This is a genomic window from Rhizobium leguminosarum (genome assembly GCF_004123835.1).
Taxonomy (GTDB): domain Bacteria; phylum Pseudomonadota; class Alphaproteobacteria; order Rhizobiales; family Rhizobiaceae; genus Rhizobium; species Rhizobium leguminosarum_M.
In genome coordinates this window covers 55,031-168,709 of record NZ_MZMU01000015.1, presented here as the reverse complement: position 1 = coordinate 168,709, position 113,679 = coordinate 55,031, and the positions used below count along the sequence as shown (strand labels likewise).

111 protein-coding genes, 4 tRNA genes and 1 pseudogene (2 of these 116 only partly in view) are annotated in these 113,679 nt (G+C 61.0%); 47 read left to right on the top strand and 69 right to left on the bottom strand.

What is annotated here, in order from left to right; all coding sequences use genetic code 11:
* The 3 genes from B5P46_RS23010 to B5P46_RS23000 all read right to left on the bottom strand — a co-directional run.
* A protein-coding gene (locus B5P46_RS23010) for an ABC transporter ATP-binding protein (RefSeq protein WP_129420743.1) crosses the window boundary here: on the bottom strand, positions 1–103 show its 5' portion. 842 nt of this gene lie to the left of the window's left edge; only the first 103 of its 945 coding nucleotides appear in the window; the start codon lies at positions 101–103; the stop codon falls past the left edge of the window.
* Positions 100–1,113, bottom strand: coding sequence for an ABC transporter ATP-binding protein (locus B5P46_RS23005; protein WP_129420742.1), 1,014 nt, complete (start codon positions 1,111–1,113; stop codon positions 100–102). Before B5P46_RS23005 ends, B5P46_RS23010 begins: the two co-directional genes overlap by 4 nt.
* A 94-nt stretch (positions 1,114–1,207) precedes the next feature.
* Positions 1,208–2,545 (bottom strand): CapA family protein, encoded by a 1,338-nt coding sequence (locus B5P46_RS23000; protein ID WP_245456237.1) that lies wholly within the window; start codon positions 2,543–2,545, stop codon positions 1,208–1,210.
* Positions 2,546–2,923: 378 nt separating this feature from the next.
* On the opposite strand from B5P46_RS23000, the gene B5P46_RS22995 reads away from it, so the two are divergent.
* Positions 2,924–2,998 (top strand) — tRNA-Glu (locus B5P46_RS22995).
* Positions 2,999–3,047: 49 nt separating this feature from the next.
* Here B5P46_RS22995 and recJ read toward each other — a convergent pair.
* From recJ to B5P46_RS22970, 5 genes are all read right to left on the bottom strand, one after another.
* A complete protein-coding gene (recJ, locus tag B5P46_RS22990; RefSeq protein WP_129420741.1) occupies positions 3,048–4,850 on the bottom strand; it encodes a single-stranded-DNA-specific exonuclease RecJ in 1,803 nt (600 codons plus the stop codon).
* An 80-nt stretch (positions 4,851–4,930) separates the two neighbouring features.
* Positions 4,931–5,176: a hypothetical protein gene (locus B5P46_RS22985; RefSeq protein ID WP_129420740.1), complete on the bottom strand. Its 246-nt coding sequence runs from the start codon at positions 5,174–5,176 to the stop codon at positions 4,931–4,933.
* 160 nt (positions 5,177–5,336) lie between these two features.
* On the bottom strand, positions 5,337–6,662 hold the full coding sequence (locus B5P46_RS22980; RefSeq protein WP_129420739.1) for a homoserine dehydrogenase: 1,326 nt from the start codon (positions 6,660–6,662) through the stop codon (positions 5,337–5,339).
* A 61-nt stretch (positions 6,663–6,723) separates the two neighbouring features.
* A complete protein-coding gene (locus B5P46_RS22975) occupies positions 6,724–7,941 on the bottom strand; it encodes an LL-diaminopimelate aminotransferase (protein ID WP_018445590.1) in 1,218 nt (405 codons plus the stop codon).
* Positions 7,942–8,162: 221 nt separating this feature from the next.
* Positions 8,163–8,576: an SHOCT domain-containing protein gene (locus B5P46_RS22970; RefSeq protein ID WP_129420738.1), complete on the bottom strand. Its 414-nt coding sequence runs from the start codon at positions 8,574–8,576 to the stop codon at positions 8,163–8,165.
* Between the two features lie 150 nt (positions 8,577–8,726).
* On the opposite strand from B5P46_RS22970, the gene phaC reads away from it, so the two are divergent.
* Complete coding sequence (gene phaC / locus B5P46_RS22965; RefSeq protein ID WP_245456246.1) at positions 8,727–10,562, top strand: class I poly(R)-hydroxyalkanoic acid synthase; 1,836 nt, start codon at positions 8,727–8,729, stop codon at positions 10,560–10,562.
* Positions 10,563–10,768: 206 nt separating this feature from the next.
* On the top strand, positions 10,769–12,109 hold the full coding sequence (locus B5P46_RS22960; protein ID WP_129420737.1) for a DUF2778 domain-containing protein: 1,341 nt from the start codon (positions 10,769–10,771) through the stop codon (positions 12,107–12,109).
* Positions 12,110–12,148: 39 nt separating this feature from the next.
* On the opposite strand, the gene B5P46_RS22955 is transcribed toward B5P46_RS22960, so the two are convergent.
* On the bottom strand, positions 12,149–13,306 hold the full coding sequence (locus B5P46_RS22955; protein ID WP_129420736.1) for a pyridoxal phosphate-dependent aminotransferase: 1,158 nt from the start codon (positions 13,304–13,306) through the stop codon (positions 12,149–12,151).
* Positions 13,307–13,517: 211 nt separating this feature from the next.
* Between B5P46_RS22955 and B5P46_RS22950 the strand changes: the two genes are divergently transcribed.
* The 5 genes from B5P46_RS22950 (at position 13,518) to aat (ending at position 17,448) form a co-directional block, all read left to right on the top strand.
* Positions 13,518–14,276 carry a DsbA family protein gene (locus tag B5P46_RS22950; RefSeq protein ID WP_129420735.1) on the top strand — a complete coding sequence of 253 codons (759 nt, stop codon included), beginning with the start codon at positions 13,518–13,520 and terminating at the stop codon, positions 14,274–14,276.
* Positions 14,277–14,537: 261 nt separating this feature from the next.
* Positions 14,538–14,975 (top strand): type II 3-dehydroquinate dehydratase, encoded by a 438-nt coding sequence (aroQ, locus tag B5P46_RS22945; RefSeq protein WP_027666006.1) that lies wholly within the window; start codon positions 14,538–14,540, stop codon positions 14,973–14,975.
* Positions 14,976–14,995: 20 nt separating this feature from the next.
* Positions 14,996–15,466: an acetyl-CoA carboxylase biotin carboxyl carrier protein gene (gene accB, locus B5P46_RS22940; protein ID WP_129420734.1), complete on the top strand. Its 471-nt coding sequence runs from the start codon at positions 14,996–14,998 to the stop codon at positions 15,464–15,466.
* A 4-nt stretch (positions 15,467–15,470) separates the two neighbouring features.
* Positions 15,471–16,826 (top strand): acetyl-CoA carboxylase biotin carboxylase subunit, encoded by a 1,356-nt coding sequence (gene accC, locus B5P46_RS22935; protein WP_173862934.1) that lies wholly within the window; start codon positions 15,471–15,473, stop codon positions 16,824–16,826.
* Between the two features lie 7 nt (positions 16,827–16,833).
* Positions 16,834–17,448, top strand: a complete 615-nt coding sequence (aat, locus tag B5P46_RS22930) for a leucyl/phenylalanyl-tRNA--protein transferase (protein ID WP_129420733.1) — start codon at positions 16,834–16,836, stop codon at positions 17,446–17,448.
* Positions 17,449–17,560: 112 nt separating this feature from the next.
* Here the strand turns inward: aat and B5P46_RS22925 are convergent, their stop codons facing one another.
* The 5 genes from B5P46_RS22925 to gatB form a co-directional block, all read right to left on the bottom strand.
* Positions 17,561–17,995 (bottom strand): DUF2155 domain-containing protein, encoded by a 435-nt coding sequence (locus B5P46_RS22925; protein WP_018484904.1) that lies wholly within the window; start codon positions 17,993–17,995, stop codon positions 17,561–17,563.
* Positions 17,996–18,110: 115 nt separating this feature from the next.
* Complete coding sequence (locus B5P46_RS22920) at positions 18,111–18,509, bottom strand: NADH:ubiquinone oxidoreductase subunit NDUFA12 (protein WP_129420732.1); 399 nt, start codon at positions 18,507–18,509, stop codon at positions 18,111–18,113.
* Positions 18,510–18,612: 103 nt separating this feature from the next.
* Entirely contained in the window at positions 18,613–19,086 is a 474-nt protein-coding gene (locus B5P46_RS22915) for a GNAT family N-acetyltransferase (protein WP_129420731.1), read from the bottom strand.
* A gap of 4 nt (positions 19,087–19,090) precedes the next feature.
* Positions 19,091–19,594, bottom strand: a complete 504-nt coding sequence (locus B5P46_RS22910; protein ID WP_129420730.1) for a GNAT family N-acetyltransferase — start codon at positions 19,592–19,594, stop codon at positions 19,091–19,093.
* Between the two features lie 3 nt (positions 19,595–19,597).
* Positions 19,598–21,100: an Asp-tRNA(Asn)/Glu-tRNA(Gln) amidotransferase subunit GatB gene (gene gatB, locus B5P46_RS22905; RefSeq protein ID WP_129420729.1), complete on the bottom strand. Its 1,503-nt coding sequence runs from the start codon at positions 21,098–21,100 to the stop codon at positions 19,598–19,600.
* Between the two features lie 129 nt (positions 21,101–21,229).
* On the opposite strand from gatB, the pseudogene B5P46_RS22900 reads away from it, so the two are divergent.
* A pseudogene (locus tag B5P46_RS22900) lies at positions 21,230–21,539 on the top strand (DUF1294 domain-containing protein).
* A gap of 4 nt (positions 21,540–21,543) precedes the next feature.
* On the opposite strand, the gene B5P46_RS22895 reads toward B5P46_RS22900, so the two are convergent.
* On the bottom strand, positions 21,544–22,053 hold the full coding sequence (locus tag B5P46_RS22895) for a GNAT family N-acetyltransferase (RefSeq protein WP_129420728.1): 510 nt from the start codon (positions 22,051–22,053) through the stop codon (positions 21,544–21,546).
* A gap of 310 nt (positions 22,054–22,363) precedes the next feature.
* Between B5P46_RS22895 and B5P46_RS22890 the strand changes: the two genes are divergently transcribed.
* Positions 22,364–22,621 carry a YjhX family toxin gene (locus tag B5P46_RS22890; RefSeq protein ID WP_027666014.1) on the top strand — a complete coding sequence of 86 codons (258 nt, stop codon included), beginning with the start codon at positions 22,364–22,366 and terminating at the stop codon, positions 22,619–22,621.
* A 49-nt stretch (positions 22,622–22,670) separates the two neighbouring features.
* Here the strand turns inward: B5P46_RS22890 and B5P46_RS22885 are convergent, their stop codons facing one another.
* The 5 genes from B5P46_RS22885 to B5P46_RS22865 form a co-directional block, all read right to left on the bottom strand.
* The gene (locus B5P46_RS22885; protein ID WP_129420727.1) at positions 22,671–22,946 is read right to left on the bottom strand and encodes a hypothetical protein; all 276 of its coding nucleotides are present in this window, start codon (positions 22,944–22,946) and stop codon (positions 22,671–22,673) included.
* A gap of 22 nt (positions 22,947–22,968) precedes the next feature.
* Positions 22,969–23,469 (bottom strand): GNAT family N-acetyltransferase, encoded by a 501-nt coding sequence (locus B5P46_RS22880; RefSeq protein ID WP_129420726.1) that lies wholly within the window; start codon positions 23,467–23,469, stop codon positions 22,969–22,971.
* Positions 23,460–24,941 carry an Asp-tRNA(Asn)/Glu-tRNA(Gln) amidotransferase subunit GatA gene (gatA, locus tag B5P46_RS22875; protein ID WP_129420725.1) on the bottom strand — a complete coding sequence of 494 codons (1,482 nt, stop codon included), beginning with the start codon at positions 24,939–24,941 and terminating at the stop codon, positions 23,460–23,462. Before gatA ends, B5P46_RS22880 begins: the two co-directional genes overlap by 10 nt.
* Before the next feature lie 57 nt (positions 24,942–24,998).
* A complete protein-coding gene (gene gatC / locus B5P46_RS22870; RefSeq protein ID WP_003539052.1) occupies positions 24,999–25,286 on the bottom strand; it encodes an Asp-tRNA(Asn)/Glu-tRNA(Gln) amidotransferase subunit GatC in 288 nt (95 codons plus the stop codon).
* A 69-nt stretch (positions 25,287–25,355) separates the two neighbouring features.
* Positions 25,356–26,060 (bottom strand): metal-dependent hydrolase, encoded by a 705-nt coding sequence (locus B5P46_RS22865; RefSeq protein ID WP_129420724.1) that lies wholly within the window; start codon positions 26,058–26,060, stop codon positions 25,356–25,358.
* A 116-nt stretch (positions 26,061–26,176) separates the two neighbouring features.
* Here B5P46_RS22865 and ruvX point away from each other — a divergent pair, with 116 nt between their 5' ends.
* Complete coding sequence (gene ruvX, locus B5P46_RS22860) at positions 26,177–26,671, top strand: Holliday junction resolvase RuvX (protein WP_064654283.1); 495 nt, start codon at positions 26,177–26,179, stop codon at positions 26,669–26,671.
* Here the strand turns inward: ruvX and B5P46_RS22855 are convergent.
* The 3 genes from B5P46_RS22855 to B5P46_RS22850 form a co-directional block, all read right to left on the bottom strand.
* Positions 26,608–26,940 carry a DUF6105 family protein gene (locus tag B5P46_RS22855; RefSeq protein ID WP_129420723.1) on the bottom strand — a complete coding sequence of 111 codons (333 nt, stop codon included), beginning with the start codon at positions 26,938–26,940 and terminating at the stop codon, positions 26,608–26,610. The genes ruvX and B5P46_RS22855 overlap by 64 nt on opposite strands.
* Positions 26,937–27,110, bottom strand: a complete 174-nt coding sequence (locus B5P46_RS34565; protein WP_164986540.1) for a hypothetical protein — start codon at positions 27,108–27,110, stop codon at positions 26,937–26,939. Before B5P46_RS34565 ends, B5P46_RS22855 begins: the two co-directional genes overlap by 4 nt.
* 131 nt (positions 27,111–27,241) lie before the next feature.
* Positions 27,242–27,901, bottom strand: coding sequence for a TetR/AcrR family transcriptional regulator (locus tag B5P46_RS22850; RefSeq protein ID WP_129420722.1), 660 nt, complete (start codon positions 27,899–27,901; stop codon positions 27,242–27,244).
* Positions 27,902–28,151: 250 nt separating this feature from the next.
* On the opposite strand from B5P46_RS22850, the gene map reads away from it, so the two are divergent.
* From map to B5P46_RS22820, 6 genes are all read left to right on the top strand, one after another.
* Entirely contained in the window at positions 28,152–28,988 is an 837-nt protein-coding gene (gene map, locus B5P46_RS22845) for a type I methionyl aminopeptidase (RefSeq protein WP_129420721.1), read from the top strand.
* Between the two features lie 7 nt (positions 28,989–28,995).
* A complete protein-coding gene (gene radC / locus B5P46_RS22840; protein ID WP_129420720.1) occupies positions 28,996–29,823 on the top strand; it encodes a RadC family protein in 828 nt (275 codons plus the stop codon).
* Positions 29,824–30,011: 188 nt separating this feature from the next.
* Complete coding sequence (locus B5P46_RS22835) at positions 30,012–31,199, top strand: alpha-hydroxy acid oxidase (protein ID WP_129420719.1); 1,188 nt, start codon at positions 30,012–30,014, stop codon at positions 31,197–31,199.
* A gap of 219 nt (positions 31,200–31,418) precedes the next feature.
* Positions 31,419–32,825: a Si-specific NAD(P)(+) transhydrogenase gene (gene sthA / locus B5P46_RS22830; protein ID WP_129420951.1), complete on the top strand. Its 1,407-nt coding sequence runs from the start codon at positions 31,419–31,421 to the stop codon at positions 32,823–32,825.
* 161 nt (positions 32,826–32,986) lie between these two features.
* Positions 32,987–33,796, top strand: coding sequence for an endonuclease/exonuclease/phosphatase family protein (locus B5P46_RS22825; protein WP_206735390.1), 810 nt, complete (start codon positions 32,987–32,989; stop codon positions 33,794–33,796).
* A 160-nt stretch (positions 33,797–33,956) separates the two neighbouring features.
* Positions 33,957–35,726, top strand: a complete 1,770-nt coding sequence (locus B5P46_RS22820; RefSeq protein WP_129420718.1) for a B12-binding domain-containing radical SAM protein — start codon at positions 33,957–33,959, stop codon at positions 35,724–35,726.
* Positions 35,727–35,740: 14 nt separating this feature from the next.
* Here the strand turns inward: B5P46_RS22820 and B5P46_RS22815 are convergent, their stop codons facing one another.
* The 5 genes from B5P46_RS22815 to B5P46_RS22795 form a co-directional block, all read right to left on the bottom strand.
* Positions 35,741–36,160 carry a nuclear transport factor 2 family protein gene (locus tag B5P46_RS22815; protein WP_129420717.1) on the bottom strand — a complete coding sequence of 140 codons (420 nt, stop codon included), beginning with the start codon at positions 36,158–36,160 and terminating at the stop codon, positions 35,741–35,743.
* A gap of 170 nt (positions 36,161–36,330) precedes the next feature.
* Positions 36,331–37,815, bottom strand: coding sequence for a trigger factor (tig, locus tag B5P46_RS22810; protein ID WP_129420716.1), 1,485 nt, complete (start codon positions 37,813–37,815; stop codon positions 36,331–36,333).
* A 203-nt stretch (positions 37,816–38,018) separates the two neighbouring features.
* A tRNA-Leu gene (locus B5P46_RS22805) sits at positions 38,019–38,103 on the bottom strand.
* A gap of 153 nt (positions 38,104–38,256) precedes the next feature.
* Positions 38,257–38,847: a GDYXXLXY domain-containing protein gene (locus B5P46_RS22800; RefSeq protein ID WP_129420715.1), complete on the bottom strand. Its 591-nt coding sequence runs from the start codon at positions 38,845–38,847 to the stop codon at positions 38,257–38,259.
* On the bottom strand, positions 38,844–39,947 hold the full coding sequence (locus B5P46_RS22795) for a DUF2157 domain-containing protein (RefSeq protein WP_129420714.1): 1,104 nt from the start codon (positions 39,945–39,947) through the stop codon (positions 38,844–38,846). The genes B5P46_RS22800 and B5P46_RS22795 overlap by 4 nt, the downstream gene beginning before the upstream one ends.
* Positions 39,948–40,810: 863 nt before the next feature.
* Here B5P46_RS22795 and B5P46_RS22785 point away from each other — a divergent pair.
* From B5P46_RS22785 to trmFO, 3 genes are all read left to right on the top strand, one after another.
* Positions 40,811–40,957 (top strand): DUF1127 domain-containing protein, encoded by a 147-nt coding sequence (locus B5P46_RS22785; protein WP_012757251.1) that lies wholly within the window; start codon positions 40,811–40,813, stop codon positions 40,955–40,957.
* 292 nt (positions 40,958–41,249) lie between these two features.
* Entirely contained in the window at positions 41,250–41,393 is a 144-nt protein-coding gene (locus tag B5P46_RS35400) for a DUF1127 domain-containing protein (RefSeq protein WP_003539017.1), read from the top strand.
* Between the two features lie 93 nt (positions 41,394–41,486).
* Entirely contained in the window at positions 41,487–42,920 is a 1,434-nt protein-coding gene (gene trmFO, locus B5P46_RS22775; RefSeq protein ID WP_129420712.1) for a methylenetetrahydrofolate--tRNA-(uracil(54)-C(5))-methyltransferase (FADH(2)-oxidizing) TrmFO, read from the top strand.
* Positions 42,921–43,031: 111 nt separating this feature from the next.
* On the opposite strand, the gene B5P46_RS22770 is transcribed toward trmFO, so the two are convergent.
* From B5P46_RS22770 to yajC, 5 genes are all read right to left on the bottom strand, one after another.
* Positions 43,032–43,499, bottom strand: a complete 468-nt coding sequence (locus B5P46_RS22770; protein WP_129420711.1) for a hypothetical protein — start codon at positions 43,497–43,499, stop codon at positions 43,032–43,034.
* Positions 43,500–43,570: 71 nt separating this feature from the next.
* Positions 43,571–44,428, bottom strand: coding sequence for a phytoene/squalene synthase family protein (locus B5P46_RS22765; RefSeq protein ID WP_129420710.1), 858 nt, complete (start codon positions 44,426–44,428; stop codon positions 43,571–43,573).
* A 2-nt stretch (positions 44,429–44,430) separates the two neighbouring features.
* Positions 44,431–44,817, bottom strand: a complete 387-nt coding sequence (locus tag B5P46_RS22760) for an Mth938-like domain-containing protein (RefSeq protein ID WP_003539009.1) — start codon at positions 44,815–44,817, stop codon at positions 44,431–44,433.
* Between the two features lie 4 nt (positions 44,818–44,821).
* The gene (secDF, locus tag B5P46_RS22755) at positions 44,822–47,362 is read right to left on the bottom strand and encodes a protein translocase subunit SecDF (protein WP_129420709.1); all 2,541 of its coding nucleotides are present in this window, start codon (positions 47,360–47,362) and stop codon (positions 44,822–44,824) included.
* Positions 47,363–47,407: 45 nt separating this feature from the next.
* Positions 47,408–47,755 (bottom strand): preprotein translocase subunit YajC, encoded by a 348-nt coding sequence (gene yajC, locus B5P46_RS22750; protein WP_003539006.1) that lies wholly within the window; start codon positions 47,753–47,755, stop codon positions 47,408–47,410.
* A gap of 310 nt (positions 47,756–48,065) precedes the next feature.
* On the opposite strand from yajC, the gene B5P46_RS22745 reads away from it, so the two are divergent.
* Positions 48,066–48,938: an ATP-binding protein gene (locus tag B5P46_RS22745; RefSeq protein WP_129420708.1), complete on the top strand. Its 873-nt coding sequence runs from the start codon at positions 48,066–48,068 to the stop codon at positions 48,936–48,938.
* 54 nt (positions 48,939–48,992) lie between these two features.
* On the opposite strand, the gene B5P46_RS22740 is transcribed toward B5P46_RS22745, so the two are convergent.
* The 13 genes from B5P46_RS22740 to B5P46_RS22680 all read right to left on the bottom strand — a co-directional run bounded on the left by B5P46_RS22740 (position 48,993) and on the right by B5P46_RS22680 (position 64,661).
* Positions 48,993–50,594: a M23 family metallopeptidase gene (locus B5P46_RS22740; protein WP_129420707.1), complete on the bottom strand. Its 1,602-nt coding sequence runs from the start codon at positions 50,592–50,594 to the stop codon at positions 48,993–48,995.
* A gap of 241 nt (positions 50,595–50,835) precedes the next feature.
* Positions 50,836–51,489, bottom strand: a complete 654-nt coding sequence (locus B5P46_RS22735) for a protein-L-isoaspartate(D-aspartate) O-methyltransferase (RefSeq protein ID WP_129420706.1) — start codon at positions 51,487–51,489, stop codon at positions 50,836–50,838.
* Complete coding sequence (gene surE / locus B5P46_RS22730) at positions 51,486–52,259, bottom strand: 5'/3'-nucleotidase SurE (RefSeq protein ID WP_129420705.1); 774 nt, start codon at positions 52,257–52,259, stop codon at positions 51,486–51,488. The genes B5P46_RS22735 and surE overlap by 4 nt, the downstream gene beginning before the upstream one ends.
* A 4-nt stretch (positions 52,260–52,263) precedes the next feature.
* On the bottom strand, positions 52,264–53,547 hold the full coding sequence (gene serS / locus B5P46_RS22725) for a serine--tRNA ligase (protein ID WP_129420704.1): 1,284 nt from the start codon (positions 53,545–53,547) through the stop codon (positions 52,264–52,266).
* A 200-nt stretch (positions 53,548–53,747) separates the two neighbouring features.
* Complete coding sequence (tatC, locus tag B5P46_RS22720) at positions 53,748–54,575, bottom strand: twin-arginine translocase subunit TatC (RefSeq protein ID WP_129420703.1); 828 nt, start codon at positions 54,573–54,575, stop codon at positions 53,748–53,750.
* Positions 54,572–55,183 carry a Sec-independent protein translocase protein TatB gene (gene tatB, locus B5P46_RS22715; protein WP_129420702.1) on the bottom strand — a complete coding sequence of 204 codons (612 nt, stop codon included), beginning with the start codon at positions 55,181–55,183 and terminating at the stop codon, positions 54,572–54,574. The genes tatC and tatB overlap by 4 nt, the downstream gene beginning before the upstream one ends.
* A 51-nt stretch (positions 55,184–55,234) precedes the next feature.
* Positions 55,235–55,426, bottom strand: a complete 192-nt coding sequence (locus tag B5P46_RS22710) for a twin-arginine translocase TatA/TatE family subunit (protein ID WP_017960199.1) — start codon at positions 55,424–55,426, stop codon at positions 55,235–55,237.
* Between the two features lie 182 nt (positions 55,427–55,608).
* Positions 55,609–56,325 carry an SMC-Scp complex subunit ScpB gene (scpB, locus tag B5P46_RS22705; protein WP_129420701.1) on the bottom strand — a complete coding sequence of 239 codons (717 nt, stop codon included), beginning with the start codon at positions 56,323–56,325 and terminating at the stop codon, positions 55,609–55,611.
* The gene (locus B5P46_RS22700) at positions 56,322–57,179 is read right to left on the bottom strand and encodes a segregation and condensation protein A (RefSeq protein WP_129420700.1); all 858 of its coding nucleotides are present in this window, start codon (positions 57,177–57,179) and stop codon (positions 56,322–56,324) included. The genes scpB and B5P46_RS22700 overlap by 4 nt, the downstream gene beginning before the upstream one ends.
* Before the next feature lie 18 nt (positions 57,180–57,197).
* The gene (gene nagZ / locus B5P46_RS22695) at positions 57,198–58,211 is read right to left on the bottom strand and encodes a beta-N-acetylhexosaminidase (protein ID WP_129420699.1); all 1,014 of its coding nucleotides are present in this window, start codon (positions 58,209–58,211) and stop codon (positions 57,198–57,200) included.
* Between the two features lie 112 nt (positions 58,212–58,323).
* On the bottom strand, positions 58,324–61,560 hold the full coding sequence (locus B5P46_RS22690; protein WP_245456235.1) for an SPOR domain-containing protein: 3,237 nt from the start codon (positions 61,558–61,560) through the stop codon (positions 58,324–58,326).
* Between the two features lie 62 nt (positions 61,561–61,622).
* Entirely contained in the window at positions 61,623–63,380 is a 1,758-nt protein-coding gene (gene argS / locus B5P46_RS22685) for an arginine--tRNA ligase (protein WP_065279720.1), read from the bottom strand.
* Positions 63,381–63,443: 63 nt separating this feature from the next.
* Entirely contained in the window at positions 63,444–64,661 is a 1,218-nt protein-coding gene (locus B5P46_RS22680) for a deoxyguanosinetriphosphate triphosphohydrolase (protein WP_129420697.1), read from the bottom strand.
* Between the two features lie 222 nt (positions 64,662–64,883).
* Between B5P46_RS22680 and erpA the strand changes: the two genes are divergently transcribed.
* Together erpA and xth are read left to right on the top strand one after the other, a co-directional pair.
* Positions 64,884–65,216: an iron-sulfur cluster insertion protein ErpA gene (gene erpA, locus B5P46_RS22675; protein WP_003538958.1), complete on the top strand. Its 333-nt coding sequence runs from the start codon at positions 64,884–64,886 to the stop codon at positions 65,214–65,216.
* 226 nt (positions 65,217–65,442) lie between these two features.
* A complete protein-coding gene (xth, locus tag B5P46_RS22670) occupies positions 65,443–66,234 on the top strand; it encodes an exodeoxyribonuclease III (RefSeq protein ID WP_129420696.1) in 792 nt (263 codons plus the stop codon).
* Positions 66,235–66,278: 44 nt separating this feature from the next.
* Here xth and exoR read toward each other — a convergent pair whose 3' ends face one another.
* From exoR to B5P46_RS22640, 6 genes are all read right to left on the bottom strand, one after another.
* Positions 66,279–67,082: an exopolysaccharide production regulator ExoR gene (gene exoR / locus B5P46_RS22665; RefSeq protein WP_011651648.1), complete on the bottom strand. Its 804-nt coding sequence runs from the start codon at positions 67,080–67,082 to the stop codon at positions 66,279–66,281.
* 19 nt (positions 67,083–67,101) lie between these two features.
* Positions 67,102–67,572, bottom strand: coding sequence for a hypothetical protein (locus B5P46_RS22660; protein ID WP_129420695.1), 471 nt, complete (start codon positions 67,570–67,572; stop codon positions 67,102–67,104).
* Between the two features lie 227 nt (positions 67,573–67,799).
* Positions 67,800–69,068 (bottom strand): OmpP1/FadL family transporter, encoded by a 1,269-nt coding sequence (locus B5P46_RS22655; RefSeq protein WP_129420694.1) that lies wholly within the window; start codon positions 69,066–69,068, stop codon positions 67,800–67,802.
* A gap of 402 nt (positions 69,069–69,470) precedes the next feature.
* Positions 69,471–72,314 carry a valine--tRNA ligase gene (locus B5P46_RS22650; RefSeq protein ID WP_129420693.1) on the bottom strand — a complete coding sequence of 948 codons (2,844 nt, stop codon included), beginning with the start codon at positions 72,312–72,314 and terminating at the stop codon, positions 69,471–69,473.
* A gap of 116 nt (positions 72,315–72,430) precedes the next feature.
* Complete coding sequence (locus B5P46_RS22645; protein ID WP_129420692.1) at positions 72,431–73,297, bottom strand: PopZ family protein; 867 nt, start codon at positions 73,295–73,297, stop codon at positions 72,431–72,433.
* 255 nt (positions 73,298–73,552) lie between these two features.
* The gene (locus tag B5P46_RS22640) at positions 73,553–74,215 is read right to left on the bottom strand and encodes a protein-L-isoaspartate O-methyltransferase family protein (RefSeq protein ID WP_129420691.1); all 663 of its coding nucleotides are present in this window, start codon (positions 74,213–74,215) and stop codon (positions 73,553–73,555) included.
* Between the two features lie 481 nt (positions 74,216–74,696).
* Between B5P46_RS22640 and B5P46_RS22635 the strand changes: the two genes are divergently transcribed.
* Positions 74,697–74,999, top strand: coding sequence for a hypothetical protein (locus B5P46_RS22635; protein ID WP_129420690.1), 303 nt, complete (start codon positions 74,697–74,699; stop codon positions 74,997–74,999).
* A 70-nt stretch (positions 75,000–75,069) separates the two neighbouring features.
* On the opposite strand, the gene B5P46_RS22630 is transcribed toward B5P46_RS22635, so the two are convergent.
* Positions 75,070–75,143, bottom strand: a tRNA-Cys gene (locus B5P46_RS22630).
* A 262-nt stretch (positions 75,144–75,405) separates the two neighbouring features.
* Here B5P46_RS22630 and B5P46_RS22625 point away from each other — a divergent pair.
* Complete coding sequence (locus B5P46_RS22625; RefSeq protein ID WP_129420689.1) at positions 75,406–75,744, top strand: KTSC domain-containing protein; 339 nt, start codon at positions 75,406–75,408, stop codon at positions 75,742–75,744.
* Here the strand turns inward: B5P46_RS22625 and B5P46_RS22620 are convergent.
* Positions 75,741–76,082: a hypothetical protein gene (locus B5P46_RS22620; protein ID WP_129420688.1), complete on the bottom strand. Its 342-nt coding sequence runs from the start codon at positions 76,080–76,082 to the stop codon at positions 75,741–75,743. The two genes, B5P46_RS22625 and B5P46_RS22620, sit on opposite strands and share 4 nt — an antisense overlap.
* A 96-nt stretch (positions 76,083–76,178) precedes the next feature.
* Complete coding sequence (locus B5P46_RS22615; protein WP_129420687.1) at positions 76,179–76,496, bottom strand: hypothetical protein; 318 nt, start codon at positions 76,494–76,496, stop codon at positions 76,179–76,181.
* 117 nt (positions 76,497–76,613) lie between these two features.
* Between B5P46_RS22615 and B5P46_RS22610 the strand changes: the two genes are divergently transcribed.
* Positions 76,614–76,688: transfer RNA gene (locus tag B5P46_RS22610), tRNA-Asn, on the top strand.
* Positions 76,689–77,668: 980 nt separating this feature from the next.
* Here B5P46_RS22610 and B5P46_RS22605 read toward each other — a convergent pair.
* Positions 77,669–77,971: an HNH endonuclease gene (locus B5P46_RS22605; protein WP_129420686.1), complete on the bottom strand. Its 303-nt coding sequence runs from the start codon at positions 77,969–77,971 to the stop codon at positions 77,669–77,671.
* Positions 77,972–78,618: 647 nt separating this feature from the next.
* On the opposite strand from B5P46_RS22605, the gene B5P46_RS22600 reads away from it, so the two are divergent.
* Together B5P46_RS22600 and B5P46_RS22595 are read left to right on the top strand one after the other, a co-directional pair.
* Entirely contained in the window at positions 78,619–79,365 is a 747-nt protein-coding gene (locus B5P46_RS22600; RefSeq protein ID WP_129420685.1) for a TylF/MycF/NovP-related O-methyltransferase, read from the top strand.
* A 389-nt stretch (positions 79,366–79,754) separates the two neighbouring features.
* Positions 79,755–80,009: a hypothetical protein gene (locus tag B5P46_RS22595; RefSeq protein WP_027666056.1), complete on the top strand. Its 255-nt coding sequence runs from the start codon at positions 79,755–79,757 to the stop codon at positions 80,007–80,009.
* A 104-nt stretch (positions 80,010–80,113) separates the two neighbouring features.
* Here B5P46_RS22595 and B5P46_RS34560 read toward each other — a convergent pair whose 3' ends face one another.
* The 3 genes from B5P46_RS34560 to B5P46_RS35045 form a co-directional block, all read right to left on the bottom strand.
* The gene (locus B5P46_RS34560) at positions 80,114–80,254 is read right to left on the bottom strand and encodes a hypothetical protein (protein WP_164986538.1); all 141 of its coding nucleotides are present in this window, start codon (positions 80,252–80,254) and stop codon (positions 80,114–80,116) included.
* An 82-nt stretch (positions 80,255–80,336) separates the two neighbouring features.
* Complete coding sequence (locus tag B5P46_RS35050) at positions 80,337–80,516, bottom strand: hypothetical protein (RefSeq protein WP_003558829.1); 180 nt, start codon at positions 80,514–80,516, stop codon at positions 80,337–80,339.
* Between the two features lie 62 nt (positions 80,517–80,578).
* Complete coding sequence (locus B5P46_RS35045) at positions 80,579–80,956, bottom strand: hypothetical protein (protein ID WP_245456248.1); 378 nt, start codon at positions 80,954–80,956, stop codon at positions 80,579–80,581.
* Between B5P46_RS35045 and B5P46_RS22580 the strand changes: the two genes are divergently transcribed.
* The 9 genes from B5P46_RS22580 (at position 80,853) to B5P46_RS22540 (ending at position 90,350) form a co-directional block, all read left to right on the top strand.
* A complete protein-coding gene (locus B5P46_RS22580; RefSeq protein ID WP_129420683.1) occupies positions 80,853–81,749 on the top strand; it encodes a hypothetical protein in 897 nt (298 codons plus the stop codon). The two genes, B5P46_RS35045 and B5P46_RS22580, sit on opposite strands and share 104 nt — an antisense overlap.
* A gap of 204 nt (positions 81,750–81,953) precedes the next feature.
* Positions 81,954–84,071: a catalase gene (locus B5P46_RS22575; protein WP_129420682.1), complete on the top strand. Its 2,118-nt coding sequence runs from the start codon at positions 81,954–81,956 to the stop codon at positions 84,069–84,071.
* Positions 84,072–84,510: 439 nt separating this feature from the next.
* Entirely contained in the window at positions 84,511–85,602 is a 1,092-nt protein-coding gene (locus B5P46_RS22570) for an extracellular catalytic domain type 1 short-chain-length polyhydroxyalkanoate depolymerase (RefSeq protein ID WP_129420949.1), read from the top strand.
* A 56-nt stretch (positions 85,603–85,658) separates the two neighbouring features.
* Positions 85,659–86,792: an ABC transporter substrate-binding protein gene (locus B5P46_RS22565; RefSeq protein ID WP_129420681.1), complete on the top strand. Its 1,134-nt coding sequence runs from the start codon at positions 85,659–85,661 to the stop codon at positions 86,790–86,792.
* A gap of 4 nt (positions 86,793–86,796) precedes the next feature.
* Entirely contained in the window at positions 86,797–87,861 is a 1,065-nt protein-coding gene (locus tag B5P46_RS22560) for a FecCD family ABC transporter permease (protein WP_129420680.1), read from the top strand.
* Complete coding sequence (locus tag B5P46_RS22555; RefSeq protein WP_129420679.1) at positions 87,858–88,616, top strand: ABC transporter ATP-binding protein; 759 nt, start codon at positions 87,858–87,860, stop codon at positions 88,614–88,616. Before B5P46_RS22560 ends, B5P46_RS22555 begins: the two co-directional genes overlap by 4 nt.
* Positions 88,613–89,230, top strand: a complete 618-nt coding sequence (locus B5P46_RS22550; RefSeq protein ID WP_129420678.1) for a hypothetical protein — start codon at positions 88,613–88,615, stop codon at positions 89,228–89,230. Before B5P46_RS22555 ends, B5P46_RS22550 begins: the two co-directional genes overlap by 4 nt.
* On the top strand, positions 89,227–89,847 hold the full coding sequence (locus B5P46_RS22545) for a hypothetical protein (protein ID WP_129420677.1): 621 nt from the start codon (positions 89,227–89,229) through the stop codon (positions 89,845–89,847). The genes B5P46_RS22550 and B5P46_RS22545 overlap by 4 nt, the downstream gene beginning before the upstream one ends.
* Positions 89,844–90,350 carry a hypothetical protein gene (locus B5P46_RS22540; protein ID WP_129420676.1) on the top strand — a complete coding sequence of 169 codons (507 nt, stop codon included), beginning with the start codon at positions 89,844–89,846 and terminating at the stop codon, positions 90,348–90,350. Before B5P46_RS22545 ends, B5P46_RS22540 begins: the two co-directional genes overlap by 4 nt.
* A gap of 116 nt (positions 90,351–90,466) precedes the next feature.
* Here the strand turns inward: B5P46_RS22540 and B5P46_RS22535 are convergent, their stop codons facing one another.
* A complete protein-coding gene (locus tag B5P46_RS22535) occupies positions 90,467–90,766 on the bottom strand; it encodes a DUF6074 family protein (protein ID WP_129420675.1) in 300 nt (99 codons plus the stop codon).
* A 197-nt stretch (positions 90,767–90,963) separates the two neighbouring features.
* On the opposite strand from B5P46_RS22535, the gene B5P46_RS22530 reads away from it, so the two are divergent.
* Positions 90,964–92,229 carry a glycerate kinase type-2 family protein gene (locus tag B5P46_RS22530; RefSeq protein WP_129420674.1) on the top strand — a complete coding sequence of 422 codons (1,266 nt, stop codon included), beginning with the start codon at positions 90,964–90,966 and terminating at the stop codon, positions 92,227–92,229.
* A gap of 7 nt (positions 92,230–92,236) precedes the next feature.
* Here the strand turns inward: B5P46_RS22530 and B5P46_RS22525 are convergent, their stop codons facing one another.
* Complete coding sequence (locus B5P46_RS22525) at positions 92,237–93,193, bottom strand: NAD-dependent epimerase/dehydratase family protein (RefSeq protein ID WP_206735389.1); 957 nt, start codon at positions 93,191–93,193, stop codon at positions 92,237–92,239.
* A 93-nt stretch (positions 93,194–93,286) separates the two neighbouring features.
* Positions 93,287–94,243, bottom strand: coding sequence for a lytic transglycosylase domain-containing protein (locus B5P46_RS22520; protein WP_129420673.1), 957 nt, complete (start codon positions 94,241–94,243; stop codon positions 93,287–93,289).
* A 220-nt stretch (positions 94,244–94,463) separates the two neighbouring features.
* Here B5P46_RS22520 and B5P46_RS22515 point away from each other — a divergent pair, with 220 nt between their 5' ends.
* Entirely contained in the window at positions 94,464–95,186 is a 723-nt protein-coding gene (locus B5P46_RS22515) for a glutathione binding-like protein (RefSeq protein ID WP_129420672.1), read from the top strand.
* Positions 95,187–95,336: 150 nt separating this feature from the next.
* Here B5P46_RS22515 and B5P46_RS22510 read toward each other — a convergent pair whose 3' ends face one another.
* The 3 genes from B5P46_RS22510 to B5P46_RS22495 all read right to left on the bottom strand — a co-directional run bounded on the left by B5P46_RS22510 (position 95,337) and on the right by B5P46_RS22495 (position 99,129).
* Positions 95,337–95,996 (bottom strand): peroxiredoxin, encoded by a 660-nt coding sequence (locus B5P46_RS22510; RefSeq protein ID WP_129420671.1) that lies wholly within the window; start codon positions 95,994–95,996, stop codon positions 95,337–95,339.
* A 291-nt stretch (positions 95,997–96,287) separates the two neighbouring features.
* Positions 96,288–97,286 carry a TRAP transporter substrate-binding protein gene (locus B5P46_RS22500; protein ID WP_129420670.1) on the bottom strand — a complete coding sequence of 333 codons (999 nt, stop codon included), beginning with the start codon at positions 97,284–97,286 and terminating at the stop codon, positions 96,288–96,290.
* A gap of 13 nt (positions 97,287–97,299) precedes the next feature.
* The gene (locus tag B5P46_RS22495) at positions 97,300–99,129 is read right to left on the bottom strand and encodes a TRAP transporter large permease subunit (protein ID WP_129420669.1); all 1,830 of its coding nucleotides are present in this window, start codon (positions 99,127–99,129) and stop codon (positions 97,300–97,302) included.
* A 333-nt stretch (positions 99,130–99,462) separates the two neighbouring features.
* On the opposite strand from B5P46_RS22495, the gene B5P46_RS22490 reads away from it, so the two are divergent.
* The 6 genes from B5P46_RS22490 to B5P46_RS22465 all read left to right on the top strand — a co-directional run bounded on the left by B5P46_RS22490 (position 99,463) and on the right by B5P46_RS22465 (position 108,555).
* Positions 99,463–100,050, top strand: coding sequence for an ANTAR domain-containing response regulator (locus B5P46_RS22490; RefSeq protein WP_018241751.1), 588 nt, complete (start codon positions 99,463–99,465; stop codon positions 100,048–100,050).
* A gap of 34 nt (positions 100,051–100,084) precedes the next feature.
* The gene (locus B5P46_RS22485) at positions 100,085–101,365 is read left to right on the top strand and encodes a CmpA/NrtA family ABC transporter substrate-binding protein (RefSeq protein ID WP_206735388.1); all 1,281 of its coding nucleotides are present in this window, start codon (positions 100,085–100,087) and stop codon (positions 101,363–101,365) included.
* Positions 101,366–101,847: 482 nt separating this feature from the next.
* On the top strand, positions 101,848–103,089 hold the full coding sequence (locus tag B5P46_RS22480; RefSeq protein ID WP_129420667.1) for an MFS transporter: 1,242 nt from the start codon (positions 101,848–101,850) through the stop codon (positions 103,087–103,089).
* Positions 103,090–103,106: 17 nt separating this feature from the next.
* On the top strand, positions 103,107–105,557 hold the full coding sequence (gene nirB, locus B5P46_RS22475; protein WP_129420666.1) for a nitrite reductase large subunit NirB: 2,451 nt from the start codon (positions 103,107–103,109) through the stop codon (positions 105,555–105,557).
* Between the two features lie 4 nt (positions 105,558–105,561).
* Positions 105,562–105,897 carry a nitrite reductase small subunit NirD gene (gene nirD, locus B5P46_RS22470; RefSeq protein WP_017960132.1) on the top strand — a complete coding sequence of 112 codons (336 nt, stop codon included), beginning with the start codon at positions 105,562–105,564 and terminating at the stop codon, positions 105,895–105,897.
* On the top strand, positions 105,898–108,555 hold the full coding sequence (locus B5P46_RS22465; RefSeq protein ID WP_129420665.1) for a nitrate reductase: 2,658 nt from the start codon (positions 105,898–105,900) through the stop codon (positions 108,553–108,555).
* A 37-nt stretch (positions 108,556–108,592) separates the two neighbouring features.
* Here the strand turns inward: B5P46_RS22465 and B5P46_RS22460 are convergent, their stop codons facing one another.
* Positions 108,593–109,270: an HAD family hydrolase gene (locus tag B5P46_RS22460; RefSeq protein ID WP_129420664.1), complete on the bottom strand. Its 678-nt coding sequence runs from the start codon at positions 109,268–109,270 to the stop codon at positions 108,593–108,595.
* 115 nt (positions 109,271–109,385) lie between these two features.
* The gene (locus tag B5P46_RS22455; protein ID WP_129420663.1) at positions 109,386–109,703 is read right to left on the bottom strand and encodes a hypothetical protein; all 318 of its coding nucleotides are present in this window, start codon (positions 109,701–109,703) and stop codon (positions 109,386–109,388) included.
* A gap of 460 nt (positions 109,704–110,163) precedes the next feature.
* Between B5P46_RS22455 and B5P46_RS22450 the strand changes: the two genes are divergently transcribed.
* Entirely contained in the window at positions 110,164–111,423 is a 1,260-nt protein-coding gene (locus B5P46_RS22450) for an SAM-dependent methyltransferase (RefSeq protein WP_129420662.1), read from the top strand.
* Here the strand turns inward: B5P46_RS22450 and B5P46_RS22445 are convergent, their stop codons facing one another.
* Together B5P46_RS22445 and B5P46_RS22440 are read right to left on the bottom strand one after the other, a co-directional pair.
* The gene (locus B5P46_RS22445) at positions 111,424–112,257 is read right to left on the bottom strand and encodes an SDR family NAD(P)-dependent oxidoreductase (protein WP_129420661.1); all 834 of its coding nucleotides are present in this window, start codon (positions 112,255–112,257) and stop codon (positions 111,424–111,426) included.
* Positions 112,258–112,355: 98 nt separating this feature from the next.
* Positions 112,356–113,015, bottom strand: a complete 660-nt coding sequence (locus B5P46_RS22440; protein ID WP_206735387.1) for a ChrR family anti-sigma-E factor — start codon at positions 113,013–113,015, stop codon at positions 112,356–112,358.
* Between the two features lie 226 nt (positions 113,016–113,241).
* On the opposite strand from B5P46_RS22440, the gene B5P46_RS22435 reads away from it, so the two are divergent.
* Positions 113,242–113,679, top strand: partial view of a cysteine synthase A gene (locus B5P46_RS22435; protein WP_129420660.1) — the start only. Its footprint extends 600 nt past the window's final position; the window shows 438 of its 1,038 coding nt (coding positions 1–438); it begins with the start codon at positions 113,242–113,244; its stop codon lies beyond the right edge, outside the window.

Here is a 113,679-nt window from a genome sequence, read left to right as displayed (position 1 = left end):
GGGACACATCATTGACCGCCTGCAGCCAGACCGCTGGTTTGAGGAAGCCGCCGCCGATAGGAATGTCGACGTTGATACGATCGAGGGTCAATAACTCGGTCATGGCTGTACCCTATGGCATGCGACCTTGTGGCCGGGAGCGACTTCGAGGAGATCGGGTTCCGTCTGTCTGCAGACATCCATCGCAAACGGACAGCGGCGAGCGAAGCGACATCCCTTCGTTATGTCGGACGTAACTCTGCCCGGTATCACGTAGAGACGTTCGACCCGCTTGTCGGGGTCCGGCAGCGTCTGGATCAGTCCCTGGGTGTAGGGATGCAGCGGATTGGCGAATAGTTCGTCCGCCGGGGCGTATTCAACCGCCTTCCCTGCAAACATCACCATGATGGAGTGCGCGATTTCCGAGACGACGGCCAGGTTGTGGCTGATGAACTGGATCGACATGTGCGCATCGTCCTGCAGCGTCAACATGAGGTCGAGGATCTGCGCCTGGATCGTGACGTCGAGCGCAGTAGTCGGTTCATCGGCGATCAGCAGCTTGGGGCGGCAAGCGAGGGCCATAGCGATCATCGCGCGCTGCCGCATGCCACCGGATAGCTGGTGCGGGTAATCCTCCGCTCGCCTGGCCGGCGACGGGATCCCCACCTGTGCGAGGAGATCGACAGCGCGTGCGTGTGCTGTCACCTTGTTGAGCTTTTCATGCTTGACAAGCACCTCGCCGATCTGCCGCCCGACTGCCATGACCGGGTTCATGGCAGTCATAGGCTCCTGGAAGATCATCGCGATCTCGCGTCCCCGAACCTGCTGCCACTGCCTCTGGGAGAATTGCGCGAGATCTCGGCCGTTGAACCCGATTGTTCCGCCGACCCTGCCTCCTCCGGCGACCAGCCCGAGAAGGGCGAGCGAGGTCATCGTCTTCCCGCATCCGCTCTCGCCAACGATACCTAGCGTCTTACCACGAGGTATGTCGTAGCTGATCCCCCGAACGACCTGGACTTCGCCTTCGGGACCCGGAAAGGAGACTTTCAGGTCCCTGACGTCCAACAGGGGATCGAAACTTTCGGTGGTCGACGCAGCTTCGCCGCTGACGACAGCGCCGTTGAGATGCAGCATTCGGTCACCTCCCTTTCAGTTCTGGCCCGAACTTGGACCAGTTTTTGGATTGCGTGCCGCCTGCTGCGGCCTCCACCGCAGCAGGCACATTCCACTACAGTTCGATAACGCCTACGCCGTTCCTGGTCTCTATCCGGGTGCCGAAAGGTTCCGAGAGGCGACGATAGCGATCGATGATGCGCGCCGCGTCTTCTCCCTTCGCCGCCATCGGCCGACCTTCAGTATTGTGATGTTCGCCCTTCCCGGTGCGCCTCGTCTGCTTGACTTCAGGCGAGGTGTCGCGGCCCATCTCGACTGGATGCAGGAGAATGCGTTTCAGCTTGTCCCCTTCCATCTCCAGCTTGATAATGGCGGAGCTCCACCATGTATCCGTCGGCGTGTCGAGACCGGGATGCAGCGGATGAGCGGCGGGCGTCAGCATTGAGAGACGGTCGACGTCATGTCCCCAGGCGTCGTAGCTGTCATACGGGACGCGCTGAATGAACTCGGACTGCGCAAAGAAGTTGCCAATACCATAGAATATTGGCCGGCCATTGTAGATTTCGACGCCGAGGGTGCGATGCCAGCCGTGGCCGACGTAAATGTCGGCGCCGCCGTCGATGACCGCGTGAGCGAACTCCTTTACGAAGGCAGGCGGCGTATCGCCTCTCGGACCGTCCGAGACGCTGAAATGATGCGCTACGATAACCAGGTCCGCCATCGAACGGGCCTCGTGGACGGAGCGAAGGTTTCGATCCAGGTCCCGCTTGTGGCAGCGGCTGATAACCTCGCAGCGATCCCCTACGAAGAAGGATTCGGGATCGCCCCATTGCTGGGCGCCGGGAATCTGAACCCCGAACGAACCTTCCCGGCCATGTTTCGGCTTCTTCATGAAATTGAACTTCTCGCCAAAGTCCTTCAGATTTTTGGCAGTCTGCTCGTCCACCATGAATTCGAATGTGAGGCGCTGCGGATTGACGCCGGGACGGCCGCGCAGTGCGCCCTTTGGCATTCCAGCCCACATGAAATGCTGGTTACCGGAACTTGTCGAAACGAGCGCGACACGTCCGTTTTTCTTGTCGACGTAGCCAGGCTCGCTTGCTAGCTCAAGATCAGTACCGGTTCCCGCCGTGACAATTCCCGCTGCCTTCATGTGCTTCTTGGTCGCGACCAAACCTTCGGCTCCGAAGTCGAAGCTGTGATTGTGCGCCGTAGACATGATGTCGAACCCAGCCCACTTCAGGTCCTTGGCGATCTCGGGATCCGCCATCATGAAGCTGCCGATGCCTTGACCACGGGCCGGCCACTTGAGCTCGTCGTATTCTGCGAAATTCATTTCCAAATGGCCGTAGGTGACATCGGCGTCCTTGAGGACATCCCATACCTCCTTGAATTGAGGCTCGTCGTGCATTGCAAACGGGCGGCAAACCATGCACTCGCCAGCCAATGCCACTTTCCAATTACGTGTCGTAACCATAAAACCTCCTGAGCAGACTAGACGCGCCCGCAAAGCTCGTCATTCCGTCCGACTGCCTTCTGAATCTCTGAGCGCGGAAATCTCCCAAGCGACTTTCTCACTCCCGTCGCGAGAAGAACCATACCAGTATGAGGAGCTATCACCAGTTTCGTCGATTGCCTTTCAGAAATGCCGTTTCGGCATATCTCTCGGTGCATCGATACACGTCGTTGCCCAGCCTGTGCTGCGCGTCGGCGGTAAGCGGCGCCGTGATTTTCCACAGCCCAAATAAATCGGCGAAAACGATGATTTTTTCGCGCCTTGGCGCTTGCGGCCTTCGAAGGTGCTGACTATAAGGGCGCCACCACGAAGGAAGCGCCCTTCGTCTATCGGTTAGGACACCAGATTTTCATTCTGGGAAGAGGGGTTCGACTCCCCTAGGGCGTACCACTTTCTCTCCCTTGAAACTTCCCATCGTCAGCGTTCTTGCGCGACCGCTCTATTTCGCCGGCGCGGCATCGCAGACGCGCAGCTGGATGCGGCGTGCGCCCTGGTAATGATCGGCACCGAGCGACCCGGCGACATGCAGGCTGGCGCCGCGTGAATTGATGAGAAGATTGCCAAGCGGCGTATCGGCGGCGCGGAAGGCGATGCCGTCGAGTCGCGATCCGTCCATGGCCTCCAGCGTCACTTTCACATGTTTCTCGCCGACCAGGCGGGCGTCGCGCAGACGATGCGCCGGTACGGCAAAGAGCGGCTGTGCGTGACCGGAGCCGTAGGGGCCGGCGGCCTCCAAACGGTCGATGAGTTCGAGGGTGGCGCCGCTTGCGCCGATCGCACCGTCGATCTTCAGCGTCTCGTTGGCGACGAGGCTCGTCACCGTTCTTGCTGCCTTCTCCGTGAAGAAGGTCCTCAGCCTGCCGAGATCGGTGCGCTCGACCGTCAAGCCCGCGGCCATGGCGTGGCCGCCGCCCTTGACGAGCAACCCCTCGTCGACCGCAGCTCGGACCATCCTGCCCATATCGAAGCCGTTGATCGAGCGGCCCGAGCCAGTGCCGCGGCCGGAGGGATCGAAGGCGATCGCGAAGGCAGGCCGTTTGAACTTCTCCTTCAGCCGCGCCGCAATCAGCCCGACAATGCCGGGATGCCATTTCTCATGGGCGGTGACGATGACGGACGCGCCCTCGCCGTCGCCATATTCGGCAAGCGCCTCGGCTTCCGCCTCCTGCAGCATGATCGCCTCCATCGCCTGGCGTTCGCGGTTGAGCTCGTCGAGGCGCTGCGCGATCACCTCAGCCTCTCCGGCGTCATCAAGCGTCAGCAGGCGGCTGCCGAGTGCCGCGTCGCCGATCCGCCCGCCGGCATTGATGCGCGGGCCGATCAGGAAGCCGAAATGATAGGGTGTCACGGGACCCGCGAGCCCCGCCTTGCGAAAGAGTGCAGCCAGTCCGGCATTGCTCTGGTGACGGGCAGCGACCAGCCCCTTCACCACATAGGCGCGGTTAAGGCCCTTCAGCGGCACGACATCGCAGACCGTCGCAAGTGCGACGATATCCAGCCATTGCAGCAGGTCGATCGCCAGGATGCGCTTGTTGCCGGCCGCCCGCAGCAGCCGGAGCGTCGCGACCAGCACCATGAAGACGACGCCGGCGGCGCACAGATGCCCCTGCCCCGAGAGATCGTCCTCGCGGTTCGGGTTGACCAGCGCATGACAGGGCGGCAGCTCATGTGTCACCTGGTGGTGATCGATGACGACGACATCGATATTGCGCGCGGCAGCGGCGGCCAGCGCCTCGTGGCTGGTGGAGCCGCAATCGACGGTCACGATCAGCTGAGCGCCATTGTCGATCAACTGGTTGATCGCCGCCGGATTGGGGCCGTAACCTTCGAAGACGCGGTCGGGAATATAGATGGTCGCCCTGACGCCGAAATGACTGAGAAAACGAAACATCAGCGCCGAGGAGGCTGCGCCGTCCACGTCATAGTCGCCGAAGATCGCGACGCTCTCACCACGCTCGATCGCGCGCAAGAGGCGGGTCGCGGCCTTTTCGCAATCGGTCAGCTTATGGGGATCGGGCATCAGGCTGCGGATCGTCGGATCGAGGAATTCGATCGCCTCGTCTACCGTCACGCCGCGCCCGGCAAGCACCCGGGCGATCAGATCCGGCAGTCCGTGGATCTGCGACATGGCCAGCGCGCGGTTCTGCCCGGCCTGGTCGAGCCGCGCGACCCAGCGATTGTCGAGCGCGGATTTCTCCACGCCGAGAAATGCGCGCTGTACCGGGTCGACGAGATCTGCCATGCCACACTCCGCTGACTTCATCTGCTCTTTCTACAGGAGCAGCGGAGATAACATAGCGATGGATTTGCAGACACGGATTTTTACCAAAACACCGCCCAGATGATCATGGCGATGCCGGCGAACTGCACCAGCAGGAACGAAAACAGCGTCAGCAGAATGGCCCAGTTGCGGCCTTCCGTGTTTTCCTCGTCATCAGCCTCATCAGAGATCTCTTGAGGAATTTCACGGTAGGCCGGCTTGAGGATTTCCTCAGGCAAATCAGGATGGTTCGGCGGCACGTCGCTCGGGTAGCCATACCCCTTCCCGGCGTGGCTGTCCTTGCTCATGAAATTCTCCACCCAGACGACTCACCATCTTAGGTTTAGTTATATCAATATTTCGGTATCTGTTAATATAGCCTTCCGTAACGAAAGGTTGAATAGATAACAAAAAAACCGCCCTGCAGGGACAGGGCGGCGCAACGGTCCTCCGGGACGAGAAAAAGGCTCAGCCTTCCTCTTTCGGCCGCTCGATGCGAATCACCTGCGGCTCGCCGAAGAGGTAGCCTTCCGACTTGATCGAGGCGACCGCCTTGCGCACCGACTCTTCCGTCGTCGCGTGGGTGACGAGAATGATCGTCTGGTGGTGCGATGGCGCCAGATGCTGCTTGGAGCGCTGGACGATCGATTCCAGCGAGATGTTGTTTTCGGCCATGCGAGTTGCGACGCTGGCAAAGACGCCGGTGCGGTCGAGCACGGTCAGGCGGATGAAATAGCCGCCCTCGTGGCTCTGCATCCGCGCCTTGCGGTAGGGCTCCAGCGTCGTTGCGGGATGACCGAGCACAGGCACGCGCTGGGCGCCCGGCTGGCTCTTGGCGATATCGGCGATATCGCCGAGCACCGACGAGGCCGTGGCGTTGCCGCCGGCACCAGGGCCGACCATCAGCAGTTCGCCGAGCACGTCGGATTCGATTGCCACCGCATTGGTGACGCCGTCGACCTGGGCAATGACCGAATCGACCGGCACCATGGTCGGGTGCACGCGCTGCTCGATGCCTGTATCGGTGCGCTGGGCAACGCCTAAGAGCTTGATGCGATAACCGAGCTCGGCGGCGGCGTGGATATCCTCGATCGAGATGTTGGTGATGCCTTCGAGATAGATGTCGTCGGCCGCGATCTGATTGCCGAAGGCGAGCGTCGTCAGGATGGAAAGCTTATGAGCGGTATCGTTGCCTTCGATATCGAAGGCCGGATCGGCCTCGGCATAACCCAGCCGCTGCGCTTCCTTGAGGCATTCGGCGAAGGAAAGCCCCTCCTTCTCCATCTTGGTCAGGATATAATTGCAGGTGCCGTTCATGATGCCATAGATGCGCGAGACGGAATTGCCCGTCAGCGATTCACGCAGCGCCTTGATGACCGGGATGCCGCCGGCGACTGCCGCCTCGAAGTTCAGCAGCGACCCCTTCTCCTCGGCGATCGTCGCAAGCTCCACGCCGTGATAGGCAAGCAGCGCCTTGTTGGCTGTCACCACATGGAGACCGCGCTGGAGTGCAGCGCGCACGGAGATGTTGGCCGCCCCTTCGGCGCCGCCCATCAGCTCGACGAAGACGTCGATATCGCCTCTTTCGGCAAGCTCTTCCGGCCGGTCGAACCAGGTAACAGTGGAAAGATCGATGCCGCGGTCCCTCGCCCTGTCACGTGCGGAGACGGCGGTGATGGTGATCGGACGCCCGCAGGTGACGGCAAGCTCGTTGCTTTTCTGCTGAATGATGCGGACAAGCGAGGCGCCAACGGTGCCCAAGCCCGCAATGCCGATTTTGAGGGCATCTGCCATGGATCGATCCTGAAATGTCTGTGTGGCGGCAGCCGCATCACGCGGCTGCCCAATGGTTGGATTAGCGGTGTGCGTTCAGCGAAATGACGTTGTGCATCGTCTCGTCTGCCGTCGACATGAACTTCTTGATATTGCGCGCAGCCTGGCGGATGCGGTGTTCGTTCTCGACAAGGGCCAGACGGACGTAGTCGTCGCCCATTTCGCCGAAGCCGATGCCCGGGGCAACGGCGACGTCGGCCTTCTCGACCAGCAGCTTGGAGAATTCCAGCGAACCGAGATGACGGAACTTTTCCGGGATCTTCGCCCAGGCGAACATCGTCGCAGCCGGCGGCGGCACGTCGAACCCGGCCTTGCCGAAGCTTTCGACCATGACGTCGCGGCGACGTTTATAGACGTTGCGGACTTCCGCAATGTCGGAACCATCGCCGTTCAGCGCATGCGTCGCCGCCACCTGGATCGGCGTGAAGGCGCCGTAGTCGAGATAGGACTTGACGCGGGTAAGCGCCGCGATCAGCCGCTCGTTGCCGACGGCAAAGCCCATGCGCCAGCCGGGCATGGAGAAGGTCTTCGACATCGAGGTGAACTCGACGGTCACGTCCATCGCGCCCGGCACTTCGAGAACCGACGGCGGCGGGGCGCCGTCGAAGTAGATTTCCGAATAGGCGAGGTCGGAAAGCACGATGATGTCGTGCTTTTTCGCAAAAGCGATCACGTCCTTGTAGAAATCGAGCGTCGCGACAAAAGCCGTCGGGTTCGAGGGATAGTTGAGGATCAGCGCCAAGGGCTTCGGGATAGAATGCCTGACCGCCCGTTCCAGCGGTTCGAAGAAGCTCGCATCCGGCTCCACCGACATGGAACGGATCACGCCGCCGGCCATCAGGAAGCCAAAGGCGTGGATCGGATAGGTGGGGTTCGGGCAGAGGATCACGTCGCCAGGCGCGGTGATTGCCTGCGCCATGTTGGCGAAGCCTTCCTTGGAGCCCAAGGTGGCGACCACCTGGGTATCCGGGTTGAGCTTGACGCCGAAACGGCGGGCATAATAGGCGGCTTGGGCGCGGCGCAGCCCCGGAATACCCTTGGAAGAGGAATAGCGGTGCGTGCGCGGATCCTGCACGACCTCGCACAGCTTGTCGACGATCGACTGGGGAGTGGGAAGGTCGGGGTTTCCCATGCCGAGATCGATGATATCGGCGCCGCCCGCTCGCGCGCTTGCCTTCAAACGGTTGACCTGTTCGAAAACATAAGGCGGCAAACGCCGGACTTTGTGAAACTCTTCCATCTCATTCCCCATGGAAAGGCGGCATTTCGGGCCGCAGTCGAAGTTCGTTCCGTCTCCCGGCGGCTGCGACACGAACTTCAGAATCGCAACGCCGTATTCATCAAACCCAAGCGACGCGGCGAATCTTTGACGGAAAGGTCGTGAAACGCGCTTTATCGGGAAAATTGTATCTTCCGATCCTTGCCGAAGGCTTTGCGTCCAAATCGCCTGAAAGGCAAGGTCTATTTGGAGATTTCAGACAGCGTATCAGTGCCGTGCTCGGCGGCGAGACGCCGCATTTCGGCGACCTTGGCCTGATATTCGGCTTCCGAGATCGCGCCTGCCTTGCGCCGGGCGGCAAGTGCCGTCAGCTGATGCTGCAGTTCGGCCGCCTGCTCGTCGCTCATCTGGACATTGGCGGCGGTCAGCGGCGCGCCGAAATTCGGATAGCCGTCCGGGTATTTTGCAAGGCCGCCCTCGGCCGCCTCGCCCTTGGTAGCCGGCATGACGACGGCGGTCGGCGCCGCTCGCTTGGCGGCGGCTGCGGCTTTTTGTTCCGCCGTCAGATTGCATCCGGCAAGGGCCATCGCCGCCGCGACGCAGATCAGTGCGGTGCGGTTGAAGGTTGCGATGCGCCGAATGCCGTTCTTCGTCATGCCTCAAAAATCCAGTTTTGACTGCTTCGACTGTTAAATTTGTCGCAGCCACAATGCAATAGCACGAGCCGATGCGGGTGGAACTTGTTTTCTCGTTCGATCACGATGTACAACGAATGGATAAAAAGAGTGGTGCTGCCGCCGGAGGAAATGGTGACCGACAGCAAGCAGGAGAATGGCGGCAAGGCCGGCTTCGACGCGACCGATCTCGATCCCTATCTGTTGAAGGATCCTGAGGCCATGGCGATGAATTTCGCCCGGGCGCTCGAAAATCTCGGACAAGCAGCGTCTGCCTGGCTTGCGCCACGCGAACGCGGCGAGATCACCGAAAGCGCCGCCGATCCGATGACCGACATGGTCAAGACGCTTTCCAAGGTCACTGAATACTGGATTTCCGATCCGCGCCGCACCTTCGAGGCACAGACGCAGCTGATGTCCTCGTTCTTCGGTATCTGGATGCGCTCGATGCAGCGCATGCAGGGCGATCCCACGACACCCGAGCCGGACACCCGCAAGGACAAGCGCTTTTCGGACGAGGACTGGCAGAAGAATCCGTTCTTCGATTTTCTCCGCCAGGTCTATTTCGTCACGTCCGACTGGGTGGAAAAGATGGTGTCGGAGACCGAGGGCCTCGACGAGCACACCAAACACAAGGCCGGCTTCTACGTGAAGCAGATTACGGCAGCGCTTTCGCCAACCAACTTCATCGCTACCAATCCGCAGCTCTACCGCGAGACGATCGCGACCAGCGGCGCCAATCTGGTGCGCGGGATGAAGATGCTGGCCGAGGATATCGCCGCCGGACATGGCGACCTTCGCCTTCGCCAGACCGACATGACGAAATTCGCCGTCGGCCGCGACATGGCGCTGACGCCAGGCAAGGTGATCGCCCAGAACGACATCTGCCAGATCATTCAGTACGAGGCTTCGACCGAAACGGTGCTGAAGCGGCCGCTTTTGATCTGCCCGCCCTGGATCAACAAGTTCTATATTCTCGACCTCAACCCGCAAAAATCCTTCATCAAATGGTGCGTCGACCAGGGTCAGACGGTCTTCGTCATTTCCTGGGTCAACCCGGATGCGCGCCACGCCAACAAGGACTGGGCGGCCTATGCCCGAGAGGGTATCGATTTCGCGCTGGCAACGATCGAGAAGGCGACCGGCGAGAAGGACGTCAACGCTGTCGGCTACTGCGTCGGCGGCACGCTGCTGGCGGCGACGCTGGCGCTGCATGCCAAGGAGAAGAACAAGCGCATCAAGACCGCGACACTCTTCACCACCCAGGTCGACTTCACCCATGCCGGCGACCTCAAAATCTTCGTCGACGAGGAGCAGCTTGAAGCGCTAGAAGAGCATATGCAGGCGGCCGGCTATCTCGACGGCACGAAGATGTCGATGGCCTTCAACATGCTGCGCGCCTCCGAGCTGATATGGCCTTATTTCGTCAACAACTACCTCAAGGGCCAGGATCCCCTGCCCTTCGACCTGTTGTTCTGGAACGCCGATTCGACCCGGATGGCGGCGGCAAACCATGCCTTCTACCTGCGCAATTGCTATCTCAAGAATGCGCTGACGCGGAACGAGATGATCCTCGACGGCAAGTCCGTGTCGCTGAAGGACGTGAAGATCCCGATCTATAATCTTGCCACCCGCGAGGATCACATCGCACCTGCCAAGTCCGTCTTCCTCGGCAGCCGGTTCTTCGGCGGCAAGGTGGAATTCGTCGTGACCGGCTCGGGACATATCGCCGGCGTCGTCAACCCGCCCGACAGGAAGAAGTATCAATTCTGGACGGGCGGCCCCGCCAAGGGAGACTACGAGACCTGGCTCGAGCAGGCGACGGAGACTCCTGGATCATGGTGGCCGCATTGGCAGGTCTGGATCGAGACGCATGACGGCAGACGCGTGCCGGCCCGCAAACCCGGCGGCGATGCGTTGAACGCGATCGAGGAAGCGCCGGGAAGTTATGTGATGGAGCGCGCCTGAGAAGGCCCAACACATCTCTTTTTGAGACGTCGAGAGACAGAGCGACGCCGCGTAAACAAATTAGAAACCATAATTCGTCATCCTTGCGAGACAGTCGGACGTCGTGGGTGGTCTAAATTCGGCCCATTTGCGCCTGTACCGGCCCGGCGAAGTGTAGTCAGTCAGTGCCGCCGGCCTGCGTAGCGAGTTTGAAAGACGAGTGTAGTATGGCGTGTGCGGTCGGGACGTTCGATGACGTCACCCCTCTTGGCGGATCTGCTTTCCGTTGGCGCAGATCTCGCGGTTTCCTTTACGGTGTTGTCGGCGCCGGATTTCTGACCTCCACATGGCTGATCGCGACCTTCGCGACGATGCACTCGATAGCCGCTCCCTATTCTCCGTCCGATCGCCTGGCACAGCTCGGCACTGCGCCGAAGGTGGCTCCGTCAACGCGCCATGAGCGGCTGATCCATGTCGGCAAGGCCGACCGGCTGACCGCCTTCGATGCGAAGCCGAAGGTCCCGCTGACGGCGAGCCTCATTCAATCCCACGCCGAAAAGACCGCTGCCGCTGCGACGGCGCTTGCGGTTCTCGCCAAAAACAATCGGCTCGCCATGGCTGCCGAACAGCCGGTCGTGGCGGCGATTTCCGACAGCGCCAAATTCCGCAAGGACGATGTGATCGCGCCGCCGCCGGTCGAGGTCGCCTCGGCAGAGACCGAAGAAGACGACGGTGACCGGATCATCGTTCCCTCGAAGGAGGCCGTCGCCGCAGCCGAGCTCCCGACCCTGCTTGCTCTTGCCGATGCCGGATCCCGGCAAATCGCGCAGGCTCCGGTCGAGCCAACCGCATCTCCCCTCAAAACGGCCTCCATTCCCGCATCGGAACCAGCGCCGGTGGTCGTCGCCGCCGCGGAAGACGCGCCACCCTTCGATCTCGTGCTGGCGCCGGACGAAGGTTCGGTGCCGCTGCCGATGGCGCGTCCTGACGGACTCATCGGCAAACCGACACCGGCTGCCAAGGGTTCTGAGCGCTCTGGCGAACCTGTGCTTGCCTACGCCCAGCCGAACTCGCCGATCGAGGATGATGAGGACGATGCAGTGCCGCGCTACGACAAGCCGGTCTTCTCGCCGAAGCTGCGCGCGGGCGTGGCGATCTACGATATCGAAAACAGCACCGTCTATCTGCCGAACGGCGAGCGGCTCGAGGCCCATTCCGGGCTCGGCAACATGCGCGACAAGCCGCGTTTCGCCAACAAGAAGATGCGCGGACCGACGCCGCCGCACACCTATGTTCTTACCATGCGCGAGAGCCTTTTCCACGGCGTCGAGGCGCTACGGCTGACGCCGATCGAAGGTTCGGACGCCATCTATGACCGTGTCGGCCTGCTCGCCCACACCTACATGCTCGGCAAGAACGGTGATTCCAACGGCTGCGTCTCCTTCAAGGATTACCGCCGCTTCCTCGCCGCCTACAAGCGCGGCGACATCAAGCAGCTCGTGGTGGTGCCGCGGCTGAACAACAAACCGTCTTCGACGCTTGCCTCGCTGTTCTCGCGGCGCAGCTGAGGATTGGAGAGCGCACCGCCGCTTGCCCGGCAGCGGACGTTACTTCAGCCAGGCTGCGATTCGCTCCACCGCCTCGGCGATCTCCGCTTGCGAGCCCGCATAGGAGAGACGCAAGCTTCGATTTCCCTCCAGCGGATCGAAATCGAGACCGGGCGTGGCGGCAACGTCGATTTCCGCGAGCATGCGTTTGGCAAAGCCCATGCTGTCATTGGTGAAGCGGGTAACGTCGAGATAGGCGTAGAAGGCCCCGTCCATCGGCGAGGCGATCGAAAACCCAATCTGCGGCAGTCGCCGCATCAGCAAATCGCGGTTGGCGGCGTAGCTCGCCTTGTAACGATCGAGCTCGGCGCCGGCGCTCAGAGCGGCCGTGGCGGCGATCTGGGAAAGCTCGGGTGGGGAAATATAAAGGCTCTGCGCCACCCGCTCGATCGGCCGAACCAGGCGCTCGGGAAGCACCATCCAGCCGATTCGCCAGCCGGTCATGCAATAATATTTAGAGAAGGAGTTGATGACGATCGCCTCGTCGGTCAGCTCCAGCGCGCTCGCCTCCTCGCCAGCGAAGGTCAGCCCGTGGTAGATTTCATCGGAGATGAAAGCGATGGAATGGGCCGCGCAATAGTCCGAAAGCGCCTTCAGCCCCTCGCGGCCGGTCACCGTACCGGTTGGGTTGGCGGGGCTTGCGAGCAGCACGCCTTTCAGCCTCATACCGCTTTCCTTCTGCGCCGCTTCAAGGCTTTGCGGCGTCAGCGTGAAGTGGTTCTCGGCCGTTACCGGCACTTCGAGAACCTTCAGACCCAGTGCACCAAGGATATTGCGATAGGCGGGATAACCGGGTCTTGCGATTGCCACGGCATCGCCGGCATCGAAGAGCGACAGGAAGGCGAGATTGAAACCCGCCGAGGAGCCGGTGGTGATGGCGATGCGCTTGGGATCGATCTCCAGGCCGTGGCGATCCTTGTAGTGCCAGGCGAGCGCCGATTTCAGCCGCGCCGTTCCCAGCGCATCGGTATAACCGATCCGGCCTTCGGCAAGGGCTGCGCGCGCCACTTCGAGGGCCGCTTGAGGTGCCGGATGCGAAGGCTGGCCAACCGCCATCGAGATCACCGGATGGCCGCTCGCACGCCGCTTCGTCGCCTCCGCCAGGACGTCCATGGCGTGAAAAGGCTCGACTTCGCTGCGTTTCGATATGGAAAACAAGATCGTTTCTCGCTCAGCTTCTGCAATCACGGCCCGACAATTGCCGCATTAATCGGCTCATCACAATCCCGCGAGGGCCGCGCGGGGATGAAAAATTCTGGTTTGAGCAGAACCGAACGCACCGTACCTTGACGCGACGCATTCAAGTCCATTAACCCGGCGACGGTCTTCTCGATGAAGAGACGACCATATCGCCGATGACGAGGATATCATGGCATTCTTCCCGAAGACCTTCACCGCACTGGCGCTTGCCGCATCGATCGCCCTTCCGCTTCCGGCGGCAGCGCTCGACGACCAGCAGAAGAAGGAGTTCGGCGAATTCATCAAGCAATACCTGATCGAGAACCCCGAGATCATGCTCGAAGTCCAGGATGCGCTGCAGAAGAAGCAGGAGGCCCAGCGGTCGGTGAAGGCCAATATGGCGATCGAAGAGAACACCACCAACATCTTCGAATCGAAGAACGACGTCACGCTCGGCAATCCCAAGGGCGATGTCACTGTCGTCGAATTCTTCGATTATAACTGCAGCTACTGCCGTCATGCGCTTCCCGACATGCAGGCGATGCTGAAGAAGGACAAGAACGTCCGTTTCGTCCTCAAGGATTTCCCGATCCTCGGGCCGGATTCGGTCGCTGCCCACAAGGTGGCCGACGCCTTCCGCAAGCTGGCACCGGAGAAATATGCCGATTTCCACGTCGCCCTTCTCGGCACGGAAGGCCGCGCCTCTGACGAAACAGCGATCGCGGTCGCCGCTTCGCTCGGGGTCAAGGAGGACAAGATCCGCGCCGAGATGGCAAAGAGCCCGAATGACGGAATCGTCCAGGCGACCTACCAGCTCGCCTCCAGTCTCGGCATCAGCGGCACGCCCTCTTATGTGATCGGCAACGAACTGGTGCCCGGCGCCGTTGGGCTCGACGATCTCGAAGCCAAAGTCAAGAACATGCGCAGCTGCGGCAAGACCGCCTGCTGAGCAAACCAAGCGCGTCGCAATCTTTCAGATTGCACTTCTCGCGCTTTTGATATTTATTTTTGCGCATGTCGTTATCGCAAAACCGCTGCGCACTTTTGCGCGACATGCTTGAGCGACCGTCAGCCCATCAAATCGCCAAAATCGAAGTGTTTCAACCATGTGGACAAATGTGGCACGATTGCCGCTGGCCAATCCGTAAGGGCTTTCATTCAGCCTTCGCGGAGTCTATAGGTTGCCGTCGTACATTTTACGGAACATTCGATGACGCAAACGATTTTTGTCCTGAACGGCCCCAACCTGAACATGCTGGGTAAACGAGAGCCCGGCATTTATGGCGGCAAGACGCTCAAGGACATCGAGGCGGACTGCAAGGCCGCAGGCCGCGAACTTGGTCTCGATATCGACTTCCGCCAGAGCAACCACGAAGGCACGCTCGTCGACTGGTTCCATGAGGCCGACGAAAAGTCCGTCGGCGTTGCCATCAATGCAGGCGCCTATACGCATACATCGCTCGCGCTGCATGATGCGATCCGCGCTATTTCCATTCCCGTCGTCGAGCTCCACATATCCAACGTGCATGCACGGGAAGAATTCCGCCATAAGTCGATGATCGCGCCGGCATGCAAAGGCGTGATCTGCGGCTTCGGGCCTCACAGCTACATCCTGGCGCTCCACGCGCTGAAGAACATCACGGCATAAGAAGAAAACAGGGCAACACCATGGCTGAAAAGAAATCGGGTATCGACCAGGCACTGATCCGCGATCTCGCCAATATTCTGAACGAAACGGATCTGACGGAGATCGAGGTCGAGCAGGACGACCTGCGCATCCGCGTTTCCCGCGCCGGCACGCCGCAATATGTCCAGGCGCCGATCGCAGCACCTGGTTATGCCGCGCCCGCAGCCGCCGCTGCGGCAGCCGTTGCCGCGCCTGCCGCAGCTCCCAGCCGCAACCCGGCCAATGTCGTCAATGCACCGATGGTGGGCACCGTCTATATGGCGCCGGCTCCGGGCGCGCGTCCGTTCATCGAAATCGGCGCAACCGTCAAGGAAGGCCAGACGTTGATCATCATCGAAGCGATGAAGACGATGAACCAGATCCCCTCGCCGAAGTCAGGCAAGGTGACCGAGATCCTCGTCGATGACGGACATCCCGTCGAATACGGCCAAGCCCTCGTCGTCATCGAATAGGCCGATGCCCATGATTTCGAAAATCCTCATCGCCAATCGCGGGGAAATCGCCCTTCGCGTGCTCCGGGCCTGCAAGGAGCTCGGCATCGCCTGCGTCGCGGTTCATTCCACCGCTGACGCCGATGCCATGCATGTGCGCCTTGCCGACGAAAGTGTCTGCATCGGCCCGCCCTCCTCGCGCGAGAGCTATCTCAACATCCATCAGATTGTCGCCGCCTGCGAGATCACCGGCGCTGACGCCGTGCATCCGGGCTACGGCTTTCTGTCGGAGAATGCCAAGTTCGCCGATATCCTCGAAGCCCACGGCATCACTTTCATTGGGCCGACGGCGGATCATATCCGCATCATGGGCGACAAGATCACCGCCAAGACAACGGCGCTCGAACTCGGCATTCCCGTCGTTCCGGGCTCGGACGGCGAAGTGAAGACCGAAGAAGATGCGCTGAAGACGGCCGCTGAAATCGGCTATCCCGTGCTGATCAAGGCGACGGCCGGCGGCGGCGGACGCGGCATGAAGGTCGCCAAGAGCGAGGCCGACCTGATCGAAGCCTGGTCGACGGCGCGCACGGAAGCGGCAGCCGCCTTCGGCAACGATGCCGTCTACATGGAAAAATATCTCGGCAAGCCACGCCACATCGAAATCCAGGTGTTCGGCGACGGCGAAGGCAATGCCATCCATCTCGGCGAGCGCGACTGCTCGCTGCAGCGCCGCCATCAGAAGGTCTGGGAAGAGGCGAATTCGCCGGCACTCAACGTTGAACAGCGCATGAAGATCGGCCAGGTCTGCGCCGACGCCATGAAGAAGCTGAAATATCGCGGCGCCGGTACGATCGAATTCCTTTACGAAAACGGCGAGTTCTATTTCATCGAAATGAACACCCGCCTGCAGGTGGAGCATCCGATCACCGAAGCGATCACCGGCATCGACCTCGTGCACGAGCAGATCCGTGTCGCTTCCGGCGGCGGTCTCTCGGTGACGCAGGACGAAGTGCATTTTTCCGGTCACGCCATCGAGTGCCGTATCAATGCCGAGCACCCGCGCACCTTCGTGCCTTCGCCCGGCACGATCACGCATTTCCACGCGCCGGGCGGCCTCGGCGTGCGCATCGATTCCGGTGCCTATCAGGGCTACAAGATCCCGCCCTATTACGACAGCCTCATCGGCAAGCTGATCGTGCACGGCCGTACCCGCGTCGAATGCATGATGCGCCTGCGCCGAGCGCTTGACGAATTCGTCGTCGACGGCATCAATACGACGTTGCCGCTGTTCCAGGATCTTGTCTCCAACCAGGATATCGCCAACGGCGACTACGACATCCATTGGCTGGAAGACTACCTCGCCAAGACACCGGCGGCATAGGACAGGAATGGCAGGATCGCGCAGGAAGTCACCAGGCATAACCCCTGACATTCTCCTGCGCGCCTATTCCATCGGCCTCTTCCCGATGGCCGAATCCGCCGACGACCCGGAGATCTTCTGGGTCGAACCGGAACTGCGCGGCGTGCTGCCGTTCGACCATTTCCATGTGTCGAAAAGCCTTGCCAAGACAGTGCGCAGGAAACCCTTCGAGATCCGTTTCGATCACGCTTTCGATCAGGTCATCGCCGCCTGTGCGGAGGAGACGTCCGGGCGCCCGAGCACCTGGATCAACAGGACGATCAGATCGCTCTACTCGACGCTCTTCGACATGGGCCATGCCCATACCGTCGAAGCCTGGGAGAACGATGAATTGGTCGGCGGCCTCTACGGCGTCTCGCTCGGCTCGGCCTTCTTCGGCGAAAGCATGTTTTCGCGCCGGACAGATGCCTCGAAGATCTGCCTCGTTCACTTGGTCGACCGGCTGCGGGAAAGGGGCTTCACCCTGCTCGACACCCAGTTCACCACCGAGCACCTGAAGACGTTCGGAGCGATCGACGTTCCGAAGGCCGATTACGCCGCGATGCTTGCTGCGGCGATGGAATCGCCGCACCTGGCTTTCTGACGATCATTATCCGACGGAGGTTTGATCGAGCGGGACGATCCTCCGAGATGATCCTGCGGATAGCACATGAGGATCAGGCGCATAGGGAGATGCCAGCCTAACGAAGATGCAGCTATTTCGCCTTGGCACCGTCAGGAGCCGGGACATCCGAGTTTGCCTTGCAATCCTTCAGCCAGACGTCATAGATCGGGTGCTCGACGGCGTTGAGGCCGGGGCTGGCGGCGAACATCCAGCCGGTGAAGATGCGGCGGATCTTGCGGTCGAGGGTGATCTCGTCGACCTCGACGAAACCGTCGATCTTCTGTGCTTCCGACTGGTCGCGCGAATAACAGGCCTTCGGTGTCACCTGCAGCGCACCGAACTGTACCGTCTCATTGACATAGACGTCGAAGGTCGTGATGCGGCCAGTGATCTTGTCGAGGCCGGAAAAGACGGCAACCGGATTTTCGATGCGTGCGGCATGTGCCGCAACTGGCGGAAGCAGGGCCGAGAGCGCCAGCAGCGATCCGGCGGCACGCAGGACCATGTTCCGCGTGAAGAGCTTCATATGTACCCGTCTCCAGACATTTTCAGTTCACGGCCGCGGTCAAGCGCGGCCAACCTGCGGGTAAAGGTCAATTGTGGCCAAAAGCCGGGTCTTGGGATCGCCCGGTCGAGCCGTCTCAGTTGCCCGGCGTCCAAGCATCGTAATCGCCTGTGACGCGCGGACGTTCGCCCGGAACGGCGATAGAGCCCGGCGGACGATAGGCCTGCGGCGAACCGGTATGGTTGGGCCGGTGTGGCTTCTGCCAATCCTTGGCGACGTAGCTCTCCTTGGACGGGGGAACATCGGTGCGATGATGCATCCAGCCATGCCAACCCGGCGGAATGGCGGAAGCTTCGGCATAACCCTTGTAGATCACCCAGCGCTTCGGCAGACCGTAGGAAGACATGCCGCCTTCGTAGTAGACGTTGCCGAAATCATCCTCGCCGACGCGCTTGCCAAAACGCCAGGTCGCAAAACGCGTGCCCATCGTCTGACCGTTCCACCAGGTAAAGGTCTGAACCAGAAGATTCCACATGTCTTTTCCTTGTGCCCGCCAGATGCGAGCCAAACCAGAATTCGTTTCCTCGCTTATGCCGTCGCCAAGCCGAATTGTCCAGCGATTCCGCGACAGTCACGGGTCATTTCAAAGCCATCTTGAAGCCCAGATGCGAGGGCTTGAAGCCCAGCCTTTCATAGAAACGATGGGCATCCTTGCGTATCGCATTCGAGGTCAACGCTACCCGCCCGATACCGCGGCCTTTTGCCTCGGCAATGGCGAATTCGATCATCAGTCCGCCGACCCCCTGCCCGCGCATATCGGCGCGTGTCTGCACCGCCTCGATAATCATCGCCGAGGAGCCGCGGCCAGTGAGCGAAGTCGTCACCATCGTGTGAAACGTGCCGACGACCTCGCCGCCACGCTCTGCGACGTAAAGCGTCTGGTCGGGCGAGGCCTCGATGACGGCGAAGGCCCTGAGATAATCCGGGAAGGCTTCAGCTTCCGTGGTATCGCCGTGACCGCCGAGTGCATCGGCGGCAAACATCGCCACGAGTGCCGGCAGATCTTCCCGGCGCGCCGGACGAATGAGAATGTCGGGCAACTCGACCGCCACAGTCTCAATGCCCTTCGAGTGGTTTTTCGAAGATCAGCGCCGGAATGCCGGACTGTCCGGCTCCGCTATTCTCATTGCGGCCGATCTCGGTGAAGCCGTGCGTGCGATAGAAGGCGATCGCCGCGGCATTCTGCGGTTCGACTTCGAGGCGCATGATCTCCGCATCGGGAAAGCAGGTTTCGAGTTCGGCGAAGATATCGCGGCCGATACCCTGGCGCTGCAGCGCCGGCCTGACATAGAGGAGATGCAGCATGACCGTCTTCGTCAATTGCTGCGACATTGCCGCATACCCCATGCCGCCGATATTGCGGCCGTCGTCGGCCACGAGGAATTCGGCATCCTTTCGCACCAGGCGCGTCTTCAGCGCCGCCGGCGAAAAGAGATGGGCGATCAGATCCTCCACCTTGGCTCTGCCATGCAGGCTGTCATAGGTGGCATGAAAGCTCTCCACCAGGAGGGCGCGCACCTTCTCCAGGTCGCGCTCGCCGGCGGTGCGGACGAAATACACCGCTTATTCCTCGATGCCGAGCTTCGCCTTGACGAGGGCCTGGACAGCCTGCGGATTGGCCTTGCCGCCGGTCGCCTTCATCACTTGGCCGACGAACCATGCTGCCATGGTCGGCTTCGCCTTGACCTTTTCGACCTGATCGGGATTGGCGGCGATGATCTCGTCCACGGCCTTTTCGATCGCGCCGGTATCCGTCACCTGCTTCATGCCGCGCGCTTCGACGATCTCGGCGGGATCGCCGCCCTCGTTGAGCACGATCTCGAAGAGATCCTTGGCGATCTTGCCGGAGATGGTTTCGGCCTTGATGAGATCGATGATGGCGCCGAGCTGGGCCGGCGAAACCGGCGTCTGCTCGATGTCCTTGCCGGTGCGGTTCAGTGCGCCAAGCAGATCGTTGATCACCCAGTTGGCGGCCGTCTTGCCGTCACGGCCTGCGGCGACGGCTTCGAAATAGTCGGCGATCGCTTTTTCGGAAACGAGCACCGAGGCGTCGTAGATCGACAGGCCGAGCTCGCGCACGAAGCGCTCCTTCTTATCGTCAGGCAATTCCGGCAGATCGGCTTCGAGCGTCTTGATAAAGGCGTCGTCGAATTCGAGCGGCAGCAGATCAGGATCGGGGAAATAACGATAGTCGTGCGCATCCTCCTTGGAGCGCATCGAACGCGTCTCGCCCTTGTTCGGGTCGAAGAGGCGGGTTTCCTGATCGATCTTGCCACCGTCCTCCAGAATGCCGATCTGGCGACGGGCTTCATATTCGATCGCCTGGCCGATGAAACGGATGGAGTTGACATTCTTGATCTCGCAACGCGTGCCGAAATCCTCGCCCGGACGGCGGACGGAGACGTTGACGTCGGCGCGCATCGAGCCCTCGTCCATGTTGCCGTCGCAGGTGCCGAGATAACGCACGATCGAGCGCAGCTTGGTCATATAGGCCTTGGCCTCGTCGGACGAGCGCATGTCGGGCTTGGAGACGATCTCCATCAGGGCAACGCCGGAACGGTTGAGATCGACATAGGACATGGTCGCGTGCTGGTCATGCATCGACTTGCCGGCATCCTGTTCCAGATGCAGGCGCTCGATGCCGATCTCGATATCCTCGAACTGGCCCTGGCGGTCCGGCCCGAGTGAAATGACGATCTTGCCCTCGCCGACGATCGGATCCTTGAACTGCGAGATCTGATAGCCCTGCGGCAGGTCGGGATAGAAATAATTCTTGCGGTCAAAGAGGGAGCGCTTGTTGATCTGGGCTTTCAGGCCGAGGCCGGTGCGAACGGCCTGCTTGACGCATTCCTCGTTGATGACGGGCAGCATGCCGGGCATGGCAGCGTCGACCATCGAAACATTCGAATTCTGCGGCTTGCCGAACTCCGTCGAAGCGCCGGAGAAGAGCTTCGAATTGGACAGCACCTGGGCATGGACTTCCATGCCGACGATGACTTCCCAGTCGCCGGTGGCGCCGGGGATGAAGCGTTTCGGATCAGGCGTGCGGACGTCGACAAGGGTCATCTGATGCTCTTTGCAGGCTGTTCTTTTCCACTGGTGAGGTAAAGGAAATGGCGTGCCGGTGCAAGGCTTTCGCCATGGCGCGCATCGCGGTTTTGCCGTCCATTAACGGAGGCGCGGTAGGGTTCCCCTATGACGATGATCGATATTATCAAATGGGCCTTACTGTTTCTGGCGCTGAACCTCTCGGTATTCTCGATCTATTTCTTCGACAAGCAGGCGGCCCGCCACGGCAAGCGGCGCATCAGCGAGCGCACGCTTCTCCCTTGCGCTGATCGGCGGCAGCCTTGGTGCGGTGGCGGCACAGCAGTTGTTGCGGCATAAGACGAGAAAGGAGCCGTTCCGGTCAATCCTGGCGGCGATCCTGATCCTGCACGGCGCACTGATTGCTATCCTCGCCATCGTGCCGCAATGGAGCCTTCACCTGCCTCAGGATTTTTGAAGCGTCAGAATTGCTGCCCATACCCACCCTGGCTGTCCGAAACGAGCTGTTTCGTCAGTCCAACGGAGGGCACGTCGCGGTCGAGCTTCGGATTGTAGGCGACCGAGAGCCAATGGATGCTGTAGCCATGCTTCCGGAAGAAGCCGATCGCCTCGCTGTTGCCGGAATGGGTCTGCATCGCCGCCTTCTCGAAGCCCTGATCGGCGATCTCCTTTTCGATGCGGACGAGAAGGGCAGAACCGAGGCCCTGGCGGGTGAAGGCGGGATCGATCCAGAAATCCGAGATGGTTTCGTCCAGTCCCTCGCGCGCTGCCCAGCCTGCGACCTGACCGTTCTGCTCGACGACGGTGATGGTCAGCCAGTCGTTTTCCACGAAGTTCCGGAAGGCGTTACGCGCTGCGTCGATCATCGCGTCCGATTCGCCGATCGACGCCATCGCCTTTTGCCAGGCCCTCAGCCCGATCTCGCTCAACAGCTCCGCTTCACCGTCGCGGGCATTGCGAATGTGGATCAACGACACCTCCGCGTTACCCGTCAACTAGACCATTGAGTCGCGGATTTTACCAGTAGCTCCAACGGGATGATCGACCGAAACCGTGGTTTTCGACTGGTTTTGAGAGGCAAGCACGCTCTTGACCGAATTTTCCGGGCTGAATAATAGGTCTTATCGAGGTGTTTTATGTTGAGCCTGCCTGAGACCCGGTAAAGGCCCTGCCCGCAAGTTTTCTTGCGCGCATGGGCCCGAAAAAACGAAGCCCTGACGTTCGAATGAGCGCCAGATCGTTTTTGTGCGCCCTGCCGGGCGCGATACCGGATCTCAACATATGGACATTTCTCGCACGGAGCAGCGCATCCTGCATCTCATGGCCCAAGGCGGCCGCATCGAAATTACCCGCGACGACGACAGGAAGATCGAGGCGGTCAGTTGCTTCACCCGCGACGGCTGGCTCTATCCCGGCGTCGACCTCGATCTCTTCCGCAGGCTGAAGCGACTGAAGGCAATCAAGTCCTCAGGCGGCCACCCCTATCGGATCACCGAAAGAGGGCTGAGGTTGGTCAGGTCTCAGCTGAACAACAGGTAATAGGGCCACCCCGATCGCGTCTCGAACGGGCGCGATCGGGGGTATCGCCTCAAACCTTTGCAGAGAGTTCCGTCCGCATCGCCGACCACTCGTCGGCCATCGTGCCGGTGCCGCGCGCCTTGCCGGCGCGGCGATACCAGTAGTCGGCATTCCAGTCATCGCGCTCGATGCGATGGCAAAGGGCGTGCCCCCAGTCAAACGGTTGTTCGCCTTCGTGGCGCTGGCAGATGTCGTGCACCGCCTGCCAATCCGCGCCCATGGCGAAACCGCCGGCAGCGAGGCGATCAACTGCCTCGATCAATTGAGCAAGATCACTGTTCGCCATAAGACCTCCTTGCTGGTTCCCGCTATCGGTCAGCCAACCGCTTCTTCAGATGCACCTTTTCAAGCGAGACGCCCATGCTCTTGGAAAATTCGCGGCCGCGCCAGATGATGGTGAAGCCGCAGCCTTCGTAGAGCCGGATTGCGCCCTCGTTCCTGGCATGCGTGTCGAGCCTGGCCGTCGCCAGCCCCTCTGCCGCCATCAGCTCGCACAAATGAAGCAGGAGAGCCCGGCCGACGCCGTTGCCCTGGTGATCGGGATGCACCCAGAGGTCGGACACATAGTTCGGTTGATTTTCACGCGCGCCCCAGCCGACGATCGTCCCGCCCCGTTCGGCAACGAAGATCTCACCTTTCGTTTCCTCGGGAAAGATGGCGAACTCGTGCCGCACCCTGGCGATCACATCGGGATCGAGATAGCTGTCCTCGAAGGCATCGCTGGCGGCCCATGCGGCAAAACCGACGGCGCCGACCGTTTCGTGGTCGGCAGCCGCTATTCTTCGGATCGTTAGGTCCGTTACCACCACTTGGCCGGCGTAAACCGGCCGGCCGCCTGCTCGATGACATGGGCGGTCTTGAAGAGGGTTTCCTCGTCAAAGGGCTTGCCGATCAGCTGCAGGCCGAGCGGCAGGCCCTTGTGGTCGAGGCCGGCCGGCACGGCGATGCCGGGCAGGCCCGCCATGTTGACCGTCACCGTAAAGATGTCGTTCAGATACATCTTCACCGGATCGGCGGCGAGGTTCTCATCGGCAACACCGAAGGCAGACGACGGCGTTGCCGGCGTCAGGATGGCATCGACGCCGGCGTCGAAGGCGAGTTCGAAATCGCGCTTGATCAGCGTGCGCACCTTCTGGGCGCGGATGTAATAGGCATCGTAATAACCGGCCGACAGCACATAGGTGCCGATCATGATGCGGCGCTTGACTTCCTTGCCGAAGCCCGCGGCACGCGTCTTCTCATACATATCGACGATATCCTTGCCGTCGACACGCAGGCCGTAGCGCACGCCGTCGTAACGCGCGAGGTTCGAGGATGCCTCGGCGGGAGCGACGATGTAATAGGCCGGAAGAGCGTATTTGGTGTGCGGCAGCGAGATGTCGACGATCTCGGCGCCGGCATCCTTCAGCCAGGCGATGCCCTGGCGCCAGAGGGTCTCGATCTCATCCGGCATGCCGTCGACGCGGTATTCGTTCGGAATGCCGATCTTCATGCCCTTCAGCGACTGGCCGAGAGCTGCTTCGTAATCCGGCACGGGCAGATCCACCGATGTCGTGTCCTTCGCGTCGACGCTTGCCATCGACTTCAAAAGGATGGCCGCATCGCGTACGTCGCGGGCGATCGGGCCTGCCTGGTCGAGCGAAGAGGCGAAGGCAACGGTGCCCCAGCGTGAGCAGCGGCCATAGGTCGGCTTGATGCCGACGGTGCCGGTGAAGGCGGCCGGCTGGCGGATCGAGCCGCCGGTATCGGTCGCGGTGGCGCCGGCGCAAAGATGCGCGGCGACGGCTGCGGCCGAACCGCCCGACGAGCCGCCCGGAACGAGCTGCTGGTTGGAGCCTGCGGCACGCCAGGGATTGATCACAGCGCCGTAATGCGAGGTCTCGTTGGACGAGCCCATGGCGAACTCGTCCATATTAAGCTTGCCGAGCATGACGGCGCCGTCATCCCAGAGGTTCTGCGTCACGGTCGATTCATAACGCGGCTCGAAACCATCGAGAATGTGGCTGCAGGCCTGAGTGTGAACACCGACGGTGGCGAAGAGATCCTTGATGCCGAGCGGAATGCCTTCGAGGTCGCCCGCCTTGCCGGCGGCGATGCGCGCGTCGGAGTTCTTCGCCATGACGTGGGCAAGATCCGGCGTGATCTTGATATAGGCGTTCAACCGGCCATTGGCCGCATCGATCGCCGAGATATAGGCTTCGGTCAGTTCGATCGCGGTGATTTCCTTGGCGCGCAGCTTCTGGCGGGCTTCGGCAATGGTCAGGCTGGTGAGTTCGCTCATCGTGTTTTCGCTTCAGGTCTGGAAATGGCAACAGGGTCGGAAAGAGGCTTCGAAGCCTTATTCGACGACTTTGGGCACCAGGAAAAAATTGTGGTCGGTGACGGGCGCATTGGCGACGATATCGGCTGCCTTGCTGCCGTCGGTCACCTCATCGGTCCGCTTCTTCATCGCCGTCGGGGTCACCGACGTCATCGCCTCGACGCCGTCGACATTCACTTCGGAGAGCTGCTCGACGAAGCCGAGGATGCCGTTCAGCTCGCCGACCATGCGATTTGCCTCGTCCTCGGAGACGGCAATACGGGCAAGGCGGGCGACGCGCTTCACGGTGGCAAGATCGACGGACATGGCATTCTCCGGATAGGATTTTTCCTACTCGCTATAAAGGCCATGTCCGCCGTGTGCAACGGGGTTTCGTCAGATCGACAGGCTCTCGGAAGGCTTGATCGCCCTCACTTCCGTCTTCGATCCCTCCATGCCGGCAACGAATTTTTCGGCCGTCTGGTCGATGATCGGGAAGGTGCCGTAATGGCAGGGGATCACGGTCTTGAAGTTGAAATAACGCCGGCAGGCAAGTGCGGCCACCGCGCCGCCCATGGTGAAGCGGTCGCCGACCGGCACGAAGCCGATATCAGGCTGGTGCAATTCATCGATCAGCGCCATGTCGGAGAAGATATCGGTATCGCCCATGGCAAGGATCGAGGCTTCGTCGTCGAAATGCAGCATCAGGCCGTTGGCGTTGCCGAGCGCATGCGAGACGCCGTCCTCGGTGATCTGGGCGGAGGAGTGCAGCGCATTGGTGAAGGTTGCCGAGAAGCTGCCGAGCGCGATCGTGCCGCCGGTATTACCCATTTCGATCTTGTCGACGCCCTTGGAGCCGAGCCAGGCGGCGAGATCGGCATTGGCGAGAACGACGGCGCCGGTTTCCTTGGCGAGTGCCACGGTATCGCCGACATGGTCGCCATGGCCATGCGTCAACAGGATGTGGGTGATGCCTGCGGAAACATCCTTGATATCCTGGCCGGAAAAGGAGGCGTTATAGCTGAGGAATGGGTCGAGCAGGATCTTCGCCTTTGATGTCTCGATGCGGAAGGCGGAATGGCCGAGCCAGGTGATCTTCATGAAATGTCTCCTTTATTACGTGATGCAAAGCCGGTTTCGATGCTAAGGACATATCTCATGCGGTCGCAAAGAAAAGCGGCGGCGACTTCAATTTGTTTTGACGGGATGAAACGGCGATGACGGTGCTGACGATCGAGGAAATGGCCGAGACGCTTGCCCCGCGACAGGCGATTGCCGGCCTCGATCTCGGCACCAAGACGATCGGGCTTTCGATGTCCGATCTCGGGCGGCGTTTCGCCACGCCGCGCACCGTGATCCGCCGCGTCAAGTTCACCATCGATGCGCAGGCGTTGCTGGACTTCGCGACGGCGGAAAAGGTCGCGGGCTTCATCATCGGCCTGCCGATGAATATGGATGGATCAGCGGGTCCGCGCGTGCAGGCGACGCGCGCCTTCGTGCGGAATATGGAGCAGAAGACGGCGCTGCCCTTCGTCTATTGGGATGAGCGGCTTTCGACGGTTGCCGCCGAACGGACGCTGCTCGAAATGGACGTTTCGCGCGCCAAGCGGGCCGAGCGGATCGATTCGGCCGCGGCAAGCTTCATCCTTCAGGGCGCGCTCGACAGGCTTTCCTTGCTGGCAAGGTCTGATGGAGACGAATTCAGCGCCTGACGCGCCTTCCACCAGGCGATGATCGACTTGCGTTTCCGGAAGGCCAGGATGGCGAAGACGACGAGGCTGTCCACCGCGATCGCGCGGGCAACGAGCGGCGGGATGGTCTCCGGCGGAATGCCGAGCGCCTTGCCGTAAAGCTCGAAGGTCAGGTCATGGACCTGCCGGCTCAGCATGAAGATGCCGAAACTCATGTCGTAATAGGAGAGCCAGTACCATCCGCCCAGAAAGACGATGGGGCCGGCCCAGAAGATCAGAAACCACCTCATGCGGCCTCTCCTCCATGCTTGCGCGCTATGGGCAGATCGAGGGAGACCAACCAGATCGACAATGCCATGATGCAAAGCACCAGCGCGGGAATTGCGATATCCAGCGCCAGGACTGCGAAAAACATCATCGCCGTCACCAGAAACGCGACTTTAGCGATCTTGGTTGCCATGGGCGTCAACTCGGGGCTTCTACTCATACCATCTCTGCTCACCGCCACACTGTCGGGTTAAGCACCTGCACGCAACGTAAACCATTTGTTAAGGTTAACGTGAGGCCCCGGCCCTGTGGATGAGGCAGGTATTAGCCGTAGACGCCGCGCACGATGCGCTTCAACGCCGTCGCCGCCTTCTCCCAGTCCTTGGGCGTTTTCAGCGATAGGCCGGCGCACTGCCCGCCGGCTGCGGCGGCGAGCACGAGGTGCTGGATCGCGGCGATGACGACGGCGTTGACGGCTGTTGCATCCACGCCCTTCGGCGGCGCCAGCGAGCCGCGCATGCGCTCCAGCCAGAGAGCGAGCGCCTTCGAACGCGCCTCGGACAAGCGCCGGACCTGCTCGGTGTTTTCCGAAATCTCCCAGGCCAGGATGCGGCGCATCAGCGGATCGTTTCTCAAGGCGTCGAGGAGGAGAAGCGACAGCCGCTCCATCAGGTCGCCATAGGTGAGCAGGAACATGCCGCCGCCGTCTTCCGGAATGCGATCCTTCACCCATGTGCCGAGATCGGCGCCGATCGCCTCGACCAAGCCGTCGAGGCCGCCATAGTAACGATAGATCAGTTGCTTGTCGCAACCGGCGCGGCGGGCGACCGCGTTGATGCCGAAATTCTGGAAGCCTTCCTCGGCGAGCAGCCCCTTGGCGGCGGCAAGAATTGCGCGCTCGGTGGCGCCGCGATCACGCACGCGCCGTTCCGGCCCCTCGCCGGTGCGGGGTGAATTTTCAAGATTTACGGCTTCATTCAGCATGATCGACCCTTCCCCGCTGTCACCAATCGGTGAGTAGCGGGGAGGCTTCATGCAATCAATCCTATCCCTTTGGGAAGATTGTGGATATTCCAGCCGGACCGATGATTGTACGTCGAACGGATGTGAATGGCTGCACGTTGGGCGGATCGGATCCGCTCAGAGAAATCTCATCCTGGCGGTTGATCGCGATGGACGAACCCGGCATAGCTGCATTATGAACAATTCTAATATTCTCCACTAAGGCCCTGCAATGGTGAACTATATCGAAGCCTCTACCGCGCCCCCGAAGAATACGGGCGCCATCCGGCTTTATGACGCGCAAGCATTCGAGGGCATGCACAGGGCATGTCAGCTGACCGCGCGCTGCCTCGATGCGCTTGCCGACATCGTCAAGCCCGGCCTGCTGACTGATGAGATCGATCGGTTCGTCTTCGATTTCGGCATGGATCACGGCGCCTATCCGGCGACGCTGAACTATCGCGGTTACACCAAATCGACCTGCACCTCGATCAACCACGTCGTCTGCCATGGCATTCCGAACGACAAGCCGCTGCGTGACGGCGATATCGTCAATATCGACGTCACCTTCGTGCTCGACGGCTGGCACGGCGATTCCAGCCGGATGTATCCCGTCGGCGTCGTCAAGCGCGCTGCCGAGCGGCTGCTCGAGGTCACCTATGAATCGCTGATGCGCGGCATTGCCGCCGTCAGGCCCGGCGCCCGCACCGGCGCGATCGGCGAGGCGATCCAGACCTATGCCGAGGCCGAGCGCTGTTCGGTGGTGCGCGATTTCTGCGGCCATGGTGTCGGCAGGCTGTTCCACGATTCGCCGAATATCCTGCATTACGGCCGCGCCAACGAAGGGCCGGAGCTGCGCGAAGGCATGATCTTCACCATCGAGCCGATGATCAACCTCGGCCGACCGCATGTAAAGGTGCTGGCCGACGGCTGGACGGCGGTCACCCGCGACCGCTCGCTGTCGGCCCAGTACGAACATACGGTCGGTGTCACCTCCGACGGCTGCGAGATCTTCACGCTGTCGCCGGGTGGGCTCGACCGCCCCGGTCTGCCGTCGCACAACGGGTGACGGTCCGATGGCGAAGGGGCCCGTTTCGACATCTTCCGACGACGAGCTGCCTTTCGAGACGCAAGAGCCCATTGCCGCCGACGAACGTTCGTTCTTTGCAGGACAGCCGCAAAAACCGTCCGCGCCGAATGCCAGGACCGTCCTGCCCGCCTCGCTTGTTGGCCAAGAGCATTATCATGGCCATCGCGAGCGGTTACGTGACCGCTTCCGTGAGCTCGGTGACACCGCGCTTGCCGACTACGAAATCCTCGAGCTCTTGCTTTTCCGCCTGATCCCGCGGCGTGACACCAAGCCGATCGCCAAGGCGCTGATCGAACGGTTCGGCTCGCTCGCCGGCGTTTTCGGTGCGCCTCAAGCGCTGCTGACCGAGGTAAAAGGTGTCGGCGAGGCCGTGGCGCTCGACTTGAAGCTGATCTCGACCGTCGCCCACCGGACGCTGAAGAGCGAACTCAGGAGCAAACAGGTCCTGTCCTCGTGGTCTTCGGTCATCCAGTATTGCCATGCCGCCATGGCGCACGAGACCCGCGAACAATTCCGCATCCTTTTCCTCGACAAGCGCAATGTGCTGATCGCCGACGAGGTGCAAGGCCGCGGTACGGTCGACCATACGCCGGTCTATCCGCGCGAGGTGGTCAAACGGGCGCTCGAGCTTTCGGCAACGGCGATGATCCTCGTCCACAACCACCCCTCCGGCGATCCCACGCCATCGCGCGCCGACATCGACATGACGAAGGTGATCATCGACGCGGCCAAGGCGCTCGATATCACTGTCCACGACCACGTCATCATCGGCAAGGATGGGCATGTCAGCCTGAAGGGGCTGAAGCTGATCTGAACAAACACTGCGGCTGATCGCCGATGAGATGCAGAGCCCCGGCGCGTCGACCATGCCCCGGTCCATCCCCGCGAGAAGACTGGGGAATGCTGGAGTTGACAGCAGTCGGTGGTGCGGGATTGTATGCAATCCTGCAACCACCACTGCCTGGACAATGCCCGCCCGAAATACCGAGAAGATGAAGCTCCATGACGATCCGCAGCGGTAACACCGATCGATCGACCCGGCTCTGCCGCGAGGTGCTCTGCCTCGATGACTTTGAAATAAAGGCGCGGCGACATCTGCCAAAGCCCCTGTTCGGTTATATCGCAGGCGCAACCGAGACCAATGCGTCGCTACGGCATAATGCAGAGGCTTTCCAGGCCTATGCCTTCCGGCCTCGTGTCCTTCGGGACGTCTCGAAACGCAGCACCGAGACGACCCTCTTTGGCAAGACTCATGCCGCACCATTCGGCATCGCGCCGATGGGTATCAGCGCGCTGATGGCCTATCGAGGTGACATCGTGCTCGCGCAGGGAGCGGATCAATCGGGAATCCCGATGATCATAAGCGGTTCATCACTTATCCCTTTGGAAGAGATCGCCGCGGTTTCGCCACAAGCATGGTTTCAAGCCTATCTCCCCGGCGAACCCGATCGTATCGATGCTCTCATCGATCGCGTCGGCGCGGCCGGTTTGCGCACACTTCTGCTGACCGTGGACACAGCCACGCTGCCAAATCGGGAAAACAATGTAAGGGCCGGATTTTCGACACCTCTGCGTCCCGGCCTCCGCCTGGCATGGCAAGGCATCTCGCACCCGCGCTGGACCACCGGCACATTCCTGCGCACGATCGTCCGGCACGGCATTCCGCATTTTGAAAATTCCTATGCCACAAGAGGCGCGCCGATCATCTCCTCGAATGTCACGCGCGATTTCGGCAGGCGCGACCATCTCAACTGGAACCATCTGGAGCGGATACGCAACAGGTGGTCCGGCAAACTCGTGGTCAAGGGGATCATGCATCCTGACGACGCGGCGCGGGCTGTCGACACCGGGGCGGATGGAGTGATCGTCTCCAACCATGGCGGCCGCCAGCTCGACGGTACCGCATCTCCCCTTCAGGTCCTTCCGGAGATTGCGTCCCGTGTTGGAGACAGCGTTGCCGTCATGGTCGATGGCGGTTTCAGGCGTGGAACGGACATCATGAAGGCCCTCGCGCTCGGGGCCTGTTTCGTGTTCGTGGGCAGGCCGTTCCTTTATGCCGCAGCCGTCGCGGGCCTACCGGGCGTGCTTAAGGCGGCCGATATCCTGAAGACGGAATTGCATAGCAATATGGCGTTGCTCGGCGTCACCAAAGTGAGCGATATTTCCGCGGACTACATCACCCGCGCATGAAATGCCGTCGCGCCGTCGAGCATGGCAAGCGCCGCCTGCCGGTGTCCGTCGGCTACGACCCATGGTGGAAGCTGTTTCCCGAAGGGCTCACTTGCCCGAAAAAGCACCCGTCAGGACCAATCAGGCCGCCGTAAAACAATCTGTAACATTGACCGGCTACCGATAGACGGGCGACATTTTGCGTCGCAAAATGATTCCTTTCCAATCCGGGGCTTGATGATGTTTCAGTACGATCTCGTTGTGGTGGGTAGCGGTCCCGCAGGGCGCCGCGGCGCGATCCAGGCTGCGAAACTCGGCAAGAAAGTGCTCGTCATCGAGCAGGGCAAACGCGTCGGCGGCGTGTCCGTCCATACCGGCACGATTCCCTCGAAGACGCTGCGCGAGACTGCGCTCAACCTTTCCGGCTGGCGTGAACGCGGCTTTTACGGACGGGCCTACCGCGTCAAGCAGGAGATCAGCGCCGAAGACCTGCGTCGTCGCCTGCTGATCACCCTCGACCACGAGGTCGAGGTGCTGGAGCACCAGTTCGCCCGCAACCGCGTGCAGCATATTCGCGGCAAGGCGAGCTTCATCGACCCATCGACGCTGCAGGTGATCAAGGATGATGGCGAAGTCACGCAGGTCACCGGCGCCAGCGTGCTGCTTGCCGTCGGAACAAAGCCGTTCCGCCCGGATTACATACCCTTCGACGGCAAGACCGTTCTCGACAGCGACGAACTGCTCGACATACAGGACCTGCCGCGATCGATGGTCGTCATCGGCGCCGGCGTCATCGGCATCGAATATGCGACGATCTTCAGCGCGCTCGACACCGCCGTCACCGTGATCGATCCGAAGGCGACAATGCTCGACTTCATCGACAAGGAAATCATCGAGGACTTCACCTACCAACTGCGCGACCGCAACATGAAGCTGCTGCTCGGCCAGAAGGCCGACAAGGTGGAGACCCTCGAAAACGGCAAGGTCGAGCTGACGCTCGACAGTGGCCGCCGTTTGACGACCGACATGGTGCTTTTCGCCGCTGGCCGCATGGGGGCGACCGACACGCTGAACCTTCCGGCCATCGGCCTCGAAGCCGACAGCCGCGGCCGTCTCAAGGTCAATCCGGAAACGTTCCAGACATCGGTTGCCAACGTTTACGCCGCCGGCGACGTCATCGGCTTTCCGAGCCTTGCCTCGACCTCGATGGAACAGGGCCGCATCGCCGCCCGCGTCGCGATCGGCGCGGTCGCCAAGGAACCGCCGAAATATTTCCCCTACGGCATCTATGCCGTGCCGGAGATCTCGACCTGCGGCCTGACCGAAGAAGAGATGAAGGAGCGTGGCATTCCCTATGAATGCGGCATCGCCCGCTTCCGCGAAACCTCGCGCGGTCACATCATGGGCCTCGACACCGGGCTTCTGAAGCTGATCTTCTCGCTGAAGACGCGGCGTCTGCTCGGCGTGCATATCGTCGGCGAAGGCGCCACCGAACTGGTGCACATCGGCCAGGCCGTGCTCAATCTCAAAGGCACCGTCGAATATTTCGTCGAGAACACCTTCAACTATCCGACGCTCGCCGAAGCCTACAAGATCGCCGGCCTCGATGCCTGGAACCGGATGGGCGACATCAAGTCGGAACTCTAAAGACCGTCGCGTCGTCGAGGGAGCTGCCGTCTAGAGCAATTCCAGGAAAAGTGTGAAGCGGTTTTCCGTCCGGAATTGCGTAAAAACAAAAGGATAGAGCGGTTCTGCACTTCCGCTAAAAAGCTGAACCGCTCTAGGTCCGGCCACCAAAACGGAGCCGAATGACATTGCGCATCATCTCGCTGAACGCATGGGGCGGCAGGCTTCATGAGGCGCTGATTGAATATGTGACGGCGGCCGATCCCGACGTGCTGTGCCTGCAGGAGGTTTTGCGCGCACCCGGCGCCCGCTCAGGCTGGTCGGTCTATCGGGATGGCGATGTCGAGCTGCCCCAACGCTTCAATCTCTTTACCGAGATCAGCACCGCCCTGCCCGGCCATGACGGCTTCTTCTGCCCGACATCGAGAGGCGAACTCTTCGACGGCGATACCGCCATTGCCGCCGAATTCGGGCTGGCGACCTTCGTGCGCAAAACGCATTCCGTCATCGCCCAAGGGCTGGACTTCGTGCACGGCCGTTTTTCGGCTGATGGCTGGGGCGAACATCCGCGACCGCGAAACGCCCATTGCATCCGTCTCTTCAGCCATGAGCACGCGTCTACCGTGACCATCGCCCACATGCATGGCCTGCGCGATCCAGCAGGCAAGGGCGATAGCGCAGCGCGCGACGAACAGGCCGTTGCGCTGGTCAAGCTCACCCAACGCGTCTGGCCCGGCGACGAAGGGCTCGTCGTCTGCGGCGATTTCAACGTGCTGCCTGACAGCGCGACCTTTGCGATTCTCGCCAGACTCGGGCTTTCCGATCTCGTCACCGGAAACGGCCTTGTAGACACGCGAACCTCCTACTATCTGAAGCAGGGCCGCTTTGCCGACTACATGCTGGTGACGCCGGGGGTGAAGGTTGCCAAATTCGAGGTGGTCGAGGCGCCCGAAGTCTCCGACCATCGCGCATTGCTGCTCGATATCGGGTAGTATATTGAGGAATGATACACTTCGCGAAGCGTTTGCGCGCCGTGCCTTGTTTTTACGCCTTAGTTTGACCTCCTAAATCGCATTGATAGGTCGTGCCTGATGTATGCCTTCAACGCCATTTTGCCTTCGGGCAAAAGCTTCTAAAGAAAGATAGATACTCTTGTCCCATGTCTTGGAAGCTGCGCGCAGACGTTTTCAGCTGATCTTGATCAAGCCGTCGCATTATGACGATGACGGCTACGTCATCCGCTGGTGGCGGGCGATGATCCCCTCCAATTCGCTCGCGGCGCTCTACGGCATTGCCGCCGAATGCGCCGAGCGAAAGGTGCTCGGAGACGATACGGCAATCGACATCACCGTGATCGACGAGACCAATACGCGGATCGATATCGCCGGACTGCTGGCGCAGTTCAAGCGTCACGACAATTTCGGCATGATCGCGCTCGTCGGCGTCCAGACCAACCAATATCCGCGCGCCCTCGATATCGCCCGTCCCTTCCGCGATGCCGGCCTGCCGGTTTCGATCGGCGGCTTCCATGTTTCCGGCTGCCTGTCGATGCTGGATGGCAAGGCGGTCGGGCTCGATGCCTGCCGCGACATGGGCATCTCGATGTTTGCCGGCGAAGCCGAGGGCCGGCTCGACATGGTGCTGCGCGATGCCGCCGCCGGCGAGCTGAAGCCGCTCTATAATTTCATGAACGACCTTCCCGGCATCGGCGGCACACCGGTTCCCTTCCTGCCGAAGGACAATATCCAGCGCACGCTCGGGCTCAGCACCAGCTTCGATGCCGGACGTGGCTGTCCCTATCAGTGCTCGTTCTGCACCATCATCAACGTACAGGGACGCAAGTCGCGCTTCCGTTCGGCCGACGACGTCGAAAAGCTGGTGCGGATGAACTGGGCGCAGGGCATCCACAAATTCTTCATCACCGACGACAATTTCGCCCGCAACAAGGATTGGGAAGCGATCTTCGACCGGTTGATCGAACTCAAGGAGCGGGACGGCATTCCGCTCGGCCTGATGATCCAGGTCGACACGCTCTGCCACAAGATCCCTAATTTCATCGAGAAATCTCGGCGCGCCGGCGTCACCCGCGTCTTCATCGGCCTCGAAAACGTCAATCCGGACAATCTGACCGCCGCCAAGAAGAACCAGAACAAGATCACCGAATACCGCAAGATGCTGCTCGCCTGGAAGGCACAGGGCATCATGACGCTCGCCGGTTATATCCTGGGCTTCCCTGCCGATACGCCGGAGTCGATTCGCCGCGACATCGCGATCATCCAGGAAGAGCTGCCGCTCGATGTCATCGAATTCTTCATCCTGACGCCGCTGCCCGGCTCCGAGGACCATCAGGTCCTGTGGAAGAAAGGCGTCGAGATGGATGCCGATCTCAACATCTACGATGTCGAGCATGTCTGCACCGCGCATCCCAAAATGAGCAAGCAGGAATGGGAAGACATCTACCACGAGGCCTGGGCGCTCTATTATTCGCCCGATCATATGAAGACGCTGCTGCGCCGTGCCGTGGCGACCGGGGTGCCGCTGGCAAGGCTCGTCAAGGTTCTGGTCTCCTTCGCGACCACCGTGCCGCTGGAAAACGTGCACCCGCTGCAAAGCGGCCTGCTGCGCCTGAAGACACCGTCGGAACGGCGCCCGGACCTGCCGCGCGAGAATCCGCTGGTCTTCTGGCCGCGCTTTGCCTGGGAAACCTTCAGGAAACATGCATCGCTCGCCGGCACGATCATCGGCCTGACGATTTCGGCGTTCTTGATTTCAAGGGACGCGAAGTCGAAGACCTATATGGATCAGGCACTGACGCCGGTCGCCGACGACGAAGAGGAAACGCTCCACCTCTTCACACAGACCGCCGGCGGCGCCGCAGCCGTCAGCCATGTCAGGAAAGTCGCGCAACTGACAGCGCATTGAGCGATAATGGCCGTTTAAGCGACTTGGATCATCTTGGTCGTCTCGGCAACTTGCAGCGTGTCGACGAATTCGACGATCTTGACCAGTTTTCCATCCTGGAAATGGATCTTGTCGACGAATTCCGTTTGGAAGCTCACGCCCGATGGGATGTGCCTCACCTCGCCTTCGCGGTGGGCAAAGACCATCTGCTCGTCCTCGTCCACATAGATGGCTGTCCTGATCTTCGATAGATCCCATACTGTGATAAGCTGCGTGACCGCCTGGCGAAACGCATGCCCGCTCGATTCGGTTGAAAAGGGCGCCAGCCGCGCATTGCCGACCATGCGAAAGGTGCAACCCTCGCCGAGCAGCGCCAGCGTGCCCTCGATATCGCCGCGGTCACGCACAGCATACATTTCCTCCACGAGCCTCTTCATGTCGTGCTTTGCAGTCATGTTCAGGTCCTCCCACCATCAGCGAAATCTGCAGTGAATTATACTTTATTGCAACTCTTTGTTGCTGCAACTCTATCGTAGAAGACGTTCGGGAATGAACTGCCCTGGAACATAGAAAAAGCCCCGCACGATTGTGCGAGGCCCTTCCAAACTTCTGAACTGAAAAGCGATTATTCGGCGCTTTCGTCAGCCGCCTTCTTCTTCGGAGCAGCCTTCTTCTTCGGTGCGGCTTCTTCGCCTTCACCGGCGTCAGCTGCTTCGGTCTTGGCGGCAGCCTTCTTCTTCGGGGCGGCCTTCTTGGTCTCGGCCTTCGCTTCGCCTTCTTCCTCGGCGAGCAGCTCTTCCTTCGTCACCTTCTTGTCGGTGACGTCGATTTCGGTCAGCAGGTGATCGATGACCTTCTCTTCGAAGATCGGTGCGCGGATCGAAGCGGCGGCACCCGGCTGGCTGCGGAAGAATTCGAGGATCTGCTTTTCCTGGCCCGGATACTGGCGCAACTGATCGTAGATGGCGCGCTGCATCTCGTCTTCGCTGACTTCGACGCCGGCCTTTTCGCCGATTTCTGAGAGAACGAGGCCGAGGCGAACGCGGCGCTCGGCGAGCGTCTTGTATTCCTCGCGAGCCTTCTCCTCGGTCGTGTCTTCGTCCTCGAAGGTCTTGCCGGACTGGGCGAGGTCGTTGTTCACCTGGCTCCAGATGCCGTTATATTCGGCGTCGACGAGCGAGTTCGGGGTCTCGAACTTGTACATCTCGTCGAGCTGGTCGAGGATCTGACGCTTCAGCTTCTGGCGGGTCAGCGAACCGTACTGCGATTCGATCTGGCCACGGACGATTTCCTTCAGGCGGTCTGCGGATTCGATGCCAAGCTTGGAAGCAAGTTCGTCGTTGATCTCGACATCGGCAGGTGCGGCGACTTCCTTGACGGTGACGTCAAAGGTCGCTTCCTTGCCAGCGAGGTTCTTGGCCGGGTAGTCGGCCGGGAAGGTCACGGTGATGGTCTTCTCGTTGCCGGCCTTGACGCCGACGAGCTGGTCTTCGAAGCCCGGGATGAAGCGGCCGGAGCCGAGCACCAGTTCGGCGCCCTGATCGGTGCCGCCTTCGAAGGCTTCGCCGTCGACCTTGCCGACGTAATCCATGGTGATGCGGTCGCCGTTCGCGGCCTTGCCGGTCTTGGTCTCATAAGCGCGGGCGCTTTCGGCGACCTTCAGGACCTGCTCGTTGACTTCGTCGTCCGAGATGTCGATGACTTCGCGCGTGACCTTGATGCCCTTGACCGACTTCAGTTCGATCGGCGGCAGCACTTCATAGGAGAGCGTGAATTCGAAATCCTGCTCGGCGGCGAGGATCTTGTCGGCTTCGTCCTTGTCTTCCGTCATGGCGATTTCCGGCTGCGTGGCCGACTTCTCGCCGCGGCTGGACAGGATGGCGGCCGGCTGCTCGCGGACGATCTCGTTGACGAGGTCGGCCATGATCGACTTGCCGTAGACCTTCTTCAGGTGAGCAGCGGGTACCTTGCCCGGACGGAAGCCGTTGATGCGAACCTTGTCCTTCACATCGGCAAGACGCTCATTCATCTTGTCTTGCATGTCCTTGGCCGGGATAACGACCTTGATTTCGCGCTTCAGCCCTTCAGCGAGCGTTTCGATAACCTGCATGTCTTCCTACCTTCATTTCGTGGCGGCCGTGCCCAGACGCCGTTCGTTTCGATGAGCACGACGCCGGCGATCCTGCCGCGCGTGGCTTTTCCCAATTCCTGTATCATTCCGCCCAAAGGGGAACGGCACTCGCTTCCGGGTATTCGGGACAACTCTCGGCTGCCCTAAGCCAACCGATTTCAGTCTCCCGCCTGCAAACAGCTTGGTGCGGGTAGAGAGACTTGAACTCCCACGCCTTGCGGCACCAGAACCTAAATCTGGCGTGTCTACCAATTTCACCATACCCGCGTTCACAAAACCGCATGCCTATGCCTGCGCATGAGGCCTTCCGGAGCGCGGCGTCTCTATATCACCCGATTTGGTCGAGGCAAAGGAAAAATGAACGGCAAATGACAGCGGACTTGCGGCCCTGGAGCCGCGCTCCTGCGAAGTGCCGTCGGATCAGTAAAGCGGCTCGTCGTAAACCGGCTTGCCGTCAACGAGAAGGCTGCGGATCTGTGCGCTTCCATCAGGCGAGACACGCACTGCGATGGCGACGTTGCCGTCATTGCGGGCCTCCTCGATCGGCTTGCCCTCACCTTCAGGAACGTAGTAGCGCTCGATGCCGTATTCGACACGCATGCTGTCGCCGGCGGCAAGTCCGCCACTATAAAACGGCTGGCTGCGCAGGATCACGCTCTCCGGCTGCGGAGGCAGTTCGTGAAAGGACGATTCGGTCACCGTCCAGAAACCGTCCTCCTGCTTCTTCAGCCGGACCCATAGCACCCGTTCGCCGGCCTCGGCCGGAATGCCGCCGGAGACCGTCTGCACCGGCACCGAGGAAATGTCGTAGTTCAAGACGACATAATCGCCGCGCAGGAAATCGCGCGGATCGACGGGCGCCGTCTTCAGCAGCACCTCGGCGCCATCGCTGAGGATCGACGCCCGGCTCTGGATGATCGTGCCGAGGATAAGGGTCTGCAGACCGGCGACGATGATGGCCGAAAGCAGATAGAACTTGCCGGATTGCAGCTTTGCCATGAACGAGTTCATGCCCGCTCCCCCTGTGCATTCGCCGAAAAACGCCGTTCGAGACGGATGACCATCCAGGCGACAAGTGCCACCACGAGACCGGAGAAGAGGAAGAGGCTCGACGTGCCGAGGATCGAGCCGACGGTGACGGAGGCGAGATAGAGCATCTCCGCGGCAAAGGTCGTATAGGCGAGATATCGCACCGCCCCATTATCCCTGCCACGCAGGACGATCGCCAGCACGGAAGCGGCAAGTGTCGCCACTCCGAGCACCACCAGCCCCCAGCCGTCCTCGATCTCGATATGCAGCAGCAGGAAGCCGATTACGGCGACGAGGAAGCTGTAGAAGGCAGGAGCCGCACCGGCGCTTCTGACCAAGGAGGCAATAGGTCGGAGCGGCAACGCCGTCAGGACGAAGGCCGCCATGCCGCCGATTGCAAAGGCAAGCGCCACGGCGATCTCCTCATAAAGAGTATAGAGCCAGGCAAGCCAGCCGATCAGCAGCAGATAGGCCAGGTGGCGGGCCCGCTCGGCGCCGGTATACCGCACCAGCCCGATGACGATCACCGCCATGACCGGCGCCATCCAGGGGTCGAACCCTATCCAATGCGTGTCGTAATTCTCAAGATAGACGGCAAACGACGCCCAGGAGAGGAAGCCGGCGACGACGGCCACGGCGCCCGAACGGAACAGGATCGCCGAGACCGTCGCAATCGCGAACCACAGATACATCACCGTCTGCTCGTCGCCGGAGAGATGATACATCTGCCCGACCAGCGAGATGGCGCCGCCGAAACTCATCGCGCCGATGACCAGCAAGCCGCCTGCGGCGGCTGTCGCACCGCGGGCAAGCATCCGGGCGGCGGCGATATGCACCACCCAGATCAGGGCAAGGATGCCCCCCACGCGCACCAGGCGCGGGATGGCTTCCCAGTTGGAGGCGACGACCAGCAGAATGGCAGCTGCAAGCAGCACCGCCGCCAGCGCCATCAGCACCCTGCCGAGGCTGAAGCTTGCCGGGCGGCTGTCATATTCGGCGAGAAGCGCACCTGCCGTTTCCTGCCCGAGCAGGCCCTTGCCCACCCAGAGCGAGAGATCCCGCTCCAATCTGCCGCGATACATGCTCAACCCCTCGATTTCCGTAACGCCGACTGCGGCGCTGCGGCTCACGCCGTTATAGACGCAGCACGGGTGTCCGCAAACGCTGTTGCGACAAATATACAAGTTCCTCATTGGTCTAAATAGTATCGAGTGTTAACCGGCCGCTAACGTCAGAAACGCTACTATAAGCCTATGGACGGAGAGGTATGCGATTCTTGCATATCCCCCATGAATTTATTGCACTGCACAATACTCATTAGTCATACTATTGATCAACACATCGAAGCACGGGGATGGCGCCCCGGCCCGGCATCAGCCGGACGCCCGCGGATGCCTTGTCCGTGACGAGATTCGTAGCCGCGCACTCCTCCTCCCAGCGCGCTGCGATAGGCTGGCAACACTCCTCCTCCCAGTTGTCAGTCACCATAACGCGCCCGCCGGATCCTCCCCGGCGGGCGTTTTCGCTTAGCCAAAGCTTCATTAAAGCCTTGGCCGTGAGAGGATTTTCGTCGCGTGGCGCCATTACTGCCGCATTGTCGTCACAGCGCGCCACCGACCCTGCGCAGAGATGGGCGACTTCCGATCCGCCGCTTTCCAGCGGATGGACGGGCGGAACCATCGGAGCAAGCAGCGTTTTTCTGCGGCGGCATCCCCTTAGTTCCTCCAAAACCAACTGCTTTCCCAAAAGTCATTCTGCCTATTCGTTGACCAAAAAGCGGTAAGTCTGCGTCAAATACCGCTTGAGCATTGCATACCTCGCATAGGTGATCTGAAAACTTGGCTGTTTTACTCTTTCGCGTCGCAACATATATTCCGGTCATCAAATAGAGGTCAGCGCCGATCGGTGGCTGCTGGCGATTGAAACCCTCGGAAAGGGGCTTAACATGAACTTCTCTCGCTCTTTCAATAACTGGCGCAAGTATCGTCAGACCATCACGGAACTCGGCCGCATGACCAACCGCGAATTGCACGATCTCGGCATCGACCGTTCGGACATCCATCGCGTTGCCCGTGAGGCTTCTTCCCGCTAATTCAAGGCGATCGCTGTTCCTCCCAAGCGCGATTGTTCTCGATCAACGCCCGCTGTACCCACAGCGGGCGTTTTCTTTTGTCTGCAAGTGGTGGCCGCTGCGGTTGCATGTTTTTCCGGTTGATTAGCTCGCTCAAAAAATATTCACCGCCTAATTGTCGAGCATCATAGTGCACAATTGCATGGCAGACGCCTTTTATTTGCACTGCACAATCGGACGGTTCTCGCCTATATAAACATCAACCGCAGAGAGATAGGCGATCCCGCCGTCCCGCGGACATAGGAAGAAGACAATGAACCCGATCCGCATTGCAAGAAGCTGGCTCAGCTACCGTCGTACGCTCAATGAACTCGGCGGCCTTTCCAACCAGACCCTGTCCGATATCGGCGTCAGCCGTTACGACATCCGGAATATCGCATCCCGCTCGTTCCGCTAATAGCGGGCGCGATGCTTCCAAGACGGCGCCTGAGGGCGCCGTTTTTGATTCCAGGGTGTTGGATCGCACCTGCCGACATGGTATCAGCCCGGAATGAACACGATCTCCTCCTATTCCCCTATCCACGTCGTCGGCGGCGGGCTTGCCGGTTCGGAAGCCGCCTGGCAGATCGCCAGTTCCGGCGTTCCGGTCATCCTGCATGAAATGCGCGGGGTGCGCGGCACGGATGCACACAAGACCGACGGCCTTGCCGAACTCGTCTGCTCCAACTCCTTCCGGTCCGACGATGCGACCAGCAATGCCGTCGGCGTCATCCATGCCGAGATGCGCATGGCGGGCTCACTGATCATGGCCGCTGCCGACCGATGCCAGGTACCGGCCGGCGGTGCGCTCGCCGTCGATCGCGACGGCTTCTCCGAGACGGTGACCAAGGCGGTCCATGACCATCCGCTCATCACTGTCGTGCGTGAAGAGATCACCGGCCTGCCGCCTAAGGACTGGGATCTTGCCATCGTTGCCACCGGACCGTTGACGGCGCCGTCGCTCGCGAGCGCCATCCAGACGGAAACCGGCGAGGATTCGCTCGCCTTCTTCGACGCTATCGCACCGATCGTCTACCGCGAGAGCATCGACATGGATATCTGCTGGTATCAGTCGCGCTACGACAAGGTCGGCCCCGGCGGCACTGGCAAGGATTACATCAACTGCCCGATGGACGAGGCGCAGTACAATGCCTTCGTCGACGCGCTGATATCAGGCGACACGGTCGGTTTCAAGGAATGGGAGGGCACGCCTTATTTCGACGGCTGCCTGCCGATCGAGGTGATGGCCGAACGCGGCCGCGAGACTTTGCGCCACGGACCGATGAAGCCGATGGGGCTGACGAACGCGCATAATCCGACGGTCAAGGCCTATGCCGTCGTGCAGCTGCGGCAGGACAATGCGCTCGGCACCCTCTACAATATGGTCGGCTTCCAGACGAAGCTGAAATATGGCGCGCAGGCGGATATCTTCCGGATGATCCCGGGTCTCGAAAATGCGGAATTTGCCCGTCTCGGCGGTCTGCACCGCAACACCTATATCAACTCCCCCACCCTGCTCGATCCGTCGCTGACGCTGAAATCGCGGCCCGGCCTGCGCTTTGCCGGCCAGATCACCGGCTGTGAGGGATATGTGGAAAGCGCCAGCGTCGGGCTGATGGCCGGGCGTTTCGCCGCCGCCGAACGCAAGGGTGAGGCGATTTCGCTACCGCCGGCGACGACGGCGCTCGGTTCGCTGCTTGGTCATATCACCGGTGGGCACCTCGTCACCGACGAGGAGCCGGGCAAACGATCGTTCCAGCCGATGAACATCAATTTCGGGCTGTTTCCGGAGCTCCAGCCGGGTTTGATCGTCAAACCCGAAGGCGTCAAGCGCTTCCGCGGCAAGGACAAGACGATCATGAAGCGACAGCTGATCGCACGCCGCGCGCTTGCCGACTGCGCGGCCTGGCTCGGTCAAGAATCGACGCTTGCCGAAAACGCCTGATCGGCGTTTTCAAGCGCGTCGCATCGACCCCGGCCATGCGACCCGCTTGAAGTCTTTGCTTTTAGGCATGTCGTCCTTCCAAAACCGCTGCATACGTTTGGGCGACATGCATTACTGCTTGTTTGCCGCCGAAATATTGCCGGACGGCAGGTCCTTATCCGGCTCGGCGATATAATTGCCGAGCAGCCAGAGCGAAACCTCCGAGGCCTCCTTGGCGGAAGCGAATTCGAAATCGCCGTTGTGATGAGGTGCCTCGAGAAAATCGATCAGCAGTCCCCTGCCCGTTTCCGAGCCGACGACGCGCACCCGACCCGGCTCGATCAGGTGGCAGGAGAAATGGCGCGACATGTTGCGCATGAAGCCGGCCTTGTTGTCGTGCAGGCGCACAAAAACGGCCTGGCCATTTTCCGTCGCCTGCAACTGACGGATCGCCTCGTTCGGAAAGGCGCGGCCGAATTCGATGATGGCGAGGCCCGTGTCATGCAGGCCATCTTCCTTGTTTTGCGCGGCCATCCGCGTTGCCACGAAAGCAAAGAAAATGACGATGGCGAAAAGAACGCACCAGACGATAATGCCCACGCCGAGTCTCCGTTCAAAGGGTAGCGGTGGAAGCCTTGTAACGCGCGAGACTTGCGCGAATTTGACCGATATCAGATTTTTCGGCGTGCTGCAGCCAGCCCCATCCGCAGCTGGCGGCGCCACTGCGGCGGCTGCAGCGACCGGTCGAGCAGCAAGGCGCCGCGTTTCTGCGCCTTGACGAGCACCGGTTCGGCAAGCGTCGCCGGCAGGAAGGCTGGAAAGACAGCCGGCGCAATCGGCCCCGCCGCCCTCGCCTTTGCCAGATGTTCGCGACCGAGGCCGGCGAAAGCCTCGATGGCGGCAGAGATGCGCGGCCTGTCTTCGCCGGTGAGGAAGGCATCGCGGTCGAGACCGGTGGCGGACAGGATCTGCAGCGGAATATAGACCTGGCCGCGGCGGCGATGCAGCGGCATTAACAGCAACAGCCCGGCGACCGCCTGGGCGACGCCGGCATGGCCGGCGGCGTCGGCCGAGCGTGCGGCCTCCTCCGGCGAAAGCACCAGGCTTGCGAGCTGGATCAGCGCCGATGCCGTTTCGCCGGCATAGCCTTCAAGCGAAAGACGTGTCTCCATGGGGTCGTCATAGAGATCGAAGGTACGGGCCTCGATCATGTCGATCAGCGTCTTGCGCGGCAGGCGGTGCGTTTCGATGGCGATCAGAAGCGCTGCGGCGACGGGATTGGCCGCCGTCGAGCCGTGTGCGCTGCCTTCCAGAAGATCGTGCCAATATTGCAGCCGCACCTCACCGGGCAACGGCTCGTGGACGAGATCGCGGATGCGGGCAAGCTCGGCATTGAAGGCGTAAAGAGCTGCGAGCGCGCCGCGCTTTTCCTCCGGCGACAGCAGACAGGCGAGATAGCGGTCGCGGTCGCTGTCACGCAGCATCGCCAGGCAGATGTCCTGGTTGGTCGCAATATGCGCTTCAGTCATCGTCAGACCGCAATCAACGCCGCGGCGACGGCACGTTGCTCGGCGAGCATGATGTTGAAGGTGCGCACTGCAGCCCCGGTGCTCATCGGATCGGAGGAGATGCCGCGCGACTTCAGCGCCAGCCTCAATTCCTCGGGCAGACGGCGAAGCTCGGTTCCGGTACCGACGAGCAGAACCTCGATATCGGCGGCCTCATCCAGCACCCGACGAAAATTTTCGGGCGACAGCGGTTTCGACATGTCCATGTCCCAGCCATGAATGCCGGAGGGCAGGCAAAGGATCGAGCCGCGATGCGACATGTCGGCAAAACGAAAGCCGCCATTGCCGTAAGCATCGATCGGAGCGCGCCCGGGGAAATGCGCGGCGCGGATTTCTATGCCTTTTGCCATGTTTTCAAACCACCGTGCCGGATTTTACACCAGCACCCGTCTTGTTGCTCTCTTCCCCGTCGGGAGCCTCCGGCCGTAGTCGGAAGACGATCAAGACAGGAGCGGCGATATAGATCGAAGAGAAGGTGCCGAGAGCGACGCCGAAGAGCATCGCAAAGGTGAAGGAACGGATGACTTCCCCGCCGAAAAGAAAGAGCGCCAGCAAGGCGATCATCGTCGTCGCCGCGGTCAGAACGGTGCGCGACAGCGTCTGATTGATCGACGCATCGATCAGGATCGGCAGCGGCATCTTCTTGTATCGCTTGAGATTTTCGCGCATTCGGTCGTAGATCACGACCGTATCGTTCAGGGAATAACCGACGATGGTCAGCACGGCGGCGACGCTCGTCAGGTTGAACTCGATGCCGGTGAGGACGAAGAGACCGAGCATGATGATGACATCGTGCAGCGTGGCAATGATGGCGCCGACCGCGAACTGCCATTCGAAGCGGATCCAGATGTAGATCAGGATAGCCGCAAGTGCCGCAAGCATGCCGAGCGTCGCCATCATCGTCAATTCGCCCGAGATGGCGGGACCGACGACCTCGACGCGGCGAAAGTCATAATCTTCCTGGAGCTCGCCGCGCACCAGCGTCGCCGCCGACTGCTCCGCATTTTCGCCGCCGCCCTGGGAAGCGATGCGGATCCGCGCATTCGCCGGCCCGCCCGTACGCTCGACACTGACATCGCCGAGATTGAGATCATTGAGGCGCGCGTGGAGATCGGCAATGTCGGCACTGCCCTGCTTTGCCGTCACCTCGATGAGCGAGCCGCCGGTGAAATCAATGCCGAGATGCAGGCCGACGGTGGCAAAGGCGGCCATGGCGATCAGCGAGATGACCGCCGACGCCGTAAAGACATAACGGCGGATCCCCATGAAGCGGATATTGGCGTGTTCGAAAAGATGGGTCAGTACGCTCTTCGGCAGATGCCGGGGGTGGCGCCTTCTCAACCAGACAGCAACGATCGAGCGCGTCAGCGTGAATGCCGTGAAAACGGTCGTCAGGATGCCGACCGCAAGTGTTACCGCGAAACCGCGGATGGATTCGCTGCCGAGGAAGAAGAGGATGATGGCGGCAATGAAGATCGTCACATTGGCGTCGACGATCGTTGCGAATGCGCGCGAGAAACCGCGACCGACGGCCTCCGCAAAGGAATGGGTGGTTTTTTCCTCTTCACGGATTCGCTCATAGATCAGAACGTTCGAATCGACCGCCATGCCGACGATCAGCACGATACCGGCAATCCCCGGCAAGGTCAGCGTCGCGCCGATAAGGCTGAGCACCGCGACGATGAGGATCAGGTTGAGGAAGAGCGATGCGACGGCGATGAGGCCGAGGATGCGATAGAGCGCGATCATCAGCGCCGCGACCAGTACGACGGCGACGAGGCCGGCAACGAGGCCGTTGAAGATGGAATCGGCGCCGAATCTCGGGCTGATGCTGCGTTCCTCAACGCTGGTCAGCGTCGCCGGCAGGGCGCCGGCCCGCAGCATGATCGCAAGGTCGCGGACGCCATCCTCGGAGAAGTTTGCCGAAATCCGGCCCTCGCCGCCGGTGATCGCCGCATCGATGCTTGGCGCCGACATCACTTGGTCGTCGAAGACGATGGCAAGGTGCTTGCCGATATTCCGCCCTGTCGCCTGCGCCAGCCGCTGCGTGCCTTCGGCATCGAGACGATAGGCGATCGCGGTGTCCTGCGTCTGTGGATCGACGACAGGCTCGATATCGACCATGTTGCTGCCGGTGATGAAAGCCGTGCGGTCGACGAGGTACGGCACCGGCGGATCGTCAAGCGAATAGAGCACCTGCGATGTCGCCGGCCAGCGGCCGTTCAACGCCTCCTGCCCCGACATGCTTTCGTCGATCAGATGAAAGGAAAGCTTGGCCGGCTGGTTGAGGATGTTCTTCAGCCGCTCAGCATCGACCGATCCCAGCACCTGTACGACGATCCGGTCGGCGCCATCGGGGCGAACGAGGAGATTATCATAGCCGAATCCGGCGATGCGGCGGCCAACGATATCGAGCGAGCGGGTCCGGGCGGAAGCGACGTCAGCAGTAATGCCGGCGTCGGAAATCTGCAGCGAGAGCTGCCCCTGGTCGCCCTGCTGCAGCGCGACCTCAGGTCCCGAATGTCCGCCAGCCGTCGTCAAAGGCTTCAGGAGATCGACCGCCGCCTGTGTCTGGGCCGCATCGGTGATCCGTACGGTGACGGTCTGGTCATTGCCGGTCAGCCCGGTATAGCGGATGCCGGCGCCGCGCAGCGCGTTGCGCACATTGGCGACCACCTCTTCCAGGCGGCCCCTGACGATATCGGAACGCTCGACCTTCAGAACGATATGCGAGCCGCCCTGTAGGTCGAGACCAAGCACTACGCGGTCGTGCCGCAACCAGTCCGGCAGGGAGGATCGCTGCGCCTCAGTCAGCAGATTGGGCGCAGCGATGACGATGGCCGCAAACGCGGCCAGCCAAATCAGAAGTGTTTTCCAGCGGGAAAAATGCAACATTCTCTCGACGATCTTCCGATCCGGCGGTCCTGCCGTTATCGCTTGTTACGCCGCGTCGGCCTTGACCGGTTCACCCTTGACGCGAATTTCGGAGATGCCGCTGCGGACAATGCGCACGCGCACGCCGTCAGCGATCTCGACTTCGACTTCCTTTTCGTCGATGACCTTGGTGACCTTGCCGACGAGACCGCCGCCAGTGACGACCTGATCGCCGCGACGGATCGCCTTCAGGGTCTCCTCACGCTTTTTTGCCTGTGCGCGCTGCGGACGGATCAGCAGGAAGTACCAGACGACCATCAGCGGCACGAACAGGATGATCATTTCGAAACCGGAGCCGCCGAATCCCGTTGCGGTATCGGTCGCGCTCTGGGCGAATGCCGGGGTGATGAACATGCTAAACTCCTCAGGCTTGGGCGGCGGAACTCCGCCTCTCTTTTCAGGTTGCCGGACTATAGTTACGGCTTCGATGAATGCAACAGAAACAGCCGGAAACAGTACCGATTCCGCTGCCTCATAACCTTTCCGCCGTCAAAACGCCATGCTAAAGCGCGTCGCATCGAACTTGATTGATGTGACGCGCTTTAGCTCTTTTGTTTTCAAGCATGTCGTTATCCCGGAACCGCTCCACACGTCCGGGCGACATGCATTAGCGGCATCGAAAGATCGAAGCGGATTGCCGCAGTGAGAAATCAGGAGGCCACCGATGACCGAGGAAATCAACACAGCCCTGCTTGCCGAGCTGAAACGGCTCGCAGACGCCGTCGAGCGTCTTGCCGGACCGGCACCCGCCCTCAACGACTGGGATGCTGCCGACTGTTTCGTCTGGGCGCCACTGCGCCAGCATCTGCAGCCGGTCAAGAGGCCGAACCGGGTGGCGTTGACGCTCATCCGCGGCGTCGATCACGTGCGCGACATCCTGCATGAGAATACGGTGCGTTTCGCCGACGGGTATGCCGCCAACAATGTGCTGCTCTGGGGCGCGCGCGGCATGGGCAAATCCTCACTGGTCAAGGCCGTGCACGAGGATGTCCGACGCGAAAACAGCGCCTCGCTGAAACTGGTCGAAGTCCATCGTGAGGATATCGCCAGCCTTCCCAATCTGCTCGACCTCTTGAAGGCCACGCCGTACCGCGTCATCGTCTTCTGCGACGATCTCTCCTTCGATCACGACGACACCGCCTACAAGTCGCTGAAGGCGGCACTCGACGGCGGCGTCGAAGGGCGGCCGGACAATGTGCTCTTATATGCCACCTCCAACCGGCGCCATCTCCTGCCGCGCCACATGATGGAAAACGAGCAGTCGACGGCGATCAATCCGTCGGAGGCGGTCGAGGAGAAGGTTTCGCTTTCCGACCGCTTCGGCCTCTGGCTCGGCTTCCACAAATGCAGCCAGGAGGATTATCTCGGCATGATCGACGGCTATGCCGATCACTTCAAGCTCGGGCTCGAACGCGACAAGATGCATGCCGAAGCACTGGAATGGGCAACGACGCGCGGCGCACGCTCCGGCCGTGTCGCCTGGCAGTATATTCAGGACCTGGCCGGACGCATGCGGGTTCACATCGACCGGGCATAAAATGACAAAAGCCCGGCTGGTGGCCGGGCTTTTGCGTTTCCTGGTACGCAGTACCTATTCCAGGAAAGTCATCGGGTTGACCGGGGACGCATCCTTGCGCACCTCGAAATGGACCTGCGGCTGCTTGACGTCGCCGCTCATGCCGGAGACGGCGACGGTTTGGCCGCGCTGGATCTTCTGGCCGCGGGCGACGCTCAGCGTATCGGCATTGCCGTAGACGGTGACGGTGCCGTCGTCGTGACGGACGAGAACCGTGTTGCCGAGCTCCTTCAGGCCGTTGCCGGCATAGATGACGACGCCGTTTTCGGCAGCCTTGATCGGCGTGCCCTGCGGTACCGAAATGTCGATGCCGTCATTGCGGTTACCGTTGACGTTGGCGCCGTATGAAGCAATGACCTGGCCGCGCACCGGCCAGCGGTATTTGCCGATGCCGGTCGATTCCGGCGCGGCCGAGCTGACATCCGACTTCTTCTCGACCTCGTCGACGGTCTGAGTGGCGGCCGGTGCCTTGTAGGGCGCGGGCTGAACGGAAGCCGTCTGCTGGGCAGCCGCCGGCTGGGTCGGCTTCGGATCGACCTTCTCGGCCGGGATCGAGGCGGTCTTGATATTGTCGGCGGTGCCGTTCGGGATCTTCAGAGCCTGACCGATGCGGAGCGAGCTGGCCGAAAGATTGTTGGCGGCCTTGAGGTCGTCGACATTGCTACCGGTCGCCTTGGCAATCTTTGCCAGGGAATCGCCTTGCTTGACGACATAGGTGCCGGCAGGTGCCTTCAGCTCCTTGCCGGCGCCAGCGGGAAGTTTGCCGGTGACATCGCCACCCGCCAGCGTCTTGTCGCGGGCGGAATTGGCGCCCGGAACGACGGCGACGTTCTGCTCAGGCGCCTTCGGCGCCGGCATCTTGCCGGGCTTGGAAAGGTCAGCCGCCTGCGATGCCGCCTTGGCGGCATTGCCGCCGTTGAAGGTCGGGATCAGGATCGCCTGGCCGGGCTGGGCGGCAGACGCCGTCTTCAGAGCATTGACGCGCAGGATTTCCTTTTCCGGTACGCCGAAACGCCTGGAGAGCGTGGCGATGCTTTCGCCCGGACGCAACGTCACTGACGGAGCATTGGTCGCGGACCAGCCTGAAACCTTCGGCGTCGTGCCTGTCGTCAGCGTATCGGGCGTCATCTTCGGCGCAGCCGGCGCCACCAATCGGGGCTTTTCGGCCTGCGGCGCAGTTGGGAAGGGCTGGGCGAGCGCGACTTCCCTTTCCCGCTGCCGGGAGGGTGCCGCCGCCGTCGGCGCGGCCAGCTCGGAACGCTGCACCGAAACCGGCGCGGAAGCGAGACGTGCGCTCGAGCTCGACGTGCGGGTCGGATCGTAACCCTGGCGCGCCGGATAAGGCTGGTTCAGCGCGTCATTGCCGCCACCGTAGCCCGACTGGCTGGCAACGGCCGAACCGCCGAGATCGCCGCGAGGCACCGGATCGCCTTGAGAACCGTTCATATTCCTGCGCGGAATGGAACTTGTGGTGATCTGGTCCTGCCCGGAGGAGGAAAACAAGCCACCAAACCGTGTCACATCGGAACTGCAGCCCGTTGCGGCACTTGCCAGCAGGCTAACAACCAGAAGATTACCGGCCGACTTTCCGAACTTTGGCGAAAGACTGAAACGCATGACTCGACCCACTGAGAACGCAACCATTTGTGAGTCTATTAAAACGCGTTAGTATTACCACGCAGTTAAGATGCTGGAATCAGTGCGATTTTTTTGAGAAGTTGATAACCATAGCTTACGGGTGAAAAATCGCAGTGTGCTGAGCGTGATGCCGAAAAGTCTCAGCGGTTCTCGGACGAGATCATGCGCGCTCTTTTCTGATGGGAAATCTCAGGCCGATCCGGCTTGAAATCATCCACGTCTACAGCAGCGAGGCAAGACGCGGAACGATCGGCAGATAGGGCGCTTCGAACAGTTCCTCGCGCTCGAAACGGCTGCCGGTTTTCGTCAGCCGCACCATGCGGCACTCGTTGTCGGAAATCATCAGCGGCGCGATCATCGAGCCGCCGGAAACGAGCTGGTCGGTATAAAAGCGCGGCATCGCGTTGAAGGCGGCCGTCACCAGGATGCGGTCGAAGGTCCCCTCGCCTTGCATGCCGGCGCTGCCGTCGGCTTGGCGGATGACGACGCTGCGCAGACCAAGCGATTCCATGCGCCGCTGCGCGGCTGATGTCAGCGTCTTGTAGCGGTCGATGGACAGAACACGCTCGGCCAGGCGGCCCATCACGGCGGCGGTAAAGCCGCTTCCAGTGCCGATCTCCAGGACGCGCTGGCCGGGCTTGAGCTTGAGGTGATGCAAGATGCGGACGGCAAAATCGATGCCTTCGAGGAAGGAACCGCATTCGATCGGTATGGTCCGGCTCGAATAGGCGTCGTCGGCGAATTGCGGCGGCACGAACAACGAACGCTGCGTCTGCTCGACCGCCGTCAGCAGATCGAGGTCGGAGATGCCTTCGGCACGCAATCTGAGGACGAGCGCAGCAAAGCCCTCCTTCTCCGCCAGTCTTGCCGTCAAGCTTGTGCTCCGTATCCCAAGGCCCGCGCCACGCGGTCCGTCACGGAATAATCGGTCAGATCCAGTTTCAAAGGCGTTACCGAAATCTTATTATGCTTCAGGGCGTGAATATCGGTGCCTTCGACGAAGGTGCCGGCGCGTTCGCCAAACTTCAGCCAGTAGTAGGGAAACCCCCGGCCGTCGGAGCGGGCATCGACCTGCAGATTGAAGGCGAGCTTGCCCTGCATGGTCACCTCGGCGCCGTCGACCTCGTCGGGACGGCAGTTCGGGAAGTTGAGATTGAGGAACGTGCCCTCCGGCAGGTCCAGGACCATCAGCTTTTCCAGAAGAGCCGGCGCATGCGTCTCGCAGACCTCCCAGGGCACGATGCGTGCACCGTCCTCATAGAGATAGGCCTGACTCAGCGCGAAGGAGCGCACGCCCTGCATCGTGCCCTCGATGGCGCCGGCGATCGTGCCGGAATAGGTCACGTCGTCGGCGACGTTCGAGCCTGAATTGACACCTGACAGGACGAGATCCGGCTTGATGTCCATCACCTGCCTGATGCCCATGATGACGCAATCGGTCGGCGTGCCACGCAGGGCGAAATGCTTGTCGGAAATCTTGCGCAGCCGCAAAGGTTCGGAGAGGCTCAGCGAATGGGCCAAGCCGCTCTGGTCGGTCTCCGGCGCCACGATCCAGACATCGTCGGACAGCGTGCGCGCGATCCGCTCCAGCGCGGCAAGACCTTCGGCGTGAATGCCGTCGTCATTCGTAAGCAGGATGCGCATCGCCTCAAGCCGCCCGTTCGATCTTGGTCAATCCGCCCATATAAGGCAGCAAAACGTCCGGAATCGTGACCGAACCGTCCTCGTTCAGATAATTTTCAAGGACGGCGATCAGGCAGCGGCCGACCGCCGTGCCGGAACCGTTCAGCGTGTGGACGAACCTGTTGCTCTTGTCATCCTTGCCGCGGTAGCGCGCGTTCATCCGCCGGCCCTGAAAGTCGCCACAGACCGAGCAGGAAGAGATTTCACGGAAGGCATTCTGTCCCGGCAGCCAGACTTCGAGATCGTAAGTCTTGCGCGAGCCGAAGCCCATGTCGCCGGTGCAAAGCGTCATGGTGCGGAAATGCAGGCCGAGGCGCTTCAGCACTTCCTCGGCGCAGGCGGTCATGCGTTCATGCTCGGCAACGGCGCTCTCGGCATCGGTGATCGAGACGAGCTCGCATTTCCAGAACTGATGCTGGCGCAGCATGCCGCGCGTATCGCGACCGGCGGAGCCTGCTTCCGAACGGAAGGACGGCGTCAATGCGGTGAAGCGGAGCGGCAGCTTCTCCTGATCGAGGATCTCCTCGCGCACCAGATTGGTCAGCGTCACTTCGGCCGTGGGGATCAGCCAGCGGCCATCCGTCGTCCTGAAGAGATCCTCGGCGAATTTCGGCAGCTGGGCGGTGCCATAAACGGCCTCGTCGCGCACCATTAAGGGCGAGCTGACTTCGGTATAGCCGTGCTCACTGGTGTGGAGATCGATCATGAACTGGCCAAGCGCGCGCTCGAGCCTGGCGAGCGGACCGGTCAGAACCGTGAAGCGCGAGCCGGAGAGCTTGGCGGCGCGCTCGAAATCCATATAGCCGAGCGCTTCACCAATTTCGAAATGCTCCTTCGGTACGTGGTTCCAGCGCGGCTTTTCGCCGACCGTGCGGGTGACGACATTGTCATGCTCGTCCTTGCCGACCGGGACGTCATCGAAGGGGATGTTCGGGATGCGCGAGAGCGCGTCGTTGAGTTCGGCCGTCAGTTGCCGGTCCTCTTCCTCGATCGCCGGCAGCAGGGTCTTGAGTTCAGAGACCGCCGCCTTCAGCTTCTCGGCCAGCTCGCCGTTCTTCTGGGCCATCGCCGCGCCAATCTCCTTGGAGGCGAGGTTGCGGCGGGACAGCAAGTCCTGCGCCTTCTGCACGGCGGAGCGGCGCTTTTCATCGAGAGCGACAAGGCTTTGGGCCAGAGGCTCTGCGCCGCGCTTGGCTAGGGCGGCATCGAGCGCTTCGGGATTCTCACGGATCCATTTGATATCGAGCATCGTCGTTCCAGGTCGTTGCAACAGAGGTGGCCCGGCCAAAGCCTGATCGGGCCTCGACCGGATGTTACAGCGCCGCCCTGTCTTTTCAGACGCGCAAAGGACACCGCAACACTTTGAATTGCTGCCTAATTCCTTAAACCGTTTCGGATTTAGGGACTATGCAGTCGACGGCGTTCATGAAGAGATTTCCTGATCGCAGCTCAGACGCTGTCCGTCTTGGCAACGTCTGCGGATCCGGTTTCCTTTTCGACCGCCTGCCGGGCACGCTGGCGCTCCACGAGTCGCGCCGCATAGATGGAAATCTCGTAGAGAATGATCGTCGGTATCGCAAGGCCGATCTGGGACATCGGGTCCGGCGGCGTCAGCACGGCGGCGACGACGAAGGCGAGGACGATGGCAAATTTGCGCTTTTCGGCGAGCCACTGCGACGTCAGAAGACCGACACGGGCGAGCAACGTGGTGATGACAGGCAGCTGGAAGACGAGGCCGAAGGAGAAGACCAGCGTCATGATCAGGCTCAGATATTCCGAGACCTTCGGCATCAGCGAGATTGCTATCTCGTCATGACCGGGCGCCTGCTGCATCGACAGGAAGAACCACATGACCATCGGCGTGAAGAAGAAATAGACGAGCGCGCCGCCCATCAGGAACAGGACCGGCGAGGCGATCAGGAACGGCAGGAAAGCCTGACGCTCGTTCTTGTAGAGGCCAGGCGCCACGAACTTATAGACCTGGGCGGCGATGATCGGGAAAGCGACCACAAGGCCGCCGAACATCGCCACCTTGACCTGGGTGAAGAAGAATTCCTGCGGCGCGGTGTAGATGAGCTGGGCCTTCTCGACGTCGAGATTAGCCCACTGGACCGCTGTCTTGTATGGGATGACCAGATAATTGAAGAGATTCTTGGCAAAAAAGAAGCATGCGATGAAGGCGACGAAAAACGCGCCGATCGACCACATCAGCCGCGTGCGCAGCTCCATCAGGTGCTCGATCAACGGCTGCGGCTTGTCTTCGATATCACCGCTCATGCCTCGTCCTTCCTTGTCTGCGCAGGCTTCTTCGGCGTTGCAGGCTTCCTGACTGCCGTCGTGCGTTTCGGCTTTTCCACAGGCACGGCAACGGCGGCCGCAGCATCGACTTTGTCGGCAGGCTTGACGCGCGGCTTGCGCACGGCCTTCGGCTTGGCGGCAACCGTATCGGCTTGCACAATCGCTGCGGCGACCGGTTCCGACGGCGCAGGTGTCGTTACCAATGGCGGCGTTTCCGGCAAGCTCATCGACGGCGTCGGGGCTGCGACAGCATCTGGAGGCACCTCGGTCTTGTTTTCCGTGACTGTGGTCGCCTTCTGCAGGTCGGCCTTGATCTCGTTGCCCATCTGGCGGAGCGGGTTCATCGCCTCGCGCAGGCTGTTGACCGGGTTGAGCTTCTGGGCGTCGCTGATCGTCTGGCGGACATCGTCAAGCTCGGCTTCGCGCAACGCTTCATCGAACTGCGCACGGAAATCACCCGCAACCTTACGGGCACGCTGCGTCATCTTGCCGAAAGCGCGCAGCATCGGCGGCAAATCCTTGGGACCGACGACCACGATCAGTACGACCGCGATGACCAAAAGCTCGGTCCAGCCAATATCGAACATGCAAGGCTCCTGGACGGGAAGCGCGGGGGCTACGCTTTTTCCCGGACTTGATTACTTCGTTTCGTCGGCCTTGTGATCGACGGTCTTTGCCGTGTCCGGCGCGTCTTCGTCCGTCATGCCCTTCTTGAAGCTCTTGATGCCCTTGGCAACGTCGCCCATCAGTTCCGGGATCTTGCCGCGACCGAACAACAACAGCACGATGACCAGAACGATCAACCAGTGCCACATGCTAAAACCACCCATTACGCTAACTCCCTGTTTCTATGTTCCCACGATGTAAGGATTTCCGACACCGTTTCCAACATCAAGCCCTTTGGATTGAGCTTAATGTCACGGTATCGCCCTTTGTGACAAGCCGTTGACCCATCGAAAAGTGCTGGCTCCATTGTTTTCGCCATGCATGGCAAAAGCAAGACGCAAGCCCCTCAATCTTCAGAGGTGCCGCGCGGCGCCAACAACCCCAGTTCCTCGAGGTCCATCTGGGTGATCGGGTCTTCGTCCTCGGTCAGTTCGTCGTTCATCAACGGCGAGGGAATGTTGAAGTTCGCCGGAATGCGGCCCGACAGCAAGCCCGCTCCCTTCAACTCTTCGAGACCGGGCAGGTCACGCAGCTCTTCGAGACCGAAATGGTCGAGGAAATCGCGTGTCGTGCCCAATGTCACCGGCCGGCCCGGTGTGCGCCGGCGACCACGAAACCGCACCCAGCCAGCTTCCATCAGCACGTCGAGCGTGCCGCGTGAGGTCTGGACGCCGCGGATATCCTCGATTTCGGCACGCGTCACCGGCTGGTGATAAGCGATGATCGCCAGCACTTCCAGTGCGGCACGCGAAAGCTTCTTCACCTCGTTGTCATCACGGCGGATGACGAAGGACAGGTCGGCGGCGGTGCGGAAGGCCCAGGCGCCTTCGACCTGCACAAGATTGACGCCCCGCGGCGCATATTGCTCCTTCAGGCGCAGCATGATCGAATGCACGTCGGTCTTCTCAGGCAGGCGTTCGGCGAGGAAGCCTTCGGAGACCGGCTGCGAGGAGGCGAAGACCAGCGCCTCGGCGATGCGCTCGGCCTCGATCTCAGCCTGCAGGTCGCGGCTCCTGTCTTCGAAATTGCCTTCAAAACCCTCTTCGCTCCTCGGATCGATCAAGCCGGCCGCTCCTGTTCGACCACCTGCAGCGTGGCATGTTTCGGACCGCGGCGCATGTATATCGGCTGAAAGGCGCCATCCTGGCGGAGTTCGAGCTTGCCCTCGCGCACCAGCTCCAGCGAGGCGGCAAAGGCGCTGGCGATTGCCGTGACGCGCTCTTCGGGCGCTGAGAGATAACGCAGCAGATAATGTTCCATCGCCGTCCAGTCAGCGACCTCGCCGATCATCTGGGTCAACAGTTCGCGGGCATCGGTCAGCGACCAGACGGTGCGCCGCTCGATCGTCACCTGGGTGACGGCATGGCGCTGGCGGAGCGCCGCATAGGCGGTCAGGAGATCGTAAAGGCTCGCCGCATAAGCGGATTGCTGGCGGTCGGGAATATGCTCCGGCGCGCCGCGCACGAAGATATCGCGGCCGAGGCGATTGCGGTTGACGAGGCCGTCTGCCGCCTGGCGCATGGCTTCGAGGCGTTTCAGGCGGAAGGCGAGCGTTGCCGCCAGCTCCTCGCCGGAAGGGCCGTCATCCTTGACCTGCTGGGGAATGAGCAGCTTCGACTTGAGATAGGCAAGCCAGGCTGCCATGACGAGGTAATCGGCGGCAAGCTCGATCCGGATACGCCGGGCGCTTTCGATGAACAGCAGATATTGCTCGGCGAGCGCCAGCACCGAAATGCGCGACAAATCGACCTTCTGGTTGCGGGCGAGATAGAGCAACAGGTCGAGCGGACCTTCGAAGCCGGCAACGTCGATCACCAGCGCCGGCTCGTGGCTGGCGCGCTCGGCACCGTTATCCTGCCACAGCTTGTCCATCGGCGTTGCCGCCTGCGGACGTTCCGTGCCCTTGACCGTGTTCACCTAGCTGCTCCCTTACGATCAAACCGTCGCAAACATCGCCTCGAATTCCGCCCTCAATTCAGCTTCATCGGCGGTATCCGGCGCCGCGAAGCCCGCTTCCACCGATTTTGCGCGGGCAAGCGATATGCCGGCGAGCGGCGGAACATTTGCCACAACCTCCCGCATCTCGTCCATATTGCCATTGCAATGCAGCACGATATCGCATCCGCCTGCAATGATATTCGCCGCACGTTCACCGATCGTACCGGAAAGAGCGTTCATCGAGCTGTCGTCGGAGAGCAGCAGACCGTTAAAGCCGATGTGCTCGCGGATGATGCCGTCGATCACCTTGCGCGAGGTCGTCGCCGGATTCTCCGGGTCGATGGCGGCGAAAACGACGTGGCAGGTCATGGCCATCAACTCGTCCTTCATCGCGACAAAGGGCGGAAAATCATGGAGCTCCAGTTCATCGCGCGAGACGGTGACGACAGGCAGCTCCAGATGTGAATCGGCAAAGCCGCGACCGTGGCCGGGCATATGCTTCATCACAGGCAAGAGGCCGCCGGCCTTCAGCCCCTCGGCAGCCGCTCTTCCCATCGCAATGACGGTCTCCGGATCGCCGTCATAGGCGCGGTCGCCGATGACGTTGCTGCTGCCCTCGACTGGCACATCGAGCACCGGCAGGCAATCGACATCGATGCCGAGGCTCGAAAGGTCGAAGGCGTGCAGCCGCGACATCAGCCAGGCGGCGCGCAGGCCGAGTGCGCGATCGCGGCGATAGAGATCGCCGAGCGACTGGCCGGACGGATAACGCGCCAGAACGGGTGGGCGGATGCGCTGGACGCGGCCACCCTCCTGGTCGATCAGCACCGGCGCATGCCAGCCGACGCTGTCGCGCAGTTCGACGACGAGATCGGCGATCTGCCGTGCTTCGGAGATGTTGCGCCCGAAGAGGATGAAGCCCCAGGGTCGCTCGCCCTGGTAAAATGCTTTCTCTTCGGATGTGAGGGCAAGGCCGCTGCAGCCAAGGATCATCGCTTTTGATTCGGTCATGTCAGAATCTTAGAGCGGAGCCCGGCCAGATGCGAGCAAGGTCGGGCGCGATGCACAAAAAAGAGCGGCGGACCGATCCGGCCCGCCGCTCTTATTATTCAAAGACGCGATCTTACCTGGAGATCAGGCAGCTTCCACCCGCCGCGCGATACTGTTCGCAGAGTGCTGCGGCCTCGTCCTTGGAACCAGCCGGAATGCGGACACGGTAGAAAGTGCCCTTGCCGGCGATATCGGCCCTGCGGATCTCATGACTGCGGCCGCCAAGCACGCCGGCGAATTTCTTCGACAGGTTGGCATAGGATTTGGTCGCCTCGTCTTCCGAAGGCAACGAGGCGATCTGGATGCCGTAGCCGCCGGCAGATGCGGCCTGCTGCGGCTTTGCGGCGACTGGTGCTGCGGCCGCGACCTCCGTCGTCTTCGGCTGCTGTGCGGTCGGGCGGACATTGCCCTTCTCGGTGACGGTGCCGACGACGTTGACGGGCTGGTCGGCCGGACGGGCAGTCGGAATGGGAGCGGTATCGGCAATCCCCGAGGTCTTGACCGGGCGCACCGGCGAAGCGACCGGAGCCGGGTTTGCGGCCTGCGCGTCGGCACTGCCGGCGAGCGGCGGCTGTACCGGCGCAGTTTCGACGGGCGCTGCAGAACGCGCATCGGCGGAAGCAACCTCGGCGCTTGCCGGGAAGCTTGCGGCCGTTCCACCGACGGGAGGTACAGGCGGGGTCGATTGCGCGGACGGGGTCGACGGAGCCGTCAACGCCGGCTGAGCCGGCGGCATCGGCTGGGCCGACGGCGTCGCCGGGGCAGACTGTGTCGCCCGGGCAGACGGCGTCGGCTCGTCGACGGGCGCCGTTTCCTCGCGGGCGACCAACGTACCGTCAGGCTTGACGATCATAGTGCGGACCTTGCGCGGCGAAACGGACGGCGTCTTGTCGGTGTCGGTTGCCGAAGCGTTGTCGGCGCTGTCCTGGTTCGGCAGCAGACGCGGATCCTCCGTCTCACCGACCGCGGTCGGCGTGACCTGATCGTCGACGCTGGCGTTCTCGTCGTCCTCGGGCAGCGCTTCCGGTGTCAGCGTGCGCTGGACCACATCGACGGGCGCCTCATCGGAAGAAACGAGCGCCTTCTGCTTCGGCTCTTCAGCAGAACCCGCAACGCGGTCGTAGACGGCCTTATCCTGGTTCGGCACGGTCTTGCCACCAGGATTTTCCGGAACGACCTTGACCGGCTCCTTGTCGGCGGTGATCACGCGCGGCTCGCCGGATGCGACAATGCCGAGCCCCTCGCCGTTCCAGACGGAGGAATAGACGCCATAACCGACGCCGGCAAAGACCACGAGCACGACGGCCCCGGCAAGCAGCTGGCGCATCGACCGAGCGCGGCTGAAATCGGCGGCCTGGCTTGCCGATTCGATGCGGACCTCGGAGGTCTCGCGGCGCTCGACCGGCTCGCGCACGCTGCGGCGGAAATCTTCCTCCAGCGCCCGTTCGAAATCATCGAGACCATCGGCGATGGTGGGCTTGACCGGCTTTGCAGCAGCGGCGGCCGTATCCCGGACCGGCGTCGGCGTTTGCCGCGGTTTGGCCGGTTCAAAGAAGCTGGCGATCTCAGCGTCGAGATCGAAATCGAAATCCGCAGATTTCGCGACCGGCGCAGGCTGCTCGACCGGTGGCAGCGCCGGCACGTGCATGTCGTCGACGGCCTCGGGACGATCCTCCGGATCGGAGATCATCGCCGGATCGAATGGCAGGTCTTCGGTCGAGTCGGAGACAGGCGTCCAGTTGAAAGCCGGAGCCGGAGCCGGAGCTTGAGCCTGCGGCTCGGGAACAAAGGCCGGAGCGGACCGTGCAGGAGCGGCAGCAGCCTGCTCAAAAGCAGGAGCCGGCGGTTCAGGAGCAAAAACCGGAGCGGGCCGAGGAGCGACGGCAACGGCCTGCTGGGGAGCAAGGGCTGGCGGCTCAGGCTGCGGTGCTGGCTCGGACGGCTCGGAGAAATCGAGATCGGTCAGTTCCAGCTCTATACCGGCAAGATCCAGCTCGAAATCATGGCCGGCGAAGGGGTCGTCGGCTTCCGGTACCGGCTGCGGCGTCGGCGAATATGCCGCTGCGCCAGGCTGGGGCGTAACGACCTCGGCAAGCTGCGGCGCGATCGGTCTTGCGGCTTCGGCCGCATAGACCGGAGGCGGTTCGATCGGAGCAGGCCGAACGGGTGCTACGGCGACCGGTGCGGGCGCGATCACCTCGGACTGGACAGGTGCTGCGGCAGAAACGGGCTCTGCCTCGATCGATGCGGGTTGCGGCGAGACGGGCGCCGGATTGGCACGTTGCGGCACCGGATAACGCGAGACGTCGGCGAGCAGATCATCGAGATCGAATGTGCCGGCGGTGTGCGGAACATCCGGCACGACCTCGGTCAGCGCGGCATCGGCCTGGATCTCGCCTTCGACGGCGGCGGCGATGAGATCGAAACCGGCGTCGGGACCGAAATCCTCCAGCTCTTCCTCGACTTCGACGAATTCTTCGGCCTCGGCGGTCTCTTCCGGCGCGATCACCTCATCATGGCGATCGAGTTCGGCGGGAAAGCCAAGTGACGGAGAAGCGGATTCGAATTCCTCGGAAGGCTCGACAGCGGCAACAAGCGCCGGCGGCTCGATGACAGGTTGAGGCTCGACCACAGGAAGATCGGCGGATGGCGCTTCAGCAACCGGTGCGGCGACCGTTTCGGCCACAGGCTCCGGCAACACAACCGGTTCCTCGCGCCTCGGGGCATGGAAATTGGCAAGCGGCAGCCTGATGCTGGCAGCCGACCATTGCGGCGCCTTGGTGGGCTGCACCAGCGAAGAGACCGGTGCTGTGCCGATCGACAGCTCAAGCTCCTCGATCAGGTCGCGCGCACCGCCGAAGGCCGATTGCACCGACGCATCGGGCTCGGGGGAAAGCTGCTCCGCCCAGTCGGCGGCGGATGCGTCCTCATTCCCTGCGGCGGGCAAGGCTTCTTCGGCCTCAACGGCGGCGACGGAAACCGAAACCGGCTCGGGGGCCTGCGCATGTTCGGCAGCGGAAGAAGCATCGAGAACGGGCTCGACGTAATCTTCAGGCGTGAGGTCATCAGAGATCGGCTCGGCGGGCCGGTCGAGCTCTGCAAGCGGACGTGGCGAGTCGTAGCGGTCGAACTCTCGCCCAAGCTCGTCCTCGAGATCGAGGGCAGGCTCGCGGCGTGCGGTCTCCGTCACCGTATTCGCCGCAACACGCGGCTCGAAGCCGACGATACGGGCCAGTTCTGCCAACGGATCATCGTCGGCAAACAGATCGTTTTTTCCGCGCGTATCATACGCAAGTTGTTTATCAGCCATGCCTATTCCCACTCGCAAACGCCAACGCTCAAATGCCAGCGCATTGTGGGGAAATGGTGACGTTATCGCATTTCGTCCGGTGCGGCAGTGCCTGTAATGGCAAGTCCCGACTTCAAAACCGACGCGACGGCGTACACCAGCCCAAGTCTGGCAATACTTGATTCTCGGTTTTTATCATTAACAAATCGTAATTCCGGCTGATCTTTACCTTTGTTCCAGTGCGCGTGGAACGAACTGGCGAGGTCGTAGAGGTAAAAAGCGATACGATGCGGCTCCTGCGACTGGGCCGCCGCCTCGACGATACGCGGGAATTCAGCAAGCTTGGCGACAAGCTGCAATTCGGCCGGATCGCCAATGCCTGCAACGGTTTTCGCCAGTTTCTCGTGGGAGACGTCGAGGTCGGGAAAAGCCTCCCTCGCCTGCCGAAAGACCGACATGCAGCGAGCATGCGCATACTGCACATAAAAAACAGGATTATCTTTCGACTGTTCCGTCACTTTGGCGAAATCGAAGTCGAGCGGCTCGGAATTCTTGCGGTAAAGCATCATAAACCGGACCGAATCACGGCCGACTTCTTCGACGACGTCCCGAAGCGTGACGAAATCGCCCGAGCGTTTCGACATCTTCACCGGCTCGCCGTTGCGATAGAGCTTGACGAGCTGGCAGAGCAGCACCGTCAGCTTCGCCTTACCATCCGAAACACCGCGTGCAACCGCTTCCAGGCGCTTGACGTAGCCGCCGTGGTCGGCGCCGAGCACATAGATCATCTCGTCGAAACCGCGGTCGAACTTGTTCTTGAAGTAAGCGACGTCGGCGGCGAAATAGGTGTAGGAACCGTCCGACTTGATCAGCGGCCGGTCGATATCGTCGCCCACCTCGGTCGAGCGGAACAATGTCTGTTCGCGATCTTCCCAGTCCTCAGGAAGCTGGCCCTTCGGCGGCGGCAGCGTGCCCTTGTAGACATAGCCCTTGAAGGTCAGGTCGTTGATCGCCGTGCGGATCGCAGCTGCAACATTGGCATGCAGGGTGCGTTCGGAGAAGAAGACGTCGTGATGGACGTTCAGCGCCGCCAGATCCTCACGGATCATCACCATCATCGCATCGATGGTGCGATCCTTGACGATCGGCATCCATTGGTCTTCCGGCATGTTGTGCAGCCGCACGCCGTAATCGGCGGCAAGCGACTGGCCGACAGGCACGAGATAGTCGCCGGGATAGAGACCCGAGGGGATTTCGCCGATCTTTTCGCCGAGCGCTTCGCGATAGCGCAGGAAGACGGAACGGGCGAGCACGTCGATCTGCGAGCCGGCATCGTTGATGTAATATTCCTTCTCGACGCCGTAACCGGCAAAAGCGAGCAGGTTGGCAAGCGCGTCGCCGACAACGGCGCCGCGGCAATGGCCGACATGCATCGGGCCGGTCGGATTGGCCGAGACATATTCGACGTTGACCTTCTTGCCCTCGCCGAGCGTCGAGCGGCCGTAATCGGTGCCGGCGCCGATCATCGAGGCGAGCAGCCGCTGCCAGTAGCCGACGGCGAGACGGATGTTGATGAAGCCGGGACCGGCGACCGAGACATCGGCGACGTCGGCATCCTCCTTCAGCTTGGCGATGATGACGTCGGCCAGCGCGCGCGGGTTGGTTCCGAGCGGTTTTGCCAGCACCATTGCGGCATTGGTCGCGACATCGCCATGGCTCGCGTCACGCGGCGGCTCGACGGTGATGCGGCCGAAATCGAGCTCGGATCGCTTTTCCCTGACCAGATCGATCTGTTCAAGGGCGGTTTTGATCCTGGCTTCGAAGTCGGTAAAAAGGTTCATCGCACTCTTCCATGCATAGGCTGTGCCAAAGGCAAATCGGCCCCCGGCGTGGGCGACCGCTGCCTATCGCAAATCCGGAGTATGGTCAAACAACCGCCTGTGGGCGCTGATCGCATAGGTGTCGGTCATGCCGGCGAGATAATCGCCGACATGGCGGGCCTTCGGCGCATCGGACAGGCCTGCGATATGATCGACCCAGTAATGGCTCTGCATCTCCTTGGGACTGGCCATGTAGGCGGCGAAGAGATCTGTGACGATCTGGGCGGCACCGGCACGGATGCGCATGATATCGGGATTGCGGTAGATGCGTTTGAAGAGCATGGCCTTGATCTGCCTGTCGGTCTCGGCCATCCCCTCGGAAAAGGTGGCAATAACCCGGTCGGCAGCGCGGATGTCGGCCGCATTCTCAGGGCGCAGGAGCGACAGGCGCTGCTGTGCCACGCCAATTACGTCCTCGACCATGCGGGTAATCTGGCGGCGCATGATCTCATGGGTGAAACGGCTCGGCTCCAGGTGCGGATATCGCGCCCTCACCTCGGCCATCAGCCCGGCAAGAAACGGGATTTCCTCCAACATGTCGAAAGTCAGGTAGCCTGAGCGCAGGCCATCGTCGATATCGTGGGTATTATAGGCGATGTCGTCGGCGATCGCCGCGACCTGGGCCTCAAGGCTGGCATAGGTTGCAAGCTCGAGATCGTGCAGCTCGCAATAATCGAGGATCGGCTGCGGAACGGGACCGCGGGTGCCGACTCCATCAGGCGTCAGAAGCGGGCCATTGTGCTTGACGAGACCTTCGAGGCTTTCCCAGGTCAGGTTGATGCCGTCGAATTCGGCATAACGCCTCTCCAGCCTGGTCACGATGCGCAGCGATTGGGCATTGTGGTCGAAGCCGCCATAGGGCAGCAGCACCTCGTGCAACGCGTCCTCGCCGGTATGACCGAACGGCGTATGGCCGAAATCGTGCACAAGCGCCACGCCCTCGGCCAGATCCTCGTCGAGCTTCAGGGCGCGGGCAAGAGCGCGGGCGATCTGCGCCACCTCGATCGTGTGCGTCAGCCGGGTGCGGTAATGATCGCCGTCCTGGGCGATGAAGACCTGGGTCTTGTGCTTCAGCCGGCGGAAGGCGGTGGTGTGGACGATGCGGTCGCGGTCGCGCTGGAAATCGGAGCGCGTCGGGCTTTCGTCCTCCTGGTAGAGCCGCCCGCGCGTCGTCCAGGGGTCGGCCGCATAGACCGCCCTCTCAGTGCTGCCGAAACCCAAAGCACGCGTATCGATCGTCATTCTTCACCGTCATCCTGCATGTTGCCGCATCTGCCCATTGACGCCGCTTAACGCTCTTCATACCTATAGCCCGATGAAACGGCAAAGAGGCGCTTTCTTAACCGCTTCGGCGCATCATCGCCTTTTCGCAGATATCATGGTAAGTTTCTTTGATATCAGGCATTTGAACATTCAAGTGCCAAAACCCATTCTCTCCGGATCTTGACCCCGGCAGGAGGAAACATGACGGATACGAGTGTAACCCTTTCAGATGCCGCGGCAAAGCGTATCGCTGCGATCGTCGGCGCCGAAGCCGGCAAGAGCGCCTTGCGCGTTTCCGTCGAAGGCGGCGGCTGTTCGGGCTTTTCCTACAAGTTCGATCTTGCCGACAGCGCTGACGACGACGACATCATCGTCGAAAAGAACGATGCCAAGGTGCTGATCGACAGCCTTTCCCTCGTCTATATGGCAGGCTCGGAGATCGACTTCGTCGACAATCTGCTTGGCCAATCCTTCCAGATCAAGAACCCGAACGCGGTGGCAAGCTGCGGCTGCGGCACCAGTTTTTCGATCTGAACGTCTAAACGCACATACTCCCCATCAAACCGGCCGAAGAATTCCTTCCGGCCGGTTTATCGTCTTGTCCGGTGATGAAAGACCGCGATAAAAGAAGCGCGCTAAAGCGCGTCAAATAGCAGTTGATTCATGCGGCGCGCTTTAGCTCTTTATTTTATGCCTGTCGTTATCCCAGACCCGCTGCACACTTCTGGGCGACATGCATTATACGGAACGGGACAGAGCCATGAAGATCGCGACCTGGAACATCAACGGCGTCAAGGCGCGCATCGACAATCTCACCCAATGGCTGAAGGATTCCGATCCGGATATCGTCTGCCTGCAGGAGATCAAGACTGTCGATGAAGGGTTTCCGCGGCTGGAGATCGAGGCGCTCGGCTATCATGTCGAGACGCACGGCCAAAAGGGCTTCAATGGCGTCGCGATCCTCTCCAAGAGTTCACCTTTCGAAGTGAACCGCGGCCTGCCCGGCGATCCGCTGGACGAACAGGCGCGTTTCCTCGAAGCGGCGTTCACCCTGTCCGACACGCGAATCCTGCGCGTCTGCTGCATCTACCTGCCGAACGGCAATCCCGTCGAAACGGAGAAATATCCCTACAAGCTCGCCTGGATGGAGCGTCTGCGGACGTTCGCGGCCGAACGGTTGGCCTATGAAGACATGCTGGTTCTTGCCGGCGATTACAATGTCATCCCGGAACCGCACGACTGCTTCGATCCCAAGGTCTGGGAAAGTGATGCACTGTTTCTGCCGCAGACACGGGAGGCGTTCCGCAGGCTCGAAAATCTCGGCCTGACGGATGCGGTGCGCGCGACGACAGATGCGACGCAGTTCTATTCCTTCTGGGATTATCAGGCCGGCGCCTGGCCGAAGAACAACGGCATCCGTATCGACCATCTGCTGTTGTCGCCGGAAGCTGCCGACCGGATGACGTCGGCTGCGATCGAAAAACATGTGCGGGCCTGGGAAAAGCCGTCCGACCACGTGCCTGTCATCGCCTATTTCGATTTCGCGGGCTGAGGCTTTCCGCCTGCAGCTTCACGCCTCCGAATAAATGTGGGCGCTTAGTCGTCGGTACCGCTCGCGATGGTGTGCGACAGCGATACCGCTGTGCGGCGGTCGGCCTCGTTGGCAACCGAGAAGGCCTGCTCCTGCAGCGCTTCCATCCAGCCGCAGTCCTTGGGCTTGCAGCGGTCGAGCGCTGCCGTCATCAGCGCCAGGCCGCGGGCCGTCTGGCCTTCGTCGAACAGAATATTGCCGAAGACCGCCATGGCGCCGGGATGGCCGCTCTTGCGGGCCTGGTTCAGCCATTTCTTCGCCTGCTGCGGGCTGGCATTGCCGCCCTCGCCGGCCAGCATCATCTGCGCCAGTTGGAACTGCGCCTCGGGGACGCCAAAGGTGGAGGCCACCTGAAAATAAAGCTGGCGCGCCTGGCTGAGGTCGATCCTGACCGGACTGCCGGCAATGCCGTGCCTGTAGTAACTGGCGAGCGAGAGCAGCGCGTTGACGAAGAAGCCCGTGTCTTCCGAACCGGGTTCGACGCCCTGCTGGGCGATCTCGCTGTAGATCTTGAAGGCTTCGAAATCATCCTGCGTGACACCGTCGCCATCGGCATACATGTTGGCGAGCGCCCAGCGCGAGCCGGTGTGCCCCTTTTCGGCGGCGTATTTATAAGCTTCGACCGCCTCTTCCTTCTGGCCGTTCTTATAGGCCTTGAAGCCGAACTTGAAGAGATCGAAGGGTCCGGATTCCTTGCTGACGCCACCTTTGATGTCGAATGCGCGGCATGGACCGGACAGCGCCAGCGCTACGGCTATCGACATGCCCATCAGCATGAATTTGAACAGTTTGAACTCGGACGTCACCATTTCAACCGATTTCTTTCGTTCATCCCTGGCAGGCGGCAACGGCGCTCATGCCGTGCATCCCGCGGATGTATTCCTTCGAGGCGAGCGATCCCGCGGCGAGCTCCATGGCTCCTTTGCCCGCGTCGCATCCAGCCCACTGGCCTTTTCTCAAAGGCGGTATTCTCAGCACATCATTCAGAACCACCCGGCTCCCGGCATGGCCCGACTGCAATCTCCGTGGCACTCTTTCGGCAGGTGCGTTATCCGCCTTCCCGCCTCTATCGTATTCGTAAACAGCAAATGTGACGAAACCGGTATCGACAGCTCCGGCAAAGCCGGGCTGTTCATCCGAGCGGGTCGAAAACAGCGACAATGAACGGATCGACGACTTCATCGCGAGACCGGATTGGCGGCCGGAACAGCCTTGTTCGGAAAGCGAAACGACCGCAATCAAACGAATGTCGCCAATCGCGCCGTACGACCTGATGTTACCGGAAAAAAATCGACCCATACTACTATTTACACGCACCGTATGCCTGCCATCACCTCGCCCGCAAATATCGCTGCGCCCTCTTTGTGGCGGGAAATGGACAAATTCGCCTCACCACCACCATACGCCAAACGTCGTAAAAATGTGTTGCTGAATCGTCACAAATTGGAACGTCGATTTGTCTTGCGACGCCCAAAGAAAAGCCCGGCAAACTGCCGGGCTCTAAGACTTCTACTTGGGCTGCAAGATCAGAACTTCACCTTTACGCTGGTGGAAAGAGCCGCCACCAGATCGTCGCCGAAGGAATAGGAGACGTCGTTGCCGTAGGTCCGGCCATTATAGACGTAGGTGCCGGATTCCCCGCCGGTCATGATGCCGAGCGCGCCGGCCAGACGCCACTCGACATTCTCCACCGGCGTATAGGAGACACCCGCGCCGAGCGTCCATGTGTCGGTCTGGGCGCCGTAGCCCTGGCTCGTGCCGCGATCCCAGGTCAGGCTGAGGGCGCCGGCCCATTGTTCGTTGAACTTGTGGCCGACGCCACCGCTGATCGTCCAACCGTCGCGGTAGAAGAGATCGAGCGAGGTGAGTTGGCTGCCGGCGCCGCAGGCGACGACGCCCTTGTTGGCCTTCGGGCAGAAGGCGATCGACTGCAGCACGCTCCAGTTCGTCCACTTGACGGAACCGAAGGCAAGCCAATCGGGCGCAATGCCGCTCTGCAGTTTCAATTCGACAGAATCGGGCGCTTCGGCCGAACCGTAGACCGGCGTAACGACGCCGAGGTAGGGATTAGCGGGATTCGCCGGCACCTCGGTCAGGTCGACCGTGCCGGTAAGATTGTCATATTTGACCTTGCTGTTGTAGACTAGGCTGGCGCGGAAGGCATATTCCTCGATTTCGTAGGCGATGCCCGCCCGCCATCCCATGGCCTGGTCGGCAAGGTCCAGACGACCGGTGCCGTCATAGACCAGCGCGGCCGCCCCTGGGATCGGCGCGACGAGGCGTGTCTTGAAACCTTCGACCGTCTGATAGAAGCCGCCGCCGATCAGGCGGAGCTGGCCAGGCCCCATATCGAAACGATAGGAGCAGGTGGCGCCGTAGTTGCGGGTGCTGATCTTGGTTTCGATGTTGTCGTTGACGCCCAACCAGTCAGCGCCGGGGTTGGTATGTGCGCCGAAGGGTGTCGAAAAATCGCCCATACAGTCGATGGCATCGCCGAAACCGACCTTCACCCCGAGATAGGGGATCCAGTAATCCTCCGTATCATCCGCCGTGGTCGAACCGCCGCCGATGCCGTTCGTGCCGAGACCATCGGTGGGATCGGTGTCCCTGACGTTCTTCAGCTTGCGCTGCGGCATGACAAAGGTCGCGCCGGACTGGACGGCGAACCTCGAATTGTCGAAGAGAAGGTCGATATTGTATCCGCCGCGCTCCAGACCACCGGCGAAGGACGGCGATGCAAGCGACGAAAAAAGAACGAGCGACGTTACGCCCTTGGAAAACCTACGCGATGCCATTGTGTCTCCCCCACTCCAGCAATTGATGTCACGCCACTCTAGTAAGTGTTTGCTCGACATGGCAACGCGCCCCACGGCAGCGCTCCCAGGCATTGCAGCGGCTAACTTACGTAAAGAAATTGACGGACACGTCAAAAAATCTGGTTAATAAAATTTTATTCCAGAGTTATCGGGTTTCGGATGGGCTTTTGGGTTTTCATTCCAAACATTGCGGAAGCTGTATCAATCCGACAACAGTCGCAGTTTTCGCCAACTGGCTGCCCATACAGCCACAATCCACAGGTTCAGCGCCTGAAACCGGCCGCTTTCAGGTCCGAATCATGCGCGCCCAAAACGACAAAAAAGACGCGCCCGCAGCGGGGCGCGTCTTTGAAATAACTTACCAAAATGGGCCGGTGAAACTTACCCGGCTTCGCTCACCCTGGAAAGAGCGATCCTCAGGCTCGCGATCTGACCCTTCAGTTCCTCGAGGCGATCACGCTCGGCCTCGACCACTTCGGGATTGGCGTTGGCGACGAACTTCTCGTTGGAGAGCTTGCCGTCGATGCGGGAGATCTCGCCTTCCATCTTGGCAATCGCTTTTTCCAGACGAGCCTTTTCGGCGGAAAGGTCGATCAGCTTGCCGAGCGGCAGGCAGATGGTGGCCTCGGCAATGACGATCTGAGCGGCACCCTTGGGCGCATCGTCAGCCAGCGATATCGCCTCGACGCGCGCAAGGCGCTTGATGGCGGCGTCGTGGCGGAACAGCCGTTCACGCGTCAGGTTGTTGGCCTTGACGACGACAAGCGGGGCTGTCGCCGATGGCGGCACATTCATTTCAGCGCGCACCGAGCGGATGCCGGAAACCAGATCGATCAGCCAGTTGATCTCGTCAGCGGCCCCGTCATCGGCATAGGACGGCGCCGGCCATTCGGCGTGGCAGACCAATGTGTCGCGCTCTTTGCCTTCGCCTGCCGTATGGGCCCAAAGCTCTTCGGTCATGAAGGGCATGAAGGGATGCAGCAGCTTGTAGATCTCTTCGAGAATATAAGCGCTGCAGGCCTGGGCTTCCGCCTTGGCGCCCTCGTCCTCACCATTGAAGACCGGCTTCAACAGTTCGAGATACCAGTCGCAGACCTCGTTCCAGACGAAGCGGTAGAGCGCGCCGGCGGCGTCATTGAAGCGGAAGGCTTCGAGTGCTTCCGTAACGTCACGTTCCGTACGGGCAAGTTCCGTCAGGATCCAGCGATTGATGGTGAGCTCGGCCGCCTCCGGCACGAAATGCGGATCGCTCTTCGCGCCGTTCATCTCGGCGAAGCGCGTGGCGTTCCAGAGCTTGGTGCCGAAATTGCGGTAGCCGGCGATGCGGGCCGGATCAAGCTTCACGTCGCGGCCCTGCGCCGCCATGATCGCCAGGGTGAACCGCAGCGCGTCGGCGCCGTATTCGTCGATCAGTTCCAAGGGATCGATGACGTTGCCCTTCGATTTCGACATCTTCTGCCCATTCTTGTCGCGCACCAGCGCGTGGACATAGACCGTCTGGAAGGGCTCGACGGGTTCGCCGTCCTCGTCCTTCATGAAGTGCAGGCCCATCATCATCATGCGGGCGACCCAGAAGAAGATGATGTCGAAGCCGGTGACGAGAACGTTGGTCGGGTAATAACGCGCAAGCTCCGGCGTCTCCTCCGGCCAGCCGAGTGTCGAGAAAGGCCAGAGTGCTGAGGAGAACCAGGTGTCGAGCACGTCCTCGTCACGCGTCAGGATCTCGCCCGGCTTGAAGTTTTCAAGCAGGTCCTCGACATAGGCCTTCATCGGCCCCTCGTGCGAGAGGTAATGCTGGATCGCCGCCTGCAGCGCCTCTTCCTCGGTCTTTTCGACGAAGACCTGGCCGTCCGGGCCGTACCAGGCGGGGATCTGGTGACCCCACCAGAGCTGACGGGAGACACACCAGGGCTGGATGTTTTCCATCCACTCGTAATAGGTCTTGTCCCAGCTCTTCGGCACCATCCTGGTGCGACCTTCGCGGACCGAGGCGATCGCCGGTTCGGCGAGCGTCTTTGCATCGACATACCATTGTTCGGTCAGCCGCGGTTCGATCGGCACGCCGCCGCGGTCGCCGTGCGGGACCATGTGCTTGTGCGGCTCGATCTTGTCGACGAGGCCCGCCTCTTCGAAAATCTCGACGATGACCTTGCGCGCATAGAAGCGGTCCTGCCCTTCCAGGCGGTCCCAGGCGCCGTGCAGCGCCGCCGGATTGTCGAGACCTTCGAGAAAGTCCTCATTGTCCTTGATGGTGATCGTGCCGTCGCCGTTCATGATATTGATGACGCTAAGACCTGCCCGCTTGCCGACGTCGAAGTCGTTGAAATCGTGCGCGGGCGTTATCTTCACCGCGCCGGTGCCGGTAGCCGGATCGGCATAATCGTCGGCAACGATCGGAATTCTGCGGCCGACGATCGGCAGAATGACATGCTTGCCGACAATGCCCTGATAGCGTTCGTCCTTCGGATTGACGGCAACACCGGTATCGCCCAGCATGGTCTCCGGTCGTGTTGTTGCGACGACCACATAATCGCGCGTCTCGAATTCGGTCGGCTTACCTTCCTCATCGAATGCAATCGGGTATTGGTAGGTTACGCCCTTTTCCAGCGGATAGCGCAGGTGCCAGAGATTGCCCTTGACCTCGTGCTGCTCGACTTCGATATCGGAAATCGCCGTCAGCAGCTTCGGATCCCAATTGACCAGGCGCTTGTCCTTGTAGATCAGACCTTCCTTGTAGAGGCTGACGAAAACCTCGATAACCGCCTTCGACAGGCCCTCGTCCATGGTGAAACGTTCGCGCGACCAATCGCATGACGCACCAAGACGCTTTAGCTGGTTGAAGATCAGGCCGCCCGATTCCGCCTTCCATTCCCAAATCTTGTCGATGAAGGCTTCGCGGCCCATGTCGCGGCGGCCCGGCAGCTGCTGTTCCATCAGCTTTCGTTCGACGACCATCTGCGTGGCGATGCCGGCGTGGTCCATGCCCGGCTGCCAGAGCACGTCCTTGCCGCGCATGCGCTCGAAGCGCACCAGGATGTCCTGCAGCGTGTTGTTCAGCGCATGGCCCATGTGCAGCGAACCGGTGACATTCGGCGGCGGGATCACGATGGTGAAGGTCTCGGCCCCCGGTCTGGCGTTCGCGCCGGCGCGGAAAGCGTCCGCCTCATCCCATATCGCGGCAATTTTCGGTTCGACGGCAGCGGAATCATAGGTCTTGTCGAGCATTTTCTGACCAATTTCGAGGTTCGAGGGTGGCGTTTGTAAATAGGATGGTCACGGGCAAGTCAATAAAAAAGCCGCCCCGGAGACCGGAGCGGCTTTTCCACGAAAAAGCAATCCGATCAGCGGCGCGGGCCGCGCGCCACGCGCTCGATTTCTTCGCGCACCAATCGCTCGACCAGTGTCGGAAGATTATCGTCCAGCCACTCGCGCAGCATCGGGCGCAGCATATCCTCCGCGATTTCGTCCAGCGAGCGGCGCTCGGCACCGTCGATCGCGGCAGCGAGCTCCTCGAAGGAGCGGCTGATCTGCAGGCCGGCATCCTCCGAAAGCAGCGTCGGCTGGACCTCGTCTATAACGCTCGGCAGGAAACGCTCGGTCGACGACTGAGCAGGTTCCATGGCCGGCAGCGCTGTTTCGACGGCAGGCGCAGGCTCGGCGACGGCAACCTTTTGCGTTGCCGTAAACACCGGCTCGGCCGGCTGCTGGATCGCAACAGGCTGGCTGGGCGTTGCGGCATCCGGGAAAACAGGCTGTGCCGGTTCCGGCTGCGGTGCCGCGGCGCGCGGCTCCGGCATCACGGCCGGCTGCGGTTCGGGCTGGCGGAAGCCGCTCGGAATTTCACGCAGCGCCTGACCGGCCTGCACGGCGCTGCGCTCGGAAGCGGCGCGCACGCGGGCGGCGACATCGGCAAGCGACAGGGCGCGGGCCGGCACTTCTGCTTCGGGCGCGGTGCCGGCCGAATTGGCGGCAACGAAACGCGGATCGGAGGAGCGCATGGCCGGTTCGGGGAATTCCACGCTGGCATAGGTGTCATCCACCGTCAGATGGATCTCGGAGCCGTTCTCATCCTCGTCGGCGCCGTAGACCGGCGGCAGGGATGTGGAAATCGCCTTGCCGGCGCCGGGCTCATTGCTTTCGATGATCTGGCGGATGGAGGCCAGAATTTCTTCCATGGACGGTTCACGCGCTACGCTTGGCTGAGCCATTTCTATCCCCGTTATCCAAAAACAACGACCGGATGATGTGGAGCGTTCACCCGAATCACCACGACCTTAGAATACCCCAAGCGGGAAAAAAATCATCGCGAATCAAATGAATGCGGCCATGCACAGTTTTGTTACCTGATGTTTGCGACGTGGCGGCATCAGGATAATTCATGTTTGTGAAGGCTCTCCTGCGGCCCTCACAAAAAAACGGGCGCCCATGGCGCCCGTCGCTAAATGTCATCGACAAGAACGATGTCAGAAAACGAATTCGCGCGCCTTGGCGAAACCCGGCAGCGGCTTGACCGAGGCATTGAAGAAGACGTTTTCCGAAACAGCGCCGCGCTCGGCGACGAAGACCTTGGCACGGGCGGCATTGCCGTAACCTTCGACGGTGATCAGACGGCCACCATCGCGCAATTGACCGAGAAGGGCCGCCGGAACCTCTTCGACTGCGCCGTTGACGAAGATCAGATCATAGGGAGCGCCGGCAGCGTAGCCCTGTTCGAGCGGGCCGGTCACGACCTCGACTTTGGCGTAGCCGGCAAGCTGCGCCTTCGCTTCAGTGGCCAACGTCTCGTCGCACTCGAGCGCGATGACGGAGCCGGCAATGATCGACAACAGCGCCGATGTATAACCCGTCCCGCAGCCAACCTCGAGCACGAAGTCGTCTTTGGTGATCGCGGCCAGCTGCAGCAGCTTGGCAAGCGGCGATGCCTCCATCAGGAAACGGGCCGGCTTTCCCGGCGCGGCTGCGGAGATCGCGACGTCATTGTCGATATAAGCCAGCAGCTTCGCCTTCTCCGGCACGAAAGCCTCACGCGGCACCGTGAGAAACGCCGTCAGCACGGAATGCGAGGTAACGTCCGTCGTGCGAACCTGGGTATCGACCATCTTTACGCGCGCTGCTTCGAAATCCATTATGTCCTCTCGCTCTTGAAAAGCGGTTCCTGTCCCTCGTCTCTTAATCCCCGCCACCGATGCTTTCAAGGCTTGGCAGGCGCCGGCGAAAAGAATCCGGCAGGCGCCTCTTCCGCGCCACAGGGGCAGGATGGACGCTGCAACTCCAGCGTGGAATCTTTCAGCCCTTCATGTTATGATCTGCAGCGGAGGAAATAGGAGGAGCAGGCCATGTCTGCGATTTTCGAGTATTTCACGCTGTTCGATTTCTTCATCGTCGCAGCGCTCGTCGGCATATTCTGCTGCGGGCTACTGGACGGCGAAACGACTTGGAAGCGATAAAGCGTCGAAACGCGCTTAGAGATACTCTACATGGCGCTTGCGGCAATCATGCCCGGCGCAGGTCTGACATGCGTTCGTTTCCTTTGAAATCCAGCTCCGACAGTCGCGCGCGCATTAACGTTACGTCAACCATTTTGTTGCGGCGCCCTCGCCTTCCGCTATGGCTGTGCGCATGCAAACCTTTCTGATCCAATCGCGCGGTATAGAAGCGCTTCACTACAACGCCGATGCCCGCCTGCTGCTGATCAAATACGGCAACGGCGACATTCGCAGCTTCACCCGCATTTCGCCGCAAGGCATGCGGCGGCTGCTCGGCGCCGGCCCCGACATCGATGAGGGGCCTGAATTGGGCGATCTGCAATATCAGGCGCAAATCCGGAAAGGCGGCCTGAAGGCACTTTACCGCCTCACGGGAATCAATCCGTTACAGTTCGATTTTTCGCCCGGCCAGCAGGTCTGGTAGCATCGCAAACGCCAATGCCGTACCACTGAGCCAGCAGCGTTTCACATCGATTGTGTCATGTGGAAGATGTTGGAGGCCTCGCCCGGAATTGAACCGGGGTACAAGGATTTGCAGTCCTCTGCGTCACCACTCCGCCACGAGGCCTCACGCGCTCGTTATCTGAGCCGTGGCGAGCGTTTAGAATGATCGTAAGGAAATCGCAAGAGGGCATTTCGGAAAAACGCTATTCCGCAGCTGCCGAAACGACCATTTTTCCATCCCGAAACGGAGCGGGCGCGAGCTGGAATTTCCACGGCGGTTACGATGATCCATTTCCTGCCAATGATGGCATTTGAAACAAATTCTTGACTTGACTTCGATCGTCGTCCGGGACTCAATTGCCCTCGGGAGGGTATAGGAGCTTGCGATGGATTGGGCTGCCCTCAAATCGAAGCGCGTGCGTGCAGCATACGACGCCGAAACCCGGGATCTGCATGTAAAGTTCCCCGGTTCTCCGCCGGTGAAACATGCGGATATTCCGCCGCACGTCTACCAGAACCTGCTGGAAACGGATGATCCGCATTTCTACTACAAATATTATATAGCGCCGTGTCGCGTATCACAGGCGCATCGACAACCGGTCTCCGTTGCGTCCTACGCAGTCAAGCTCGTCCTCCTCCTCGCCGCCTGCAGCCTGTTGATGGCGACCGGGCTCGATCCGGACCATGGCGGCACTTTCGAGGAAAGCGAACTCAGATCGAACTAGACGCGAATGTCGATGATCTGCGCGCCCAGCCCAATTTCAGGGCCTGCGACAAGGCGGCTGGTTCCGGCGTCGAAATTGTCGCTCCTGTTCTGAGAACGGTAGCGACGATTGTCCCGCTCGCGGTCGTTCCTGTCGTCGCGATCGTTACGACCGTTGAAATTGCGATAGTTGCGAGGTCCATTATAGCTTCCGCCTTGACCGTGGTCGACCACACAGCCTTCCGGACGGCGACAGATGCCGCGCGCGTCGAAACCGCGGCTGTCGATGGCTTGGGCCTCGGCGGACATGCCTGAGAGAAGCGCCGCTGCCGACAGGACGACAACAAAGGATACCTTCATTTCCTCACCTGGACCATTGTGACGCAATTTTGCGTTTTACATTCCATAAACCACGAATGCGAAAAACGATCCACAGTTCCACACCCTCCTTGCCGATCAGCCTGTCGGTTTTCGCCGTCTGTGCCACCAGACCGCCAGCCGCCGCCGAAGCCGGCGCGCGAACGGCAGATCGTGCGAGAGCACGAGGAAGCCGAGCGGCAGCATCCAGAAGCCGAGGATGGGCAGGAAACCCAACACGCCGCAGAAAATGAGAGCCATGCCGAGTGCCATCCGCGCGATGCGCGAACGCGGCATGCCGATGCTGAAAGAGCCGAGCACAAGCCTGCCGCTTGCATGATCGATGCCGAAGCGCACTGCCCGTGCCTTGCGCTTCTCGCCGCCTCTCGTCTCCTGGCGATCATTCACATTTGTCATTCCCCAGAGATGGGCGCAGGCATCCCAAATACAAGTTCATTTCATTTTTTTGAAAAAACCGCTTGGCAAATCGGGAAAGCGTTTGTATTAGCCCACTCACACCGCGCCAAGCAGTGATCCCTGGTAGCTCAGCGGTAGAGCATTCGACTGTTAATCGACAGGTCGCCGGTTCGAATCCGGCCCGGGGAGCCATTTTAAGAAATAAGTACCTGTTTTTGTTGAGAAATCCGAAAGCAGGTACTTACTTCCCCACTTTCCCTCCCCGCTTTTGACTCAGCTTCGGCTCGACACCTGATAGCGAGTTTAATTAGTTATGTCGTCGGTTCCGGCTCTGACGTTCAGCCATCTGCTTGCGACACTACTCGCTGGGGTATATATTTCGACTATCTAATAAACCATCTGGCTAAGGGGACGGCTATGAGGGTTTCAAAATTTATCAGAGCTTCAGCTCTGGCAACGATAGCGGCTATTGCCGCGCCAGATTTCGGGCAAGCCCAATTCGATCCATTTGCGAATGAAGACGAGAGCGACTTTATAGCTGTAAAGGTGCGTTTCAATCCAGTGATGCGACCAACGCAAATGGGGTGAGGTGCTGGAAGATTGCAACAACAATGCTGTGTGCAAATCTGTAATTGAAGCGGCTGCCGCTTACGTCGGAGTGCCCCCTGGCTCTGTAGATGCCGCCGTTATGCTCGTGGCTCCGCGCAGGGAAGGAGAGGAGACAAGGACAAAGATCCGTTTCCCTCCTCCATATGAGTACTGCCGCACAAGGGTCCGACTACGGTCCATAACGCCGTACACAGGCTCTCGGGCTTCCATCTTCAAATTGAGCACGAATCCGCGCGGTGTTGACGCGTTCGCTTGGACCCCTAAACAATGCTCCAGCTGCGGCAGGAGTTGGGTCGACGCTGACATAACGCTCATAGGAGTGCATACGCAGAAGCGAAGACGATACCTTGCAGACGGGACATGTAAGCCGGCTGGCGGTTATCTTCTGAACTGCCGCGGACGCGCTTGTCCGGGGTCCGTCAATCAATAGCGCTGCAAAGACCAGCCGGCGCGCCGCTGGTGTAGTCGCGGGTGGTGATCGCGCCGGCCTATGGTGTTGGTGAGCGGTCAGCCGCATCATGCGGCGACAACGGCTGACCGCGGTTCGGCCAGGGCAGGCCGATCTATAAATCCTTGCAGCCGCCAATGAGCTCCCAAAACTCGCCGCGGCGATAAGTCTTGAACATCAGCCAATCCATTCCGGATCCGCGCATTCCGTTGCACTCGCGGCAAGCAGCCGCCATGTTGTCGCGTCGCGTCCAGCCCGTGCGGCGATTTGTCATTAGATGCTCGAGCGTTGCGGCGTCTGGTCGGTTCTGATCCTTGCCGCGAGGCAGGATGACCATGAGGCGGTCGCAGTAACAACAGCGCCCGCCCTGCTTGTTGAATAGCTCAAGAACGAGAGCTCGCTTCACTCCGGTCTTCATATGGATTCTCGCAGGCCGTGAGATGGCTTCCTTCGACCGTGCGGAACGGGCGGCCAGCCATGTCACCAGCTATAAGTTGGATGTAATAGATTTCTCTTCCGAACGCCGACCGGGGGGCAATTCACAGGAAGAGCGAATCAACAGACCCCCAATTGGAGGATGAATGGCCGCGCCGATGCAATCAAACGGGCAGTGATAGCCCCCGCTACGTAGCCGAAAAGCGGTCTAAGCCGGGTCAATTGGCCGTTGAGGGAAACCTACTAAGGGTCTATAAAGCTTTTCGATAGGTCGTTGCAGAACGCCGGTTTCGTACTGTCATCGGAAGGCTCTGAAATTAGAGGCTCCCGGAACGCCGCGCGCAGCAGATGACGGTCAATCTTTTTCCGAAATGGATGTAAGACCGCACCCCCCTCCTCTTGGCTTACTTTGTCCTGATGAACCGCTGAGTTATCCGTCAACGCTTTGAAGGTATGCGAGTGAGGACCAGAGATGATCGTATCATGAAAACAGATCAGCTTTGCCAACGACGAGTACGTCGATGAGAAGGGCAAGACACGACGCTAGCGGGTTTCCCCCGCCAAGGGAGTCGTAGGGAGTTCAGTAAGGCTTCGCCGAGGCGGACGCTGTTGCGGGGAGATGGGGGCGTTATGAAAGCAGTACATAGAGTTGCGCGTGGGGCGCGTTGGCGCCTCAACGCGCTTTTGGAACGCGCCCGTCGGACCGCCTACCCAAGGACCGTTCGACAGGTTTGGTCAAGGGTGCGCGCCGAACACCTTTCTTACACGACTGATCGTCAACTTCATCAATTGCTTGAGGTAGTGCGTCGTACCGCCCCGAGCGGAGCGTTGATCATTGAGGCAGGTTGTGCGCGCGGCGGTTCAGCAATTCTCATGTGTTCCGCCAAGTCGCCTCAGCGCGCTATGCGCGTGTACGACCTGTTCGAGATGCTCCCTCCGCCTTCGGAGCACGATGGCGACGACATGAAAGCTCGGTACGCTGAAATCAAAGCCGGCGAAGCCGTCGGCCTTGGAGGCCAGCAATACTATCTCTATGATGATGACCTGATGGCGACGGTGACGAACAACTTCGCTAGGTTTGGCTATCCCGTCGAGTCCAACAACGTCCAACTGATAAAGGGTAAGGTGCAAGACACGCTTACAGTCGCCGAGCCGGTCGCTTTGGCCAATATCGATGTTGATTGGTACGAGCCTGTCAGCGCCTGTCTAGAGCGGGTTATGCCTCATCTCATCGTCGGCGGCGCTGTCGCACTTCGCGCCTACTCGGACTGGTCTGGGTGCCGAAAGGCGGCAGACGATTACTTCTCTCGCGCAGGACGAGAGGGACTGGACTTTGACCTCTCGGCTGGACACATGCTTGTGACCCGAACGCACTGAACCTTCTCCGTCCAAGAAGACATTTTTGGTGTCCAAGAGGGCGTGCGCCGGTTTGTCACCTGGTAGTGCCGCAAGACGGGCAACTAGGTCGCCCATACCTAGCCCTAAATCAGCACCCCCTAATCCTTGCGAAAATTCACGAGGCGCATAAATTCAATCTATCAGATGGCTTTTGCTGGTGACCACGGATGTACTGGCACCGTGCAGACGCAATCAAAGAAGGGTCGGCGCGAGCATTCGCCCGACCCTTTCTTTTTATCTAAGACCATCCCTGCCCGGGTCGCCATCCGCGCGCACATCGCCGTCAAGCCGTCAGCCTAGTCATGCGCTTTTACGATCGGTAGGCAACCGCTGGCCAACCAACCGGCGCCGGTGTAAAGCAAAACGTCATGGCGCTAGATCCCGAAAAAGCATTTTTAGATTACAGTGCGGCGGACTGCAGCGTGCAGTTCTGGACCGCCAAAGCACCGGCCGTGCAATTCACCTCTTTGGAAGCCGCCGTCAGGTTCGCAAAAGACCATGGCGGCAGGTGGGAGGAGATTGAGATAACAGTCCATCTGCCGCGCGAGGACATCGTGTTTGCCACCGGAAAAGTGCATCAACTCATTGACGCTTTGCCAGGAGATCTCCGGAAAAAACGGTAGTGAGGTGGATTGGCGGTCATAGAACCGGCTGGCGCTCCGCCGAGCCGTCTTAGCTTGCCTCGCTCGAACCACGCGCAGTTCGCGGTCATGCAGCGAAACACATACTATCGCCACAGCGCCTGGATAGGGTCACGGCCATGGCTCTGGGTATGGCGATAGGAATAGGAATAGGCGATGCTGTTCGATGACGCCGCGATCGGCATCACGTTCGGTGTCGCGATCGGCGCTGCCGTTGGGGCTGTCATCAACGGAAATGATCGCTTATGGAGCGCCTGCCTGACGCTCCGTACGATCACGCTTTTTGGACGGACAAAGAGACGACCGCCTCTAATAGCTGCATGAACGGCCGTCGCCAGGTCGGAATCCATCGGCACAGGCCGGATTCATTGAATCTCCCGGCTGATAGCCTGATGCCGAGCCGTATGAGTTCGGCGGTGTCGAGCAGGCCGAGGTCATGGCGGCAAGACTGATTGCTCCGGCTGCTACAAATGCCCGAAATTTGTTCATCGATACCTCTCCAGTTTAGGCCGTGACCGAGTGACGAGAGCTTCTGTCCTCTCCTCCCAAGATCACCTTGTCCCTGAAGATATGGCGCTCTCTTCGCCGGACGTCAGCTGCGAACGCGCAAGATTCTTATCGATCTCGATCAGCTCCGCATGAAGATCGTCGATGACCAAGCCGGCCGGGAACAAAGATCGTGGTTCAAAGTTGATTGGCATCAACCACGTAACGTCAGTTTCTGACAGGAGGTCTTTCATGGGTCGCGGTATTCTGCTTTGGCTGCTTGGTGTTCCACTGCCGATCATCATCCTTCTTGCTCTGTTTATGCGATAGGGACAGATCATGTCGGTTTCAATGACAGGTTCCGGAGAGATTGCTACTCCGGTCGAATCCTCCAAATCCGCCATGACATGGGGGCCTATCTTCGGAGGCGCCGCTGCTGCCATCGGAGTGACCCTCATTCTTTTGCTGCTTGGATCCGGGGTTGGGTTGACGATGGTGTCGCCCTGGTCGGGGCAAAGCAGTTCGCTCGGCACGGTCGGGGTGACGGCGGCGATCTGGCTCGTTGTCGTGCAATGGCTCTCCTCCGGGCTCGGAGGCTATATCACCGGCCGGCTGCGCACGAAGTGGGCGGCTGTCCACACCGACGAGGTATTCTTCCGCGACACCGCGCATGGCTTCATCAGCTGGGCGCTGGCGACGATCTTCGTCGCCGGATTTCTAGCCTCGTCACTGACCTCGCTTGCCGGTGCCGGCGCACAAGCCGTCGGCTCCGCGGCCACCGCCGCAGTTACGGCGGCGGCGTCGACGGCATCGGCCGCGGATCTGCCCACCGCCTATTTTACCGACGCTTTGCTGCGTCCTGAACAGGCCCGTGCAGGAGCAACATCCGACGATACTGCTGCAACGGCTGAGGTCTCCCGCATCCTCCTCAACGGTGCTGCCGCCGGCCAGATCCCGGATGACGACAAGGCCTATCTTGCCACCATCGTTTCTGCTCGCACCGGTCTTTCCGAGGCCGATGCACGCACCCGCGTCGACACTGTGCTGAAGCGCATTGACGATGCCAAGGTCGCCGCCCAGAAAGCCGCCGATGAGGCCCGCAAGGCTGCCTCCACCACGGCATTGCTCGGCGCGTTGTCACTTCTGATCGGGGCTTTCATCGCTGCTGCCGCCGCAGCCTTTGGCGGGTCGCAACGCGACGAAGAGGAAGACATCCTCGTCACGCCCCGGATCTAAATCCCGAGGCTCAGGATCAACGGAAATTGGGGCGCGGGGTCGAAAGGCCCCGCGCCCATTATGTGGAGCCATCCCCGGCTCTGCCGCGGTTGGATGATCGTCCGCTGCAAAGCCTTTTTCTCCATGGCGGTTTATTTCGCATCGGGCGGAACATGTGGCCGTTGGGGAGCTTCGGTTAGGTAAATCCCTTTCCGGAGAATGTAGATGGCCAAGAAGACCTCCCAAACCGCGCCCTCGGACGACGCAACGATCCACGATCAGAAACTGCACCGGGGTGCAGGCGGCGAGCTTCATCAGTTTGCCGAAGACGGGATGCCGGTGCTGACCACAGCGCAAGGTGGCCCCGTTTCCGACGATCAGAATACGCTTCGCGTTGGCGCCCGCGGCCCCGCCCTCATCGATGACTTCCATTTCCGCGAGAAAATCTTTCATTTCGACCACGAGCGCATCCCAGAGCGGGTCGTGCATGCGCGCGGTTACGGCGCCCATGGCTATTTCGAAACCTACGAATCCCTGGCCGCCTATACCCGGGCTGATCTTTTCCAGCGGCCCGGCGAAAAGACGCCGGCCTTCGTCCGGTTTTCGACCGTCGCCGGCAGCAAGGGTTCCTTCGATCTGGCGCGCGACGTGCGCGGTTTCGCCGTGAAGATCTACACCCAGCAGGGGAATTGGGACCTCGTCGGCAACAACATCCCGGTCTTCTTCATTCAGGACGCGATCAAGTTTCCCGACGTCATCCATTCCGTAAAGCCGGAGCCCGACAAGGAATTTCCGCAGGCGCAGTCGGCGCATGACAATTTCTGGGATTTCATCACGTTGACGCCCGAAAGCATGCACATGATCATGTGGGTAATGTCGGACCGCGCCATTCCGCGATCGTTCCGTTTCATGGAGGGTTTCGGCGTTCACACCTTCCGCTTCGTCAATGCCGCGGACGAATCGACCTTCGTCAAATTCCATTGGAAACCGAAGCTCGGCCTGCAGTCCGTCGCCTGGAACGAAGCAGTCAAGATCAATGGTGCGGATCCAGACTTCCATCGCCGCGACCTCTGGCAGTCGATCCAGTCGGGAAACTTCCCCGAATGGGAACTCTGCGTGCAGCTTTTCGATCAGGATTTCGCCGATACGTTCGACTTCGACATCCTCGATCCGACGAAGATCATTCCCGAGGAGATCCTTCCGGTCAAACCGATCGGCCGTCTCGTGCTCGACCGAATGCCAGAGAACTTTTTTGCAGAGACCGAGCAGGTCGCGTTCATGACGCAGAACGTTCCCCCCGGCATCGACTTCAGCAATGATCCGCTGCTGCAGGGACGAAACTTCTCCTATCTCGATACGCAGCTGAAACGTCTGGGCGGTCCGAATTTCACCCATCTGCCGATCAACGCGCCGAAATGTCCGTTCCACAATTTTCAGCAGGATGGCCATATGGCGATGCGCAATCCTGTCGGGCGCGTCAATTATCAGCCGAATTCCTGGAATCAGGGGCCGCGGGAATCGCCGGTTCAGGGCTATCGCCACTTCCCCGCCGATGAACAGGGTCCCAAGGTTCGGCTGCGGCCGGAAAGCTTTGCCGATCATTACAGCCAGGCCCGGCAATTTTACATCAGCCAGACTCCCCCGGAACAACGCCATATCGCCGCGGCGCTGATCTTCGAGCTGAGCAAGGTCGAAACGCCAGTCATTCGTGAGCGCATGGTCTCGCATCTTTTGAACATCGATGAGACGCTGGCCAGCAAGGTCGGCCACGCCCTCGGCTTCAAATCGATGCCGAAGCCTGCCGATGCGGCCATGCCGACGCGGCAGGATCTCGAACCGTCGCCGGCGCTCAGCATCGTCGAGCGCGGTCCGAAGCGGTTCGAAGGGCGCAAGCTCGGTATTCTTGTCAGCGATGGCACCGATGCCGCTATCTTCAAGGCGTTGCTTGCCGAGATCACCGAGCAGAAGGCAGCGTTCGAAGTGATCGCGCCAAAGATCGGCGGCGTGACGCTCTCGGACGGCAATTGGATCGAGGTGCATCAGATGATCGACGGCGGACCTTCGGTGCTTTACGACGCCGTCGCCCTCCTCCCCTCAGCCGAGGGAACCGGCGATCTGCTGAAGGAGGCAACGGCCCGCGATTTCGTGGCAGATGCCTTCGTGCACTGCAAGTTCATCGGTTATGTGGAAACAGCGCTACCGCTCATGCAGAAGGCCGGAATTGCCGATTCACTGGATGAGGGCGTGATGGCGCTCGGAGCGGCGAAGGATGTCACGGCTTTTATCATGGCGCTTGGCAAACTGCGGGTCTGGGGCCGGGAGCCATCGGTCAAATTGAATTGACCGTCTCGTCGTCATCTCCGCGAGAGAATGGCATGTCGTAAGAACAAAACCCGCGAAAACGCGGGTTTTATCTCGTTTGCGGCGCCCTATTTATTGAGCCGACGTGATGAACTCTCATCCATCTTCCGTTTTGCGGGCTGTGGAGAGCCGTAATGCGCTGGCCGAAGTTCCTCGCGCCGCCGAGGTCAACCCAGAGGTCCGAAGCCCTCCTTTGATGCCCACGGAGAATTGCCGTTTATAAGCCGGTACCCGCAGGCGGTGGCCCCGTGCCGCAAAAGAAAAAGATATCTGAATAATTTAGCTGGTTCGCCCAGGAGAAGTGCACCCCGCCCACTTAAAAATGCGCCAAAAACATTGTGCACTGCAGCAACCTTTTCGTAGACTGACGCGTTTAGATCAGCATCACCGCCATCCCGGCTGCTGATTGGCGGAGACTTTCATGAGATCTATGTCAGACACCCTCGCACGCCTTGCTGCGCTGCGAGGAACCCTTCGCGCCCAACCCACGCAGGACAATCCCGATCTCGTCGCCTTGGACGCATTTGGCTCAAACCCGGGCGCCTTAGGGGGCTACACCTATCTGCCGTCGAAGCGCGGGAAAGACATGGCCCTGGTCGTCGTCCTGCACGGCTGCACCCAGACTGCCGCCGGGTATGATATCGGATCCGGGTGGTCGCGATTGGCCGAGGATTATGGCTTCGCGCTGCTGTTTCCCGAGCAGCGACGGGCAAACAATCCAAATCTCTGCTTCAATTGGTTCAACCCAGAGGACATTCGCCGGGATCACGGCGAGGTCTTTTCCATTCGCCAGATGATCGCAAAAGTCGTTGCGGAACACGGTATCGACAGCAGGCGTGTGTTCGTGACCGGACTTTCGGCCGGCGGCGCCATGACAGCCGCCATGCACGCCACCTATCCCGAGGTTTTTGCGGGCGGCGCGATGATTGCCGGCCTGCCATATGCAAGTGCTGCAACCATTCCAGAGGCGTTCGACCGAATGCGCGGCCATGGCGGCCCGACTGCCAAAGAGCTGGAACGGCGGTTGAGAAACGCTTCAGGGCACAAGGGCCGATGGCCGACATTAGCAATATGGCAGGGAACCGCAGACAGCACCGTCGTGCCATCCAATGCGAATGCGATCGTAGAACAATGGAGAAATGTCCACGGCGTCGACGCATCGCCAGCCCGTGTGGAAGATATCGGACGACATCAGCGAAAGGTCTGGACTGATGCTCATGGCGTCGAAGTGATCGAGCTCTATACGATTGCCGGGATGGGGCATGGTACGCCTCTCGATGTCGGCACCGGCTACGGGACAAGCGGCCCCTTCATGCTTGACGCCGGAATTTCCTCGACCGTCGAAATTGCCAGGTCCTGGGGTCTGGTGCCCTCATTTGAAAAACGGCGCGACGCGAAAGCCTCTGCTGCGCGACCGGAAAACGCTGCAGATCCATTCGGCACAGGTAGCGATCGTGGCGGCATCCAGAAGGTCATTGAAGATGCCCTCCGGTCCGCTGGGCTGATGAAGTAGTCATGTCGCTAATTAAAGTGGAGATTTGTAGACAAGATTAAATACGCGGAATAGGAATGGCGCTCATCGTCATACGGGGAGACACCATGGTTCCGCTTTCGCTTTTTATCACAGCAGCTTCGCGCCGCCGCACGGTGGCTGCACTTGCCGCCGTGCTGTTTGCACCGACAGCTTTTGCCGATGAGATCGTCTTCAAGGATCAGGGGAACCGCGAGGTGCGGCTGGCAAAGGCTGCCGAACGTGTCGTCTCGATCGTTATCCCAATGGCTTCCACCGTCATCGCGCTGGATGGTAGCACCCGGAAGCTCATTGGTATGAACCCGACGGCAAAGAGCGCTGTTGTCGAAGGGATTCTCGGAAAGATATTCCCCGAGGCGAAGGATATTCCGTCGGACGTGACGGCGCCGAATTTCGTGCCGAATGTCGAGGCGCTCACCGCCGCCAATCCCGATCTCGTCATTCAGTGGGGTGATCGCGGTGCCGATATCGTCGCGCCTATCACCAATGCCGGCCTCACCACGATGCTGATCCTCTACGGCACGGAAGAGCTGACCCGCGATTATATGACCATGGCCGCGAAGGCAATCGGCAAGCCGGAGCGGATCGGCGAACTGGTGGAATGGCGCGACCGCGTCCAGAAGGATATCCAGGCCAAGGCGACTGCGATCCCCGACGACAAGAAGCCGAACGTTCTCTATCTCGGTCGCGCGCTCTCCGATATCAGCGCCTCCGGCACGAAGGGCAATTACAATGCCTGGTCCATCCAGCTTGCCGGCGGCAGAAACGCCTCGGACGAACTCAACGGCACGGTCTCGGTGAACAAGGAACAGATCGCAGCGTGGAACCCCGACGTCATCTTCCTCAATGCTTTCGAGGCGAAGCTGAACATCGACTGGGTCTATAACGATCCGATCCTGTCTCTCACCAATGCCGCCAAATCCAAGCGGGTCTACAAGATGCCGCTCGGCGGCTATCGCTGGGATCCGCCGAGTCAGGAATCGCCGTTGTCCTGGATGTGGACGGCCAACCTGCTCCATCCCGAGATCTTCAAATACGACCTGCGCGCAGAAATGAAGACGGCCTACAAGACCCTTTACAACTACGACCTGGCCGATAGCGATATCGACAATATCCTTTGGCTGAGGGAACAGGGCGCTGCCGCCGACTACGCGCAGTTCGAGGCAAAGTGACGTCATGGCGACGATAACGCAGGAGGAGACGGCGCCGGCTGCCCGCCGGGTTCACCTCGCCAGGCAGACACTGGTCTTCGCCTTGCTGCTGGCGCTGCTGGTGATCGCCTTCACCGTCAGCCTTTGCGTCGGGCGGTTCTCCGTGCCAGCTGGACGCGCGCTCGAACTGATCTGGCAAGGGATCAGCGACCCGTCGCGGGAGCTTGCCGGGATCGACGAACGCATCGTGCTGCTGGTGCGTGCGCCGCGCGTCGTGCTTGCTGCACTTGCCGGCGCCGGGCTCGCCATCTCGGGCGCCGGCCTTCAGGGCGTGTTTCGAAATCCGCTGGTTTCGCCAGACATACTGGGCATTTCCCAGGGTGCAGCCTTTGGCGGCGCGCTGGCGATCATGCTCGGCATCTGGGGATTTCCGCTGATCGCGATGGTGTTCCTCTGCGGCATGGCGGCCGTCATCCTGGTGGGGCTGCTGTCGCGCATCAACGGCCGGTCGGAAACGGTGACCGTGATCCTGTCGGGGCTGGTCATCAGCTCGATGTTCTCGGCCGTCGTCTCGCTGCTGCAGTTCATCGCCGATCCCAACACCTCCCTTCCCGCCATCGTTTATTGGCTGATGGGGTCCTTTGCGACGGCCACCTGGGAGCGCACGCTGGTGGCAGCACCGGGCCTCATCCTCGGAAGCTGCTTCCTGTGGATGCTCCGCTTCCGGCTCAACATCCTGTCGCTCGACGAAGCCGAAGCCCGCAGCCTCGGCGCCAATACCATACGCGAGAGATGGCTGGTCTTCTGCCTCATCGCCGTCATCGTCGGCAGCCAGGTCGCGGTTTCGGGCATCATCGGCTGGATCGGCATCGTCATTCCCCACGCCGCCCGTCTGCTGGTCGGCCATGATCACCGCGCGCTGCTGCCGGCAGCCGCCGTGCTCGGCGCAGGATTCATGGTCTGCATCGACACCCTCGCTCGCACCGCGACGGCCGCCGAAATCCCGCTCGGCGTCATCACCGCCCTTGTCGGCGCGCCAATCTTCGCGGCTCTCCTGCGCCATCACTATCGCGAAAGGACGGGATCATGATCGGATTGACGGATGCAGTCGTCAGGTTCGGGGTGCGCACCATCCTCGACCGCCTGAGTTTCTCTGTTGCCGTCGGGCGGTCGCTCGCCATTCTTGGTCCCAACGGACGTGGCAAGACGACGACGCTGAAAGCCATGCTCGGCTTCCAGCGGCTGGACGAAGGCAGCCGCGTGGCGCCTACCATTGTCGGCTACGTCCCGCAGACTGGACGCAGCAACCAGCGCTACCGCGCCATCGACGTCGCAGTCATGGGGCGGGCAGCGCATCTCGGCCTGTTCGGACAACCGGGACCCTCCGATTTCGAGATTGCCCATTCAGCACTTGAGCGGGCGGGAGCGGCCCGCTTTGCCGATCATTTCTTCGACCGGCTTTCCGGCGGCGAACGGCAACTCGTGCTTCTGGCGCGAGCGCTCGCCACCGGGTCGGAGGCGATCGTCCTCGACGAGCCGGCGGCGGCACTCGACCTTCGCAACCAGGAGCGGCTGCTGAACCTGCTCAAAAGCCTGCGCGAACCGCGCGACAAGGCAATCGCCTTCACGACGCATGATCCGAACCATGCGCTTGCCGCGGCCGACGATGCGCTGCTGATGATGCCCGATGGTCAATCGCTGTTCGGTCCGGTCGCGGAGACGATCACGCCGGAACATCTGGAACGGCTTTACGGTGTCCCGATGCGGGTGGTCGAGCTTATCGGCCCGACAGGCGACAGGCATCAGGCGGTTCTGCCGGCCTTTGCGGGAATTCGCGCCGCATGAGCATCCTTCTGATCCAGTCGCATTCTCAAAACCCTTTCACCCTGAGCGCGCCGCCCTTCGCAGAAGCGACCGCGCAGGGCAAGCTGATCACCGTGCGCGAGACGGAGCTGACGGAGGCCCATTTCGCTGCGGCAAGCGGCCTGATCACCACCATCCATCTCGATCAGATCGGCTTCCTCAAATATGCCTCGGTAGTGACATCCTTCCTCGACCGCGGCGGCCGGTGGATCTTCAACGGCCACATACTTCGGCCGATCCTGCCGGAACTCGGCGCCTATATTCCCATACCGCAGCCAAAACGGGCCGACTTTGTCCAAATCAGGCGCTTCAATCATCCGGTCTTTGCCGGCATCGATCAGAGGAAGCTGGAAACGAACCGCGGCGTCGCCGGTTTCTACGGCCGCGGACACAATCCGATGCCGGCAGGCGCCGTTGCGATCAATACGTTGGGACCGGCGGCGGTACCCGTCGACTGGATATGGGCGCGACCCGCGGGCGGAGAGATATTGTCGCATGCCGGAAACGAGTTCTGGGGTTGCGGAGACGATCCCGAGATCACCAAGCAGCTGGCCGGCTGCGCTATCGCCTGGCTGGCGGGGGAGCTGAACCGATGAGCGTGCTTGCGATCCATCCCGGCGCCTACTACCACATCGAGACGCTGGAAGCGCCGCGTTACCGGCATTATTTCGACCGCCTGGTGCGACCGGAGGAGCTGCCCTCGGTCGAACTCAGCGAACACCTGGTACTGTTCATTCCCTGCCGGACGCCGGCGGACCGGATGGCGCCGCATGCGGCGCAACTGCGCGCCTATCTCGACCAGGGCGGCACGATCGTTGCGACCGGCGAGACGGCATGGGAAGCGTTCCTGCCAGCGATCCATTTCACGCCGCAACCGACAGACTGGTGGTGGTGGCTGACCGAGGGCGCCGATCTCGGCGTCAGGATCCCAGCACCCAGCCATTCGCTGTTCGAACATCTCCGGCAAGACGACCTGACCTGGCACCTTCATGGCTGGTTCGACCCACCTGAGGGCGTCGAGGTTCTGGCGGTGAACGAGGAAGGCAAGCCGATCCTCTATGTAGACGAGGTCACGACGGCGGGGCGCATGGTGATCACCAGCCTCGACCCCTGCTTCCATCATGGATCGCATTTCATGCCGGCGACGACGCGCTTCCTGGATGGTTTCCTTCCGTGGATGCGCAAGGAATTGGACAAGGGAAAATCGGAATGAACGAAACGAAGATCGAAGTGCTCGAAGACGGCAAGCCGCTTGCCTACGGCTTCACCGACATCATGCATTATCACGGCTATGGTTTCCCAGGCGGCGTCGCCCATGCCTTCAAGGTGATGGAGCGCGCCTTTCCCCTGCTCAGCGCCGAGGGACCGCCGGAGCGCCGCGAAATCTCGATCCGCACGGCCTTTCGCGGTCCGGGCGGGCGTGACGCCTTCGAAATGGTGACACGCGCATTAACGGAAGGACGCTACAGCGTCGACCCCTCGCTCGACCGGCCGGAGCGCGGCGATATCCTCGCCCGCTACGTCTTTGAACTCAGCTATCGCGGCCGCGCCGTCACCCTGCAATTGCGCGACGGCCATGTCCGCGAGGATTTCATGATGCTCGGCCGCAAGCCCGACCGGACATCCCAGGAAGAGGAGCGTCTTGCCTGGCTAAAGCAGGAGATGGCGGACCGCCTGCTGGCGCTCCCGCCGGAGGCGGTTTACGAAGAGGGATAGGGACGACCCACTCTCACAAGCAAAGCGTCAAATCTTGCAGATCGACCACGATCGGAAAGACGAGTTCAACAGCGCGTTTTCGGTCCAGATCCGGCAGACCTCGCCGAAGATCGCCGCTATCGGTTTTGAGACTTGGGCAGTGGTCCGTTTTGGTGGCTGAAGACCAGTTCGCTCTGGACATCTTGCTGAAACTGCAGCACCCGCTGACCGACATCGCTCTCCGGCATCCCGGCCGCCAGAAGCTGATCGGCAAGCCTGCGGCATTCGGCCTTCCAGAATTCTATCGCATCTGCGCCATGCCGCCGGCCGAGTTCGCGAGCGCAGCGCTCGACATTGGCAGTTCCGGTTCCAGCGGGAAAGGCAATAATCCTGCCTTCATTGGCGCCGGCAGGCCGGCGGGTCATTTCAGTAGTCATCGAACACAGGTTCCTTTGATCCTATTCGTTGTCTACGGGACTATGGTTAAAGCTTTCTATCCTTCGCACCTGCTCCTGTTCGGCGAAGCAAAATTTGCAGCCGCGGTCGCGAAGCTGCCTCGCCTTCGACCTTGACGCCGGCACGCCGATGCGCCGACAGTCCGCATGACGACACACCGAGGCAGCAGAGACCACCGATGACACTGACCGCTCCCCGCGACTTCCTGAAAAGCCTGTTCGACGCGGCGGTTCGCGCCGCCGATCCGCTGACCGGCATCAAGGCGCATCTGCCCCATAGGCCGAAGGGAAGGACCGTGGTGATCGGCGCCGGCAAGGGCGCAGCGCAGATGGCGCGGGCGCTCGAAAGCGTCTGGGGTGGAGCGCTCGAAGGTGTGGTGGTCACCCGCTATGGCTATGGCTGCGAGACACGCGGCATCGAGATTATCGAGGCCGCCCATCCGGTGCCGGATGCGGCTGGCCTTGCCGCCGCAAAGCGGCTGACGGAGACGGTGAACGGGCTGACGGAAGACGATCTGGTGATCGCGCTGATCTGCGGCGGCGGCTCGGCGCTGCTGCCCGCCCCGCCGGAGGGGCTGACCCTCGAAGACGAGATTGCGCTCAACGAAATGCTGCTTGCCTCGGGCGCGCCGATCTCGGCGATGAATGTGGTGCGCAAGCATCTCTCCACCATCAAGGGTGGGAGACTTGCGGCAGCGACCAAAGCGAGGGTCGTCAGTCTGATCGTCTCCGACATTCCCGGCGACAACCCGGCCCATGTCGCCTCCGGGCCGACAGTGGCTGATGGTTCGACGCGACACGATGCGCTCGAGATTGTCAGGCAATACGGATTGCAGCTGCCGCAGGCCGCGCTCGATCATCTGAACTCGCCGAAGGCCGACGCGCCGCGCCCGGACGATCCGATCTTCTTAATGCACGCGCATCACATCATCGCCTCCGCCGGCGTCTCGCTGGAGGCGGCGGCCGGTCTGGCAAAATCGCAGGGGATCGAGCCGGCCATTCTTTCGGATGCGATCGAGGGGGAATCGCGCGACGTGGCGCTGGTGCATGCGGCCATCGCCCGCGAAGTGTCGGGCCGCAACAGGCCGTTTCCGAAGCCGGTCGTCATCCTTTCCGGTGGCGAGACGACGGTGACGCTGCGCGCCAAGGGCGGCAAGGGCGGACGCAACGGCGAATTCGCGCTCGCCATGGCGCTGGCGATCGACGGACAGGAGGGCATTCATGTCCTGGCGGCCGACACGGACGGGATCGACGGCTCGGAGGATAATGCCGGCGCCTTTGCCGATGGCGGCACGGTGAGGCGCCTGCGCGCCGCCGGCCTCGATCCGCGCCGGCTGCTCGACGGCAACGACAGCTATTCGGGCTTTGCGGCCACCGGTGATCTCTTCGAAACCGGCCCGACTGGAACCAACGTCAATGATTTCAGGGCCATCCTGATCCGCTAGACCGGGGTCAGGTCTCGATCCTCCCCTGCCCGACCAGCCAGCCGACCGATTCCTGCACCGCCTGCAGGGAGGTGTATCTCGGGGTGTATCCCAGCAGGCGTTTGGCTTTGGCGATCGAGCAATTCGGGCTGCGGGCGATATGTTCCCAGGTCGCCTTCGCATCTTCGGCCGTCTGACTTTCGGCCCAGGCGTCGAATGGGGCGAAGCTGAGCTTCGGCTCGTGCCCGAACCAGCGAGACATGGATTCGGCATAACCGCGAAGGGTCAATGCCTGCTCCGAAACCGCGTGGAAACTTTCGCCGGTCGACGCATTCCAGTTGGCGATCGCATCCATGAACATCGCCGCCACGTCATCGGCATGGACGTGATGAACGGTCTCCAGGCCGAAATGGGGCAGCGCCAGGGTCTCTCCGCGGGCAAGGGTCGAAAAGACCTGCAGGTTGAAATTGCCGGCCGGATTGAGCGGCGTCCAGCCGGGACCGACAATGTGCCCGGGATGGATGATGGTTGCCGGAAATCCGCGAAGCCTTACCTGCTGCAGCAGATAGGTTTCGATATCAGCCTTCTGCGTCCCATAGTCGCCGAAGGGAAATTTCGGCGTCTCCTCCAGCGTGGGTACGACCGTCGAATGGCCATGCGTCCAGATCGTGCCGGTATGCAGGAAGTGACCGACATGCCCCGACAGCGCCGTCACCAGTTGTTCGGCGCTTTCCAATGTGAAGCAGATCATGTCGATGACGATATCGGCTTTCACTCCACGCACGGCCGGGCCGAACTCACCCGTCCGCTCCATGGCTGCCCGGTCCATCTGACGCTGATCGACGGAAGCCCAGGCGTGGTTTGCCGTATAGGGCTTCGCCGTGCCTCGGCTGATCGTGACGACGTCGTGACCTGCCTCCACCAGACGGGGAACGAGATAGGTTCCGACATGGCCCGTTGCCCCGATTACCAAAACCCGCATCATCGTTCCTCCCTTTGCATTTCCGTGTCGAATATGCTGCACTTAGGTGATCCTGCAAGCAGACTTTTCGTGATCAAGTCGGCTCAACCAGGCCCGCTATCGATTCTTGAAAACAAGACAGGTGCCGCCATGCTTGCGGATCTGGTTGCAGAGGTCGTTGGCTTCCAAGCGTGTCTGCCGGCCGATGCGGGCAGCATAACGCGGGCGAAAACCGAAGCTGCGATCGCGCTGGCGCAGGATCAGCGGCTGCTCCGCATTCAGGGGCGCCGGCAGATCCTGCACGGCATCGAGAAACATGCGCCGGGCGACCGCGACATTCGCATTCGCCGCAAGCTGGATGCCCCAGGGCGCCCATTCACCCTCCTGACGCCAGGGTGTGTCCTTCAATGTCCGCCGTTCGGCAAGCGCCACGCAGCCATCGAGAAACGGCTTGTCCTTGTCGAGCGGGGCGGCCGCATCTTCCGGGGGATTATCCTTCCATTCCTCGATCGTATGTGCGGTGATTGCGAGGACGTAGCCGCGCGTCTCGTAAGGTAATCTCCCTGACGCAAGGTAAGAGGAAAGTCCATTTTCGCCGGCATTGTAGGCGGCGGCGGCAAGGCCGAGATTGCCGAAACGATTGCGCAATTCGTCGAGATACTGCGCCGATTTCCGCAGGGCTTCCAACACCTGGTAGCTGTCTTCAAGACCGCGCAGTTTCGCCGTTCCAGGCATGAACTGCGCAATCCCCTGCGCTCCCTTGAAGCTGACGGCATCGGGGCGAAAGGTGCTTTCCCGCCAGATGAGACGGGCGAAATAATCCGGCGGCAATTGATTGGCGCTGGAGAAATGCTCGATCGCGACGCAAAGGTCGCGGTTGAAACTGTCCTTCCGGATGCAGAGCGTTTCACCCGATCCCGACGCCGAAGGACCTGAATAGAGACAGGCCGGCGCCCCAGTGTTTCCTTCCGGCTGGGCCATCATAGGGTCCGCTTGGGAAAACAGAAGACAGAGCGAAAGCATGGCCTTGGCCGATCTCTTCCCAATGTCGGACTGACGTTTTCGGCGTGTCATCGGATCTCATGAGGTTTGAACTTCCATCACGACGCTGGATTCTAGATATCATCGATCGAGGCACGACGCTTCCCCATTTCCATATCTGCACCTGAGTTGCTGGCACGGACGGGTCACGGGTTTTTAATTTCGCCATCGATTTTGGAACAAACATATTCGACCTGCCATGGTCGCAGCGTCATCCTGCTTACCAGGAAATCGAGCAAACGAGGATACGCAGATGATTGATCTCCACTACTGGCCGACGCCGAACGGCAAGAAGGTTTCGATCTTCCTGGAGGAAACCGCCACGCCCTATCGGCTGGTGCCGGTCAATATCGGCCGGGGCGACCAGTTCAAACCCGATTATCTAAAGCTCAACCCCAATCACCGCATGCCTGCCATCGTCGATCACGAGCCTGCCGATGGCGGCGGTCCCTTGAGCGTGTTCGAATCCGGCGCGATCCTCTTCTACCTCGCCGAGAAGACCGGAAAATTCTGGCCGCAGGATCTGCGTGGCAAATACGAGGTCACGCAATGGGTGATCTGGCAGATGGCGAACCAGGGGCCGAAACTCGGCGAAGCCGGTCATTTCCGCCGCCTCGGCGATCGCGAAGGCGATCAGTCCTACGCGGTGCGGCGCTTCACCGACGAAGCCAACCGCCTTTACGGCGTTCTCAACATGCGGCTTCGCGACCGGCGTTATCTCGCCGGCGACGAATTCACCATCGCCGACATCGTCAGCTATCCCTGGACCGTCAACTGGCAGGCCCAGGGTCAGGACATCAACGAGTTCAAGCATTTCAAGCGATGGTTCGAGGAACTCAGTGCAAGGCCCGGCGTCCAGCGCGGCCTTGCGGTGGGCGCCGATCTTAGCACCGACAACAGCAAGCTCTCTGAAGAGGAACAGGCGCGCATCCGCAAGATCCTCTACAACCAGCGCGCCCTTCCCGTTCCGGATTGAGCCCAAGCACCAGCAAAGGGCGCAGCGGTTTGCGTCCGGAATTGCGCAACAACAAGGCGCAACGGAGCGACATTCTTCCAGAATGCCTGCACGAAAAAGCCGCCGGGCCATATGGCCGCGGCGGTCTGGAGAACAGCTTGAAAGCAGCAATCAGGCCGTCGGCTGCTTGGTCTTCCTGAGATAGGGCAGAACCGTATCGAAGGAGCCGAAACGCGTGATCGCGTCTTCGTTGGACACCGCGGCGGTGATGATGACGTCCTCGCCCTGGTTCCAGTTCGCCGGTGTGGCCACCTGGTGCTTGGCCGTCAGCTGGATGGAATCGATGGCGCGCAGGATCTCATTGAAATTGCGGCCCGTCGTCATCGGATAGGTCAGGATCAGCTTGATCTTCTTATCCGGACCGATGATGAAGACCGAACGCACCGTCGCATTGTCGGCAGGCGTGCGGCCTTCCGAGCTCTCGCCGGCGCCGGCCGGCAGCATATCGTAGAGCTTGGCGACCTTGAGGTCCTTGTCGCCGATCAGCGGATATTCGACGTCGAAACCGGTGGCGGTCTTGATGTCGCTCTTCCACTTGGCATGGCTTTCGACCGGATCGACGGAGATGCCGATGATCTTGGCGCCACGCTTGGAAAATTCCCCGGCCAAGCCAGCCATGGCGCCAAGCTCAGTGGTGCAAACCGGCGTGAAATTCTTCGGATGCGAGAACAGGACGGCCCAGCCGCTGCCGATCCACTCATGGAAGCTGATCGGTCCCTGGGTGGTGTCGGCGGTAAAATCGGGGGCAATATCGTTGATACGTAAGCTCATGGTCGGCCCTCCAAAGCCTTGTGTTCAATGTTGTTTATTTCAAATCGAGGCCATGGGATCCGTCCGCCGGAAGCGGTCGCGAGATTGCGGTCAACAGGATCGCACCGGCCGAAGGTAAAAACTTCCCATTCCAGGATTTTAAGTAAGTCATATACCACGATCACCGAAGGCATGCTCTTTCGATTTCCGGCCTACTGCGGTATTATTTTTCCGGCAAGTGCGCGCGATGAAGAGACCGATGGTTTTCCATCGGTCCCCGTTCAAAGCCGCGGGAGAACCGCCGCCCCTCGCTCAGGCGGACTGGATCGATTTGATCCTGTCGATGCCACCGACAACAGGCGCGAAATCGTCCCACACGCCCTGGGCGCCTTTCTGCCATTCGTCGAAGGCTTCCGGCTTCAGAAGCTTTCCACCATTGGCAAGCGCCGTCTCGACGGATTTGGATTCGTCGTCGACGATCAACTGGTTGAAATAGGCAGCCCCTTCGCTGGAAGCCTGCTGGAACACCGCCTTCTGCTCGTCGTTGAGGCCGGCCCAGAAGGTCGAGGCATAATAGACGACGCCGGATGCCCAGATGTGGCCGGTCTCGGTCATATCGGGCACGACCTCATAGAGCTTGAAGCCGGCATAGGCCGATTTGGTCAGATCCATCGCGTCGGCGACGCCGGTTGCGAGCGCATTATAGGTCTCGGTGATCGGAATGCCGATCGGCGTCGTGCCGAATGCGCTCCAGAGCTTGGTGTGCAGCGGGCTCTGGATGACGCGGATGCGCTTTCCCTTGAGCTGCTCCGGCCGTGTCACCGGTTCCTTGGTCAGGAGATGGCGGGCTCCGTAATTGATGAAATCGCCGACGACGAAATTCTGCGCCTGCAGTTTCTGCTTGAGGTCGGCGCCGACATCGCCGCCGACGGTCCTGCGGACATGGTCGGCATCGCGGAAGAGGAAGGGCAGATCGAGGATCTGCAGTTCCGGCGCCCAGCCGGAGAGCGACGAGACCGTCGAGAGGCTGGCCTGGATGGAGCCGAGGCGCACGCCTTCGGCCACTTCCTTCTCGCCGCCGAGCGCACCGTTTCTGACGATATTGAACTTGAACTGGCCGGGAAGCTTCGCTTCGACCAATTCGCCGATCTTCACCCAGATCTTCGTCTCCGGCTTGTCGTCGCCGAGCAGCGAGGCGATCGTGATCGTCGTCGTGCGGGCGGCGGCGGTGCGGACGAAGGCGGGCGCCGCCAGCGCCGCACCAGTGAGCGCTGCGGTCTTCAGGAAATTGCGGCGGTTGAAATTGTCCATGGGGTTGTCCTGTTTACGAGAAGATGATGGCCCAGGCGCAGAGGATTGCGAGCGAGACCAGGAGAGCGAGCAGATAGGGAACCACCGCCCGAAAGAGCTCTGAGGCGGGAATGCGCGTGACGCCGCTGACGACGAAGATCAGCATGCCGAGCGGCGGCGTCAGCCCGTGGATCATCAGGTTGACGACGATGATCACGCCGAACTGAGTGGGATCGATGCCGGCGGCGACCGCTGCCGGCAGCAAGATCGGGCCGAAGAGCAGGATGGCGGCGCCGATATCGAGAACGAGGCCGACCACCAGCAGGATAACGTTCGACAGCAGGATGACCGCAAGCGCGCTGCCCCCGAGCACTGTCGTCAGATGCGAGATCAGTCCGGATACGTCGTCGACCGCCAGCAAAAAGGCAAAGGGGCCGGCCGTGCCGATGAGGAGACCGATCGCTGCCGCTTCGACTGCTGCCTGGCGAAAGGCGGCATAGAGCGAGAGAATACCGAGGCGCGCACCGATGCCGAGCAGCAGCGTGTAGAAAGCAGCAAGAGCGGCGGCTTCGGTGGTGGTGACGATGCCGATGCGGATGCCGACGACGACGATGACGCCGAGCCCGAAAGCCGGGATTGCCTGGATCGCTGACTGCCAGCGCTGTTTCGCATTTGCGCGCGGCAAGGGCACCTGCTCACGCACGGTCAGATGGATGGCGACCGCCAGGCATATGGCCATCAGGCCGCCGGCGACGAAGCCGCCGACGAGCAGCGAGCCGACGGAAAGATTGGTCGCCGTCGCAAGGATGAGAAATGCGATCGACGGCGGGATGACATTGTCGAGAACCGATGTCGAGGCGATGATCGCCGCCGCCTGCGCCGGAGGGTAGCCGTGTTTGACCAGCTCGGGCTGGAAGGTCGATGCGCCGAAAGCGGCATTTGCGACCGACGAGCCGGAGGCGCCGGAAAAGAGAACGCTGGTCAACAGCGTCGTCTGCGCCAGCCCGGCTCGGCGATGACCGACCATGGCGGCGGCGAAGCGCACAAGCTGGTTGGCGACGCCGGAGGCAGTGAGAAGACCACCGGCGAGCAGGAAGAAGGGAATGGCGAGCAGCAGGAATTTCGAGATACCGGTGACGGTGGCGGAAACGACCGCCGGCTCCGGCAGGCTGCTGCCGAAGGCGATGACGACATAGGCTGCGGCAAGAAAGGCGTGCGGCAGCGGCGCAGCAAGCACGAGGCCGACCGCGGCGATCAGTCCGAGAAAAATGCTCGGCGGCCAGTCGAGATCGAGCGAGACATGCGGGATGCCGGCATAGAGCGCGACACCGACGGCAAGCGAGAGCAAAACCGGCAAGATCTTGCCTTCCGTGATGCGCTGCAGAAGCAGCACGACGAGGATCAGCGCGCCGCCGGCGCCGAGGAAGCCGAAGCGGATCCATTCCGGCACGCCGAGCGTCGGCGAGACGCCGCCGAGCATCGTCATGATCTCGCTGCCACCGAAGGCAAGGATCAGCGACGAGAGTACCGTGAAGACGTCAGCGCCGATCCGCGTGAGCGGCTGCAGGTTTTCCGGCAGCATCTTGACGAAGACGTCGAGGCGCATGGCAAGCGCGCTGTTGAGGCTGAGCGGCGCGCCGAGCGCGATCAGACCCACATGCAGCCAGATACCGAGATCCTCGGCGCCGATGAAGCCGGCGCTGAAGAAATAGCGAAGGCAGACTGTGACGAGCACCATCAAGAGCAGCACGGCGAGAACGAGTGCCGCGGCAATGCCGAGAATCGCTTCGACCGCCCGCAGCAGGCGCGCTGACACCCCGCCCTCCGGCGCGGCCTGTTCGATCGGATGAAATTCACTGGCCACAGAACTTACCTTCCGCCATGAGAATCAGGCGTCCTGACAATCAAAAGATCGCGATCGACGAGTATCGACCAGGTGTCATTGCGCGCCTTCGAGACTCCCTGCTGAGACCGAACCGCGACTGCACCTTTCGCTGAAACAAAAGACTTCCTCAAGCAGCCGCATGCAGGAAAAGACAACAGATCGACGTCAGCCGTTGATCGGATTAGAATGTATGCAGGACTATAACTGCGGCCAAAAGCGGCAGTTTGATTATTTTTTGTGCGTATGCATTTATGCACACTTTTAAGGCGGGCGCGCTTGCCAAAATTGCTGCAGTGCGTCATGAGTATAACAATGACGCATCTCGATCTGACAATTCTGGTGATCGACGAAAATGCCATTCGCGCCTCCATCATCGAAGAAGGCCTGCGCGAGGCAGGGCATGTGCGCGTCACCGTCGTGCATGAGGTCAACGGCATTGCGCGAATCATCGAAACGCTGATGCCCGACGTGATCATCATCGATATCGAAAATCCCAACCGCGACATGATGGAGCACCTGTTCCAGCTGACGCGCACCGTCAGCCGCCCGATCGCCATGTTCGTCGATCGCTCCGACACGGCCTCGATCGAGGCAGCTGTCGATGCCGGCGTCTCGGCCTATATCGTCGACGGATTGAAGAAGGAACGCGTCAAACCGATCCTCGACATGGCGGTCAGCCGCTTCAATGCCTTCAACCGGCTGCGGCGGGAGCTTGCCGATGCCCGCTCCGCGCTGGAGGAACGCAAGCTGGTCGAGCGCGCCAAGGGCATATTGATGAAGATGCGCGGCCTGTCGGAGGAAGAGGCTTTCGCCCTGCTGCGCCAGACAGCGATGAATGAAAAGAAGAAGATGTCGGAAATCGCCCAGAGCGTCGTCACTGCCGCGGGGCTATTGATGTAATGGCCGACCTGATGAATTTCCGGAGGAAACCGGAGTGGACATGATGACAACGACCTCCAATTTCGGCGGCGAGCTGCCCTCACCCGTGCGGGTGAACAACGAAGGACCGAAAGTGCTGCGGGCCGGTTTCATTCCGCTGGTCGATGCATCGGTACTGATTGCGGCGGCGGAATTCGGCTTCGCGCGGAAGGAAGGCCTGGCGCTCGATCTCGTCAAGGACGTCTCCTGGGCGAATGTGCGCGATCGCCTGGCATTCCGCCAGTTCGACATTGCCCACATGCTGTCGCCGATGCCCGTCGCCTCCATGCTCGGTCTCGGCTCCAATCCCTCACCGACGATCACCCCATTTTCGCTGGGGCGCGGCGGCAACGCGATCACGCTGTCGACGCGGCTCTTCGACAGGATGCGGAATGACGCGGGATTGCCGGAAACGGCAAGCGCGCTCGACAATGCCGGCGCCCTGGCAAAAACATTGGCGGCAATGAAGACCCGCGGCGAGCCGCTGCCGACTTTCGGGGTCACCTACCCCTTCTCCTCCCACAATTACGAATTCCGCTACTGGCTGGCAGCCGGCGGCATCGATCCCGACAGGGATGTCAAGCTCGTGGTCGTGCCGCCGCCCATGACTTCGGATGCGCTGGCAGCCGGTGCGATCGACGGTTTCTGCGTCGGTGCGCCGTGGAACATGGTCGCTTCGGAGCGCGGCGTCGGCCGCATCGTTGCCGCCAAACAGGATATCTGGCCGTCGGCACCGGAAAAGGTGATCGGCATGCGGCCGGACTGGGCGGAAAGCCATCCGGAAACCGTTTCCAGGCTGATCGTGGCCCTCGACGCGGCAGCCCAGTGGTGCGATCGGCCGGAAAATCACGACACGCTGGCGGAAGCTCTCGCCGACCCGCGCTATATCGCTGCCCCCGTCGAAATCATTCGCCGTGTGCTCGCCGGCGAATTCAGCCTCGATGCAAAGGGTAACCGCCGCATCATCGCCGATTATTTCATGTTCCATTCCGGCTTCGCCAATTATCCCCGGCCAAGCCATGCGCTGTGGATCTACAGCCAGATGATCCGCTGGGGACAGGCCGAGATTAGCCTCAACATGGCAAGGGCCGCAGCATCCGCTTACCGGCCGGATCTCTATCGCACGGCTCTCGGTGACGACAACGCACCTGAAGATGCCGATATCCGCATCGAGGGCGGTGACGAGGGCGACCGTTTCATGGACGGCCACGTCTTCGACCCGGCGAGGCTGCCGGATTATGTCGCAGGTTTTGCCGTCAAAAGCGCCCTCGCCTTTGTTTGCGACGACGAGGTCTAACCGATGCCGGCCTGCACAAAACGCCAGCAAGCATCTGCCCGCCTCACGACAAGCGCACAAAATATTTGCATGAGCGGGTGCCGGCCCGAAAAACAAGCAGGCGGCGCATTTCGGAAAATATTATTTGTATTCAGTGACTTGAACGTATATCGCCAAACTGGCACGCAGCTTGCATGATCTTTAAAAGCACCGATCAATGGCGATCAGCGCAGAGTGAGCCAGCGATAGACGCTCACGGCAGACACAGAGATTGCTCTTCGGATTGAAGAGGTAGGTTTTAGCTTGAGCAATCCGGCCAACGGATCGCCTCCAGGCAAATGGGCTAGAAGGCCCAAGAATTCGGCGTCCAACGGCGGGCGCCACCAGCAAAGCCGCTGATCAGGATATTTCGCGCACCTTGTGTATGCGCGTCCTGAGCAGCGGCTTTTTGTTTTAACCCTCAGCGATGGATCGGCACGACCTTGTCGGGCCTCGGAGAAGTTATGTCTGTCATCGAGAAATCACAGCCCATGTCCCCCGGCGAACCAGCCAAGGCATTATGGATCTCCACTGTAGCCTTCACCCTCTGTTTTGCCGTCTGGACGATTTTCGCGATCATCGGCATTCGCATCAAGCAGGATCTCGGCCTGAACGAGGCCGAGTTCGGATTGCTGATCGGCACCCCCGTGCTCACCGGTTCGCTGGTGCGCATCGTTCTTGGCATCTGGACGGGCCGTTACGGCGGCCGTCTCGTTTACACGCTCACCATGCTGGCCGCCGCATTGGCGACCTTTCTGCTCTCTTACGCCCAGACCTATACGCAGATGTTGATCGCCGGCCTCGGCGTCGGCCTTGCCGGCGGCTCCTTCGCAGTCGGTGTCGCCTATGTCTCGCCTTTCTTCCCGGCGGAGAAGCAGGGAACCGCGCTCGGCATCTTCGGTGCCGGCAATGTCGGCGCGGCCGTGACCAAATTCGCAGCCCCCTTCGTGCTGATCGCATGGGGCTGGCAGGCGGTTGCGGAGATCTGGGCCGTCGGTCTGGCGCTGATGGCAATCGTCTTCTGGTTCACCACGACCGATGATCCGGCCTTTCGTCTGCGCCGCGAACGCCGCGCTGCTTCCAAGAGTTTCGCGCAGGAATTCGCGCCGCTGCAGAACGTTCAGGTCTGGCGCTTCTCGCTCTACTATTTCTTCGCCTTCGGCGGCTTCGTCGCCCTGTCGCTGTGGCTGCCGCGCTACCTCGTCGGCGTCTACGGCTTCAACCTAGAAACTGCCGGCATGATCGCGGCCGCCTATTCCATTCCCGGCAGCATCTTCCGCGCCTTCGGCGGCGTGCTGTCGGACAAGAAGGGCGCACGCAGCGTCATGTACGCGATGTTTGCCGTGTCGGCCGTGGCCACCCTCATCCTGTCATTGCCGGCGACTGCCATCACCCCTGTCATCTTCATCGTCGTCATCTTCGTGCTCGGCTTCTTCATGAGCCTCGGCAAGGCCGCCGTCTACAAGCACATTCCGGCCTACTACCCCGAAAACGTTGGCGCAGTCGGCGGTGTCGTCGGGATGATGGGCGGCCTTGGCGGCTTCATCCTTCCGATTGCCTTTGGCCTCCTCAAGGACATGACCGGCCTTTGGTCCAGCTGTTTCCTGCTGCTCTTCGCGATCGTCGTGATCTCTCTCATCTGGATGCACCTGTCCGTAAAGCAACTGTCGCGCCAAGGGCATTCGGCGCCCGTGGCTGCAACCTGATCTAAGGACCTGGAAATATGACCGAAAAACTCGTCATCATCGGCAATGGCATGGCGCCCGGGCGCATGCTGGAGCACCTCTTCGAGCAGGCGCCGGGACGCTATGAAGTTACGATCTTCAATGCCGAGCCGCGCGTCAATTACGACCGCATCATGCTGTCGCCGGTTCTCTCCGGAGAAAAGGACTACGAGCAGATCATCATTCACGGTGACGGCTGGTATATCAAGCACGGGATCATGCTTTACAAGGGCCACAAGATCGTCAACATCGATCGTGCCGCCAAGACCGTCACCTCCGACCACGGCGTCACCGAAAGCTACGACAAGCTGGTGATCGCAACCGGTTCCGTGCCTTTCATCATCCCTGTTCCCGGCAAGGATCTGCCCGGTGTCATCACCTATCGGGATCTCGACGACGTGCAGGCGATGTTGCTTGCCGCCCAGTCGCGCGAAAAGGCTGTCGTCATCGGCGGCGGCCTGCTTGGCCTGGAAGCAGCGGCCGGCCTTGCCCAGCGCGGCATGGACGTCACCGTCCTGCACGTCATGCCGACGCTGATGGAGCGCCAGCTCGACCCGGCCGCCGGATATCTTCTGCAGAAGGCGGTCGAGGAACGCGGCATCAAGGTCATCTGCAAGGCCAATACCAAGGCGATCGTCGGCAACGGCAAGGTCGAGGGCATCGAGCTTGACGACGGCCGCATCATCCCGGCAACGCTGGTCGTCATGGCCGTCGGTATTCGCCCCAGTGTCGGCCTGGCGAAGGACGCCGGCCTTGCGGTCAATCGCGGCATCGTCGTCGATGCCGGCATGCAGACCTCGGACGGCAATATTCTCGCGCTCGGCGAATGCGCCGAGGTGGGCGGCATGGTCTATGGCCTCGTTGCGCCGCTCTATGAAATGGCCCGTATCGCCGCCTCGCATCTCTCCGGCGATCGCTCGCCGGCCTTCGTTCATGCGGATACGCCGACCAAGCTCAAGGTCACCGGCATCGAGCTTTATTCACTCGGCGACTTCGCCGATGGCGACGACCGCGAGGAGATCGTGCTGCGCGATGCCAGCGCCGGCGTCTACAAGCGCCTAGTGCTGAAGGACAATAAGATCATCGGCACCGTACTTTACGGCGAAACTGCCGATGGCGCCTGGTTCAATGACCTGAAGAAGAAGGCAACCGATATTTCGGAGATGCGCGAGACGCTGATCTTCGGACAAGCCTATCAGGGAGGGTCGCCGCTGGACCCTATGGCGGCCGTTGCAGCCTTGCCGGATGACGCGGAGATTTGTGGCTGCAACGGCGTATGCAAGGGCAAGATCACTTCGACGATTTCAGGCAAGGGGCTGACGTCGCTCGACGACGTACGCGCCCACACGAAGGCATCCGCCTCGTGCGGTTCCTGCACCGGCCTCGTCGAACAACTCATGGCGCTGACGCTCGGCGACAGCTACAATCCGACTGCGGTACAGCCGATGTGCACCTGCACCGAACTCGGCCATGACGACGTTCGCCGGCTGATCAAGGCCAAGGGGTTGAAAAGCATCCCTGCCGTCATGCAGGAGCTCGAATGGAAGACCTCCTGCGGCTGCGCCAAATGTCGGCCGGCACTCAACTATTACCTGGTCTGCGACTGGCCGGACGAATATGCCGACGACTACCAGTCGCGGTTCATCAATGAACGCGTGCATGCCAACATCCAGAAGGACGGTACCTATTCCGTCGTTCCGCGGATGTGGGGCGGCGTCACCAATTCGAACGAGCTGCGCGCCATCGCCGATGTCGTCGACAAGTTCGAGATCCCGATGGTGAAGGTCACCGGCGGCCAGCGTATCGACCTGCTCGGCATCGAGAAGGAAGACCTGCCCGCCGTCTGGGCCGATCTCGGCAAGGCCGGCTTCGTCTCCGGCCAGGCTTATGCCAAGGGTCTGCGCACCGTGAAGACCTGTGTCGGCTCGGACTGGTGTCGCTTCGGCACCCAGGATTCCACCGGTCTCGGCATCCGGATCGAAAGGTTCATGTGGGGCTCCTGGACGCCAGCCAAATTGAAGATGGCCGTCTCCGGCTGCCCGCGCAACTGCGCGGAAGCAACCTGCAAGGACATCGGCGTGATCTGCGTGGATTCCGGTTTCGAGATCCATTTCGCCGGTGCGGCCGGTCTCGACATCAAGGGCACGGAGGTCCTTGGTCTTGTCCGGACCGAGGATGAGGCGCTGGAGTATATCGTGGCCCTGACGCAGATGTACCGCGAGCAGGCCCGCTACCTCGAGCGCATCTACAAATGGGCCAAGCGCATCGGCCTGGAGGAAATCCGCCGCCAGATCATGGGCGATGCCGAAAAGCGCAAAGCCTATTACGACCGCTTCGTCTTCTCCCAGAAATTTGCCCAGGTCGACCCCTGGTCGGAGCGTGTCTCCGGCAAGGACAAGCATGAGTTCAAGCCGATGGCGACGATCGGCTATCCGCAGGCTGCAGAATAAGGAGATGGACATGAACTGGATCGCAATCGGTGACATCTCCGACATCCCGCTGCGCGGGGCGCGCTGCGTGAAGACGCCGCAAGGCAAGATCGCCGTCTTCCGCACGGCCGAAAACGAGGTCTTCGCCATCGAGGATCACTGCCCGCACAAGGGCGGCCCGCTCTCCCAAGGCATCGTCCACGCCAAGTCAGTCACCTGCCCGCTGCACAACTGGGTGATCTCGCTGGAAACAGGCAAGGCGCTCGGCGCCGATGAAGGCGAGGTTCGGACGATCCAGGTGCTGAACGAAGACGGCAGGCTGTTCATCGCTCTGGAAAGCCTGATGATGGCGGCGGAATAGATGGCGGCGGAGGTCAAGACCACCTGTCCCTATTGCGGTGTCGGCTGCGGCGTAATCGCCACGGTCGACGAGGCCGGCGCAGTCAGCGTCAAAGGAGATCCCGAGCATCCGTCGAATTTCGGCCGGCTCTGCTCGAAGGGTTTAGCCCTTGCCGAAACCATCGATCTCGATGGCCGGCTTCTCCATCCCGAGATCGAAGGCAAACGGAGCGGCTGGGACGAGGCGCTTGATCTGGTCGCCCGCCGTTTTTCTGAAACGATCGCCGAACACGGGCCTGACGCCGTTGCCTTCTACGTCTCGGGCCAGTTGCTGACCGAGGATTACTATGTCGCCAACAAGCTGATGAAGGGCTTCATCGGCTCCGGCAATATCGACACCAATTCAAGGCTTTGCATGTCCTCTTCCGTGGCGGGGCATCGCCGCGCCTTCGGCGCCGATACGGTGCCCGGGACCTATGAGGATATCGAGCTTGCGGATCTGGTGGTCCTGACCGGCTCCAACCTTGCCTGGTGTCATCCCGTCATCTACCAGCGGCTTGCCGCTGCAAAGACGGCGCGGCCAAACATGCGGATCGTCGTCATCGATCCGCGCCGCACGATGACATGCGACATCGCCGACCTGCATCTCGCCATCCGTCCGGACGGCGACGTTGCGCTGTTCATGGGACTGCTTGCCCATCTCGCGACCAGTCCGGCAATCGACCAGAATTATATCGGCGCCCATACCGAAGGTTTCGGCGATGCTTTTGCGGCCGCCGCCGCGCTTGATATCAACGATCTCCTGGAACGGACCGGCCTGCCCGCCATGCAGATCAGGGAGTTCTTCCGCCTGTTCGAGACGACGCCTAAGGTCGTGACCTGCTACAGCCAGGGCGTCAACCAATCCTCCTCCGGCACCGACAAGGTCAATGCCATCCTCAACTGCCACTTGGCGACCGGCCGCATCGGCCGCCCCGGCATGGGACCGTTTTCGCTGACCGGCCAGCCGAACGCCATGGGCGGGCGCGAGGTCGGCGGTCTCGCCAATATGCTTGCCGCCCATATGGCGATCGAGAATGCCGAGGACCGCGACCGCGTGCAGCGCTTCTGGAACTCGCCCGTCATCGCCGCCAAGCCCGGCCTGAAGGCGGTCGACATGTTCCAAGCCGTGGCCGACGGGCGCATCAAGGCGCTGTGGATCATGGCCACCAATCCCGTCGTCTCGATGCCGGATGCCGACAGCGTCGAAAGCGCGATCGCTGCCTGTCCCTTCGTCGTCGTATCGGACATCCTGAAGGAGACGGATACGACCCGGCACGCAAATGTGCTTCTGCCCTCGCTCGGCTGGGGCGAGAAGGATGGCACCGTCACCAATTCCGAACGGAGAATTTCAAGGCAGCGGCCGTTTCTCGACGTCCCCGGCGATGCAAGGGCCGACTGGTGGCAGCTTGCGGAGGTCGGACGCCGCATGGGATTTGCCGCCGCCTTCGATTTTGATGCGCCGGCCGCAATCTTCGACGAGCACGCCGCGCTTTCCACCTTCGAAAATAACGGCAGCCGCGACTTCGACATCGGCGCGCGCGCCGGCATGAGCGGCGGGGCGTACGACGAACTGTCGCCCTTCCAGTGGCCGCAAGCGGCAGGGACAGAACCGAGCATCACCCGCTTCTTCGCCGAGGGCGGTTTCTTCCATCCCGATGGCAAGGCGCGCTTCGTCGCGGTCAAACCACCCGCAACCGATCGCACCAATGCCGAGTACCCCTTCACGCTGAATACCGGTCGCATCCGCGACCAATGGCATACGATGACGCGAACAGGAAAGAGCGCGCGGCTTTCCGCCCATATCGCCGAACCATTTGCCGAGATCCATCCGCGCGACGCGATCGAGACCGGTATATCAAGTGCGGGCCTGGTCGAGATCGACAGCCCGCACGGCAAGGCAATCGTCAGGGCGCTGGTGACCGATCGCCAAGCCCGCGGCGGCATCTTTGCGCCGATGCACTGGAACGACCAATTCGCCGCAAGAGCACGGATCGACGCCGTGGTCGCGCCGATAACCGATCCCATTTCCGGTCAGCCGGCGTCGAAGAACGTTGCCGTCGCCGTCCGGCCCTTCCGCGCCACCCATTACGGTTTCGCCGTCTGCGCCACAAAACCCGCCACGCCCGACGCCGCCTATTGGGCGCAGGCAAAAGCCGCCGGCGGCTGGCGGCTGGAGCTTGCCTTCGGCGAAACCGTCGAAGACTGGACGGCCTGGTGCCGGGCGGTTTTCGCCATTCCAGCCGAGATCGAACCGCTTGGTTATGCCGACCGGCAATCGGGCGACCTCAGGCTTGCCTTCTTCGACGGCGAGGTCCTGCTTGCGGCGCTGTTTCTGGCACGCGAGCCCGTCGCTGTCGCGCGCAACTGGGCGATCTCACAGCTCTCCGCCTCGCATGGCGACCTCAGGAAACGCTTTGCGCTCGTCGCGGGTCGTCCCGGCGCAGGCAGGCCGGATCCAGGCGCAACCGTCTGCTCCTGCTTCAGTGTCGGGGTCAACCAGATCGCTGCTGCCGTGCGCGGCGGATGTCACAGCATCGAGGCGGTCGGCAAGGAAACCAGCGCTGGAACCAATTGCGGCTCCTGCCGCAGCGAAATCGGCAGCATCATCGATCGCTGTCTTGCCGCAGCCGCGGAATGAATCGCGCAAAAGCGAGCAGGACGCAGCCCGAGCGCTGTCAGGCAGCGCTCGGGACGATAAGCATCCTGTGATCGGAGGAGATGCGGACCGAGATCTCGTCATAGGATGAAAGCGTCGGGTGCGGCGTCTCCATCTTTTGGTGATGTGTTGTCGTGATGACCATGACATCGGCACCCGCCGCCTCGCCGGCGGTAATGCCGGCTGCGACATCCTCGAACACCAGGCAATCCTGGGTGCTGACGCCGAGGCGCTCGGCGCCCAGAATATAACATTGCGGGTCGGGTTTTCCGACCTTCACATCCTCCGCCGTCACCATGAATTTCGGCACCGGCAAGCCTGCGGCCTCCAGCCGTCGGTGAGCAAGGCGCAACGGCGAGGAGGTGACGATCGCCCAGCGATCCGGGGGCAGTGAACTCAGAAAGGTCGCCGCGCCGGGAATAGCAACGACGTCGCTGACATCGGCGATTTCGGCCTCGGTCACCAGCTTCGATTCATGTTCGGGATCGACTCCCGGCAGGTTCAGCCGGGTGATCGTGTCAATGCCGCGCGATCCATGCATCTTCGGTAAAAAGGTGGCGACATCGAGCCCGTGACGCCTTGCCCAGTCGCTCCATACACGCTCGGCCGCACGGATCGAATTGAGGATGGTGCCGTCCATATCGAACAGGAAGGCGGCATAGGGCTTCTCGAAGCCGCGGGGCATCGGCATAGACAAAAGGCTGATCCTTCAGGGAAAGAGTCGGACGGTGGTCGCTATCGCGATGAAACGGCAAATCATTGGATTTTGCAAGCTTTCGGGAATGGCGGTGACGCCTCCCGACCGCCTTCACCTAAAAAGCCGCAGTACCGGAGGTGACGATCAAGTCGCAGGAAAGCCGGAGGCCGATCGGGTCGTGGCAGAGGTCATCGGCACCATCGGCGAGTTCCAGTGCGGCCGAAGCATCGGCGCGCAGGTAGGCCTGCGTAGCCGGATCGACGCGCATCGGATCGGCGGTCCAGAGTGAGGGACGGCTGACGTCGATTGCGGAAATTTTAGCCTTGTCATTCCTGACGGCGTAGGAGGCGACCGCCATGCCACTCATCGTCAAGGTGAGTGCAAGTGCGATCTGGAGACCGAGATCTGCGGCTTCGCGAAAGGAGATGAACATAGCGGCCTCATGCCACGGTTTTTTAGTATCTCCGCATGCAAGTAGGGCATGCGCCGGCGCCGATCCAGCGACATCGCCCGTTAAGGTTTACGCATAACCATGCCGGGTATGCGGCGAGGCTTGAATGCAGGTTTTCGGCAAATTTCGGAACAATGATTCCATCAGGCGGTCACCGGCAAAGGACGCGGAATTGTAGCTGAAGGGCACGCTCCGTCAGGCGTCCGGCGTGTCCGCCTGAAGTCAGCGTCCGGCCGCCCCGCCCGGTTGCGGACGCGGCGGAATGGCATGGCAGCGCCGCACGCGCCGCGCAACGGACCCTGTAACATTTTGAACTGCTAAATCTGTTCCGATTTCAGGAATTATGCGGTAGCTTTCGATGTAATGGCCGGGGGGCGGCCGCGCATATCAGCACGGGTGCGTCGTCCTTCCCAACCGGCAAGAAAATGCTGGAGGAGAAGAGATGAGCAAGGCGCAGGATTGGAACCTGCTGGCTCGTGACGCGGTGACGCTGACGGCCGAAAACATGTCCCGCATGGCGAAGGGGCTGCCCTTCAAGGCAAAGCTGGCGCTGCGCGGACTTCTGCGCATGCAGCACGGTTCGCTTGCCGTCACCCTCCCCGACGGCCGCAGGCTGCTGATCGAGGGCAAGCAGCCCGGGCCGAAGGCGGCGCTCAGCCTCAACAATTGGAACCTTGCCTATCGGGCGCTGACGAGCGGCACGATCGGGGTCGCCGAAACCTATATGGACGGCGATTGGGACAGCCCGGACATCGCCGCCTTCCTCGAACTCTTCCTCGTCAACGGCGAGGCCGCGTACAGCTATGCGCATGGCAAGGGCGGTCTTGGCCGCCTGTTCGAGCGCGTCCGGCATTGGATGAACACCAACACCAAGACCGGCTCGAAGCGCAACATTTCCGCCCATTACGATCTCGGCAACGATTTCTACAGGGAATGGCTCGATCCGAGCATGACCTATTCTTCTGCACTCTATTCGACCGGCGCCAACGATCTGCAATCGGCCCAGAATGCCAAATACCGGGCGCTTGCCGAGGCGACCGGCATCGAGCCCGGCGACCACGTGCTGGAGATCGGCTGCGGCTGGGGCGGTTTTGCTGAATTCGCGGCAAGCGAGCTGAACTGCAAGGTGACGGGGCTGACGATCAGCCGCGAGCAGCTCGCCTTTGCCGAGGAGCGCATCCACAAGGCCGGCCTCGACGACCGCGTGGAATTCCGCTTCCAGGATTACCGCGATGAAGCAGGGCTCTACGACCGGATCGTCTCGATCGAGATGTTCGAAGCGGTCGGCGAGAAATACTGGCCGTCCTATTTCTCCAAGCTCAGGCAATGTCTGAAGCCGGGCGGCAAGGCCGGCCTGCAGATCATCACGATCAAGGACGAGTCCTTCGACCAGTATCGCAGCAACCCTGACTTCATCCAGAAATATGTCTTTCCCGGCGGCATGCTGCCGACGCGCAACCATCTGGCCGAACTCGCCGGCAAGGTCGATCTGTCGCTGGTCAAGGACTTCGGCTTCGGGCTCGACTACGCCCGCACGCTCGCCGAATGGCGCGAGCGTTTCTGGTCGGTCTGGGAACGCATCCGCCCGATGGGCTTCGACGAACGTTTCAAGCGGCTATGGGAATTCTATCTGTTCTATTGCGAGGCCGGCTTCCGTGCCCGCAATATCGATGTGCGCCAGGTCGTGTTCTCGCGCCGTTGATCATTCCGCCGCATGCGGTGTCACCGGGTGGCGACCAGCCGATGGCGGCCGCTCCCGCCAGCCGGTCACGCGGTTCACCAGCGTGAAATAAAGGCTATAGGGGAGCAGGCGCGCGAGCTTCAGCATGGTGGTGAAGCGCTTCGGAAACGTGATCTCGAAGGCCTGCGATTTCAGCCCGGCGGCAATCTCCCGGGCGGCCTCCTCCACCGATACCAGAGCCGGCATCGGAAAGCCATTCTTCCTCGTTGCCGGCGTATCGACGAAGCCCGGGCAGACGAGCTGGATGCGGATGCCCATCTTGTCGAGATCGAATTTCAGGCTTTCGGCCATATTGATCAGTGCCGCCTTGGTAGCGCCATAGGCAGCCCCAGTCGGCAGGCCGCCATAGCCGGTGACGGAGGAAACGATGGCGATCTGTCCCTGCGCTTTCGCCTTCATATGGCGGATCGCCGGCAGCAGACAGTTGACGACGCCAGAGAGGTTCACGGCAAAGCTCTTCTCGAAATCGGTGCGGTTCAGATCCTCGGCATGAACAGGCAGGTAGACGCCGGCATTGAGGATCGCCATGGCGAGCGTGCCGTGCTCATATTCAATAGAGGCCATGACATGTTCCATGTCCTCGGCATCGGTAACGTCGCCGTCGAGCACAATGATACGGCCCGAGAGGCCATTGGCTTCGGCCTGCAGTTCGACCAGCTTTTCGTGGCTTCTGGCGGTGACGGCGACCTTGTATCCTTCGCCGGCGAGCCTCAGCGCAAGCGCCCGGCCGATGCCTGAACTCGCACCCGAAATCCAGACGATTCCATGTTCGGGATGGGCAATGAAATCACGCATGACATGTTCCTCCGGGCTGCCTGATCAATGCGAAAACAGGTCCGGAAGTTCCTCAACCCCTCCGGATTTACGGCTCTATCACACTATTGTGGCTGCTTTCAGCCGATCAGGTCGCCGATCATCTGGCGGAAGGATCCGGTGAGCTTGACCGGTCCGTCCGAGACGGCAAAGGCGATGCAAGGCCGGTCCTTTTCGGCGACCGGCCGGTGGTCGACCGTCTCGTCGGCAATGGAGATGTCGCCGGGGCCGAAACGGCCGCGTTCATCGTTGAAGGCGCCGTCGAGAATGAGGATCAGTTCCATGCCTTTGTGGGTGTGCGCCGGCAAGGCACGGCCAGGCCGGATCCACATCAGGCTGACCTCGCAGCCGTCCATGTCGAGCGAGTATTCCTTGAAACCGGGCAACCGCCGGCGCCAGGGCACATCCTCGGCTTCGAAGCCCAAGAGGGCGCGCAATGCTTGCGGAAACAGCGCGTTTTCCGGTCGCTCGACCGTCCGTGGCACCGGGACGGGAGACGCAGAGGAAAAGATCGCCGCAAGCCGCCCGTCGCGATCGGCAATGGCGACTTCAGGCGCGCTTTCCAGAGCTTCGCCTGCCAGCAGCTCGAGGCTGTTCACCAGGCTGCGATTGTCCGGTTTCATTTCGAGATGAGACTGCACCAGCACACGCGCCGGCTCGGGCAAGGAGCCGGCAACATAATGCGCCATCAATGCATCGATCGTGTCGATCTGCTCGTGAACCATGTCGGTTTCGGTCACGCCCTGTAGCCGCGCTCCGTTTTCGCTTTGTCGTCATCCGTACGGGGAAAGTCAATCTTCGGATCACCCCTCACCCGACGGGATTGCGGGCCATGCACCATTTCAGGGAGAGGAAAGCAAATTTTGTCGTGTCCGACGGAGGCGTGGAATAGCATTTCTTGCCAACTCAGCCTTGTGAAGGGAAAAGACCGTTCCTAAAGTAAGAGTTCGAATAGAGGCAGATTCCATGACCTTCCACCCCTCCGTCCTCGAAGCCATCGGCAACACGCCCCTGATCAAACTCAAGGGCGCCTCAGAGATGACCGGCTGCACCATTCTCGGCAAGGCGGAGTTCCTGAACCCCGGCCAGTCGGTCAAGGATCGCGCCGCGCTCTACATCATCCGCGACGCAGAGCGGAAGGGATTGCTTCGGCCGGGCGGCGTCATCGTCGAGGGAACGGCCGGCAATACCGGCATCGGGCTGACGCTGGTCGCCAAGGCGCTCGGTTATCGTACCGTCATCGTCATCCCGGAAACGCAGAGCCAGGAAAAGAAGGACGCGCTGAAGCTGCTCGGCGCCGAACTCGTCGAAGTGCCCGCCGTTCCCTACAAGAACCCGAACAATTACGTGAAGGTATCCGGGCGGCTGGCAGAGCAGCTGGCGAAGACCGAGCCGAACGGGGCG

Coding starts and splice junctions, on each gene's coding strand:
- B5P46_RS23005 (WP_129420742.1), bottom strand. CDS start 1,113: ATGCTGCATCTCAACGGCGCTGTCGTCAGCGGCGAAGCTGCGTCGACC.
- recJ (WP_129420741.1), bottom strand. CDS start 4,850: ATGGCAGATCTCGTCGACCCGGTACAGCGCGCATTTCTCGGCGTGGAG.
- B5P46_RS22985 (WP_129420740.1), bottom strand. CDS start 5,176: ATGAGCAAGGACAGCCACGCCGGGAAGGGGTATGGCTACCCGAGCGAC.
- B5P46_RS22980 (WP_129420739.1), bottom strand. CDS start 6,662: ATGGCAGATGCCCTCAAAATCGGCATTGCGGGCTTGGGCACCGTTGGC.
- B5P46_RS22975 (WP_018445590.1), bottom strand. CDS start 7,941: ATGGAAGAGTTTCACAAAGTCCGGCGTTTGCCGCCTTATGTTTTCGAA.
- B5P46_RS22970 (WP_129420738.1), bottom strand. CDS start 8,576: ATGACGAAGAACGGCATTCGGCGCATCGCAACCTTCAACCGCACCGCA.
- phaC (WP_245456246.1), top strand. CDS start 8,727: ATGGTGACCGACAGCAAGCAGGAGAATGGCGGCAAGGCCGGCTTCGAC.
- B5P46_RS22960 (WP_129420737.1), top strand. CDS start 10,769: ATGGCGTGTGCGGTCGGGACGTTCGATGACGTCACCCCTCTTGGCGGA.
- B5P46_RS22950 (WP_129420735.1), top strand. CDS start 13,518: ATGGCATTCTTCCCGAAGACCTTCACCGCACTGGCGCTTGCCGCATCG.
- aroQ (WP_027666006.1), top strand. CDS start 14,538: ATGACGCAAACGATTTTTGTCCTGAACGGCCCCAACCTGAACATGCTG.
- accB (WP_129420734.1), top strand. CDS start 14,996: ATGGCTGAAAAGAAATCGGGTATCGACCAGGCACTGATCCGCGATCTC.
- accC (WP_173862934.1), top strand. CDS start 15,471: ATGCCCATGATTTCGAAAATCCTCATCGCCAATCGCGGGGAAATCGCC.
- aat (WP_129420733.1), top strand. CDS start 16,834: ATGGCAGGATCGCGCAGGAAGTCACCAGGCATAACCCCTGACATTCTC.
- B5P46_RS22925 (WP_018484904.1), bottom strand. CDS start 17,995: ATGAAGCTCTTCACGCGGAACATGGTCCTGCGTGCCGCCGGATCGCTG.
- B5P46_RS22920 (WP_129420732.1), bottom strand. CDS start 18,509: ATGTGGAATCTTCTGGTTCAGACCTTTACCTGGTGGAACGGTCAGACG.
- gatB (WP_129420729.1), bottom strand. CDS start 21,100: ATGACCCTTGTCGACGTCCGCACGCCTGATCCGAAACGCTTCATCCCC.
- B5P46_RS22890 (WP_027666014.1), top strand. CDS start 22,364: ATGGACATTTCTCGCACGGAGCAGCGCATCCTGCATCTCATGGCCCAA.
- B5P46_RS22885 (WP_129420727.1), bottom strand. CDS start 22,946: ATGGCGAACAGTGATCTTGCTCAATTGATCGAGGCAGTTGATCGCCTC.
- gatA (WP_129420725.1), bottom strand. CDS start 24,941: ATGAGCGAACTCACCAGCCTGACCATTGCCGAAGCCCGCCAGAAGCTG.
- gatC (WP_003539052.1), bottom strand. CDS start 25,286: ATGTCCGTCGATCTTGCCACCGTGAAGCGCGTCGCCCGCCTTGCCCGT.
- B5P46_RS22865 (WP_129420724.1), bottom strand. CDS start 26,060: ATGAAGATCACCTGGCTCGGCCATTCCGCCTTCCGCATCGAGACATCA.
- ruvX (WP_064654283.1), top strand. CDS start 26,177: ATGACGGTGCTGACGATCGAGGAAATGGCCGAGACGCTTGCCCCGCGA.
- B5P46_RS22855 (WP_129420723.1), bottom strand. CDS start 26,940: ATGAGGTGGTTTCTGATCTTCTGGGCCGGCCCCATCGTCTTTCTGGGC.
- B5P46_RS34565 (WP_164986540.1), bottom strand. CDS start 27,110: ATGGCAACCAAGATCGCTAAAGTCGCGTTTCTGGTGACGGCGATGATG.
- B5P46_RS22850 (WP_129420722.1), bottom strand. CDS start 27,901: ATGCTGAATGAAGCCGTAAATCTTGAAAATTCACCCCGCACCGGCGAG.
- map (WP_129420721.1), top strand. CDS start 28,152: ATGGTGAACTATATCGAAGCCTCTACCGCGCCCCCGAAGAATACGGGC.
- radC (WP_129420720.1), top strand. CDS start 28,996: ATGGCGAAGGGGCCCGTTTCGACATCTTCCGACGACGAGCTGCCTTTC.
- B5P46_RS22835 (WP_129420719.1), top strand. CDS start 30,012: ATGACGATCCGCAGCGGTAACACCGATCGATCGACCCGGCTCTGCCGC.
- sthA (WP_129420951.1), top strand. CDS start 31,419: ATGTTTCAGTACGATCTCGTTGTGGTGGGTAGCGGTCCCGCAGGGCGC.
- B5P46_RS22825 (WP_206735390.1), top strand. CDS start 32,987: ATGACATTGCGCATCATCTCGCTGAACGCATGGGGCGGCAGGCTTCAT.
- B5P46_RS22815 (WP_129420717.1), bottom strand. CDS start 36,160: ATGACTGCAAAGCACGACATGAAGAGGCTCGTGGAGGAAATGTATGCT.
- tig (WP_129420716.1), bottom strand. CDS start 37,815: ATGCAGGTTATCGAAACGCTCGCTGAAGGGCTGAAGCGCGAAATCAAG.
- B5P46_RS22800 (WP_129420715.1), bottom strand. CDS start 38,847: ATGAACTCGTTCATGGCAAAGCTGCAATCCGGCAAGTTCTATCTGCTT.
- B5P46_RS22795 (WP_129420714.1), bottom strand. CDS start 39,947: ATGTATCGCGGCAGATTGGAGCGGGATCTCTCGCTCTGGGTGGGCAAG.
- B5P46_RS22785 (WP_012757251.1), top strand. CDS start 40,811: ATGAACTTCTCTCGCTCTTTCAATAACTGGCGCAAGTATCGTCAGACC.
- B5P46_RS35400 (WP_003539017.1), top strand. CDS start 41,250: ATGAACCCGATCCGCATTGCAAGAAGCTGGCTCAGCTACCGTCGTACG.
- trmFO (WP_129420712.1), top strand. CDS start 41,487: ATGAACACGATCTCCTCCTATTCCCCTATCCACGTCGTCGGCGGCGGG.
- B5P46_RS22765 (WP_129420710.1), bottom strand. CDS start 44,428: ATGACTGAAGCGCATATTGCGACCAACCAGGACATCTGCCTGGCGATG.
- B5P46_RS22760 (WP_003539009.1), bottom strand. CDS start 44,817: ATGGCAAAAGGCATAGAAATCCGCGCCGCGCATTTCCCCGGGCGCGCT.
- secDF (WP_129420709.1), bottom strand. CDS start 47,362: ATGTTGCATTTTTCCCGCTGGAAAACACTTCTGATTTGGCTGGCCGCG.
- yajC (WP_003539006.1), bottom strand. CDS start 47,755: ATGTTCATCACCCCGGCATTCGCCCAGAGCGCGACCGATACCGCAACG.
- B5P46_RS22745 (WP_129420708.1), top strand. CDS start 48,066: ATGACCGAGGAAATCAACACAGCCCTGCTTGCCGAGCTGAAACGGCTC.
- B5P46_RS22740 (WP_129420707.1), bottom strand. CDS start 50,594: ATGCGTTTCAGTCTTTCGCCAAAGTTCGGAAAGTCGGCCGGTAATCTT.
- surE (WP_129420705.1), bottom strand. CDS start 52,259: ATGCGCATCCTGCTTACGAATGACGACGGCATTCACGCCGAAGGTCTT.
- serS (WP_129420704.1), bottom strand. CDS start 53,547: ATGCTCGATATCAAATGGATCCGTGAGAATCCCGAAGCGCTCGATGCC.
- tatC (WP_129420703.1), bottom strand. CDS start 54,575: ATGAGCGGTGATATCGAAGACAAGCCGCAGCCGTTGATCGAGCACCTG.
- tatB (WP_129420702.1), bottom strand. CDS start 55,183: ATGTTCGATATTGGCTGGACCGAGCTTTTGGTCATCGCGGTCGTACTG.
- B5P46_RS22710 (WP_017960199.1), bottom strand. CDS start 55,426: ATGGGTGGTTTTAGCATGTGGCACTGGTTGATCGTTCTGGTCATCGTG.
- nagZ (WP_129420699.1), bottom strand. CDS start 58,211: ATGACCGAATCAAAAGCGATGATCCTTGGCTGCAGCGGCCTTGCCCTC.
- B5P46_RS22690 (WP_245456235.1), bottom strand. CDS start 61,560: ATGGCTGATAAACAACTTGCGTATGATACGCGCGGAAAAAACGATCTG.
- argS (WP_065279720.1), bottom strand. CDS start 63,380: ATGAACCTTTTTACCGACTTCGAAGCCAGGATCAAAACCGCCCTTGAA.
- B5P46_RS22680 (WP_129420697.1), bottom strand. CDS start 64,661: ATGACGATCGATACGCGTGCTTTGGGTTTCGGCAGCACTGAGAGGGCG.
- erpA (WP_003538958.1), top strand. CDS start 64,884: ATGACGGATACGAGTGTAACCCTTTCAGATGCCGCGGCAAAGCGTATC.
- xth (WP_129420696.1), top strand. CDS start 65,443: ATGAAGATCGCGACCTGGAACATCAACGGCGTCAAGGCGCGCATCGAC.
- exoR (WP_011651648.1), bottom strand. CDS start 67,082: ATGGTGACGTCCGAGTTCAAACTGTTCAAATTCATGCTGATGGGCATG.
- B5P46_RS22660 (WP_129420695.1), bottom strand. CDS start 67,572: ATGGGTCGATTTTTTTCCGGTAACATCAGGTCGTACGGCGCGATTGGC.
- B5P46_RS22655 (WP_129420694.1), bottom strand. CDS start 69,068: ATGGCATCGCGTAGGTTTTCCAAGGGCGTAACGTCGCTCGTTCTTTTT.
- B5P46_RS22650 (WP_129420693.1), bottom strand. CDS start 72,314: ATGCTCGACAAGACCTATGATTCCGCTGCCGTCGAACCGAAAATTGCC.
- B5P46_RS22645 (WP_129420692.1), bottom strand. CDS start 73,297: ATGGCTCAGCCAAGCGTAGCGCGTGAACCGTCCATGGAAGAAATTCTG.
- B5P46_RS22640 (WP_129420691.1), bottom strand. CDS start 74,215: ATGGATTTCGAAGCAGCGCGCGTAAAGATGGTCGATACCCAGGTTCGC.
- B5P46_RS22635 (WP_129420690.1), top strand. CDS start 74,697: ATGGCTGTGCGCATGCAAACCTTTCTGATCCAATCGCGCGGTATAGAA.
- B5P46_RS22625 (WP_129420689.1), top strand. CDS start 75,406: ATGGATTGGGCTGCCCTCAAATCGAAGCGCGTGCGTGCAGCATACGAC.
- B5P46_RS22620 (WP_129420688.1), bottom strand. CDS start 76,082: ATGAAGGTATCCTTTGTTGTCGTCCTGTCGGCAGCGGCGCTTCTCTCA.
- B5P46_RS22615 (WP_129420687.1), bottom strand. CDS start 76,496: ATGACAAATGTGAATGATCGCCAGGAGACGAGAGGCGGCGAGAAGCGC.
- B5P46_RS22605 (WP_129420686.1), bottom strand. CDS start 77,971: ATGAAGACCGGAGTGAAGCGAGCTCTCGTTCTTGAGCTATTCAACAAG.
- B5P46_RS22600 (WP_129420685.1), top strand. CDS start 78,619: ATGAAAGCAGTACATAGAGTTGCGCGTGGGGCGCGTTGGCGCCTCAAC.
- B5P46_RS22595 (WP_027666056.1), top strand. CDS start 79,755: ATGGCGCTAGATCCCGAAAAAGCATTTTTAGATTACAGTGCGGCGGAC.
- B5P46_RS34560 (WP_164986538.1), bottom strand. CDS start 80,254: ATGACAGCCCCAACGGCAGCGCCGATCGCGACACCGAACGTGATGCCG.
- B5P46_RS35050 (WP_003558829.1), bottom strand. CDS start 80,516: ATGAACAAATTTCGGGCATTTGTAGCAGCCGGAGCAATCAGTCTTGCC.
- B5P46_RS22580 (WP_129420683.1), top strand. CDS start 80,853: ATGTCGGTTTCAATGACAGGTTCCGGAGAGATTGCTACTCCGGTCGAA.
- B5P46_RS35045 (WP_245456248.1), bottom strand. CDS start 80,956: ATGGCAGCAGCGGCGCCTCCGAAGATAGGCCCCCATGTCATGGCGGAT.
- B5P46_RS22575 (WP_129420682.1), top strand. CDS start 81,954: ATGGCCAAGAAGACCTCCCAAACCGCGCCCTCGGACGACGCAACGATC.
- B5P46_RS22570 (WP_129420949.1), top strand. CDS start 84,511: ATGAGATCTATGTCAGACACCCTCGCACGCCTTGCTGCGCTGCGAGGA.
- B5P46_RS22565 (WP_129420681.1), top strand. CDS start 85,659: ATGGCGCTCATCGTCATACGGGGAGACACCATGGTTCCGCTTTCGCTT.
- B5P46_RS22560 (WP_129420680.1), top strand. CDS start 86,797: ATGGCGACGATAACGCAGGAGGAGACGGCGCCGGCTGCCCGCCGGGTT.
- B5P46_RS22555 (WP_129420679.1), top strand. CDS start 87,858: ATGATCGGATTGACGGATGCAGTCGTCAGGTTCGGGGTGCGCACCATC.
- B5P46_RS22550 (WP_129420678.1), top strand. CDS start 88,613: ATGAGCATCCTTCTGATCCAGTCGCATTCTCAAAACCCTTTCACCCTG.
- B5P46_RS22545 (WP_129420677.1), top strand. CDS start 89,227: ATGAGCGTGCTTGCGATCCATCCCGGCGCCTACTACCACATCGAGACG.
- B5P46_RS22540 (WP_129420676.1), top strand. CDS start 89,844: ATGAACGAAACGAAGATCGAAGTGCTCGAAGACGGCAAGCCGCTTGCC.
- B5P46_RS22535 (WP_129420675.1), bottom strand. CDS start 90,766: ATGACTACTGAAATGACCCGCCGGCCTGCCGGCGCCAATGAAGGCAGG.
- B5P46_RS22530 (WP_129420674.1), top strand. CDS start 90,964: ATGACACTGACCGCTCCCCGCGACTTCCTGAAAAGCCTGTTCGACGCG.
- B5P46_RS22525 (WP_206735389.1), bottom strand. CDS start 93,193: ATGATGCGGGTTTTGGTAATCGGGGCAACGGGCCATGTCGGAACCTAT.
- B5P46_RS22520 (WP_129420673.1), bottom strand. CDS start 94,243: ATGACACGCCGAAAACGTCAGTCCGACATTGGGAAGAGATCGGCCAAG.
- B5P46_RS22515 (WP_129420672.1), top strand. CDS start 94,464: ATGATTGATCTCCACTACTGGCCGACGCCGAACGGCAAGAAGGTTTCG.
- B5P46_RS22510 (WP_129420671.1), bottom strand. CDS start 95,996: ATGAGCTTACGTATCAACGATATTGCCCCCGATTTTACCGCCGACACC.
- B5P46_RS22500 (WP_129420670.1), bottom strand. CDS start 97,286: ATGGACAATTTCAACCGCCGCAATTTCCTGAAGACCGCAGCGCTCACT.
- B5P46_RS22490 (WP_018241751.1), top strand. CDS start 99,463: ATGACGCATCTCGATCTGACAATTCTGGTGATCGACGAAAATGCCATT.
- B5P46_RS22480 (WP_129420667.1), top strand. CDS start 101,848: ATGTCTGTCATCGAGAAATCACAGCCCATGTCCCCCGGCGAACCAGCC.
- nirB (WP_129420666.1), top strand. CDS start 103,107: ATGACCGAAAAACTCGTCATCATCGGCAATGGCATGGCGCCCGGGCGC.
- nirD (WP_017960132.1), top strand. CDS start 105,562: ATGGACATGAACTGGATCGCAATCGGTGACATCTCCGACATCCCGCTG.
- B5P46_RS22465 (WP_129420665.1), top strand. CDS start 105,898: ATGGCGGCGGAGGTCAAGACCACCTGTCCCTATTGCGGTGTCGGCTGC.
- B5P46_RS22455 (WP_129420663.1), bottom strand. CDS start 109,703: ATGTTCATCTCCTTTCGCGAAGCCGCAGATCTCGGTCTCCAGATCGCA.
- B5P46_RS22450 (WP_129420662.1), top strand. CDS start 110,164: ATGAGCAAGGCGCAGGATTGGAACCTGCTGGCTCGTGACGCGGTGACG.
- B5P46_RS22445 (WP_129420661.1), bottom strand. CDS start 112,257: ATGCGTGATTTCATTGCCCATCCCGAACATGGAATCGTCTGGATTTCG.